Source organism: bacterium, assembly GCA_022763185.1.
GTDB lineage: Bacteria > Bdellovibrionota_G > JALEGL01 > JALEGL01 > JALEGL01 > JALEGL01.
This window is the reverse complement of sequence record JALEGL010000009.1, coordinates 1-115,343: the sequence shown is the minus strand read 5'-3', so window position 1 is coordinate 115,343 and position 115,343 is coordinate 1. Positions and strand designations below refer to the sequence as shown.

Annotated in this window: 111 protein-coding genes, 3 tRNA genes, 1 other RNA gene and 2 pseudogenes (1 of these 117 running past the window's edge); 78 read left to right on the top strand and 39 right to left on the bottom strand. The window is 39.4% G+C overall.

What is annotated here, in order from left to right; translation table 11 throughout:
- The 4 genes in view from MRY82_06590 to MRY82_06575 are tightly spaced (at most 35 nt apart) and all read right to left on the bottom strand, a layout consistent with a single transcriptional unit that may run on beyond the window.
- A protein-coding gene (locus MRY82_06590) for an SDR family oxidoreductase (GenBank protein ID MCI5072589.1) crosses the window boundary here: on the bottom strand, positions 1 to 635 show its 5' portion. 124 nt of this gene lie to the left of the window's left edge; 635 of the gene's 759 nt are visible here — the first part of the coding sequence; its start codon is at positions 633 to 635; its stop codon lies beyond the left edge, outside the window.
- A gap of 35 nt (positions 636 to 670) precedes the next feature.
- The gene (locus MRY82_06585) at positions 671 to 1,420 is read right to left on the bottom strand and encodes a protein kinase (GenBank protein ID MCI5072588.1); all 750 of its coding nucleotides are present in this window, start codon (positions 1,418 to 1,420) and stop codon (positions 671 to 673) included.
- Positions 1,417 to 2,439, bottom strand: a complete 1,023-nt coding sequence (locus tag MRY82_06580) for a succinylglutamate desuccinylase/aspartoacylase family protein (GenBank protein ID MCI5072587.1) — start codon at positions 2,437 to 2,439, stop codon at positions 1,417 to 1,419. The genes MRY82_06585 and MRY82_06580 overlap by 4 nt, the downstream gene beginning before the upstream one ends.
- The gene (locus tag MRY82_06575; GenBank protein ID MCI5072586.1) at positions 2,440 to 3,873 is read right to left on the bottom strand and encodes a hypothetical protein; all 1,434 of its coding nucleotides are present in this window, start codon (positions 3,871 to 3,873) and stop codon (positions 2,440 to 2,442) included.
- 152 nt (positions 3,874 to 4,025) lie between these two features.
- On the opposite strand from MRY82_06575, the gene MRY82_06570 reads away from it, so the two are divergent.
- The 6 genes from MRY82_06570 to MRY82_06545 all read left to right on the top strand — a co-directional run bounded on the left by MRY82_06570 (position 4,026) and on the right by MRY82_06545 (position 10,480).
- Positions 4,026 to 5,024 carry a questin oxidase family protein gene (locus MRY82_06570; GenBank protein MCI5072585.1) on the top strand — a complete coding sequence of 333 codons (999 nt, stop codon included), beginning with the start codon at positions 4,026 to 4,028 and terminating at the stop codon, positions 5,022 to 5,024.
- 281 nt (positions 5,025 to 5,305) lie between these two features.
- The gene (locus MRY82_06565) at positions 5,306 to 6,520 is read left to right on the top strand and encodes a hypothetical protein (protein MCI5072584.1); all 1,215 of its coding nucleotides are present in this window, start codon (positions 5,306 to 5,308) and stop codon (positions 6,518 to 6,520) included.
- 231 nt (positions 6,521 to 6,751) lie between these two features.
- Positions 6,752 to 7,132 carry a nuclear transport factor 2 family protein gene (locus tag MRY82_06560; GenBank protein ID MCI5072583.1) on the top strand — a complete coding sequence of 127 codons (381 nt, stop codon included), beginning with the start codon at positions 6,752 to 6,754 and terminating at the stop codon, positions 7,130 to 7,132.
- A 123-nt stretch (positions 7,133 to 7,255) separates the two neighbouring features.
- Complete coding sequence (locus tag MRY82_06555; protein ID MCI5072582.1) at positions 7,256 to 8,737, top strand: hypothetical protein; 1,482 nt, start codon at positions 7,256 to 7,258, stop codon at positions 8,735 to 8,737.
- A gap of 143 nt (positions 8,738 to 8,880) precedes the next feature.
- On the top strand, positions 8,881 to 9,201 hold the full coding sequence (locus tag MRY82_06550; GenBank protein MCI5072581.1) for a hypothetical protein: 321 nt from the start codon (positions 8,881 to 8,883) through the stop codon (positions 9,199 to 9,201).
- A gap of 181 nt (positions 9,202 to 9,382) precedes the next feature.
- Positions 9,383 to 10,480 carry a hypothetical protein gene (locus MRY82_06545; protein ID MCI5072580.1) on the top strand — a complete coding sequence of 366 codons (1,098 nt, stop codon included), beginning with the start codon at positions 9,383 to 9,385 and terminating at the stop codon, positions 10,478 to 10,480.
- 61 nt (positions 10,481 to 10,541) lie between these two features.
- Here MRY82_06545 and MRY82_06540 read toward each other — a convergent pair whose 3' ends face one another.
- Positions 10,542 to 11,801: a type II toxin-antitoxin system HipA family toxin gene (locus tag MRY82_06540; GenBank protein ID MCI5072579.1), complete on the bottom strand. Its 1,260-nt coding sequence runs from the start codon at positions 11,799 to 11,801 to the stop codon at positions 10,542 to 10,544.
- Positions 11,798 to 11,983: a helix-turn-helix domain-containing protein gene (locus MRY82_06535; protein MCI5072578.1), complete on the bottom strand. Its 186-nt coding sequence runs from the start codon at positions 11,981 to 11,983 to the stop codon at positions 11,798 to 11,800. The genes MRY82_06540 and MRY82_06535 overlap by 4 nt, the downstream gene beginning before the upstream one ends.
- A gap of 349 nt (positions 11,984 to 12,332) precedes the next feature.
- Between MRY82_06535 and MRY82_06530 the strand changes: the two genes are divergently transcribed.
- The 6 genes from MRY82_06530 to MRY82_06505 all read left to right on the top strand — a co-directional run bounded on the left by MRY82_06530 (position 12,333) and on the right by MRY82_06505 (position 16,209).
- Positions 12,333 to 13,550, top strand: a complete 1,218-nt coding sequence (locus tag MRY82_06530) for a DUF2130 domain-containing protein (GenBank protein MCI5072577.1) — start codon at positions 12,333 to 12,335, stop codon at positions 13,548 to 13,550.
- 168 nt (positions 13,551 to 13,718) lie between these two features.
- Positions 13,719 to 14,345, top strand: coding sequence for a hypothetical protein (locus tag MRY82_06525; protein MCI5072576.1), 627 nt, complete (start codon positions 13,719 to 13,721; stop codon positions 14,343 to 14,345).
- A gap of 19 nt (positions 14,346 to 14,364) precedes the next feature.
- Positions 14,365 to 14,820 carry a heavy-metal-associated domain-containing protein gene (locus MRY82_06520; protein MCI5072575.1) on the top strand — a complete coding sequence of 152 codons (456 nt, stop codon included), beginning with the start codon at positions 14,365 to 14,367 and terminating at the stop codon, positions 14,818 to 14,820.
- A 9-nt stretch (positions 14,821 to 14,829) separates the two neighbouring features.
- Positions 14,830 to 15,189, top strand: a complete 360-nt coding sequence (locus MRY82_06515; protein MCI5072574.1) for a hypothetical protein — start codon at positions 14,830 to 14,832, stop codon at positions 15,187 to 15,189.
- Between the two features lie 6 nt (positions 15,190 to 15,195).
- Positions 15,196 to 15,474 (top strand): metal-sensitive transcriptional regulator, encoded by a 279-nt coding sequence (locus tag MRY82_06510; protein ID MCI5072573.1) that lies wholly within the window; start codon positions 15,196 to 15,198, stop codon positions 15,472 to 15,474.
- A gap of 9 nt (positions 15,475 to 15,483) precedes the next feature.
- A complete protein-coding gene (locus MRY82_06505; GenBank protein ID MCI5072572.1) occupies positions 15,484 to 16,209 on the top strand; it encodes a glutaredoxin in 726 nt (241 codons plus the stop codon).
- Between the two features lie 70 nt (positions 16,210 to 16,279).
- Here the strand turns inward: MRY82_06505 and MRY82_06500 are convergent.
- Positions 16,280 to 16,355, bottom strand: a tRNA-Trp gene (locus tag MRY82_06500).
- Positions 16,356 to 16,503: 148 nt separating this feature from the next.
- Between MRY82_06500 and MRY82_06495 the strand changes: the two genes are divergently transcribed.
- The gene (locus MRY82_06495; GenBank protein MCI5072571.1) at positions 16,504 to 17,853 is read left to right on the top strand and encodes an MATE family efflux transporter; all 1,350 of its coding nucleotides are present in this window, start codon (positions 16,504 to 16,506) and stop codon (positions 17,851 to 17,853) included.
- Between the two features lie 24 nt (positions 17,854 to 17,877).
- Here the strand turns inward: MRY82_06495 and MRY82_06490 are convergent, their stop codons facing one another.
- The 3 genes from MRY82_06490 to MRY82_06480 form a co-directional block, all read right to left on the bottom strand.
- Positions 17,878 to 18,879 (bottom strand): SGNH/GDSL hydrolase family protein, encoded by a 1,002-nt coding sequence (locus tag MRY82_06490; GenBank protein MCI5072570.1) that lies wholly within the window; start codon positions 18,877 to 18,879, stop codon positions 17,878 to 17,880.
- A complete protein-coding gene (locus MRY82_06485) occupies positions 18,857 to 19,774 on the bottom strand; it encodes an RNA polymerase factor sigma-32 (protein ID MCI5072569.1) in 918 nt (305 codons plus the stop codon). Before MRY82_06485 ends, MRY82_06490 begins: the two co-directional genes overlap by 23 nt.
- A 112-nt stretch (positions 19,775 to 19,886) precedes the next feature.
- On the bottom strand, positions 19,887 to 21,476 hold the full coding sequence (locus MRY82_06480; protein MCI5072568.1) for a DegQ family serine endoprotease: 1,590 nt from the start codon (positions 21,474 to 21,476) through the stop codon (positions 19,887 to 19,889).
- Between the two features lie 92 nt (positions 21,477 to 21,568).
- On the opposite strand from MRY82_06480, the gene ftsH reads away from it, so the two are divergent.
- From ftsH to queG, 4 genes are all read left to right on the top strand, one after another.
- Entirely contained in the window at positions 21,569 to 23,413 is a 1,845-nt protein-coding gene (gene ftsH, locus MRY82_06475; protein MCI5072567.1) for an ATP-dependent zinc metalloprotease FtsH, read from the top strand.
- 112 nt (positions 23,414 to 23,525) lie between these two features.
- Positions 23,526 to 24,944: a sodium:solute symporter family protein gene (locus tag MRY82_06470; GenBank protein ID MCI5072566.1), complete on the top strand. Its 1,419-nt coding sequence runs from the start codon at positions 23,526 to 23,528 to the stop codon at positions 24,942 to 24,944.
- A gap of 106 nt (positions 24,945 to 25,050) precedes the next feature.
- Positions 25,051 to 25,374: a cupin domain-containing protein gene (locus tag MRY82_06465; protein MCI5072565.1), complete on the top strand. Its 324-nt coding sequence runs from the start codon at positions 25,051 to 25,053 to the stop codon at positions 25,372 to 25,374.
- A gap of 41 nt (positions 25,375 to 25,415) precedes the next feature.
- Positions 25,416 to 26,345, top strand: coding sequence for a tRNA epoxyqueuosine(34) reductase QueG (gene queG / locus MRY82_06460; protein ID MCI5072564.1), 930 nt, complete (start codon positions 25,416 to 25,418; stop codon positions 26,343 to 26,345).
- Between the two features lie 7 nt (positions 26,346 to 26,352).
- Here the strand turns inward: queG and MRY82_06455 are convergent, their stop codons facing one another.
- A complete protein-coding gene (locus MRY82_06455; GenBank protein ID MCI5072563.1) occupies positions 26,353 to 27,372 on the bottom strand; it encodes a serine/threonine protein kinase in 1,020 nt (339 codons plus the stop codon).
- 217 nt (positions 27,373 to 27,589) lie between these two features.
- Here MRY82_06455 and MRY82_06450 point away from each other — a divergent pair, with 217 nt between their 5' ends.
- The 10 genes and pseudogenes from MRY82_06450 (at position 27,590) to MRY82_06405 (ending at position 39,914) form a co-directional block, all read left to right on the top strand.
- Entirely contained in the window at positions 27,590 to 29,446 is a 1,857-nt protein-coding gene (locus tag MRY82_06450) for a 2-oxoacid:acceptor oxidoreductase subunit alpha (GenBank protein ID MCI5072562.1), read from the top strand.
- Between the two features lie 50 nt (positions 29,447 to 29,496).
- Positions 29,497 to 30,510 (top strand): 2-oxoacid:ferredoxin oxidoreductase subunit beta, encoded by a 1,014-nt coding sequence (locus tag MRY82_06445; protein ID MCI5072561.1) that lies wholly within the window; start codon positions 29,497 to 29,499, stop codon positions 30,508 to 30,510.
- A gap of 113 nt (positions 30,511 to 30,623) precedes the next feature.
- On the top strand, positions 30,624 to 31,070 hold the full coding sequence (locus tag MRY82_06440; protein ID MCI5072560.1) for a DUF2214 family protein: 447 nt from the start codon (positions 30,624 to 30,626) through the stop codon (positions 31,068 to 31,070).
- A 148-nt stretch (positions 31,071 to 31,218) separates the two neighbouring features.
- Positions 31,219 to 34,656 (top strand): CHASE domain-containing protein, encoded by a 3,438-nt coding sequence (locus MRY82_06435; protein MCI5072559.1) that lies wholly within the window; start codon positions 31,219 to 31,221, stop codon positions 34,654 to 34,656.
- Positions 34,657 to 34,662: 6 nt separating this feature from the next.
- Positions 34,663 to 35,043 carry a response regulator gene (locus MRY82_06430; GenBank protein ID MCI5072558.1) on the top strand — a complete coding sequence of 127 codons (381 nt, stop codon included), beginning with the start codon at positions 34,663 to 34,665 and terminating at the stop codon, positions 35,041 to 35,043.
- 4 nt (positions 35,044 to 35,047) lie between these two features.
- Positions 35,048 to 35,773, top strand: a pseudogene (locus MRY82_06425) (response regulator).
- Positions 35,774 to 35,839: 66 nt separating this feature from the next.
- The gene (locus tag MRY82_06420; protein ID MCI5072557.1) at positions 35,840 to 36,244 is read left to right on the top strand and encodes a response regulator transcription factor; all 405 of its coding nucleotides are present in this window, start codon (positions 35,840 to 35,842) and stop codon (positions 36,242 to 36,244) included.
- Positions 36,241 to 37,380 (top strand): YaiO family outer membrane beta-barrel protein, encoded by a 1,140-nt coding sequence (locus tag MRY82_06415; protein MCI5072556.1) that lies wholly within the window; start codon positions 36,241 to 36,243, stop codon positions 37,378 to 37,380. Before MRY82_06420 ends, MRY82_06415 begins: the two co-directional genes overlap by 4 nt.
- The gene (locus MRY82_06410) at positions 37,380 to 38,474 is read left to right on the top strand and encodes a hypothetical protein (GenBank protein ID MCI5072555.1); all 1,095 of its coding nucleotides are present in this window, start codon (positions 37,380 to 37,382) and stop codon (positions 38,472 to 38,474) included. The genes MRY82_06415 and MRY82_06410 overlap by 1 nt, the downstream gene beginning before the upstream one ends.
- Positions 38,475 to 39,914: a glycosyltransferase gene (locus tag MRY82_06405; protein MCI5072554.1), complete on the top strand. Its 1,440-nt coding sequence runs from the start codon at positions 38,475 to 38,477 to the stop codon at positions 39,912 to 39,914.
- A gap of 21 nt (positions 39,915 to 39,935) precedes the next feature.
- Here the strand turns inward: MRY82_06405 and MRY82_06400 are convergent, their stop codons facing one another.
- Positions 39,936 to 40,778 (bottom strand): isopenicillin N synthase family oxygenase, encoded by an 843-nt coding sequence (locus MRY82_06400; GenBank protein ID MCI5072553.1) that lies wholly within the window; start codon positions 40,776 to 40,778, stop codon positions 39,936 to 39,938.
- 116 nt (positions 40,779 to 40,894) lie between these two features.
- Here MRY82_06400 and MRY82_06395 point away from each other — a divergent pair, with 116 nt between their 5' ends.
- Both MRY82_06395 and MRY82_06390 read left to right on the top strand, forming a co-directional pair.
- Positions 40,895 to 41,233: a hypothetical protein gene (locus MRY82_06395; protein MCI5072552.1), complete on the top strand. Its 339-nt coding sequence runs from the start codon at positions 40,895 to 40,897 to the stop codon at positions 41,231 to 41,233.
- Positions 41,234 to 41,241: 8 nt separating this feature from the next.
- Positions 41,242 to 41,355, top strand: a pseudogene (locus MRY82_06390) (prepilin-type N-terminal cleavage/methylation domain-containing protein).
- A gap of 726 nt (positions 41,356 to 42,081) precedes the next feature.
- Here MRY82_06390 and MRY82_06385 read toward each other — a convergent pair.
- The 3 genes from MRY82_06385 to MRY82_06375 are packed head-to-tail and all read right to left on the bottom strand — an operon-like array spanning position 42,082 to position 46,324.
- Positions 42,082 to 44,229, bottom strand: coding sequence for a DUF3488 and transglutaminase-like domain-containing protein (locus tag MRY82_06385; protein MCI5072551.1), 2,148 nt, complete (start codon positions 44,227 to 44,229; stop codon positions 42,082 to 42,084).
- Positions 44,226 to 45,350 (bottom strand): DUF58 domain-containing protein, encoded by a 1,125-nt coding sequence (locus MRY82_06380; GenBank protein MCI5072550.1) that lies wholly within the window; start codon positions 45,348 to 45,350, stop codon positions 44,226 to 44,228. Before MRY82_06380 ends, MRY82_06385 begins: the two co-directional genes overlap by 4 nt.
- A gap of 23 nt (positions 45,351 to 45,373) precedes the next feature.
- Positions 45,374 to 46,324 (bottom strand): MoxR family ATPase, encoded by a 951-nt coding sequence (locus tag MRY82_06375; GenBank protein ID MCI5072549.1) that lies wholly within the window; start codon positions 46,322 to 46,324, stop codon positions 45,374 to 45,376.
- A gap of 197 nt (positions 46,325 to 46,521) precedes the next feature.
- Here MRY82_06375 and MRY82_06370 point away from each other — a divergent pair, with 197 nt between their 5' ends.
- The 6 genes from MRY82_06370 (at position 46,522) to MRY82_06345 (ending at position 54,024) form a co-directional block, all read left to right on the top strand.
- On the top strand, positions 46,522 to 47,313 hold the full coding sequence (locus MRY82_06370) for a hypothetical protein (protein MCI5072548.1): 792 nt from the start codon (positions 46,522 to 46,524) through the stop codon (positions 47,311 to 47,313).
- Positions 47,314 to 47,323: 10 nt separating this feature from the next.
- The gene (locus tag MRY82_06365) at positions 47,324 to 48,511 is read left to right on the top strand and encodes a hypothetical protein (protein MCI5072547.1); all 1,188 of its coding nucleotides are present in this window, start codon (positions 47,324 to 47,326) and stop codon (positions 48,509 to 48,511) included.
- Between the two features lie 127 nt (positions 48,512 to 48,638).
- A complete protein-coding gene (locus MRY82_06360; GenBank protein MCI5072546.1) occupies positions 48,639 to 49,181 on the top strand; it encodes an autotransporter domain-containing protein in 543 nt (180 codons plus the stop codon).
- A gap of 301 nt (positions 49,182 to 49,482) precedes the next feature.
- On the top strand, positions 49,483 to 50,919 hold the full coding sequence (purB, locus tag MRY82_06355) for an adenylosuccinate lyase (protein MCI5072545.1): 1,437 nt from the start codon (positions 49,483 to 49,485) through the stop codon (positions 50,917 to 50,919).
- A gap of 50 nt (positions 50,920 to 50,969) precedes the next feature.
- On the top strand, positions 50,970 to 51,956 hold the full coding sequence (locus MRY82_06350) for a TAXI family TRAP transporter solute-binding subunit (protein ID MCI5072544.1): 987 nt from the start codon (positions 50,970 to 50,972) through the stop codon (positions 51,954 to 51,956).
- A 94-nt stretch (positions 51,957 to 52,050) separates the two neighbouring features.
- A complete protein-coding gene (locus MRY82_06345; protein ID MCI5072543.1) occupies positions 52,051 to 54,024 on the top strand; it encodes a TRAP transporter permease in 1,974 nt (657 codons plus the stop codon).
- On the opposite strand, the gene MRY82_06340 is transcribed toward MRY82_06345, so the two are convergent.
- Positions 54,021 to 54,848, bottom strand: coding sequence for an alpha/beta hydrolase (locus MRY82_06340; protein ID MCI5072542.1), 828 nt, complete (start codon positions 54,846 to 54,848; stop codon positions 54,021 to 54,023). The two genes, MRY82_06345 and MRY82_06340, sit on opposite strands and share 4 nt — an antisense overlap.
- Positions 54,849 to 55,046: 198 nt before the next feature.
- On the opposite strand from MRY82_06340, the gene MRY82_06335 reads away from it, so the two are divergent.
- The gene (locus tag MRY82_06335) at positions 55,047 to 55,310 is read left to right on the top strand and encodes a hypothetical protein (GenBank protein ID MCI5072541.1); all 264 of its coding nucleotides are present in this window, start codon (positions 55,047 to 55,049) and stop codon (positions 55,308 to 55,310) included.
- A 303-nt stretch (positions 55,311 to 55,613) separates the two neighbouring features.
- Here the strand turns inward: MRY82_06335 and MRY82_06330 are convergent, their stop codons facing one another.
- From MRY82_06330 to pal, 8 genes are all read right to left on the bottom strand, one after another.
- Positions 55,614 to 56,798, bottom strand: a complete 1,185-nt coding sequence (locus tag MRY82_06330; protein MCI5072540.1) for a hypothetical protein — start codon at positions 56,796 to 56,798, stop codon at positions 55,614 to 55,616.
- A 286-nt stretch (positions 56,799 to 57,084) separates the two neighbouring features.
- The gene (gene eno / locus MRY82_06325; protein MCI5072539.1) at positions 57,085 to 58,353 is read right to left on the bottom strand and encodes a phosphopyruvate hydratase; all 1,269 of its coding nucleotides are present in this window, start codon (positions 58,351 to 58,353) and stop codon (positions 57,085 to 57,087) included.
- Between the two features lie 186 nt (positions 58,354 to 58,539).
- The gene (locus MRY82_06320; protein MCI5072538.1) at positions 58,540 to 58,929 is read right to left on the bottom strand and encodes a hypothetical protein; all 390 of its coding nucleotides are present in this window, start codon (positions 58,927 to 58,929) and stop codon (positions 58,540 to 58,542) included.
- A gap of 5 nt (positions 58,930 to 58,934) precedes the next feature.
- Entirely contained in the window at positions 58,935 to 59,558 is a 624-nt protein-coding gene (locus MRY82_06315) for a deoxynucleoside kinase (GenBank protein MCI5072537.1), read from the bottom strand.
- 205 nt (positions 59,559 to 59,763) lie between these two features.
- The gene (gene rsmA, locus MRY82_06310) at positions 59,764 to 60,582 is read right to left on the bottom strand and encodes a 16S rRNA (adenine(1518)-N(6)/adenine(1519)-N(6))-dimethyltransferase RsmA (GenBank protein MCI5072536.1); all 819 of its coding nucleotides are present in this window, start codon (positions 60,580 to 60,582) and stop codon (positions 59,764 to 59,766) included.
- A 6-nt stretch (positions 60,583 to 60,588) separates the two neighbouring features.
- Positions 60,589 to 61,593 carry a tRNA (adenosine(37)-N6)-threonylcarbamoyltransferase complex transferase subunit TsaD gene (tsaD, locus tag MRY82_06305; GenBank protein ID MCI5072535.1) on the bottom strand — a complete coding sequence of 335 codons (1,005 nt, stop codon included), beginning with the start codon at positions 61,591 to 61,593 and terminating at the stop codon, positions 60,589 to 60,591.
- Positions 61,594 to 61,695: 102 nt separating this feature from the next.
- Positions 61,696 to 62,469 carry a tol-pal system protein YbgF gene (ybgF, locus tag MRY82_06300; protein ID MCI5072534.1) on the bottom strand — a complete coding sequence of 258 codons (774 nt, stop codon included), beginning with the start codon at positions 62,467 to 62,469 and terminating at the stop codon, positions 61,696 to 61,698.
- A 296-nt stretch (positions 62,470 to 62,765) separates the two neighbouring features.
- Positions 62,766 to 63,281 (bottom strand): peptidoglycan-associated lipoprotein Pal, encoded by a 516-nt coding sequence (gene pal, locus MRY82_06295; GenBank protein ID MCI5072533.1) that lies wholly within the window; start codon positions 63,279 to 63,281, stop codon positions 62,766 to 62,768.
- Positions 63,282 to 63,741: 460 nt separating this feature from the next.
- Here pal and nusA point away from each other — a divergent pair, with 460 nt between their 5' ends.
- From nusA to truB, 4 genes are all read left to right on the top strand, one after another.
- Positions 63,742 to 65,094: a transcription termination factor NusA gene (nusA, locus tag MRY82_06290; protein MCI5072532.1), complete on the top strand. Its 1,353-nt coding sequence runs from the start codon at positions 63,742 to 63,744 to the stop codon at positions 65,092 to 65,094.
- A 40-nt stretch (positions 65,095 to 65,134) separates the two neighbouring features.
- Entirely contained in the window at positions 65,135 to 67,537 is a 2,403-nt protein-coding gene (gene infB, locus MRY82_06285; GenBank protein ID MCI5072531.1) for a translation initiation factor IF-2, read from the top strand.
- A 243-nt stretch (positions 67,538 to 67,780) separates the two neighbouring features.
- Complete coding sequence (rbfA, locus tag MRY82_06280) at positions 67,781 to 68,134, top strand: 30S ribosome-binding factor RbfA (protein MCI5072530.1); 354 nt, start codon at positions 67,781 to 67,783, stop codon at positions 68,132 to 68,134.
- A gap of 17 nt (positions 68,135 to 68,151) precedes the next feature.
- A complete protein-coding gene (truB, locus tag MRY82_06275) occupies positions 68,152 to 69,039 on the top strand; it encodes a tRNA pseudouridine(55) synthase TruB (protein ID MCI5072529.1) in 888 nt (295 codons plus the stop codon).
- Positions 69,040 to 69,062: 23 nt separating this feature from the next.
- On the opposite strand, the gene MRY82_06270 is transcribed toward truB, so the two are convergent.
- Complete coding sequence (locus tag MRY82_06270) at positions 69,063 to 70,352, bottom strand: VWA domain-containing protein (protein ID MCI5072528.1); 1,290 nt, start codon at positions 70,350 to 70,352, stop codon at positions 69,063 to 69,065.
- Positions 70,353 to 70,527: 175 nt separating this feature from the next.
- Between MRY82_06270 and MRY82_06265 the strand changes: the two genes are divergently transcribed.
- The 5 genes from MRY82_06265 to clpX all read left to right on the top strand — a co-directional run bounded on the left by MRY82_06265 (position 70,528) and on the right by clpX (position 76,009).
- Entirely contained in the window at positions 70,528 to 71,358 is an 831-nt protein-coding gene (locus MRY82_06265) for a serine protease (protein ID MCI5072527.1), read from the top strand.
- 346 nt (positions 71,359 to 71,704) lie between these two features.
- The gene (gene tig / locus MRY82_06260) at positions 71,705 to 72,958 is read left to right on the top strand and encodes a trigger factor (GenBank protein MCI5072526.1); all 1,254 of its coding nucleotides are present in this window, start codon (positions 71,705 to 71,707) and stop codon (positions 72,956 to 72,958) included.
- Between the two features lie 4 nt (positions 72,959 to 72,962).
- Positions 72,963 to 73,613 (top strand): hypothetical protein, encoded by a 651-nt coding sequence (locus tag MRY82_06255; GenBank protein MCI5072525.1) that lies wholly within the window; start codon positions 72,963 to 72,965, stop codon positions 73,611 to 73,613.
- Positions 73,614 to 73,778: 165 nt separating this feature from the next.
- On the top strand, positions 73,779 to 74,375 hold the full coding sequence (gene clpP / locus MRY82_06250; protein ID MCI5072524.1) for an ATP-dependent Clp endopeptidase proteolytic subunit ClpP: 597 nt from the start codon (positions 73,779 to 73,781) through the stop codon (positions 74,373 to 74,375).
- A gap of 338 nt (positions 74,376 to 74,713) precedes the next feature.
- Positions 74,714 to 76,009, top strand: coding sequence for an ATP-dependent Clp protease ATP-binding subunit ClpX (gene clpX, locus MRY82_06245; protein ID MCI5072523.1), 1,296 nt, complete (start codon positions 74,714 to 74,716; stop codon positions 76,007 to 76,009).
- Between the two features lie 21 nt (positions 76,010 to 76,030).
- On the opposite strand, the gene MRY82_06240 is transcribed toward clpX, so the two are convergent.
- Entirely contained in the window at positions 76,031 to 76,249 is a 219-nt protein-coding gene (locus MRY82_06240) for a DUF2059 domain-containing protein (protein ID MCI5072522.1), read from the bottom strand.
- 416 nt (positions 76,250 to 76,665) lie between these two features.
- On the opposite strand from MRY82_06240, the gene MRY82_06235 reads away from it, so the two are divergent.
- The 10 genes from MRY82_06235 (at position 76,666) to MRY82_06190 (ending at position 85,493) form a co-directional block, all read left to right on the top strand.
- On the top strand, positions 76,666 to 77,775 hold the full coding sequence (locus MRY82_06235) for a hypothetical protein (GenBank protein MCI5072521.1): 1,110 nt from the start codon (positions 76,666 to 76,668) through the stop codon (positions 77,773 to 77,775).
- An 85-nt stretch (positions 77,776 to 77,860) separates the two neighbouring features.
- Entirely contained in the window at positions 77,861 to 80,305 is a 2,445-nt protein-coding gene (gene lon, locus MRY82_06230; protein MCI5072520.1) for an endopeptidase La, read from the top strand.
- Positions 80,306 to 80,397: 92 nt separating this feature from the next.
- On the top strand, positions 80,398 to 81,312 hold the full coding sequence (locus tag MRY82_06225) for a hypothetical protein (protein MCI5072519.1): 915 nt from the start codon (positions 80,398 to 80,400) through the stop codon (positions 81,310 to 81,312).
- Complete coding sequence (locus MRY82_06220; protein MCI5072518.1) at positions 81,266 to 81,517, top strand: hypothetical protein; 252 nt, start codon at positions 81,266 to 81,268, stop codon at positions 81,515 to 81,517. Before MRY82_06225 ends, MRY82_06220 begins: the two co-directional genes overlap by 47 nt.
- Positions 81,514 to 81,681 carry a hypothetical protein gene (locus tag MRY82_06215; GenBank protein ID MCI5072517.1) on the top strand — a complete coding sequence of 56 codons (168 nt, stop codon included), beginning with the start codon at positions 81,514 to 81,516 and terminating at the stop codon, positions 81,679 to 81,681. Before MRY82_06220 ends, MRY82_06215 begins: the two co-directional genes overlap by 4 nt.
- 48 nt (positions 81,682 to 81,729) lie before the next feature.
- Positions 81,730 to 81,805, top strand: a tRNA-Val gene (locus MRY82_06210).
- Positions 81,806 to 81,952: 147 nt separating this feature from the next.
- Positions 81,953 to 82,717, top strand: a complete 765-nt coding sequence (locus MRY82_06205; protein MCI5072516.1) for a sulfite exporter TauE/SafE family protein — start codon at positions 81,953 to 81,955, stop codon at positions 82,715 to 82,717.
- 118 nt (positions 82,718 to 82,835) lie between these two features.
- A tRNA-Asp gene (locus tag MRY82_06200) sits at positions 82,836 to 82,912 on the top strand.
- 575 nt (positions 82,913 to 83,487) lie between these two features.
- Positions 83,488 to 84,384 (top strand): Ig-like domain-containing protein, encoded by an 897-nt coding sequence (locus tag MRY82_06195; GenBank protein MCI5072515.1) that lies wholly within the window; start codon positions 83,488 to 83,490, stop codon positions 84,382 to 84,384.
- Between the two features lie 242 nt (positions 84,385 to 84,626).
- A complete protein-coding gene (locus MRY82_06190; protein MCI5072514.1) occupies positions 84,627 to 85,493 on the top strand; it encodes an Ig-like domain-containing protein in 867 nt (288 codons plus the stop codon).
- A 63-nt stretch (positions 85,494 to 85,556) separates the two neighbouring features.
- Here MRY82_06190 and MRY82_06185 read toward each other — a convergent pair whose 3' ends face one another.
- Both MRY82_06185 and mutS read right to left on the bottom strand, forming a co-directional pair.
- Positions 85,557 to 86,966: an N-acetylmuramoyl-L-alanine amidase gene (locus MRY82_06185; GenBank protein MCI5072513.1), complete on the bottom strand. Its 1,410-nt coding sequence runs from the start codon at positions 86,964 to 86,966 to the stop codon at positions 85,557 to 85,559.
- A 124-nt stretch (positions 86,967 to 87,090) separates the two neighbouring features.
- Positions 87,091 to 89,703: a DNA mismatch repair protein MutS gene (gene mutS / locus MRY82_06180; GenBank protein ID MCI5072512.1), complete on the bottom strand. Its 2,613-nt coding sequence runs from the start codon at positions 89,701 to 89,703 to the stop codon at positions 87,091 to 87,093.
- A 98-nt stretch (positions 89,704 to 89,801) separates the two neighbouring features.
- On the opposite strand from mutS, the gene MRY82_06175 reads away from it, so the two are divergent.
- Complete coding sequence (locus tag MRY82_06175; protein ID MCI5072511.1) at positions 89,802 to 90,161, top strand: hypothetical protein; 360 nt, start codon at positions 89,802 to 89,804, stop codon at positions 90,159 to 90,161.
- A 65-nt stretch (positions 90,162 to 90,226) separates the two neighbouring features.
- Here the strand turns inward: MRY82_06175 and MRY82_06170 are convergent, their stop codons facing one another.
- From MRY82_06170 to MRY82_06150, 5 genes are all read right to left on the bottom strand, one after another.
- Complete coding sequence (locus MRY82_06170; protein MCI5072510.1) at positions 90,227 to 90,763, bottom strand: hypothetical protein; 537 nt, start codon at positions 90,761 to 90,763, stop codon at positions 90,227 to 90,229.
- Positions 90,764 to 90,801: 38 nt separating this feature from the next.
- Positions 90,802 to 91,350 (bottom strand): hypothetical protein, encoded by a 549-nt coding sequence (locus MRY82_06165; protein ID MCI5072509.1) that lies wholly within the window; start codon positions 91,348 to 91,350, stop codon positions 90,802 to 90,804.
- 69 nt (positions 91,351 to 91,419) lie between these two features.
- On the bottom strand, positions 91,420 to 92,169 hold the full coding sequence (locus MRY82_06160; protein ID MCI5072508.1) for a rhomboid family intramembrane serine protease: 750 nt from the start codon (positions 92,167 to 92,169) through the stop codon (positions 91,420 to 91,422).
- 18 nt (positions 92,170 to 92,187) lie between these two features.
- Positions 92,188 to 92,346 (bottom strand): hypothetical protein, encoded by a 159-nt coding sequence (locus MRY82_06155; protein ID MCI5072507.1) that lies wholly within the window; start codon positions 92,344 to 92,346, stop codon positions 92,188 to 92,190.
- 98 nt (positions 92,347 to 92,444) lie between these two features.
- On the bottom strand, positions 92,445 to 93,026 hold the full coding sequence (locus tag MRY82_06150; protein MCI5072506.1) for a hypothetical protein: 582 nt from the start codon (positions 93,024 to 93,026) through the stop codon (positions 92,445 to 92,447).
- A 94-nt stretch (positions 93,027 to 93,120) separates the two neighbouring features.
- Here MRY82_06150 and MRY82_06145 point away from each other — a divergent pair, with 94 nt between their 5' ends.
- The 11 genes from MRY82_06145 (at position 93,121) to MRY82_06095 (ending at position 102,507) form a co-directional block, all read left to right on the top strand.
- Positions 93,121 to 94,518 (top strand): hypothetical protein, encoded by a 1,398-nt coding sequence (locus MRY82_06145; GenBank protein ID MCI5072505.1) that lies wholly within the window; start codon positions 93,121 to 93,123, stop codon positions 94,516 to 94,518.
- 86 nt (positions 94,519 to 94,604) lie between these two features.
- Positions 94,605 to 95,540, top strand: a complete 936-nt coding sequence (locus MRY82_06140) for a hypothetical protein (protein MCI5072504.1) — start codon at positions 94,605 to 94,607, stop codon at positions 95,538 to 95,540.
- Positions 95,541 to 95,545: 5 nt separating this feature from the next.
- Positions 95,546 to 96,319 (top strand): 3-methyl-2-oxobutanoate hydroxymethyltransferase, encoded by a 774-nt coding sequence (gene panB / locus MRY82_06135; protein ID MCI5072503.1) that lies wholly within the window; start codon positions 95,546 to 95,548, stop codon positions 96,317 to 96,319.
- A gap of 12 nt (positions 96,320 to 96,331) precedes the next feature.
- Positions 96,332 to 97,096 carry a type III pantothenate kinase gene (locus MRY82_06130; GenBank protein MCI5072502.1) on the top strand — a complete coding sequence of 255 codons (765 nt, stop codon included), beginning with the start codon at positions 96,332 to 96,334 and terminating at the stop codon, positions 97,094 to 97,096.
- Between the two features lie 25 nt (positions 97,097 to 97,121).
- The gene (gene coaBC, locus MRY82_06125; protein MCI5072501.1) at positions 97,122 to 98,324 is read left to right on the top strand and encodes a bifunctional phosphopantothenoylcysteine decarboxylase/phosphopantothenate--cysteine ligase CoaBC; all 1,203 of its coding nucleotides are present in this window, start codon (positions 97,122 to 97,124) and stop codon (positions 98,322 to 98,324) included.
- Positions 98,321 to 99,166 (top strand): pantoate--beta-alanine ligase, encoded by an 846-nt coding sequence (panC, locus tag MRY82_06120; protein MCI5072500.1) that lies wholly within the window; start codon positions 98,321 to 98,323, stop codon positions 99,164 to 99,166. The genes coaBC and panC overlap by 4 nt, the downstream gene beginning before the upstream one ends.
- Before the next feature lie 25 nt (positions 99,167 to 99,191).
- Positions 99,192 to 100,016, top strand: coding sequence for a hypothetical protein (locus MRY82_06115; protein ID MCI5072499.1), 825 nt, complete (start codon positions 99,192 to 99,194; stop codon positions 100,014 to 100,016).
- 67 nt (positions 100,017 to 100,083) lie between these two features.
- A non-coding RNA gene (ssrS, locus tag MRY82_06110) (6S RNA) lies at positions 100,084 to 100,272 on the top strand.
- Between the two features lie 304 nt (positions 100,273 to 100,576).
- Positions 100,577 to 101,251, top strand: a complete 675-nt coding sequence (locus tag MRY82_06105) for a Bax inhibitor-1 family protein (protein ID MCI5072498.1) — start codon at positions 100,577 to 100,579, stop codon at positions 101,249 to 101,251.
- Positions 101,252 to 101,394: 143 nt separating this feature from the next.
- Entirely contained in the window at positions 101,395 to 101,703 is a 309-nt protein-coding gene (locus tag MRY82_06100; GenBank protein ID MCI5072497.1) for a hypothetical protein, read from the top strand.
- A gap of 108 nt (positions 101,704 to 101,811) precedes the next feature.
- Entirely contained in the window at positions 101,812 to 102,507 is a 696-nt protein-coding gene (locus tag MRY82_06095; GenBank protein ID MCI5072496.1) for a hypothetical protein, read from the top strand.
- Positions 102,508 to 102,780: 273 nt separating this feature from the next.
- Here the strand turns inward: MRY82_06095 and MRY82_06090 are convergent, their stop codons facing one another.
- Positions 102,781 to 103,800 carry an alpha/beta hydrolase-fold protein gene (locus MRY82_06090; GenBank protein MCI5072495.1) on the bottom strand — a complete coding sequence of 340 codons (1,020 nt, stop codon included), beginning with the start codon at positions 103,798 to 103,800 and terminating at the stop codon, positions 102,781 to 102,783.
- A 3-nt stretch (positions 103,801 to 103,803) separates the two neighbouring features.
- Positions 103,804 to 104,082, bottom strand: a complete 279-nt coding sequence (locus MRY82_06085) for a BolA/IbaG family iron-sulfur metabolism protein (protein ID MCI5072494.1) — start codon at positions 104,080 to 104,082, stop codon at positions 103,804 to 103,806.
- A 108-nt stretch (positions 104,083 to 104,190) separates the two neighbouring features.
- Between MRY82_06085 and MRY82_06080 the strand changes: the two genes are divergently transcribed.
- Complete coding sequence (locus MRY82_06080) at positions 104,191 to 104,826, top strand: thiopurine S-methyltransferase (GenBank protein MCI5072493.1); 636 nt, start codon at positions 104,191 to 104,193, stop codon at positions 104,824 to 104,826.
- On the opposite strand, the gene MRY82_06075 is transcribed toward MRY82_06080, so the two are convergent.
- Positions 104,823 to 106,394 (bottom strand): carbon-nitrogen hydrolase, encoded by a 1,572-nt coding sequence (locus MRY82_06075; GenBank protein MCI5072492.1) that lies wholly within the window; start codon positions 106,392 to 106,394, stop codon positions 104,823 to 104,825. The two genes, MRY82_06080 and MRY82_06075, sit on opposite strands and share 4 nt — an antisense overlap.
- Before the next feature lie 101 nt (positions 106,395 to 106,495).
- On the bottom strand, positions 106,496 to 106,927 hold the full coding sequence (locus MRY82_06070; protein ID MCI5072491.1) for a PA2169 family four-helix-bundle protein: 432 nt from the start codon (positions 106,925 to 106,927) through the stop codon (positions 106,496 to 106,498).
- Positions 106,928 to 107,096: 169 nt separating this feature from the next.
- On the opposite strand from MRY82_06070, the gene MRY82_06065 reads away from it, so the two are divergent.
- From MRY82_06065 to MRY82_06050, 4 genes are all read left to right on the top strand, one after another.
- Positions 107,097 to 107,258, top strand: a complete 162-nt coding sequence (locus MRY82_06065; protein ID MCI5072490.1) for a DUF1328 domain-containing protein — start codon at positions 107,097 to 107,099, stop codon at positions 107,256 to 107,258.
- Between the two features lie 17 nt (positions 107,259 to 107,275).
- Positions 107,276 to 107,488, top strand: coding sequence for a hypothetical protein (locus MRY82_06060; protein ID MCI5072489.1), 213 nt, complete (start codon positions 107,276 to 107,278; stop codon positions 107,486 to 107,488).
- Positions 107,489 to 107,562: 74 nt separating this feature from the next.
- Positions 107,563 to 108,486 carry a mechanosensitive ion channel family protein gene (locus tag MRY82_06055; protein ID MCI5072488.1) on the top strand — a complete coding sequence of 308 codons (924 nt, stop codon included), beginning with the start codon at positions 107,563 to 107,565 and terminating at the stop codon, positions 108,484 to 108,486.
- Between the two features lie 88 nt (positions 108,487 to 108,574).
- On the top strand, positions 108,575 to 108,829 hold the full coding sequence (locus tag MRY82_06050; GenBank protein ID MCI5072487.1) for a hypothetical protein: 255 nt from the start codon (positions 108,575 to 108,577) through the stop codon (positions 108,827 to 108,829).
- Between the two features lie 12 nt (positions 108,830 to 108,841).
- Here the strand turns inward: MRY82_06050 and MRY82_06045 are convergent, their stop codons facing one another.
- On the bottom strand, positions 108,842 to 110,698 hold the full coding sequence (locus MRY82_06045; protein ID MCI5072486.1) for a PAS domain S-box protein: 1,857 nt from the start codon (positions 110,696 to 110,698) through the stop codon (positions 108,842 to 108,844).
- A 33-nt stretch (positions 110,699 to 110,731) separates the two neighbouring features.
- Between MRY82_06045 and MRY82_06040 the strand changes: the two genes are divergently transcribed.
- The 3 genes from MRY82_06040 (at position 110,732) to MRY82_06030 (ending at position 112,248) form a co-directional block, all read left to right on the top strand.
- Positions 110,732 to 111,346, top strand: coding sequence for a response regulator (locus MRY82_06040; GenBank protein MCI5072485.1), 615 nt, complete (start codon positions 110,732 to 110,734; stop codon positions 111,344 to 111,346).
- 73 nt (positions 111,347 to 111,419) lie between these two features.
- Positions 111,420 to 111,899, top strand: a complete 480-nt coding sequence (locus MRY82_06035; protein ID MCI5072484.1) for a hypothetical protein — start codon at positions 111,420 to 111,422, stop codon at positions 111,897 to 111,899.
- A 13-nt stretch (positions 111,900 to 111,912) separates the two neighbouring features.
- The gene (locus MRY82_06030) at positions 111,913 to 112,248 is read left to right on the top strand and encodes a hypothetical protein (protein MCI5072483.1); all 336 of its coding nucleotides are present in this window, start codon (positions 111,913 to 111,915) and stop codon (positions 112,246 to 112,248) included.
- 88 nt (positions 112,249 to 112,336) lie between these two features.
- Here the strand turns inward: MRY82_06030 and MRY82_06025 are convergent, their stop codons facing one another.
- The gene (locus MRY82_06025; protein ID MCI5072482.1) at positions 112,337 to 113,485 is read right to left on the bottom strand and encodes a P-loop NTPase; all 1,149 of its coding nucleotides are present in this window, start codon (positions 113,483 to 113,485) and stop codon (positions 112,337 to 112,339) included.
- A 141-nt stretch (positions 113,486 to 113,626) separates the two neighbouring features.
- Here MRY82_06025 and erpA point away from each other — a divergent pair, with 141 nt between their 5' ends.
- The 3 genes from erpA (at position 113,627) to MRY82_06010 (ending at position 115,307) form a co-directional block, all read left to right on the top strand.
- The gene (gene erpA, locus MRY82_06020; GenBank protein MCI5072481.1) at positions 113,627 to 113,950 is read left to right on the top strand and encodes an iron-sulfur cluster insertion protein ErpA; all 324 of its coding nucleotides are present in this window, start codon (positions 113,627 to 113,629) and stop codon (positions 113,948 to 113,950) included.
- A gap of 192 nt (positions 113,951 to 114,142) precedes the next feature.
- Positions 114,143 to 114,448 (top strand): Grx4 family monothiol glutaredoxin, encoded by a 306-nt coding sequence (gene grxD / locus MRY82_06015; protein ID MCI5072480.1) that lies wholly within the window; start codon positions 114,143 to 114,145, stop codon positions 114,446 to 114,448.
- A gap of 127 nt (positions 114,449 to 114,575) precedes the next feature.
- A complete protein-coding gene (locus tag MRY82_06010; protein ID MCI5072479.1) occupies positions 114,576 to 115,307 on the top strand; it encodes a TerC family protein in 732 nt (243 codons plus the stop codon).
- Positions 115,308 to 115,343 lie beyond the last annotated feature (36 nt).

Sequence of the window (115,343 nt, the reverse complement as noted above, 5' to 3'; positions counted from 1 at the left end):
GGTGGAATATGGGTGCTCCAGTCCAGTTGACTGACGGGGTTAAGGCCTGAGTCTTTGATGGTTTTTTGCATATCGGTGGCCACGGTACCGGGACTTAAACCTATAACTCTTAGACCTTGCTTAGCATATTCTTTATGCGCGCATTGGGTTAAAGAAAAAACAGCGGCTTTGCTGGAGCAATAATGGCTCCAGCCTTCTAAAGCGCTTCTGGCAGCGCCAGAGCTTATGTTGATAACCGTTCCTTTGTGTTTTAATAAATGCGGAATGGCGTATTTAAGGCCGTAATACACCCCTTTCACATTCACATCAATGACCTTACTCCAGGCATCCGGCTCGGAGTCAGCGAGTGTAGCTACTGGATCAATGATGCCGGCATTGTTGATTAGAACATCTAAACGCCCGGTTTTTTTTACTGCAAGGTCGATGGCAGCTTTGACATCTTTGCTTTTTGAGACATCCCCAACAAAAAAGTGGCTGTTAGGAATTTCGGCCGCAATTGTTTCTAAAGCTTTTTCGCTGCGAGCAAATAAAATAACTTCTGCACCCCGTTCGGCCAAATGGTAAGCAGCCGCTTGACCAATGCCTTTACTGGCACCAGTAATTAAAATTGTTTTATGGTTTAAAGACTGGGGCATGGTACCTCTAAAAACTTAAAAAATGTATAGTGCAATTAAAATACTTCCCAAGCTTGGCTTTCTAAAAAATCCTTGAGCGTGCGGGTGTTTTTAAATTTTTTTTTAATCAAAGTTTTTTTACGCCCACAACAAATATTTTTGATGATTTGCGGTTGTTTGGCGTAGCGCTTTGCGCCGCCAATCAATTCGTATAAGATATTACAAATGTCATATAAGTCTTCTAAAGGACTGCCTTTGTCATTGGGACTGTGCGCAGTGTGAAAGATATCAATCAATTTTATATCATACCGCAGTCCAGACTGTTGCAGCATGATGTTTTCCAGGTGCAAATCACCATGCCACTCTTTGTGTTTATGAATTTCCTCACATGCACAAACAATGGCGTAAAAAAGATGCAAAGCTTGATAGTAAGGCATGCCTCTTGGATGAAACTTTTTTAAATAGGCCTGGACTGAGCCTCCGTCAATAAAATCTGATAGTAAATATTGAATGCTGTGTTTTTTAAATCTAAAACTTTCTTTGTTAATGTATTGAATCAGAGCACTGCAGTTTCTTAACTTATGCAATTTTTTAGCATAGCTTTTTACGGTTTTATTGTTGAGGTTTCTGTGCGGATAAAAAAACTTGGCCGCGCGCTCTATATTGGTGTCCAATTCTTTGACCAAATAAACTTCACCTTCCCAACCTTCTCCCAGTTTTTTAACCAGTTGATACTTGGATGAAATTATTTTTCCATCTTCAAAATCAAAGGCATTGAGGATTGCAGGTGTTTTGCTTGTTTTCATGCTTTGGTACTGTATGCGGTATTGCCAGGGATATTGTTGGCTTTGGGTTTGATGTAGTCCACACCCAAATGCAATAAACGTGATCCGGCATCGCAGTTGGGGATCACATTTTTACCAATCACAATGCCAGCTTTTTCGCTGACCACTTTTTCTTTTATTTCGCCAAACACATTGTATACATGGGCAATGACTTGGCCGGCCTTGACTTCATCGGTGAGTTGCGGCAAAACATCAACAATGCCGCCGCGGGTAGAGTAAATCCAAAAAGAGTGATCGCAAATGGTGCTTTCATGAATCATGTCTTTGACTTTCCCTTTAATCATATGAAAATGGCGCAAAGTATTTAAAATACCTTCTAAGGTTTCATCAATCAGATTGTGTTGAAAAGCGTTGGGGTTGCCAATTTCAATGGTGATGGCTGGGATATTATTGTCATTGGCCCAGGCCCGCAGGGTACCCTCCACGTCATATTTTTGCACAATGATATGTGGGTTTTGTAGATAGGCCAAAGTCCGACAAGCATCGTTTTCTAAATCTGCTCTAATGTACAAACTGTTGACGCGTCCATGGCTGGCTGTGTGCAAATCCAGTAAATAATCAAACTTGCTCACCAGTTTTTTTATAAAGTAGTGGGCATAAAGCTGACTGGTTTTACCCACAGCTTTGCCTGGCATAATGCGATTAAGGTCTTGGTTGTCAGAAAAATAACGTTGGTTCATGAGATAACCCGGTGTATTGCTGATGGGGACCAAAACCAGAGTTCCAGACAGCTGTTTGGGATCAATTTTCTCAGTGAGTTTAAAAATGGTGGAAATACCATTGAGTTCATCGCCATGCAAAGCTGCGGTGATACCTACGGTAGGACCTTTATGGGCGCCGCGTAAAATAATCACCGGTATGCGCCAGGGCACACCCAAAGCGTTATCGGACAATTGAATATGCAAACGATGAATTTCTCCACGCTTGAGTGAAGAAATGTTTAAATCTTCTTTGGTTTTTATGATTTTTATGGCTGTCATTTAAATACAAATCTCCTTGAGCAAGGAAGCATCGTTGTCCAGAGACTTGAACAATTTCATCCTAAACTGACCTTTTTTGTTCACTAAATTTTTTGCCATTTTATCAATGGCTATGATGGTTAACAGGGTTTGAATATAGCCTTCAATCAAGTCATCCATGCCTATACCCAACATGTTAAAATCTTTTCTATCCAATAGCATCAAACGTGATGTATCGGAAGACCATTGATTGTTTTCCAGTTTAATAGAAAGATTGGTGCCCAAGACATCCCAACTGTTGCCACTAAACGAGGCTTCCAGAGGTTTTTTAGCCCGTCTTGCGTAGAGCGCACAAGGAGAAAAGCCTGTGTCTGAAGCGCAAACCATCATGCGTAGGTCAGCAATATAGATATTGCCTTTTTTATTGGGCAAGGTGCCCACGTGAAAATACTTGCCTTGCGCGCTATTGGAGCTCCAGGCATAATGACCAATGAGGCTTTGCACAATGAACTGATCGTAGGCATGCTCTTGCTGCATAAAGTTGGCAAGCTCGTCATCATTGGTGATGGTAAATACGCCTTGTCCGGCATTGCTGTAGGGAATTTTAATCACGGCCTTGCCGCCAAAACGTTTGACCCATAAAGGAACTTCAGTTTTATAAACATCTTTAATGGTTTCAGGCGTATTGATTTTTAACCCCGTGCCTGCCAGTTCAGAATTAAACAGTTCATAGGCTTTGTTGGCCAAGAGTTTATTTCTTCCGCCGGCAAGACAAATTAAGGTGGAATTGTAAATCAAAGTTTTGCAAATGGGTGGAATTCGGTTCCAGGGTTTTTGCGTGACATACCTAAATGCCGCCCGAATAGGGATATTTTTTCCTTGATGGCTATTGATTGTTAAAACACCGTCATCCATCCAGACATTGTTTTGATCATCATCTGAGTAAAAAGGAACCAGATAAACCTTTTCTTGGGTCAAGTCAGCTAAGGCAGCAGCATAACCAGAAACTTCCATGTAGTTTTTATCGTAAATCACCGCCAAAGCCCCATCAATCAAACGCTTTTTTTTAAGCAAGGGTAAAAAAGACTGTTGGATCAGAAAACGATAGCCGCGATACTCGTCGGATTCATCACCCCGCTGCGGCATGGATTTTTGTCCAGAAGGGCATGAGTTGGTTTCCAAAACCACCATTTTTTTATTGCCGGATTCGGTGGTCACGTAAAACAAATCCGAGCCACCCCAAAAATAATATTTACATTTGTAGCTTAACATCTGACTTAAAACCTCTGAGTCAACTTTTGGATTTAAGTGCTTGTAACGTTTGATGATCCGTTCATGGCTCATGTTAAAAAAATAACTTACCATGGGATGCAGTTGAGCATTGAGGGCTTTGGGATAAAAGTGATGTTCTTGTTCAAAGCTGTTGGGCGCAATGCATTCAATAGAGCGATTCACAGTGCAAAAGGTATAGGAAATAAGACTTTAAGCAAAGAAAAATATTCAAATTCAACGGACATACTGTGGTGTTGATTGTTGATAGTATCTTTCTATGGTGTCATAGAAATAAAAAGTTAAAACATTTTCTCTTAATCGCTTAAGATCAGAACATGTTAGCGCAGAGATTGATTCAAAAACATAATGCTCAATACAGCACCTATTATAAAACCCAACTCTATACCCATACCCCCATGGCTTTACTTGCTCTTAAAGAAATGGGGGCCAGCGATAAACGCTTAGAAAGTTTTTATCAAAAAAGTGCGGCAAAACTTAGAGCAAAATCAGCATCTTCATTAAAGATTGCAAGTGATAATTGGAGAGAGCACTTGGGTAACCATGAATATGAAACAGCCTATGTTCAATTTTTTAAAACCGAAATGCAACACTTGGGTCAAGACAAAATGATTGCACACTATTTTGATCAACTGATGCCAGGTGTAGCAGCGGCAGCTTTTCATCCACTCATCAGATTATTTTATGCTGTTCGGTTCAATATAAAGGAGGAGATCGTGATCAGTTTGGCCAGTTGGGCCACAAGTTATTTGGACTTGGGTTTAGATTCAAAGCTAACAAACACAGTCAGCATGCTTGATCTTTTAAAGCGCTTTAGGGAGCAAGACTTTAACCAAGGTAAAAAAATTGTGGCCCCTAATATTGCGCAACGGATGGCCATTGTAGCGCATAATCCTATGTTTAAAGACTTGTCTGCACAGCTGTTCTATGATGATTTAGAGGCCTCAAAACTTGAATCGGCCTTGTTATGGCTATTTTCACAAAATAATAATTTTACCTTATTGCATGCCATTACGTCTCATCATGCTTTTGAAGCTCTACAAAAGTTTTCCGCAAAACCAAAAATCGCAAGAATTTTAATGTGGAAAGCTTTGTTGGCTGCCTACCTGTCTACAACAGGCAGCATTGAGGTTGATTTTGATTGGCAATACCCTGACATGAAGTTTCCAGATTGGCCTAAACTGACGGCTAAAGCCATACAAAGCAATGAGGAGCATGTTATTAAACTGGTTCATATTTTGAGTATAAAGAACCGCAAAGATATAGATCAGCGGTTAAGGTATGGGGCAGCGTTGAAAATGGGTTTAATTGAATGATCAACAATAAAGGAAGTCAAAAAATCTTTTCTTAAAAAATAGAAGATTAAAGGTTTATTGTCTGATAAGACTTGCAACAAGTGGGGCAATTCGTATAAAATAGACTTCAGGCTGTGACATTAAAAGTGAGCAAAACTTAAGCACTGCTGAAAAATAGGCAGAGCAGATTTAAGGCAATTTGAAGAAAAATTATTTTTTAGCAAATAAAAACAAATACTTAGATTTTGGCCTAAATCTTGAATATATTAGGCACGAATCAAAAAAAGAAAGGCTATGAGCGTATGTATAAAAAATTGAGTTTAATGGTTTTAGCAACGGCGGTGACATTCATGTCGTCGTGTTTAAGTGAAAACTCAACCGGTTTTATGATTGGTGGAAGAAACGGCGTCAACACGCCGGATACAACCATTGATGCCGGTGGTGGTTTACTAGCATCCACATGGACACAGGTAGCGGTGCCAGATCCAAAGCTGGACCTTTTGTTTATTGTGGACGGTTCAGGATCCATGGCGGATGAAATTGAAGCCGTTCAGTCTGCCCTTAGTGATTTTGTGGGAGAAATTGTGGATAATGAAGATGTAGACCTATGTGTGGGTATTTCTTACGCTTACCCAGAAGACAGTCCTACCAATCACTTGCTCAATAACTCAATGCAGTCACCAGTTGTTTGTTCATCCGATTTTGCCAGCACAGTTGGTATGGTTTCAGCCGTCAGTGATAACTTTCAAGTGGCCATTGATAACCTAACCGGTACAGATGGTGAAGGCGGTTTGATGGCTCTGTTGAGAGCTGTTGGATCGCAAAGAGGTACTTACGTCAGCAATGGCTTTTTTAGAGACAATGCGGCCTTTGCTACCATTTTTGTTGCTGATGAGAATGATTATTCTGAATCCAATGGAACTGCATCATGCAACGGAGTCGACTTTGATTTAACGCCCATGGGTTTAGCCGAATCAAGCTGTTCAGAAGCCAGATTCCGCTATGATTTTTACAGTGACCTTTCTACAGGTGTTCGCATCTGGGATAGTACAACCATCACCAATGCTGTAACAAGTTTCCAAGGGACGTTGCAAACCTATTACGCCTTGATTGGTATTCGACAATCCGGTGATGGTACAGGTCAAATTACCCATGGGTACAATCAAGCCATTGATATACTCAACGGTGAGTATGTTCCTTTAAGTTTGGCGCAGGCAGCTGATTCAAGTCCAGCAGCGCAAGATACCTTTAACCAAGCATTGGAACCGGTTGCACAAGGTGCATCGCAAGCGGCGCAAATTTTAACCGTGTTTGACCTTTCGCAAAAAGCTTGTGAAGATGACAACCTAGAAGTCAAAGTGGCAGGCAGCGTGTTGAGTGATACTGAGTATAACGTTAGCATTAAGGTTGCCAATACAGGTGATGAGCTTACACGGATTACCATCAATGCTCAAAGCGCTGGTGAAGCAGGAGATCAAATTAAAATTACTTTCAAGCCAGATGAAGGTAACTGTTAACTTTCAACACAACGCTAAATGAAGTCTTATAAAAAGCTGGGTTTTAACCCAGCTTTTTTTTTGGAATGCAGAAACAAAAATAAAGACTTTAAATGGCATCTGTGTTTTTCAATGTTTGTTTTAAAGTGTCTGTTTTAGGGCAGGCTAAATTTTTAATGCTGGTCAAAATTATTTTTGGCCGTATACTATGAATGCACTATTTTTGGTTCTAATAATTAATAAGGAGAATGTATGTCAGACGTATACAATGTAGGTAAGAAGTTGGTGGAATTGTGTCAGGCCGGTAAAGGCATGGAAGCTTTGGACAGCTTGTATGATGAAAATATCGTCAGTGTTGAAGCCATGGACATGCCCAATATTGGCAGAGAACAAAAGGGTTTAGATGCCATCAAGCAAAAAAATGAGTGGTGGTACAATGCGCACGAGGTGCATACGGCCACGGTGGATGGACCGTATCCAAATGGCAATCAGTTTGCCGTCAACTTTAAATTTGATGTGACCAACAAAGAAAGCGGCCAACGCTTTGAAATGTCGGAAGTGGCCATGTACACGGTTGAAAACAATAAAATTGTTCGTGAAGAGTTTTTCTATACCACCGACAACGATCAATAAAAATTTGTCGGCTATGGAATGTGATGTTGATCAACAAAGCCTTCAATAGCCGGCAGTACCGGTATGCTGGAATAAAAACATTTAAAAATTGTGTTTCTTTAAAAAGAAAGTATTATTTTAGCTATGAACAGATTAACATTATTTTCACGTAAAAAACTTTTTGTCTTATCCACTCTAATGCTGTCGGTATTTTTGTCCAACTGCGGATTTCAGGTTGCCCCTTTTGAGGAGGAGGAGTCAGGAATGTGGACCCATCCCAGTTCAGCCACGGATTATATCAGTATTGAAGGCCCCAGTTACTTTGTGAGTGATCACCAAGTGGTGATGAACAGCTCCGGTGAAACGCTCATTGTTTGGCGCCAGTACGATGGTTTACGACGTAACATATACATGAGTCAGTACCGCAATGGACTGTGGACCCACCCGCAAAACATTACAGACTACCTTGATTTATTAAGTACATATAACGTTGATGATGTTCATGTTGCATTGGATGATGCTGGTGATGCTATCATCATCTGGAGCCATTACAATGGTACAGAAGACAACTACTATAAAGCTGAGTATCGCAATGGGGTATGGAGCTTCCCAGCGGATCTAAATGATTATTTTAATCCAAGCGGTACCGGTGTGTCAGATGCAGATCTTGCCATGGACAATAACGGCAATGCCATCATTGCCTGGACTCAAGATGATGGTCTTGTAGATCGTGTTTATAAAAGTGAATACCGCAATGGTTCTTGGATGCACCCAGCAAATCTTATGGATGCCATCTCCCCTGTAGATACAGATGTTGATGAAGGGCCCATGTTGGATATGAATGATAGTGGTGAAATAGTCATTGCCTGGTTACAAGAGGATTTGAGTTCTGATCTTGCCGTGTATTTTAGCGAGTATCGCAACGGTTCATGGGACCATCCTGCTATCAATGAAGCCATCAGCCCAGATCTAGAAGATGTTTTAGAAGAGGACTACTTGAGAGTTGCTTTATCTGATAATGGAGAGGCCATCATAGCATGGATTCAAGATAACGATGTGGATGATCATTTGTTTTTCAGTGAGTACCGCAATGGTTCTTGGAATCATCCTTCAGCTGGAGACTATATAAGCTTGGATGATTACAACGCAGAGCGGATTGAGTTGGATATGGATGCACAAGGCAATACAATCATTGTTTGGGAACAATCCAGTCCTGATGGAGACAGTGTGTTTTTAAGTCACTATCAAAATGGAGCCTGGACCCACCCTGTAGATGAAAATGATGCAATCAATCCAGGCTGGATTGACCCGTTCTATTCGGGAATTGATACCCCTAACGTTGCCATGGACAGTGAAGGCAATGCGGTTGTTGCTTGGGAGCAAAATTCAGATATCAATGACCCACAAGAGGAGCCCACCAATCAAATTTTCTTCAGCGAATACATCAATGGTGTATGGTATCATCCAAGCTCAGCTACAGATACGGAATATGTGATCAGTAAAGCGGTAGGGCATTCAAGAGATGCCAAGGTTGCCAGATCTGATAATGGAGAAGCCATGATTGTTTGGGAACAAAGTGATGGCATGGGCAATGACTTCCTTTTCTTTAGTGAATACAGAAAATAAAAATTAAACAGCTATGGAGCTAGAGTAGCTTGCTGCCTTCTCCATAGCTATTTTTTGGGCAACCTTTGTTGACAGAAAAAAGCTTACCCATGTAAAAAACATTCCATCTATTTTTATAAGTTTTTCTTTTGTATACTTTAAAGATGCTTAAAAAAACTTTTTTCAATACCTTACTTGTTCTCTTTTTAAGTACCTCTTTCTTAAAAATTTCAACAGCTAAAGCAGAACAACCCATGATGGATTGTGACAAGCGAGTTGTGAGTACGATTTTTGATATGCAGGATCTTGCATCCAGCAGCAAGACTTGCCCAATGGATCATGGTGGCATGAAAGTGGCCTTGATAATAAATGCAGACTTGAAACAAAGAGGCTGTTGTTCACATCATAAGGGTGTATGTGGGTGTGCAGCAGATGGAAGAAAGCTTTGCTGTGATGGTACACCCAGTCCAAGTTGTAGGTGTTAGCTGAGTGAATAGTGATCATTAAGCATGGTGTGTACACGTATAGCCCTTTTTAGAAGCAGCTTGTAATTCAAAGCTTAAACAAGGTATACTCTTAAGAGTGAGAGATAAAATTTATAGCAAGTGCATGATTCTGTGCATGTTTTTGCTTTATCAAGTGAGCATGGCCCAAGAAGGGCTAGTGATGTCAACAGCAGATATGAGAAAAGATTATGGTGTGTCTCAAAGCATGCTGTATAAACGTCTAGAGGTTTTATCAAGTGCCACACACGGGAATGTGTTGCTTGTCACGCAGGATGAAAATGAATTAGAAGAGCTTCAAAGCTATACGCAAAACAACAATATAGCTGTTCATATAAGTTATTTTCAGCCAAAAACAGATGTTTTTATGCATCCTTGGTTAAGGGATGAAATTGTAGGCTTAGATCAAAAAACGTTAAATTTAAAATATGCAAATACAAGTCAGTTGGCAGATGTACTGAGTTTGGCAGAAGCGGCCATAAGCATAGAGAATATGCCAACAATGCAAGGCGGCAACTTTATTTCCAATCATCAAGGCCTGTGTATAGTTGCCAGCAGAGATGTAAAAAAGTTAAGTCGCCAAGATCAATGGAAGGCTGTGTTCAACTGCCAAAGTTTCCTTGACATTGATTTTAGCTACTTTGGTTTTAAACATAACAACAATCACATAGATACCTTCATGAATTTTATCGATGCAAACAACCTTGCTGTTATGGATATTGATACCCAAAGCTGTATTGATGCCGGTTTAATTGCACCAAATGACACAGAAACGCTTGAAATCAACATGTTTAACAAAGCAAGGCTTGATAATATTGCCAACAGCCTTAGAGAAAACTTAAAACAAACGCAGGTTAAAGTTCACCGTATTCAAACAAAGTTTTCATGTATTCTTCCATTCAACCATTATGCCTTAACAACTAAACCAGACAGTTTAAGCAGCATGTTCAAAGCCTCAGAAAACCTAGAAACTCAGGAAAAAAATTATATTGTTTTATCCCCCACCAATTGGATTTTGTTGAGTGAAAGTTTAATTGTACCGCAGTACACACACAAAGAATTTTTTGATGATAGCCAAAAAGCAGAACCAACAGCCCGGCAAATCCATGATTTAAATCAAGACTACCAAAAGCAAATAAACAGGTTACTTGATGCTGCAGGCATAAAAAAACAGGTATTCTCATTCCCAGTATCCATGCATGAAGCTTTCTTAGGCGGAGCCGCCAGATGTTTAACGGTTAATTATTATGGAGAGTTATAAGTTTGTTGCTGTAACTTTTGATGCAGTAAATACAAAAAGAACGATTGACTAAAACATTATTTTAAAGAGCTTTTTGCATATGAAGACTCTTCATTCTTTTTTGGATCAGGTTTGATATTTTATTAAACACTTTGACTTGTGGCCAGGTGTTTTGTGATTCTTCAAGTAATATAGGAAGTTGATTTTGAATTGAGTCAGCCGTTTTTTGCAGGGTTTCAAGTAAAACACCTTGGCTTAAACCTAAAGTTTTTTCTTGTGCCAGCAATTGGTTTTTTCCTATTTTTGAAAATTGATCACGACCCCCAATTTTAAAAGAAAAGTGAGAAACCAACTTAGGGTAAACAGCGGTCGATAAAAGGTCATAAAAAGGGGCCAAGGTATAGCCTTTGTCTGCATGTAAAAGAAGTGAGATGTTTTTTGAATGCGAGTCATTGTTGCCAATGATGAGATTGAACATGACCCATTTCAAGTAGTGTTCAAGAGCAAAAAATCTATCGTAAGGATTGATGTGTTTTTTTAAGATTTGATAGTTGTCTACTAGGCTGGGGCCCCCCTTATTCTCATATTTATTTTCAGCCAAAATTCCTTGAGCTTGACAGAGATCTTCTTGATGCAGTCTAAAATATGTTTGATCTTTGTTTTGTTGTCGGTCATAGCGCTCAGCAATAAAAAGGGGGTATGGGCCTTCTAAGATAGAGCAGTTGGCTACAGTTAAACCAATTCTTTTTGCAAGCTGCATGCAAAAGTATTCATTAAATACAGACTCAGTAACGCCAAAACGCCAAATGGGAGCTTTAACAATGTGCGTTGTGGGTGAATGATCTTGCGGTAAAAAAACTTTTCCATCTTGATAAATGCATGGAAACTTGTCTTGAGCGCCGGCAATGGAAAGATAACCAGGGTTTTGATTGGCAATTTCACTGGCTATAGACTGATGGTTTTTTAAAGCGCTATAGATTTTATTGAGATCAATTTCTTTTAGTGGCTTTGCTGGTATAGTTTTAATGCTATCATGACTATGGATTGTCATGGCTCCAGCACAGTCTTGGCCGTAGTACTGCATAAACTCAAACACTTCTACTGTGTTTTGCTGCATTTTTAAGTCATGCAAGACATCTCCCTCAGGCATCAAGTTTTCAAAAAACGCTTTGGTCAGGTAATTTTTAAAAGGCTCTTTTTGCAGAGGCAGGGATAAACTGATGGGAAAAGCTTGGGAATGATCCAGCCAATTTGAGCTGTACTGAAACGACAAAACCCCTTCGGCATCTTTTCTAAGTTGCCCCACAACTTGGTTTTCAAAGAACACAAATAAAGTGTTCATACGCGTTCCATTTCTAGATTTACGGTAAAGCCAAGAATTTCAGATAATCGTATCAGTGTATTCAGTCGAATACTCTGATTGCCCAGTTCAATTTGACTGAGGCCATTGAAAGAAAGCTGGCAAAACTTGGCCACCTGTTTTTGGGTTAAGCCCAGCTCTTTTCTTCTCTGTTTTATGGCCAAACCCAGCGTTCGTTCATTGTTTATGGTGATGTTTACAGTTCTCACTATAATGAGAATAACAAGATAAAGCTGTGAATTCAAGAAAAATCTCAGTATAGAGAGAATGTATAGAGTGTAGCCTAGCAAGGCTCTCAATTCTCACTATAGAGAGAATTAAGAGTTGTTTCAACAGCCTATCGTCATCTTTTTCGCATGTCGAGTTTGTCTTTAAATCAAAATATGCAATAACTAAGATGATAAATAGGTAAGGCAGGAATGTATACGCATAAAAAAACTTAGTTTAGGAAGTGCTATGAACTTAGAAAAAACTGATGTTAAAAACTATAAATATAAAAAACTTGGATGAGCGATGAATGAAATTAAATGTCCGCACTGTAAAAAAGCCTTTAAAATTGATGAAGCCGGTTATGCAGAAATTGTAAAGCAGGTTCACAACAGCGAGTTTGAAAAAGAGCTGCATGATCGCTTGGAATTGGCTGAAAAAGAAAAAGCCAGCGCCGTGCAACTGGCAGAAGAAAAAACCAAGAGTGAATTGCGCACCGAGTTTGTAAAACTGCAAAAGCAGTTCTCTGATTTAGAATCTGAAAAAAACACAAAAATCATGAAGCTTCAAGCACAAGTGGATGCGGCTGAGACCCATAAAAAACTGGCGCTGAGTGAAGCTGTCAACACCTTGGAAAAAGAGCGAGATGCTCTGGCCAACAAGCTACAAAGCAAAGAAACCGAACAAAAATTACGAGAAACAAGCCTAAAGGATAAATACGAATCAGAGCTCAAGAGCAAAGAAGAGATGATTGCCTACTACAAAGATCTAAAAGCCAAGATGAGCACCAAAATGCTGGGTGAAAGTTTGGAGCAGCATTGTGAGATTGAATTCAATAAACTCAGAGCCACAGCCTTTCAAAACGCCTACTTTGAAAAAGACAACGATGCCTCTCTTGGAAGCAAAGGCGACTATATTTATCGTGAGCTAGGAGACAAGCAGGCAGAACTGATCAGCATCATGTTTGAAATGAAAAACGAAGCCGATCAAACAGCCAGCAAAAAAAAGAACGAAGACTTTTTGGCCAAGTTGGATGCAGACAGACATAAGAAGGGCTGTGAATATGCTGTGCTGGTTTCCCTGCTTGAAGGAGACAATGATCTGTACAATACCGGTATTGTCGATATGTCACACAAATATCCCAAAATGTATGTGATTCGCCCACAATTTTTTATTCCCATGATTACTTTGTTAAGAAATGCAGCCATGAACTCCATGCAGTACAAAGCTGAGCTTGAAGTGGTGAAAGCTCAAAACATTGATGTCACCCATTTTGAAAAAGAATTGGAAGACTTTAGGGATTCCTTTGGTCGTAATTTCAGGTTGGCTTCAGAAAAATTTCAAGCAGCCATAGAAAGCATCGATAAATCCATTGCCCAGTTAGAAAAGACCAAAAAAAGCCTGCTCAGCTCAGAGAACAATTTAAGAATTGCCAATGACAAAGCGGATGATTTGAGTGTAAAAAAATTAACCAAAAACAATCCAACCATGAAAGCAAAGTTTGATGAACTCAAAAATGAATAGCCATTTACGGATAGTTCCTAAGAAAAAATGGCAGGCGAGACAGGACTCGAACCTGCAACCCACGGCTTTGGAGTTCCATTTAATGATAAATATAAAAGAAATTTAGGTGCTACTGGCACCTTTGTTTTAACATTTGTAATATACTGTATAGTAGTATATAGTATATATGTGTTGAAAATTCTTTTAACAGCATGCTTAATATTCTCATTAAAACTTTTTGCACATCCAGTGTCATTTAAAGGTTCAGTACCCATTACATGGATGAATGAAGAAAGAAAAACAGAAGCCATCACTACATATTCAATAAAGTACTGGTGGGGAGTAGGGTCTCATTATTTCAGAATTGAAGACAATAAAAAAGATTTGGATGCACTTTTTGCTAAGACAAACTTTTTACTTAAACGTTGGAACAAAAAAGATTCTCAAGCAAATATTTATGCTTGGTTGGGTGCAGGTGCCCTTTGGAATGATAATTCACATTTTACTTATTTAACTGGAATTCAAGCCGATTATGAGACGCGCCGTATTTATACTGAAGCAACTTTTAGAAGTTTAAGAACCTTTGATAACAGCGAAGTCGTAAATATAGCACAAGCCTCTTTTGGTCTTTCTCCTTATTTAGCTGGATACGAAGATCTTCAATCATGGATGATTGTAAGGGGAAACTACACACCTGAACTGGAAGATCAATGGATGATCAGTACACTTTTGAGGTTTTTCTATAGAAATGTTTTTTGGGAAATGGGTGCCAACCATAAAGGGCATCCAATCATAAACTTAATGGTTCATTTTTAATGAACAGAGGAGTAAAAAAGTGAAAAAAATCAATTTAAACTTATTTAAACAGAGTTTATATACAGCCACCCTGATTTTATTCGGGCTTTTGCCTGCCTACTCAGCTGAACAAATAAAAGTTAAGGTCAATGGCTTTGTTTGCTCTTTGTGTGGGCAAGGAGTTGAGAAACAATTTAAGAAAAAAGGCAATGATGCTGTTTCAAAATTTGAAGTTGATATGGACAGTAAAATTGTGACCTTAACCTTAAAGGAAGGCAAGCAGTTAGACGATGCATTTATTCAAAAAGCCATTGCTGATGCTGGTTATTCAGTAGAAGAGATAATGAGAGACAGCAAAACCAAAGGATCAGATCTAAGCAGTGCAAAGAAAGAACAAAAACATAAAAATCAGAAAAAGAAGAAAGAAGCAGTAAAAAAAATTGAGAAAATGAAGCATGACCAAACTCATGAACACAGGCATGATCATGAGCACTAGGAGAAATAAATGAAAAAAATACTTTCAGTTTTTTCATTATTTACATCAACAGCAACGCTTTTATGTTGTGCTTTGCCTTTCTTATTGGTTTCTATAGGAGCAGGTGCAGTTTTGGCTGGTTTGGTATCTAACGTGCCTCAAATTGTCTGGGTATCAGAAAATAAAAATCTAGTGTTTATTATAGGTGGTATTTTACTGTTATTAAGCTGGGCAATGAATATTTACCGTGAAAACATATCATGTCCAGTGGATAAAAAACAAGCCTGCTCAGATAGCAAAATTTTTTCCCATAGGGTCTTTAAAATTTCAGTTTTTATTTACTGCATAGGCGTATTTTTTGGATATATTTTACCTTTGATGAAAGGTTAATTTAAAATGAACAACCAAAATCCTGACCATAAAAAAACATTGCACCGTATCAATAGACTTAAAGGTCAACTCGATGGTGTGGCACGTATGATAAAAGAAAGAAAGTATTGTCCTGATATCTTGCAGCAGACCAAAGCTATTAAGTCAGCAATTAAGTCTCTTGAAGCTGCTTTACTTGAAGGGCATTTAAAACACTGTGTTAAAAATGCATATATTTCTAACGATGATCAGGAACAAGAAAGCAAAATAAAAGAACTTTTGCAACTGTATTTAAAAAATACCTAGAAAAATATTATGAAAACAGCAACTTTATATAGAATGGTTACAGATAAACATATTTGTCCTTTTGGAATAAGATCAAAACACCTTTTAAAAAAACAAGGATATAAAGTAAAAGATATACATTTAAAAAGCCGAGAAGAAACGGATGAATTTAAAGAAAAGCACGGTGTGGAAACAACACCGCAAGCATTCATCGATAACAAGCGTATAGGCGGTTACGAGAGTCTTTTGAAATATTTTAACCAGTACAAAGAAAAGCCAGAAACCACATACACCCCAGTTACAGTTGTTTTTATCATAGCACTATTCATTGCGTGGGCTATGCAACAATTTTCTTTACTTGAAGTTAATTTAGTTCAATTGTTTGAGAACTTTGTAGCTTTGAGCATGTGTCTTTTAGCCATGTTGAAATTGCGAGACCTTTATGCTTTTACAAACCAGTTTATCACCTATGATTTATTGGGAATGAGATATCTCCCCTATGCTTATGTTTACCCATTCATGGAAGCTGCAGCCGGTGTACTGATGTTGGCAAATCTTTGGCCGCTATTATCAAGCGCAATGGCATTGACTATAGGTCTTATTGGCTCAATTTCTGTGATAAAGGCCGTTTATATTGATCAAAGAGAATTAAAGTGCGCATGTGTTGGGGGTAAAAGCAATGTTCCCTTAGGCTTTATATCTCTATCTGAAAATTTAATCATGGTCAGTATGTCAATTTGGCTACTCATAAAATAAAGCTTAATCAGTTTGGCAGACAATGATTTATAATGTCTTGGGACAGTCAACGAAACCTTAGGTGTAAAAATGGCAGGCGAGACAGGACTCGAACCTGCAACCCTCGGCTTTGGAGACCGATGCTCTACCAATTGAGCCACTCGCCTACAGTTTTAAAATTGATAAAATATAAAAAATTTATTCAATCTTAAAAAACCTTTATTACAATCGAATGCAATAAAGATCAATGATAAAAACATCTTTATTTACATGCTTATCGTGTGTATGCTGGGCGTTTGCTTGAGGAGTTTAGTGATGTTGGTTCATTTATTAAAAGATGTTTTAAAAATTTTAAAATTTTCTGCGCCCTTGATTTTTGCCAGTTTATTGCAAATGGCCATGGGGATTATTGATAATATGGTGGTGGGACATTACTCTACCCAAGCTTTGGCCAGCATGGCCGTGGCCCATGGTATTTTTATTGTGTTCTTTTTGTTAGGATTGGGAGTGCTTTTGGCTTTGCGCTCTTTGATTGCCCAGGCCTATGCGGCAGAGCAAAAAGAAATTATAGGTCAGTATGTCTGTCAGGGTATTTTGCTGTGTATCCCTTTTACACTCATTACTTGGTTAGCGTTTTATGCCTATGAACCCATTTTAACCTGGGCCAAACAAGATCCCAGTTTGTTCCATTATGCTGGCGACTATTTAAAAGTCTTGGCTTTGAGTATACCGGCTGTTTTTGCTTTTATTACCTTACGCCAACTTACCGAAGGTTTGGGAGATTTGAAAATATCCATGTGGATTGCCTTGGGTGGGGCGCTATTAAATATTCCCTTGGATATGCTGTTTGTCTTTGGCTATGGGCCTATCCCCAGCATGGGAGCAGCGGGTGCAGCCATGACCACTACAGTTTTGCATTTTTTGATGTTATGGGCCTTGTTGAGTTACATCAACAAGGGCAAAAAATACCAAGAGCTGTATGTGTTTCGTAAGGATGCCTGGTTGTGTCTATCCAGAACAAAAGATATTTTGCGTATTGGTTTGCCCCTGGCAGGCGTGCGTTTGGGTGAAGTGGGCTTTTTTATTTATTCCATGCTGCTTATGGGGTGGTTGGGGGTGAATACTTTGGCCAGTCATCAAGTGGCCATCAATGCGGCTTCAGTGAGCTTTATGATTCCCATGGGCATATCCATGGCCATGACGGTTTGGATTGGTCGTGAAGAAGGCAAAAAAAATCTAGAAGGCGTGCGTTATTTTGGTTGGTTGGGTTTTCTGACCGGATTTTTGGTGATGTTGCCTGGAGCCTTTGTGTTTTGGTTTTTTCCTGAACCCATTGCAGCTTTATTCACCAGTGATGCCAAGGTTATTCAAGACGCAGCGCTACTCTTGCATTATGCAGCCATCTTTCAAATTTTTGATGGGACTCAGGTCATGGGCGTAGGCATTTTACAAGGGGTGAATGATACCAAGGTTCCTTTTTTTGTGATCATGCTTACCTTTTGGTTGATTGGGGCACCTTTAAGTTACCACGCAGCCTTTACTTTAGGTTATGGCGGGGAAGGCGTTTGGGGCGTTTTGATTTTGGCTTTGGCTCTAACGTCACTGGCGCATATGCTGCGCTTTGCTTTGGTCCTAAGGCAAAAAAACAAGAATGTGATATTGTGAACAAGGGGACTTGAGCAAGTTTAGTTAAGGATAGCAACCCATATCTTGCGCTATACCTAAGGCGACTTGTTCCCCTAAGCGATCCAAGCCAGCGGCATTTAAATGAATGTAATCACCTGGATGGTGAAATTGTTCAGGCTTCAGATCTGCTCTTGAGTTTGGATAAACCAAAGTAAATTGTTTGGGCATTTCTTGTGCTAATTCTTGTTGTACTTCTTCCAATAAATCAACACCTGAAATAAAAGTATCTTCATTGGCAAGGTCATGCATGATGCTGGCATAAACTTTTTGGGCACCGGTTTGCGCAATTAAGTCTAAAATATGACTGCGCAATTGCTGTTTAAAATTGGCTTTGCTCAAGTTTCCGCTGTTTAAAGCAAAAGCATCATATTCACCGGCATACATATAAACGTAAACCGGGGCATTGGGCAGAGCTGCTCGTGCTTGACTGATTTTTGCATAGCCAGCTTCAAGGCCAGGCCAAGTGGGATTGTTGATCCAGTATTTATCGGGTTCATTGCTATTGGCGGCTTGGGCAGTTAATGATGTTGCGCCTCGATATAAAGGAACGGCAATCACTTGTTTGTTGGTCAAAGCATGGTAAGTTTTAGCAAACATGTAGTACCAACTGTGATATTTTGATTCAGCCAATACATAACTGGGGTAGCCTGCGATGTTCCATTCACCAATGCCGGTGCCGTTGCTTTCATCATAGGCAACAAGGCCTTGAGATGTTTTAAATTCCATCGCGATTGATTCGGCTAAGTTTTTTCCTTGTGTATTGCCGGATGGGGATTGTTCACCCTGAATATTGCTTTGACCGTGAGCAATCCATATTTGAGCTTGTTGGTCTAGGCAATTTTGTTCTAATAAAGGTTCTTCTGATGCGCCGGTGCAATTTAATCCAATGAACAAACAATACATCAAAAATAAAAAAACAAGACTTTTTAAAGACTTGCGATGTATGTTTTTAAAGCTGTTTGAGGTCTGAGAAGTAGGAAGTTCAATCTTGTTTGAGGTAAGCATTGCCAACAGCGGGTAAAAGGTGTTTTTTTAATTTATCCATAAGCCTGGACTCAATTTGTCTAACCCGTTCACGAGTAACACCAAAATCTTGACCAATGGCTTCTAGAGTCATGGGGTCATCGCTCAATAAACGTTTTTCTAAAAGCAAACGCTCTCTTGGCTTAAGTTCATCATAGATACTGTCTAGCTTATCTTTCACAATTTCAGATAAGTCATAAGAGACCAGCTGGCTTTCAATATCTGAGGACTCGTCTTCCAAGGTGTCGCCAAAGGTGCGTTTTTCATCACCGTCGTTGCCAAGGGGTTGGTCTAGACTCATGTCTTTACTTTGAATGCGGGCCATGGTGGCCACAAAATCTTCTTCTTCCATGTCCAAAGCAGCAGCCAACTGTTTGTTGGTGGGGGCGGCACTCGGATTCATGGCCGAAACTTCCTTGCGGGCTTTTTGTAATGAGCTGAACAGTTTGCGCTGGGCGCGGGTGGTACCTGTTCTGACAATACTCCATGAACGCAAAACAAAGGCTTGAATATAAGCTCTAATCCACCATACGGCATAGGAGATGAGTCTAAAACCTTTTTCCGGATCATATTTTTGCACGGCATGCATCAGCCCCAAGTTGCCTTCTTGAATCAACTCGGACATGTTGACGCCATATTTGGCATATTCACGTGCTATTTTAACCACAAAACGCAGGTTTGAAATCACCAATTTTTCAGCGGCATCTCTGTCTTTGTGTTTGTACCAACGCATGGCCAAATCGTACTCTTCTTCACGGGAAAGAACAGGCAACTGCCCAATTTCTTGCATGTAATGATCCATGCCAGATTGTAAGCTGGGTAAAGTACTGGATTTTTTCTTAACTACCGGTGCGTCGGTCATGATGGGACGTAACATAGCCTGTATGCGGTTTTTGTCAAGCGCAGAAATTATAAGGCTTAGGTCAAAAATGTTAGCCTTGAGAGTAGCGCACTTAAGCATGCGCTACCCCTAAGAAATTTTCGTGGGCTTATAAAGTAAAAGCAATAAACTGACGGCCAAATTTGGGGCGCTCAGTGTACAATAAAACCGATTGGCCTTTTTTAAGTTTATCAAGCACAGCTCGGTAGTCACTGTTGGATTTTATGGCTTGTTCATTGATTTTTAAAATAACATCACCTTCTCGCAAGCCTTTATCAAAGGCTTTGCTGCTACGATCTATGCTGGTAACAATCACGCCCTGCGTGCCTTCATCCAACTTTAGCTGTCCACGCATGGGAGCTGTTAAGGTTTGGGTGATTAAACCCAAGCGGTCAGGTTTGTTGGAAGGTTTTTCTTCTTTTTCAGGGTTTGGATTTTTTTGCGCCAATTCACCATCATCAGGAAGTTTGCCAATGGTTAGGGGTACATCCAGCTCTTTTTTGTTGCGCCATAGGGTTAAGGTCACTTTTTTGCCCACTTTTAAATTGGCAATTTTCTTAGGCAAGTCATTGAAGTTAACAATGTCTTGACCATCCACTTTTAAAATAACATCTCCAGCTTTTACGCCAGCTTTGGCAGCTGGACTGTCTTTTTGAACAGAAGACACCAAAGCGCCTCTGTTGTTGGGTAAGCCTAAAAACTTGGCATGTTCATCATCAACTTTTTGAATGTAAACGCCCAACCAACCGCGGGTTACGCTACCTGTTTCTTGAAGCTGGGTAATAATATTTTTGGCCAAGTTAATGGGAATGGCAAAGCCAATACCTTGTCCTGATGCCACAATGGCGGTGTTAATTCCCACGACCTTGCCTTCAAGGTTAAACAAGGGCCCCCCAGAGTTGCCGGGGTTAATAGAGGCATCGGTTTGAATGAAGTTGTCATAAGGGCCAAAACCAATGGTGCGTTCTTTAGCGCTGACAATACCTTGAGTCACCGTGTGCGATAACCCAAAAGGGTTACCAATGGCCACCACAATTTCACCGACTTGCAATTGATCAGAATCTCCCAAAACCAAGGGTTGCAATTCTTCTTTGGGTTCTATTTTAATCAAAGCCACATCGGTTTTGGGGTCGGCACCCACCAACTTGGCTTTGTATTCGCGGTCTTGACCAATGGTGACCGTGATTTCACTGGCTTTTTCTACCACATGGTTGTTGGTGACAATCAAGCCGTTTTTGTTAATGATAAAACCGGAGCCAAGACTGGGGCGTTGGATTTCTTGCTGAGATTCCCCTCCTTGATCACCAAAAAAATGTTTAAAAATATCCGAACCAAAAAAGTCTTCAAAAGCGTCGTTGTTCTGGCCATTGGGGTTGCCAAAAAAGCGCGGACGATTTTGTTTGATCACTTGTGTGGTGCCTATATTGACCACGCCGGCATCAGAGTTTTTGGCCACTTTGATAAAAGTGTCAGCGGCAATAGCGCCACCTTTCCAGGGAACAGTTAAAGGGGTGTTTTCTTCATCCTCAACCCAAACTTTGTCTTTAGATGAAGTTGAGGTTTTTGCTGAAGATGTTTTTTTGTTGTGTTGAGGTTTCCACTTATCAAAAAAACTTTGTCCGTTTTCTCCACAAGCGCTCAAGCCCAACATTAAAAAAAGTGTGAAAAATAAAGGTTTTAGTGCATGTATGTGTTTCATTGTTTTTTCCTTAAAAATAAATCCCCATTAAATGTCAACAAAGCATAGACAAATGTATATTTCAGCTTATATTAAGCCCCCAGGATATTTTTATGCAAAGAAAAAAACAAAAAAATAAAAAATCACCCAACCCAAAACGTTCACCCATGCAGTTTTTACTGATTGGCCTTGGCTTGTTATTGGTCATTAACTTGTTCATGTCGCCCAGTCGCCCGGACAAAATTCCCTACAGTGAGTTTAAGGCAAAAATTAAGCAAGATGTTTTTAAGCGGGTTTACTTTTCTGATCCTTATGTCATTGGAGAGCTCAAAGACGGTGTTGAGCATGAAAGCAAGTTTACTGCGCCATCTTGGATGAAAATAGAGCCGTCTTTATCGGCAGTCAAAGTTCCAGAAGATAAAAGTCTGGTTGAGCTTTTGGATGAAAAGCAAGTGCCTTATGAGCATAAAATTCAAAATCGTGCGTTTAGAGACTTTTTACTGACCTGGATCTTACCTTTGGGCTTGATGTTTTTCTTATGGACCTTGTTTATGAAGCGTATGGGCGGAGGACCGGGTTCAGAAATTATGCGCTTTGGTAAAAGTAAAAATAAAATGCAGGCGCAAGAAAATATTAAAACCCGCTTTAAAGATGTGGCCGGGCAAGATGAAGCCAAAGATGAATTGGTAGAAATTGTAGACTTTCTTAAAAACCCCAAGCAGTTTACGCATTTGGGCGGCAAGTTGCCCAAAGGGGTATTGTTGGTGGGCCCTCCAGGAACCGGTAAAACCTTATTGGCCAAAGCCGTTGCCGGTGAAGCCAAAGTTCCATTTTTTTATGCCTCAGGTTCAGATTTTGTTGAGATGTTTGTGGGCGTTGGCGCTTCACGTGTGCGTGATTTGTTTGAGCAAGCCAAAAAACAAGCACCTTGCATTATTTTTATTGATGAATTGGATGCTGTGGGTAAGTCAAGATCCGCCTCTAACTTAGGTGGTCACGATGAACGTGAGCAAACCTTAAACCAACTTTTGGTAGAGATGGATGGTTTTGATTCTAAAGCCGGTGTTATTGTTTTGGCGGCCACCAACCGGGCAGAAATTTTGGATAAGGCTTTGTTGCGAGCCGGTCGTTTTGACCGCCAGATTGGTGTGGGTCAACCGGATGTTAAAGAAAGACAAGCTATTTTAGAGCTGCATTCCAAAAACATCAAAATGGATGATGCCGTGGATTTAGAAGTTGTTGCCAAAGGCACCACCGGCATGGTGGGAGCTGACTTGGCCAACGTCATCAACCAAGCGGCTTTATTGGCAGCCCGTTTTAAACGTAAAACGGTTATGGCAGAAGATTTTGAAGAGGCCATTGAGAGAACCTATGTTGGCCTTGAAAAGAAAAAAATGACCATTCGACCGCATGAGAAAAAAGTGGTGGCTTACCATGAGGCTGGCCACGCCATTGTTGCTGCGTTGAATAAAAGTGCGCATAAAGTGCATAAAATCTCAATCATTCCCAGAGGTTTAAGCGCTTTAGGCTATACCCGTAACATTCCTGTGGAAGACAGGTACTTGTCCAGCAAGTCAGAGCTGATTGCAGAAGTAGATGTGCTTTTGGGTGGCCAGGCCGCAGAAGACACCATTTTTAAAGAGATTTCTACCGGGGCATCAGATGACCTTAAGCGCGCCAGTGCCATTGTGAGAGGCATGATCACCAAATATGGTATGGGAGAATCTTTAGGTTCGGCTACGGTGTATGATGACTTCAGTGAAGAAACCATGAAGAATGTAGATCAAGAGATCAAAGGTTTCTTAAAAGATAGAATGGATGCAGTGAAATCTTTGTTGAAAAAACAAATCAAACTGCTTGAAGAAGTTGCTCAGACCTTACTGGAAAAAGAAGTGCTTGAAGCCAAAGAGTTTGAAGAGCTGGTCAGCAAACACACCGGCGGTAAAGTCGCGTTTTAACATCAATTCAAGTTAAAAATTAGAGAGCACAAAGCACGGAAAAACGCTCAAGAAGCCTAGCGCTAACTATTTTTTCCTTGCTGCATGTCCATCCTTGCGTTAGTTGTTTTGTATGGATTTTCAAGTTAGCAGTGTCTATTTTTACGGGGTAATATCTTATTTGATGGTTTTGGTGGGTGTTGCCGTATATTTAAGTAAGCGGGTGCATTCTCAGGCCGATTTTGCTGTGGCAGGTCGGAGCTTGCCTAGTTTTGTGGTGTTTGGAACTTTGGTGGCCACTTGGATGGGCAGTGGGTCGCTGTTTGGTCATTCAGAAAAAGCTTACAGTGCTGGCTTGGTCATTACTTTAATGCTGCTGGCAGATGTTTTAGGTTTTGGTTTATTGTACATGTTGGCTGGTAAAGTGAGGCGCATGCAGCAACTGACTTTGCAAGATTTACTGGAAACCCGCTACAACAAATGGGTGCGTCTGTTTGGCTCCATTGCTTTGATTATTGCCTATACCACCATTGTATCTTATCAATTTAGAGCAGCAGGCTCCGTGCTTAATTTAATCAAGCCTTCCATATCTGTGGGCAATGCCACCATCATGGCAGCAGGCTTTATCATACTGTTTACGGTTACCGCCGGGTTGTTGTCTGTAGCCTATACGGATGTCATCCAGGGTGTGACCATGATTGTAGGGGTCTTTATTGCTTTACCCATTCTTATTTCTAAAGCGGGTGGCATGGGTGAAATTGTCAATCAATTGCCATCAAGTTACTTTAACCCCTTTCATGATTTTAGTTTTACCGCCTTTTTAGGCTTGTTTTTACCGGCCTTTTTATTGTTGCTGGGCGATGCCAACATGTATCAGCGTTTTTTTGCTGCGCGCAGTGAAGGTTCGGCCAAAAAAGCAGTCTCGTTTGTGATTGTGGGTATTTTGGCTGTTGAGCTAGCCATCATTTTTATGGCGATGATTGGCCAAGTCTTAGAACCTGATTTGGCCAACCCAGGCAAGGTGATTGCCGTATTGGCCATCAAACATGTGCCTATGATTCTAGGAGTGGTTATGATTACGGTTATTGCGGCTGTTGTAGTTTCTACTGGCGACTCCTATTTGCTGTCCCCAGCAACGTCTTTTGCTCGGGATATTTATCAAAGTTTTTTACGACCTAAAGCTTCAGAAAAAGAAATGCTTTTGGTGTCCAGAGCCAGTGTTATTGTTTTAGGTTTGATTGCTCTTGGTTTAACGCAGCTCTCAGATCAATTTTTAGCCGTTGCCTTGTATGCATACACCATTTATGGTGCATCTATTACCCCAGCATTGATGGCTGCCTTATTTTGGAAAAGAGCAACAACGGCAGGTGCATTGGGCAGCATCATTGGCGGAACAGCAACCACCTTGTTGTGGGAGCTGGTTGATCATTCATTTCAAGTTGATGCCGTTATCCCGGCTATTACCGTATCTTTAACTTTATTGATTGTTTTAAGTTTGGCTACACCCAAACAAGGTGTTGAGAAGTTAAAACCATTTGGCTTAGAGTCATAAAAATAATCGTACCACTGGATTAGTTTTAAAAAAGCATGCTTAAAGCCCATAAAGCAAGTGCTCTTTTGCTATTCACTAATTGATAATAATTTGGTATAAGGTTTGAGTGAAAACAGTTCAACTCAAAGATGTCATTCAATTTTCGCCGGAAAAAATGCAAACCTTGACCATGTTTAAGTCCAAGCGCTTGCATACCGAGTTGGCGTGTTTTGAGCCTGGGCAAGCACAAAAATCTCAAGTTTTGCCGGACCAAGATAGAACCTATGTTATTTTAGAAGGCCGTTGCCGCTTTACCGTGGGCAGAACTACCCGTGAATATGAAGCGGGCACAGCCATTCATGTTAATGCTGGCCAAGAACATGGTGTCATTAACATCAGCGAACAAAAAATGGTGATTTTAATTGCCACATCCATTCCCCAGAAAAAATAAAAGTACCCAAAGGTACCGGCTACCTTTGGGTACCGTTTCATATGGTGTCATCAGTTCAAAAAAACAGTAAAACCCTTAAAGAGCATGTTTTAAAACAAGGCTTTAATAAAGTGGGTTTGTGTAAAGCGCAAGATGTGCAAAGCTATGAACCTTATCTTCAATGGGTTAATAAAGGGTTTGCCGGCAACATGCATTATATGGCAGAAGAAGAACGCAAACAAAAACGACACAATGTTCAAAAACTCATGCCCAAGTGTCAAACGGTTTTAATGGCCAGCATATCTTACAAACCTAAAGAAGAAAGCGTGCAAAACCCGCAGGCAAAAATTGCGCGTTATGCTTGGGGCAAAGATTATCATAAGCTTTTGAAAAAAAAATTAAAGCAAGCCATGCAAACTTTTATGCAGGAACAAAAGCTAGAGTTTGATTACAAAATTTACGTGGACACGGGGCCTATATTGGAAAGAGATCATGCCGTGCAGGCGGGATTAGGCTGGATTGGTAAAAACACCATGCTGATTGATACCATGCTGGGATCGTATACCTTGTTGGCCTGTGTGCTTTTGGAGCTTGAATTAAACGCAGACCCTCCCATGTTAAGACAACATTGTGGCACCTGCACCCGTTGTTTGGATGCCTGTCCAACTCAAGCTTTTGAAGCGCCGTATGTGCTTAATGCCAACAAGTGCATTTCTTATCATACCATAGAAAATAGAGACGAAGCTTTGCCAAAGCATGTTGCTGAAAATAAAGAGGGGTGGCTGATTGGCTGTGATATTTGCCAAGAAGTTTGTCCTTGGAATAGAAAAGCCCCCGCACACAATGAGCCTAACTTTCTACCTAAAAGTCATGTGGGTATAAGCATTAAGGATATTCAAACCATGACTGAAGAAAGTTTTAAAGAGCACTTTGCCGGAACAAGTCTATACAGAACGGGGTTGAAAAAAATGAAAAAAACTTTAAAAGATTAAAGAACATTTAGTCAAAATGATGAACAATGTTCTGTAGTTCATTGAGCTGTTCCTGCCAGTATTTTTCACTGTTGAACTCTGGGAAAGCTTGTGGGAAGGCGGGGTCTTGCCAACGGTGAGCAATCCAGGCTGAGAAATGAATCATTCTTAATGCACGCAAAGGTGCGGCCAATTGAGCTTGTGCAGGATTGAATGGCCGTATTTGTTCATAGCCTTCAATCAAAGTATTAAATTCTTCATTGGCAAAAGGTTTGGGATCGGTGAGTTTGGCCAAAAGCCATAGGTCCTGAATTTCAGGAGCAGAAATGCAATCATCAAAATCTACAAAAGATAATTGTTTCTGATTTTTTAAAATGTTGCCAAAGTGGCAATCGCCGTGAACGCGGATGGGAGTGAACTGTGCAAACAAGGGTTTGGCGTAATCTACAATGGAATGAACCACGCGTTCAAAATGCTGGGCGTGGTGCATGGGAAAGCTTTGCCATTCTTGGGTTAGAAATTTCAAATGATCCAAAGCAAAGCTTTGTTGGTTAAGTTTTAAGCGGTGTTGAAAAGTCTTGCTCTGCCCCACTTGATGAATACGTGCCACAAGGCGCCCCAACTGTAGGTAATCTTCGGTATTGGGTTCTTCCAATAAGCGACCGCCTACTTTTGGAAAAACACAAAAGTGAATGCCGGTGTCGGTTGTTTTTAAGGTGCTGCCATCTGGAAAAAGTTCAGGTGCCACCACAGGGATGTCATGGCTATGCAAATCCAGCAAGAACGTGTGCTCTTCTAAAATTTGTGCTTTACTCCAACGACCGGGCCGGTAAAATTTGATCACTTTTTTATGGGCTAGAGCATCCTGTGCTGTATTTGCTTCAATCTCTACTTCATAAACCCTGTTTTCAAAACTATTCAGCGCAAAGCATCTTCCTGTACAGACATAGCCTTGTTGTTCGATAGCGTTTAAAATCTGGTCCGGGCCCAGGTCAAAAAAATACTGCGTTTCTTCACCCCAAACACTTGATTGATCGGTATCCATCATAGCAATGCTATACCGCTAAATCTTGCCAATCACCATATTTTAAAGTTTATTGACTCCAATCATTAAATCTCCACAGTGATTTGATAAGGTTTTTATAAGTTGATGTAAGTCTAACGCAACAAACTGGCAGCTAGGTTAGGGGTGACGGAGAAGATATGGTAAACTGATCCGAATAAATGGCTCAATCCTTTAAATGGTGTTAAAGAGAACACAGCTTGTGACAGAAAAAAAGAACATAAATAAACAAACTTTAGATCAAGTGACCATTCGTTTTGCTGGAGATTCCGGTGATGGTATGCAGTTGACAGGCTCGCAGTTCACCAATACCTCAGCGGTTTTGGGCAACGACGTGGCCACGTTTCCTGATTTTCCTGCTGAAATTAGAGCCCCCGCCGGTTCATTGCCAGGGGTCAGTGGTTTTCAAATTTGTTTTTCCAGCCATGATATTAAAACGCCGGGAGATACACCGGATGTTTTGGTAGCCATGAATCCTGCGGCTTTAAAAGTGCATCTTAAAGATTTGGCCAAAGGTGGGTTGATCATTGCCAACGAAGATGCCTTCACCGAGCCCAATTTAAAAAAAGCCGGCTACGCCAACAACCCACTTGAAGATGATAGCTTAAGCTATTTTCGTGTAATTCAAGTTCCCATTAGTAAACTCAATGCGCAAGCGCTTGAAGATGTTGAGTTGAGCAATAAAGAAGTTAATCGCAGTAAAAACTTTTTTGCCTTGGGTTTGATGTACTGGTTGTACAACCGGCCAATGGACACGACGCTGGATTGGATTGAAAGCAAGTTTTCCAAGTTACCGCAAATCGTTCTTGCCAACAGCAAGGCGCTTAAAGCTGGATATCACTATGGAGAAACAGCAGAGCTGTTTACCACAAGCTATGAAGTCCCCAAAGCTCAATTGCCAGTAGGAACCTACAGGCAGTTAACCGGTAACCAAGCTTTGGCGCAAGGTTTGGTTGCAGCCATTGCCCTGCTTAACCAAAATCGGCAGGATAAGAAAAAAGCGTTTTATGCCAGTTATCCCATTACGCCAGCCTCAGATATTTTGCATGAGTTGTCCAAGCATAAAAATTTTAATGTCATGACCTTTCAAGCAGAAGATGAAATTGCCGCTGTTGGCGCGGCCATTGGCGCAGCTTTTGGCGGACATGTTGCAATTACTGGAACCAGTGGTCCAGGACTTGCGTTAAAAAGTGAAGCCATTGGCTTGGCGGTGATGACCGAGTTGCCTTTGGTGGTGGTCAATGTTCAACGCGCTGGTCCAAGTACAGGTATGCCCACCAAAACAGAACAAGCGGATTTACTGCAAGCCATGTATGGGCGGAACGGTGAGAGCCCGTGTATTATTGTGGCACCAGGCAGTCCTGGAGAGTGTTTTGACTATGCCATTGAGGCTGTGCGCCTGGCCATTAAGTACATGTGCCCAGTGATTCTATTAAGTGATGGTTATTTGGCCAATGGTGCTGAACCTTGGGCTATTCCAGCTGTAGAAAACCTTAAGCCTATTGAAATTGATGAAGCAGTGAATAAAGCTGATTATCAGCCCTACATGCGCAATGAGGATACTTTGGCCAGACCTTGGGTAAGCCCTGGAGTAGAAGGCTTGGAGCATCGTATTGGGGGCTTGGAAAAAGAACACATCTCAGGAAATGTCAGCTATGACCCACAAAATCATGAGTTTATGACGCATATCCGTCAAGAAAAAGTTGACCGCGTAGCAGACAGCTTACCCAAGACAGATATTTTTGGTGAAGCAACTGGAGACGTTTTGGTTGTGGGTTGGGGCTGTACGCAAGGTGCCATTATTAGTGCTGTAGAAGAGTTGCAAAAGATAGGTAAAAAAGTCAGCAGTCTGCATGTCCGTTATATTAATCCTTTACCCAAAGACTTGCTTCCCATCATGCAAGGCTATAAAACGGTTTTGGTGGTTGAGCTCAATACCGGACAGCTGAAAAAACTTTTGCGCAGCCAATATGCCATGGATATTAAAGGTTATCATAAGGTGCAGGGCCAGCCTTTGAAAATAAGTGAAGTTAAACAAGCCATTTTGGAGTATGTGTAATTTTCCTTCAGGTGGCTGGCACCTAAAGGGAATTGGAGTTCATAAGAATCATGCAAAATAAACCGTTAACAAAAGCAGACTTTAGCTCAGATCAGGAAGTCAGATGGTGTCCGGGCTGTGGCGATTATGCTATTTTAGCAGCCGTCCAGCGCATGCTGCCAAAACTTGGTATTGCCAAAGAAAAAGTTGTGTTTATTTCAGGCATTGGCTGTTCCAGCCGCTTTCCATACTATATGAACACCTATGGTTTTCATACCATTCATGGCCGTGCCTTGACCATTGCTACAGGTCTAGCCTGTACCCGGCCAGACCTAACTATTTTTGTGATTACCGGTGACGGCGATGCCTTGTCCATTGGCGGCAATCACTTTTTGCATGCCTTAAGGCGCAATGTTAATTTGAACGTTTTATGTTTCAACAATAAAATTTATGGCTTAACCAAAGGTCAATATTCGCCAACTTCAGAAGTGGGTAAAAAAACCAAATCCACACCTTATGGTTCTCTTGATACGCCTTTGTCTGCGCTGTCTTTGGCCTTAGCAGCAGAAGGAAGTTTTGTGGCACGGTCCGTGGATATTTTTGCGGCGCATTTGACCCAAACCATGGAAGCGGCCGTAGCCCACAAGGGTTTGTCTTTTGTTGAGATTTATCAAAACTGCAATATTTTTAATGATGGAGCGCATGCTGATATTACGGATAAAGATAAACGCGACGACAATATTTTGTACCTTGAAGCGGGTAAACCCATGGTTTTTGGCAAAAATATGGATAAAGGTATTATGATCAATTCCGCCAATGAGTTAACCGTTGAGCAGTTGGGTAAAGACAAAACAGAAAAAGATTGTTTGGTTCACAACTCAGATATAAATAATTTAGGGATTCATCATCAGTTGGCTCAAATGAACCTTCCCAATTTTCCAGTCCCCATGGGTATCGTAAGACAACATTCTCGACCCATTTATGACCAGCTCATCAATGAACAGTTGGATGCCGTCATCAAACAAAAAGGAGAAGGCAATTTACAGGAGTTAATTAAAGGGCCTCAGACGTGGCAGGTGGATTAAAATAAACTGAGAAGCAAAGAGAAAAATGCGCAGGGGGAGAGCAAATGAAAACGACGATTTTCATTTGCGAGGGGGAAGCGATTCCCCTTAAAAAACATAAGAAAGGGTTGAGTATGAGTTTTATTATTGCATCATTACATTATTACGGGTTTGCCATTGCGCTTGCCGCATATATTATGCGAGCACAATGGTTTAAGCGAGCAGGAGAAATATCTTTGGATTTAGCCCTAAAGCGCCTCAAAGGTATTCATATTCTTTTGCATGTTGGACTGTTCTTGTCTTTGCTGACTGGTTTTTACCGTTTGTTTGCTGGCACAGATAAAGCAGTGGCCTTTTACATGAAGCAAGGCATTTTTCATGGTAAATTGGGCCTGGTGTTCTTACTTATTTTTGTTGAACTTGTTTGTGTGTTTAAAGCTGTGGCTTGGACAAAAAAAGGGTATGTTGAAGGCGCAAAAATGCAAGCTAAAAGCTTTAAAATGATTCACATGATCAGCATGCATCTCTATGCAGTTATCCCTTTTATTGCAGCTGCAGTAGCTAGAGGAATGGGCTTGTAAGTAATTTAAAAATTGATTTTGGTGTATGCTTTATTGATACAAAAATTTCAAAAAATTTAGGTGATGGTTGTAAAGTTAGTGTAAACTATACGAATAAACTATAAGATTGAAAAGCCTTTTGAGACAGGTGTTTAATCGACGTTCGTATATGAAGCCATTATCCATAAAAAATAAATCAATAATAAGTATTGTCGTCTGGTGCACAGTTTTACCTGTTTTGGGCAGTGTTGTTTCTGCTTTGTATTTTAAAGATGTTTTTATTCCGCATGAAGAGGTGCATTTTATTTTTGAAATGGTAGGTGCGCTTATTGCCCTGTTTGCGGTATCTTTATTGTTGAGTCATCGGTATCGTTTTAACTTTTTAACGAATTACCGTGTGCCATGGATTGTATGTGGTTTAATGTCCATGGGAATTTTAGATGCCTTTCATGCGCTTGCCCATGTTGGAAATAATTTTGTCTGGCTGCACAGTTTGGCCACCTTTGTGGGTGGAGTGTTTTTTGCGGGGGTTTTGTTTGAGCAGAAGTTAAATTTTAATAACAAGACATATCTTGCCCTAGGCCTTGGAACAGTCATGGTTGGTATTCTGTCTTTTGCTTTTCCCGAGCAGGTTCCTAGCATGCTTGAAGAAAAAGAATTTACATTCCTGGCCAGACTTCTAAACATTGTGGGTGGTTTGGCCTTTATTACAGCGGCAATTAGACTTGCGATCAAGATCAACAAAGATAACAAAAAGCAGTTAATGGCCATCGTTTCACATTGTGCTTTGTTTGGCATGGCCGGTATTTTATTTGAGTTGTCTTCTGTTTGGGATGTGGCTTGGTGGTGGTGGCATGTTTTAAGACTGGGTGCCTATTTTGCGCTTATTTTTCTATACTTAGAAGAGGTGTCTCAAAGTCGTTACCTTCATGAAGAAAAAATAGAAAAAATATCAATAAACAAAACACTTGCACTTGTAGCACCTTTATTCATTGTGGAGCTTCTCGCCTTTTCATCAATCATAGGATGGTTGCTCAAAATAGATACAATGATTACTATTCTTCCAAGCTCATCACCTATGCAATACAACACAGCTTTGTCTTTTGTTTTTTGTGTGATCAGCTTTCTTCTTTTATTGCTGCACAAGCAAACAGTAAGTTTGCTTGTTTCTGGTAGCGTTTTTGTTTTTGCTTGTCTGACCTTTTTGCAATACATTTTTCTAACAGACTTTAGTATTGACAATCTTTTTTTTAATGCCCCCAAGCATATGGCTTTGGTTTCTGATCCAGGAAGAATGTCGCCTGTTACTGCTATAAGTTTTATGTTAACAACCTTGGCATTAATCTTAAACAGGCAAAAAAAAATATTTTTAGCCTGTGTTTTTTCGTTAATGATTATCGCAATTACAGCTTTGATGATTCACTTTTTAGGTCAAAAAAGCATGTATGGTTTGGCGAGTTTTTCACGCATGGCCATTCATACAGGTATGTGTTTCTTAATATTGGCATTTGCTTTCTACAGCTATTTTTTAAAACGTGAACATCATCTTTTTGATTTTTGGAAAAGCTCTCCATTTATTATTGGCGTGGTGTGTCTTATCGTTACGGTATTGGCGTGGCAAAACACTAGAGAAGTTGTTATTGATCAAAATCAAAAATATTTTGATACTTTGGTAGAAGATAAAACAGCACAAATCCTTAAACGTTTTGCCCTCTATGAACAAGCTTTGCTAGGGGGGATTGGTTTTATTCAGGGTTCTTCAGAGGTTAGCCGTCAGGAATGGCGTCAATATACGCAAGCTTTACGTGTTGATAAATATTTACCAGGCTCTAACGGAATTGGTTTTATTGATTCAGTTCCCAAAGACAAGCTTGCTATTTATCAAAGTGATGTCAGTAAGAATGATTTTAAAAATTTTAAGGTTTACCCCAGAACAGAGTTTGAGGAGAAGTTTGTTATTCGTTTTATTGAGCCAATTGAAATTAATTTGCCAGCAGTAGGCTTAGATATCGGTTTTGAAAAAAATCGTAGGACTGCAGCAGAGCTGGCCAGAGACAAAGGTGAAATTCATCTGACAGGAAAAATTTTGCTGGTTCAAGATGAAAAAAAAATGGCAGGCTTTTTGTTGCTAGCACCCTTATATAGAAAAAATATAAAGAAGTACAACAACATAGAAGAGCGTAGAAAGGGGTTTTTAGGTTGGGTGTATTCACCGTTTATGGCCAGAAACTTTGTTTCAGATATTGTAGATGTAAGTGGTGATAAAGTTAGTCTTTCTATTTATGATCAGTCAGATAGGAGTGATGAAACCTTATTGTATTCTAATACAGAAGAGTTGGGTGTGCATGGACAGTTTAAGTATCTAAACAAAACACAAACCATCAAGTTGGCGCATAGAAATTGGGTTTTGCGTTGGCAGCCATCAAAAAACTTTGTGGCCAAAGTTGATTCAGGATTGTCAGTGATTGTTTTGGTGATTGGCTTGATTGCCAGTATACTTTTGACGGGTATGTTTTATTTGTTGGCACAATTGTACGGGCAGTCTGCAAAGCTGGCCAACGAAACAAAAAACCAGCTTAAAAATTTATTTGATCATGCCATTGACACAATTTTAACCTTCAATACAGAAGGAAAAATATTGAGCATTAATCATGCAGGAAAAAAAATGTTTGATTTGAACAACCAACATGAAAATTCTCCGCTTTCAATCCATCAAATAATTCCAAAACTATCAGAATTAATAGAGGGGGTGCAAAACAGTGATCAACTGATGAAGAGTAATTTTGAGCTTACAGCCCATCGATCGAATGGCAGCACTTTTCCCATTGAGGCAACTTTAAGCCCACTGTATACAAGCAGCAAAGATAAAGTGTTTAGTTTAATTTTTAGAGATATCACGTATAAGAAAAAAATGGATACGCTTAAAAATGAGTTTATTTCAACGGTCAACCATGAATTAAGAACACCTCTAACAGCTATTTCAGGATCATTAAGTCTCATGAAAATGAAGCTTAAAAACAAAGTAGAAGACAAAATATTTAGTCTTATTGAATTGTCATCCAGAAATACAAAAAAACTCATTAGAATAGTAAATGATCTTTTGGATATGGAAAAAATTGCTGCCGGAAAAATGGAATATGCCCTTGAAACCTTGAATATCAATGAGCCAACCCAAAAAGCCATAGAAGATAATATGGGCTTTGCTTTAGAGCATAATATTGAGTTGGTGTTTAATAAAAGTGTGCCTGATTTATGGGTTAAGGTTGACCCCATGCGCTATCAACAGGCAGTAACCAATTTGATATCCAATGCAATCAAATTCTCACCCCAACAAGAAGTAGTTCGTGTTACAGTTTATAGAGAAAATGATCACGCAATGGTTTGTGTAGCAGATAAAGGTCCTGGTATATCAGAAAGCTATGCCAATAAAATATTTGATAAGTTTTCACAAGTGGATGCTTCATCCAAAAGAAAAGCAGGTGGAACAGGTCTTGGCTTAAATATAACTCAATCCATTATAATGGCTTTTGGGGGAAGAGTTTTTTATGATACAATTTTAGGAAAAGGCAGTAAGTTTTATATTCGATTGCCTCTCATTCATGGATAGCAGACAATGAACAAATTAAAAAAAATTCTTTATGTTGAAGATGACCAAGACATTGCTCAAATTACAAGCATTGTTCTTGATGAAATGGGTCAATACGAGGTTTTACATGTATCCAATGGACAAGAAGCTATTGATCAGGTGCCAGTATTTAAGCCACAACTCATTTTGATGGATGTCATGATGCCAGGGATGGATGGGCAGGAAGCTTTTATAAAACTTAAAGAAAAGGGATATTTAAATAATGTCCCGGTTGTGTTTATGACCGCTAAAGCTCAGGTGCACGAACAGAAAAAATATATGGAACTTGGTGCATTAGGGGTTATTGTCAAACCTTTTGACTTAGAAATTTTATGCGCAACCATTGAAGATTATTGGAAGGGTCAATGAAGCCATGAAAAATGATAAAGTACAGTTTGCCCTCAAGCAGGTAAGACAAAGATTTTGTCACAAGTTGGGAGATTGGTTGCCGATATTGGTAGAGTTTTATGAGAGCGTTGCTGAAAAAGACATAGAGCCAAAAAGCTTAACACCTATTATAAGAGCGGAAGTGCACAAGATATCTGGTTCAGCAAAAACATTCGGGTTTTCCGGTTTAAGTGAAAAAGCTTTTACTGTAGAGCAGTTGCTCGATAGAGTTATTGATGGAGAAAAAATAGATCTTATCTATGAACAGTTGGTAGAGCAATTGGATCAGTTTGTGATCATGATTACTAAAATCATTGAGGATTATTCAGAAGAAGAGTTTGATGAGCTTGATCAAAAAAAAGTGAAAACAAATATTAAAACCATTATAACCGATCAATACAATGTTTTGCTTGTTGATGATGATGAGCTGATCAATGATTTTTTTACTTACGGTCTTAAAGAGGATAACTTTAATGTTATTCAGTGCAGAAACGGTCAAGAAGCTTTGGAGTTTTTAAGCAAAGTTAACAATCAGTTCATCAAAAACCCAGAGATATGTTTGCCAGACTTAATTTTATTGGATGTAAATATGCCCGGGCAGTCTGGCTTTGATATTTTATCCAGCATCAAGTAGAATAAAAATTTTGAAGATATCCCTATTATGATGTTGACCAGAGAAAGTAATGATGAGGCGGTCATTAAAGGTTTTGCCAATGGTGCCAATGATTATATCACCAAACCTTTTGATGTTGATACGCTTGTTGATAAAGTTAAGCACATGGTCCGTCAACAAAAAACGCAATTACTTTTAGCAGATGATGATGAGCTGATTTTACAGTATGCAGCAGATTATTTTAAAAAAAAGGGGTATCGGGTTTTCACCGAAAACAATGGTTATGATGCCTTGATGACCATGCAAATAAAAAGCCCAGATTTAGCCATTATTGATGTAATGATGCCCGGTATGGATGGTATATCAACCCTACAAAAAGCCAAGCAAGACCCACGTATAGCAGATATTCCTATAATTATTATATCTGCTAAAAATCAACAGGAAAATATTGTATCTGGATTGAACCATGGTGCACATGACTATATAGTTAAACCTTTTGATATTGATGAACTTTCTGCACGTGTTGCTGGTATTTTGAAGCGAGAAAAAAAAGAAGCCCTTCAACAATGAAGAAACTTATTCTAGCTCTATTTGTGCTTGTGTTTTGTGCTTATGCACAAAATGATGATTATGATAGCGGAATAAAACTGTATAAAAATAAAGAGTATGCAAAAGCACAAAAGGTGTTTGAACATTTAGTTGCTCAAGATACCAGCAATACAGAGCTTTGGTATTTATTAGGCTTGTGTTTTAGAGCTCAAAGTCAATTTGAACAAGCTTTGCAAGCTCAAAACAAAGCTTCAGCATTAAATCCAAGTGATGTATATGTTAAAATAGAGCTCGTACGCTTAAATTTAGCTTTGGGTAATAAAAAAAAGGCGCTAAAATATCTACAACAAGCTTTGAGTCTAGAGCCTGGTAACGCCACTTCTTTAGCTTTAGAAAAAAAAATAAAATCTATTGAAAAAGTAGAGCTTGAGGCTAAAAATACAAAAAAGCCCTTGAGTTATATAGGTTTAGGATATCAATACAGTATAATTTCTCGTTCCGGTCAACCCGATTGGAAAATGCAAGAACTCTTTGCCGGTACCTGGATAAGAGACAATATCAACCTGCACGGTCATGTTCAAAACTACACACGGTTTGATAATAGTCAGCAACACTATGGCTTGGGCTTGCTTTATGTGAGTCCACAAGATCATGCCCTTGACTTAACTCTTAGCAAAGGCTTTTCAACAGTATTTTTACCCAGAACCAGACTAAGAAGCAATTTCGATTTTAAAATTTTTTATAAAAAAAATAAGCCAATATCAGGTTTGAGACTAACTTTAAATGGTCAGTACGATCAGTATGAAAATTTAAAAATAGGAGTGATTAAGCCGGGCACAAAAATTTTATTGCAACGGGGCTTTGATGTTCAAGCGCAGTCTATTTTAATTGTGGATGAAAACAGAGATCACCTTCTTTATGGCATAGGATCTAGAGTCAACTGGTTTAGCCCCAACAATACATGGCATCTTTTTGCTGGAGTTTCTTTTGCACCTGAGACGGATAATGCTGTTGTGATTGATACCTCTGCATTTTTCTGTGGTGGACGTTATAAGCTGAAATCCAATTATGATTTAATTGCCAGCTACAGCCATGAAAACAGAAAGAACTCGTTTTTGCGTGATGTCATTAGCATGTATGTGAGAAAAAACTTTTGATGTACGAAACCCTAAAAAATAAATTTGATATTATCTCATTTTATTCCAACACCGAGCTTTTTTACAGTTATACCGTTAAAATTAGTCTTATTCTTGCCTGCGTTTCAACCGTAGCATTTTTTTGTTTGGTGGCAGTTCGATTTTTTCATGACCGAGCCAAGCAAAAAGCTTTAGCACGCTGTAAGACCATAGAAAAAGTTTTACAAATATATTTAATGAAAGGGCTTAAAAACCCAAAGTCACAACTGCTTCAATCTAAAAAAGATTATTTCTATTTAGCCCAAGTTGGGGAGCACTTTTTACAAAACTTCAAAGGCGAGCAACGGCAAAAAATTTTACAGCTTTTTGAAGCAATTGGTCTTTATCAGTGGTGTTGTAAGCAACATAAAAATAGTAATATAGAGCAATCGCAAGTGGCGCTTGAATTGTTATCCAACTGGAAAAATGAAAAGGTGTTTGCAATTTTATGTCAGAGCATGCAGCATGCTAAACCACAAATTTATTTTATTGCCATGAAAGCTCTGGCCAAGTTTAATAGTTTTAAAGCCTTTGAACAGGTACTTGCGACATTGATTAAAAAAAAGGTCCCCTATTTGATGGCCAGTCATGTCTTGAAAGATTTTGCCAAAGATTTTTCAGATCAAATTGTACAGTTCATCCAAAATCAGGAAAGTAAGCGTAACATGAAAATAGCGGCAATGATTGCGGTGGAAGATGTTATTGATAGCGATAGGCTTTTAGAGCTTGGTTTGGCTTATTATAATAACAGTGACAAATATATTAGGGCTAAGGCGTTTCATATGCTCGCCTTATCTAAAAAAAAATTGAGAAAGGATGTTTTGTATTTTGGTGCGCAAGATAACTATGTACATGTTCGGCAACTTGTAGCCGATTGTGCTTATGTGTCTATGCCAGAAGCCACAGATGTTTTTTATATTTTACTGCAAGATGACAATTGGTTGGTCAGCAATAAAGCGATACAAAATATCATACAAATGGGTAGCGCAGGTAAAATTTTACTTGAAAAAGTATCGCAATCTTCTTCACTCAGTGGACAAAGAGCCAAAGCATTTTTAATGGTAAGCGAAGTCTAAATGATGCACGAAAGTATCTATCAATTTTTCAGCCAAGCCTGGATTAAAGATGTGGCCATTATCGTATCAGTTTTTATTTTGATGGTAGGCTTGTTTCAAAACTTAACCTATGCGTTACAGATTCCCTTAGCAGCTCTTGAATTGTTGAAAGTCAGACGCCGCTTTAGAGAAAAAACTACACCTTGGTTATTGCAAACGGATCTGGTTTTACCAATGAGTATCGTCATTCCCGCTTACAATGAGGGGATAACCATTGAAGAAACTGCGAAAGCAGCATTGCTTATGCAATACCCCTCTTTTAAAGTAATTGTTGTTAACGATGGCTCAAAAGATGATACACTGCAAATTTTACAAGAAAAATTTAACCTACAAAAAACACCGTATTATTTTGAACAAAGTTTAAAACATAAGCCGGTACGTGGCATTTATACTTCTGATAGTTACCCCAATCTAGTTGTGGTAGATAAAGAAAATGGAGGGCGTTCTGATGCGCTTAATGCTGGCATTGATGTATGCAAAACCCCACTGTTTTGCACCTTGGATGCAGATTCAATTTTGGAGCCTTCGGCTCTGATCAATGCAGTCCAACCTTTTATTGAACAGCCGGAGATTACAATGGCTACCGGTGGATCAGTGCGAGTACTCAACGGATGTGAGGTTGATAAAGGTCAAATCACTCAAGTTAAATTATCTAAAAACCTTCTTGCTTTGTTTCAAGTGGTTGAGTACATGCGAGCTTTCTTGATGGGACGCTTGGCTTGGAGCAGAATAGGCATATTGACTTTGGTTTCAGGTGCCTTTTCTGTATTTAGGCGTGACATTGTGATTGACGTGGGAGGTTTTGATGCAAAAACCATTGGGGAAGATTATGAGTTGGTGATGAAAATCCACACGCACTGTAGAAAAAATAAAATAGATTATCAAATCAAGTTTGTCCCCGAGCCTATTTGTTGGACGGAAGTGCCTGAGCATTATAGTGTACTTAAAAGTCAGCGGATTCGTTGGCAGCAAGGCGGCATTGAAGTATTTTTTAAATACAAGCATTTGTTGTTTAACCCAAAATATGGTCGAGTTGGTATGGTGGCGTTGCCCATTAACTTTATCATTGACGTGATGGGTCCCATTTTTGAGCTGATTGGAATGCTTTTGTTCCCCTACTTTTTTTTCATGGGTCTGATTGACTACTCAATGCTCAAAGCTTTTGTGGCCGTGTTTTTTTTGTTTGGTGTTTATATCAGTGTCATGTCTCTCATTTTAGAGGAATTGTCCTTAAAACGCTTTTCACATGTCAGAGGCTTGATGACTTTGGGTTTTATTGCCGTCATTGAAAATTTTGGTTATCGGCAGTTCAACAATATATGGCGCATCCGAGGATGGTGGCGCTTCATCACCAAGAAGCAAGTTTGGGGTAATATGACCCGTGTGGGCACCAAGAATTAGTTCAGCGTAGTAAGAGTGAGTTTACTTTAAACCAATTTCTCTAAGCCGCTCATCCAAGTAGCTTTTTGCGGTGTAGCGTTTAGACAAAACCACTTCAGGTTTGGCATGAACAAATAAAGGGATAGAGTAACGTGAAGACTGCATGGCTTCTTGCTCTGGATTGATCACTTGATGCGTGGTTGAAGGCAAATAGCCACCAGTAGACTCTTGCAGCATGTCACCCACATTAACAGCAATCATGCCTGGGTCACAACTGACATCATGCCATTGACCCTTGGTATCCTTTACCTGCAATCCAGGCGCTGAGGCTGCTGGCAGTAAAGTGATAAGATTAATATCTTCATGAGCAGCAGCTCTAATGGCGCCTTTTTTAGATAAATCATTCTTTTGAATAGGTGGGTAATGGATTGGGCGCATGAGGGTTTGCTGGCTATCGCGTGCCATGCTGGATAAACTTTGGCTGAAGTTTTGCGTAATGTCTTGTGGTAAAACCTCATCCAACCAACCAAGCAGAGTGTGGGCCAGTTCAATCAGTTGTTGGTGCAAGGCTTGGGTTGGCGCCTTACAGCTTTGGGGCAGGCGTAGATGAGGGTAGTAATGAAAAAATTCTTTAAGATCAGGAAGATCTTGGCCTTTGGCACTCTCTGAATTTAAGGGAAAGTAACCATCTTGAAGTTCAGGGTTAAATAAGTAATCTTGTTTAGCAGGGCTATCAAAAAACTCTTTCCAGACAGCATAGGTCTGTTCAATCAGTTTTGCATCAATAGGATGATCCACCAAAACAGCAAAACCGGTGTCTTTAAAAGACTCTAAGAGTTGATGTTGAGCATTTGAGTTTTTTAAAGATACTTTTTTAACGTACATGGTTTTTGTTCATAGCACGCCAATTTGCAGCAGCTCAAGCAATTTATTGTACTATTTATTTTATTAATATTTTTTTCAAATTTGCATGTTTGTTGTGATCCACGTAGTTTGAACTTGTGAAGTTTAGCGATAAAATATTGAGTATCAAGATAGGGTTTTTACTGTTCTGCTTGATTTTTATAGCCAGTGCCCAAGCCAATGATACCATCATCAATGAAGAAGAAGGCATGTTCAACTGTTCCGGGGGTGCGCAAGCGTTTATTTTATCAAAGAATTGCAGGAAGTTAACTTTGAAACGCGTAAGTTTAGGGTCTTCCATTGCATATGAAGGCCAATGTTTGGACAACAACAATAAAGACCATGTCTTTTCTTGTCAAAGCTACACCTTTACCTATAAAAACAGAGTGATCAAAAAAGAAGACTTTTGGACCAAGTCCAATAAGAAAAAAAATTAGAGGATAAGATGAAAAAACTAAGAGGCTTTACTTTACTTGAGATTATGATTGTGGTTGCCATTGGCAGTATACTTGCGGCAGTGGCCATTAACGCTTACCGAAAATACATAATGAAATCTAAAATAGCTGAAGGTCAAATTATGCTGCGTAAAATTGTTGATGCAGAAATAGCATTTGCATCAAATCCAGCTTATGTTATGCAAAGCGGCCAGGTCTGCGAATTTTACACTCGTTTTAGTGAAGTAAGCATGTATCATTTTGACGGACAAGATGGCACATCTCAGTACTCAGGGAGCCCGCCAAAAGGCATAAAATCAATGACACGCAGCTTTTTTGGCACAAACCCGGATAGGTTTCACGCAGTGCCGAATGCAAATGGCTATTGTGCCTCGCATCCTTTGGCAAGGACTCCAATTACTTATCTTTATAATCCATGGCTCTTGGGTTTAGATCAGCCTGTTGCAACAATTCTTGGTGGCAATCACAGCTATGGCCTTTACCAAGAGCCCGGATATTTCTTATATTTTGCTGGTAGAAGCCCTGAAGTTGCTCAGGAAACCGGAGCAGAAGCTCAAAATGCCTTCATGGTTTATGGCGTTGCTGATCTGGACGGTGTCTCCCTTGATGGTAATTATATTAATGGAACCTATCAGATGTTTCAGCGCTTTCCGTATTATACTATTATGGGAAGAGGAATTTATGTCGATGCAGAAGGTGACCCTAGAGTTATGCCGGGGCTTGTTATGCAAAACGAAGAGCCTTACGATCAAAACAGCTATTATTCCGGTTCTTCTTACTGATAAGACTTAATCTGTTTTTTAGATTTTGAATGAGGTTGCATTACGCTATTAACGCTTGCCTTTTTTAATGTTCTTAATCAGAAAATGCCAGTTCGCCAATGAGAAATCTTTCTTACCAAAGCGATGGTTGATGTAATAGTCGTTAACTTGAGTTAAAGGCTGTTGCAGCTCTGGGTGTTTTTCTAAAACCCGCAACTTAAACTCATCCACCGTTTCACTGGGGTACTTTTTAAAACCCATTTTTTTAAGCTTTTTTAACAGCAAGGTATAGGGAGAAGACTGTTGACGCAGTCTTGATATGATTAAAGCAAGCAAGAGCAGGGCTAATAAGGCTATAAAGATGAATAAAAATATTATTGGATTAAAGACTTGTCCTGAATTGTCTTTGGTATTGTTTTGTATTGTTTGATCTTGTTTTTGCTTTTGTTTGAAGATAGCAAAGGCCTGGCTAAATTTTTCTGATAAAGATTTGAGTCCAGAGAGTTGCTGTTTAAGGTTATAATCAACAATATATCGATGCCAACGTAATTTTAAGTAGTCAGAAAATTGCAGTAAAGGTTTGATAAAGTTGTCTGGCAACTTAAACGATGTGTTTGCAGGCGTGGGGTCAAAACGTAACCAACCAAAATCAGGCAAATAAACCTCTACCCAGGAATGTGCGTCGGATTGACGGACAGAAACATAGTTACCATAGGGGTTGTATTCTCCACCTCTAAAGCCCATCACTTGTCGGGCAGGAATGCCAATGTATCTAAGCATAACAATCATGGCAGTAGAAAAGTATTCACAGTGACCGGCTTTGGTATTTAAAAAGAAATTATCCAGAGGATTTTTTGTACCAGCATCTTGAATATTAAGGGTATAGCGATACTCCTTTTTTAAGTACTCTTGAGCCATGAAAGCTTTGATAAAAGGAGAAACGTTGGGGTAAGCAATGCTGTCTAAATAATTGGTCAACTCTTCTGATAATTCAGGCAGCTGCAAGTAAAGTTTTTTAATGTCTTCTGGATAGTCTTGGTTAAAATTATCTTGTAAACGCGTGATGCTGGGCATGTTGACCGAAGACACAGCCGTATACTGAAGATCTGATTGATATCGAGCACTGGTATGCATTTCATAACTATCCGATTCAGGGTAATAACGGATCATAAAGGTTCTGCGTAAAAAACGTTCAAGAAAAGATCGGTCCCAAGAGGCTTCAACAAAGTGATCGGCTAAAAACAATAAAGGGGTGTCTAGAGATTCCAGACTCACAGTGTATTTCATGTAGTCCGGATTTTTACTGGGGGGCCGGCGATTGGAAAAAACTTCAGTATTGTCCAAATTCATGCGCACCACTTTGAACTTGTTGCGTGAAGAACGCCAAGTTTTGCCATCAAATTGATCGGCACTGTTGGCTCGCCAGTAGGTCAAGGCCAGTTCTTTTTTAGTGAGTTTCTTGTTGTGTATTTCTACCCTAAAGGCTATTTCTGAACTGCCTTGAATATTGCCTAAGGTTCCTAAATCAACTTCCTTAGAAAAGCCGGCAATATCTTTCGGCTTGGCCGCGCGACGCAAAAAGTTTTTAAAAGAAACCCGTGGAATAGAAAAGAAGACAATAAAGGTAAAGATTAAAATACCTGAGCACAAAGCGGCAGTAGAAACAAAAAAACGTTTGCGCACGACATCTTTAGAATTTAACAAATGTCGCAAAGTTTTACTGTCTTCTTTATCTTCTTCTTGATTCAGGTTTTCAATTTGTGTTTTAAGGTTAAACAAAGTCAAAGTCCAAGTAGCAAAAAACAAATAAATGAAAAAAGGAATGGCAAAGGTGATGCTTTCTGAAAGAACAGTGGAAGAAAGCAGTTGTAAAAAACTTAAAGCATAAATTTGTAGCCAGTCTCTGCTGGTCTTACTGGAAAGAAGCTTAATGATTTGTAAAACAATGACAAAGCGAATGGCGTTCCCCACAATATCAAATGACATAAAGAAAATATCGTACAAGCTGAATAACAGTAAAGAAATAATGCTGATGTTGACCAACAGAGTGGGGATTTTGAGCCGAGTGTCAATGAAGCGATGAGACTTGATATAAATCAAAGTCACCAATAAACCTATGCCGGCGTAGATAACATAAGCACCGCTTAAAGCAATAGAAGAAAAACCAATCGCCACCAAGGCGCAAGAAAACAGGTGTAAGTAACTTGAAAACCTCATGATAAAGCTCCAAGGGTATCGGCGGCAATGATGTGTAAGTTTTCAAAACTAGAAAAAACCAGTTTGTTAAGGTTACTCACAACAATTGAGGTTTGTTTGGCTTTGAGTTGACTGAAGTTAAAATTTTCTACGGAGTCTTGTTCATGATCATAGAGCGCTAGAGATTTTAAAATGGCATCAATACCATGGCTTGAGCGCATTTTATTTTGGTTGTTGATTTTTACAAAGCAAGAAATATTATTTTTCTTAAGCTCTAAAAGTAAACTGCATACATAAGACAGTGCATGCTCAACCAGTTGATGGTTTTTGTCACTGGAGTGGGCCTGATTTTTTTGCAAAATCAGATGGATGCCCACATCTTTGCTTTCTTCAGTTTCAAACTCTTTAACCCGCAAAGATAAGGTTTTGGCTGAAGACTTCCAATGAATATTTTTATAATGATCGCCTTGAACATACTCTCTTAAACCTGATGGATTTCCAGAAACATTTTTTCTTTGGCTAACCAAGGTGCCAATAAGGTTTTGATTAAAGTGAATCAGTTGTTGGCTTTCAAGTTTTTTAGGAAAAACCAAAACCGAGGCATCGGTTTCTATTTGGATGTATTTTTTTAGCAGGCCAAAAGGAAAATACGTTTCTAGATTAAAATCAGGAAATTGACAAAAGCCTCTCTTGCTAAAAGCAAAATTAGCGTAACTTTGTACTTGAGCTTTGGGTAGAATTTTCAAAACAAAAGATTTTTGTGCATCATGGAGATCTACATTTTCAAAGTCTAAATTATGGGCACTGGCAATAGGCGCCAAGTTTACGGCATAAGAAGAAAAACGTGATTTTTGGTTGATTAAAGCCACTGGGGCATTGGAAGTTTCTTGGGCAAAAAATCTAGGCTGATTTAAAAAAACCAATTTTACATTGTAAAGTGTGGTGTTGGATAAAACACCAGAAAGAACAATAAAGCTGAGCATCATAGAAAAGGTTAAATACAGTAAATTATTGCCTGTATTCATGCTGGCAATGCCTACTCCCACACAGGTTGCAATAAAAGTATAGCCTAAGAAAGTCAGTTTTATTTTAAACTTAGGATACTTCGGTTGAGACTTGGCTTTTATCTTTCGTTTAAACATTCAACATGCATTTTTAAAACAATTTATAAGGGCACCATCACTTGATCTAAAATATCAATGATCGCATCTTTTTGCATTTTATTGTAATCACCATGCTCAATGTTTTTGGTTTGATGCGCAGATAGAGTGATCCTATGGGCCAAAACATGGGGCGCTAAAATTTTGATATCATCAGGACTGACAAAGTCTTTGCCTTGAATGAAGGCCAGAGCTTGTGATGCTCTGTACAAAGCAACTGTTCCCCTTGGGCTTACGCCAAGACTTACTAGGGTTGATTCTCTGGTTTTACGGACAATGTCTACAATGTATTGTTGTAAAGATGGATCAATATGAACTCGACTGACAGCCTTTTGTAAATCAACAATATGGTCTGTCGCACAGACTGGGGCTATTTTCTTTCTTTCAAAACTCTTTCCTAAAGATTGAACAATACCAAGCTCTTCTTTGGCCTCAGGGTAACCAATATTTAATTTAAACAAGAAACGATCCAGTTGTGATTCTGGTAGAGGGTAGGTTCCAAACTGTTCCATGGGATTTTGGGTGGCAATCACCATAAAGGGTTTATTGAGCGTATGCGTTTCTCTATCCACGGTGACTTGACCTTCTTGCATGGCTTCGAGTAATGCTGATTGAGTCTTGGGCGTGGTACGGTTGATTTCATCAGCCAGAACAATATTGGAAAAAATAGGTCCTGGGTGAAACTCAAAGTGATGCAAGTCAGAGTTGAAAATAGGAACCCCAATGATATCGGCAGGCAGTAGGTCACTGGTAAATTGAATGCGTTGAAAACTGCCTTCAATGGATTGCGCTAAAGCAGAGGCAATGGTGGTTTTGCCCACGCCAGGAACATCTTCAATCAGAACATGTCCTCTGGCCAATAAAGCACACAGCAGTAAATCAATGACGCTGTCTTTGCCTACAATGTGTTGATGAATGGATTTTCTTAAAGATTGGATAATATTTTGTTCAGACACTTTAAAAAGTATACGGCATTTTTCATGCAATTAAAAGATAAGGCGTGTGTTTATTTTCTTTTTTAAATCATAACCAATTATTAACGAGTTTTATTTGTATTTAATCGAGAATATTTAACTTATGCCTTTGCCATTTTTCTTTTGTTTGCGTACAATAGATCGGTAAGCCCAATTTTTTTAGAGAAGGAACACAAGCTATGAAACACAAACAGTTTTTATGTTTCAGTCTGCTTTTATTTTTGCTCAATTGTGCCAGCGAAAAAGCAGAACTGAAAGAGGAAGTTAGGTTTTTACTGGATGCCCGCCAGTATACGCAAGCCATAGAAAAAGCCCGGGAAGTTGTTGCTAAAGACAGTGAAGATGAAGAAGCCAGCTTTTTATTGGCATCTGCATTGTTGGGAGATGCTGCATTGTCAGGAGCCAACAATTGCCCAGAGGGTGATCAAGGTATTCTAGGTTTGTTGGCATGCTTGGCAGATCCTTTAGAACCCGGTGAAAATGATTTAAGCAGTTTTTTAAGAATTGCCCCTGATTTGGAAAGGCTAAATAATTTAGAAGAAGCCACAGATATTTTTAAAGTTTTAGATGCCAATGCTCTCAATGATGCTGATAGAGATAATGTCTTTATTCGTCTGTATGCTTCAAGGCTTTTTGAGTTGGGAGGTGCGTTGACACGTGTAGGTTTAAAAACAGCCAACAATGAGTGCAATCATTGTCTGAATTCAACACCAGGTTGTGTGCCTAACATGAAGGACGAAGTCCCTGATGGCTTTGATGCTATGGCCTTAAGCCCAGAGCAAGAAACCCGCTTTAGAGAAAATCTAACTGAAGTCAATGATGTGGGTGGAGATTTGGGTTTGAGTCAGGATTTTTCTTTGATTTTGCGTGCAGATCAAATTGCTATGGATCTAGGAATTGATCCTATTCCAACATTTTTTGATACAACATTTAATAGTGCAACACTGGCCACCTGTGATGAAGCCCTTTAGGAGTAGAGCAATGATGAGTAGTAAAAAAAATAACAGTTTATCCTTGGGTTTTGTTGGCATAGCGCTGTTTATGTTTTGTTTTGGTTTTACTAGAGCGCAGGCCAGTCCAAGCTTTGATACTCCCTCTCCCAGTGTCTATCGTCAGGCAAGAAATTTAGGGATGGGTAACGTGGGGGTAGCCTTAAAGGGTACACATGCGTCGTCTCCGTTTTACAATCCTGCTGGACTCAATGACCTTAAAAAGGGCAAGTTGCGTATTTTAAATCTAACTGGAGAGATTTCTCAGGATGCCTTTAGCCTTATCAATGACGTGAGAGATTTGGTAGAGGACTTGGAAGATGCATCTGATGAAAACGGTGATCGATTCCGAGTTTTGGATGATTTTATTGCTAAAAACAACGGTAAGTTCAGACACTTGCGTTTAACCACAGAAATTGTCAGTTATGCCCGCAAAAATTTTGCCATTGGTTTGTTGGCTGAGGAAAATTTTGATTTTACTGTGCGTGAGCCTGCCGTTCCAGAGTTTCATGTTCGATCAACCACGGACTTGGTGGCCTATGTTTCAGGGGCTAAGTCTTTCTTTGATGATGCCTTGCAGGTTGGGGTAACTTTGAAACCAACGGTGCGTTTGGCCATGGATGAAGCGGATGAAATTATAGACTATGCTGACACACAGGATGATGCCAACGGTAAATTAAAGCTGGAAAGCCAATTAGAGAATATTTGGGAAAAGCAGCGCTTTGGTTTAGGAGCAGATGTCGGCTTAAAAAGTAATTTGGCTTTTGGGTCCTTGAAAGAAGCCTCGTGGCGTAAAAGGTTGCAACCTATGGTGGGTGTAACTTGGCAAGATATTGGGAGCCCTAGTTTTGAAGAGGCCCCAGGCAATGAAGAGTCCATTAGTGTAGGTATGGCCATTCACCCCAGTTTTGCAAAGTTTGAGAACGCATTTGCCTTGGACATAAGAAACATCAATCGCGATATGCCGTTCATTTCTAAATTGCATGTGGGTTGGGAAACCAAGTTTCCAGCTATCTTAGCGCTTAGAGCCGGTTTGTCTCAAGGCTATGCCAGTGCCGGGGCCACAGTAGATTTATGGGTGGCCAAACTCAGTGCAGCCATTTATTCTGAAGAGATAGGGGTTCACACCCGTCAAGAAGGCAACACCCGTTATGTTGTGCAACTTGGCTTTGGCATGTAGTTTTTTTTAAATATGAATAAAATGCAAAAGGAGTGAGTTTCTCTCCTCCTGGGTTTTGTTTTTTTGCTGAACGAATTACGCTGATATAAGATTGTTTTTTGTGAGCCTTGGTGCTATAGACCGCTCCATGATGAAAAGAATACTATTAAGTTTAAGTTTTTTTGTTGGTTTGGCCTTTGGTTCAGTCCATGCTCAAGAGTACACGGATCGTAAAGGCTTTTTTATTGGTTTTTCTCTTGGCGGTGGCGGGCTGAATGTTGATGGCGGTGACTACCGTAAAGGTGCTTACTTGGGAGGTTTAAGGATTGGGGGCGGTATCAGCGAAGACATCCTGTTGATGGCTGAAACCAATAATGCTATTGGCGAAGAAGATGGCTTGACGGTAACCCACGGTTCATTGAGTTTTGCAGCTCAATTTTTCTTTAGAGATAATTTCTATGTGCGTCCAGCCATTGGTATAGCAACCTTACAGGTTGATGGTAGTGAAGGATCATTTTCATTCTCTTCTACATCTGATGCTGGCTTTAATGCTTCTGTAAGTGCCGGGTATGAGTTTCGTTTGAGCAAACGTTTTGCACTTTCACCTGAAATAACTTACGCATACTCAAGTGTAGAAAGTATTACTGTAAGCCACTACGGTGCCAAAGCCGCTCTGCAGTGGTATTTCTAATTAAACTCTTTAACTTCAACAGGGGAACTTTCTCCCCCTGTTGACTAAAAAATATTTCATTGCATCGATGCAAAGTTTGACCTTGATGGGCTTCGTCGTATCAAGGATTGTTCTAGCTTTGTATGATTAAAATTAGAAAAAACAACTGAAAACTGTTTTTGAAATCGTAAATTTTTTGTTGCTCTGGTGATGTTAAAACTGTATTTGCGCGCTTTAAAGGCACGAAATTTCATTGAAAACTATTTTTTTGATCAAAACCTTAGATTTCAAATTCTGTGCAAAATAGTGTATGTGCCTTGCCATGACTACACAAAGCAATCAAATTGATGTCATTATACAGCGTTATGCCAGTGAAGAGATGGCCACTATTTTTTCGCGGCAAAGAAGGGTGGAGCTATGGCGCGAGCTATGGATTGCATTGGCCCAGGGTGAAAAGAAACTGGGATTACCCATCACCAAAGTACAGATTGATGAGTTAAAAAAATTCAAAAGTAAAATCAACTGGAAAGTGGCAGAAAAATTTGAAGGCGAGTTGCGCCATGATGTGATGGCCCATGTTAAGGCTTATGGTAAACAGTGTCCCAAAGCTGCAGGGATTATTCATTTGGGATCAACCAGTGCATACGTTACTGACAATGCTGACTTGATCATGATGAAAGAGGGCATGGAACTCTTAGAAAAAAAATTGGTGGCGGTAATTGATAAGATGGCCACCTTTGCAGAAAAAGAAAAAGAAACGCCAACGGTAGCCTTTACCCATTTTCAACCGGCGCAGCCAACTACGGTGGGTAAAAGAGCCTGTTTGTGGGCCCAAAATTTTGTTCTGGACTTTGAACGGCTTGTTTTTGAACTGGAACACATGCGCTTTCATGGCGTTAAAGGAGCAACCGGCACGCAAGACAGTTTTTTAAAACTGTTTGACGGAGATGCTGACAAGGCATTGGCTTTGGATGATTATGTGATGGAAAAAATGGGCTTTAAACAAGCGTATTGGGTTACCGGACAAACCTACCCAAGAAAAGCCGATACGCAAATCGTAACTTTGTTAGCCAATATTTGTGAGTCTGCGGCCAAATTTGCCAATGATATGCGCTTACTACAAGCTATGCATGAGATTGAAGAACCCAGAAAAAGTTCGCAAATTGGCTCATCTGCCATGCCATACAAACAAAACCCTATGCGCAGTGAAAGAATTTGTTCGTTGGCCAGGTATGTGATCAACTTAGTGGGCAACTGTTATGATACAGCGGCCACACAATGGTTTGAAAGAACTTTGGACGACAGCGCCAATCGTAGAGTGGTCTTGCCACAGGCCTTTTTAATTTGTGATGCTGTACTGGATTTGGTTCTCAATATTACAGGTGGCATGAAAGTGAATAAAGGTGTGATTGAAAACAACCTCAATCAAGAGTTACCATTTTTACAAACCGAAGAAATTTTAATGGCGGCCGTTAAAGAAGGCGGCGACAGGCAGGAACTGCATGAAGTGATTCGTGTCCACTCAAAAGACGCAGTGAAGAACGTGCGTGAAAAAGGCGAGAGCAATGATTTGCTTGCACGTTTAAGAGATGACCCAGCTTTTGAAAAAGTGGCGCCCAAGCTTTTGGTCAAAACAGACCCTATTCGTTTGGTAGGACTATCTGTGCAACAAGTGGACATGTTCATTAAAAAGCAAGTGGCACCCTTGCGTAAAAAGTACAAAAGCAGCTTGAATATGAAAGCAAAAATTAGGGTTTAAAAGCAAGAGCAGATAAAAGTTTATATGCACGCAATTTGGAGGGAGAATATATGAAACATACATGGACAGTGCTTATTATGGTTTTGAGCTTGGTTGCTTGTGACCAAGCAAGCAATAAAACAGAGCAAATGCCTGAAAAAACAAACGGTAAAAAAACAGCCCAACAAACGTTTATCAATATTGGGACTGGCGGTGTAACCGGTGTGTATTATCCAACCGGCGGTGCCATTTGTAAAATGGTAAACAAGAAAAGTCCTAACATCAAGTGTACGGTAGAAGCCACGGCTGCATCGGTTTACAATGTTAATGCCTTATTGGCAGACAAGATGGATCTGGGTATTGCCCAGTCAGATGTGGGTTACAAAGCCATGAAGGGGCAAGAGCCGTTTAAAGAAAAAGCAACAAACTTAAAATCCATCATGTCTATTTATCCAGAGTCTTTAACTTTGGTGGCCAGAAAAGACTCTGGCATTAAAAGCTTTGCAGACTTAAAAGGTAAAAAAGTGAATATTGGCAATCCAGGTTCAGGGACCCGCAGAACTGTAGAAACTTTATTCAATGCCTGTGATTTAAAATTAGATGCCTTGAGTTTTCAAGGTCAGCTTAAAGCCGCCGAAATGCCAGATGCTTTGCGTGACGGCAAGTTGGATGCCTATTTTTATGTGGTGGGGCATCCTACCGCCAATATTAAAGATGTGGCCACCAGTACGGATGTTGCAGTTATTCCATTGGACATGCCGTGCATTGATGACTTGATTAAAAAAGAAAGTTATTTCGTTAAAACAATTGTTCCTGGTGGTTTGTATAAGGGTAATGATGAAGATATAAAGTCCTTTGGATTTAAAGCAACCTTGTTGGCCTCAGATCAATTAAGCAATGATGTGGCTTATTCTATTATTGAGGCTATTCTGGAAGACTTTGAAAACTTCAAAACCTTACACCCTGCTTATGCTAAGCTAACCAAAGACAGTGTGTTTGAAGGTTTATCTTTGCCTTTGCATCCAGGGGTGCAAATGTACTTGGATAAACAAAAATAATAATTTTTAATTACACACGGGAATTCAAAATAAAATGGGCTGAGTTTTAGGTCTTTGCCAGAGAACACTCCTGTGTTTATAGCAAAGGAGATTCATGAAAAATAGAGTCATTCAGTATCTGTTGTGTTTGTGGTCTGTTTTTCAATTGTTAAGCACACAGTTTGCTATCAATGATACGCTATTGCGCAGTATTCACTTAAGCTTTGCTCTTGGCTTGACCTTCCTCATTTTTATTCCCAAAAAAAAAGACAATACAAAGATTCAGACATGGATAATCTGGAGCAATGGTGTTGTAGCTGGAATTGCAGCTTTGGCAGCATTGTATTTGGCTCTGGACTATGATGGTATAGCCCAGCGACCAGGCTTACCCATTACCCGAGATCTTGTTGCTGGCTGCATCTTAATTGTTTGTTTGCTTGAAGCCAGCCGACGCGTTTTAGGCGTGGCGTTAAGCGCAGTGGCCATTGTCTTTATGCTCTTTGCTTTTTTTGGTCCGTATTTTCCGCAGGTGGTAGCGCACAGGGGTGCAGATATTGGTAAGATGATCAGTCATTTGTATCTGGGAACAGAAGGGATTTTTGGTGTACCCATTAGAGTGTCAGCAAGTTTTGTGTTTTTGTTTGTATTGCTGGGCTCACTGTTGGATAAAGCCGGTGCTGGACAGTATTTTATTGAGTTGGCCTATTCAGCTTTAGGCAAATTTAGAGGGGGTCCAGCCAAAGCATCCGTGGCGGCCTCTGGTTTGTTGGGTATGCTGTCTGGCTCCTCCATTGCCAATACCGTAACCACCGGCACCTTTACCATACCTTTGATGAAAAAAATTGGTTTCACACCAGAAAAAGCCGCTGCCATTGAAGTGGCAGCCAGTACCAATGCCCAATTGATGCCGCCAGTCATGGGGGCTGCAGCCTTTATCATGGCCGAGTTTTTAGGCATTGGTTATATGGAGGTGGTCAAAGCTGCTATTGTCCCAGCGCTTGCTTCTTATGTGGCTTTGTTTGCCGTGGTTCATTTTGAAGCCTGTAAGTTGAACATTCAGGCAAGTCCTGCGCAAGACATTCCACCCTTTTTTAAAACTTTATGGCGAGGCTTGCATTATTGCATACCTATTGTTTTTCTAATTTATACTTTAATGATCAAGAGGCAATCTCCGACGGCTTCCGCCTTTAACGCCATTATCATGACCATGTTGATCATTGTTGTTGAGCCACTGATCAAAGCTTATTTTAAGCAAAGCTTAAACAAAGCTGATTTTTTTGAAGGCTTTAAAAAACTTGCTGATGCTTTTGCCCAAGGTGCCCAAAACATGATTCCTATTGCCATTGCTACAGCTTGTGCGGGTATCATCATAGGTGTGGTGACCATGACCGGTTTAGGACAAAGTTTATTGCAAGTCATTGAGTTGGCTTCTGGAGGCAACTTTTACCTTGTTTTAATTTTAACTGCGATCAGCTGTATTGTTTTGGGCATGGGTTTGCCCACCACAGCCAACTATATTGTCATGGCTTCGTTAACCGCGCCTATTTTAGCCAGTTTAGCGCAAGGCAGTGGTTTGATGATTCCGGTGATTGCCATTCATTTGTTTGTGTTTTATTTTGGTATTTTGGCTGACGATACTCCACCTGTGGGTTTAGCCGCCTATGCCGCGGCAGCCATTGCCAAGTCTGATCCCATCAAGACCGGTATTCAAGGATTTATTTTTGATATGCGCACCGCAGCCTTGCCGTTTATTTTTATTTTAAATACGCAGTTCATTCTCATTAAAGATGTTGTGCCTGGCGGTAATCCTATGCGTCCAGCCGATTGGATTTGGAATGATAGTTTATTATCAGCCCTGACCTTGCTTGTGGCAGCCTGCATTGGCATGATCTTTTTTGTCTCCGCCATCACCGGTTGGTTTAAAAGTAGGCTTAGCTGGTGGCAACGTGCATGGGCAATAGCTTTGTTTTTAGGTGTGTTTTTGTATCCGCAAATATTAAAACTGACTCAACTTAATACAGGTGTGTACGTGGTTTTGTATGGTTTCGCAGTTTGTACTTTTATAATGATGCAAAAAAACATAGATTAAAGATGCAAATCAACAAACTGCTTTAAAGGCGTTTTAAAAGCAGCAATGTTTGTCATGTGAAAATAATGATCGCCTGATATTTTAACAATCTTAACATTTTTTAAAGATTGCGCGGCTCGCAGGCGCTCTTGATAGCGGTAGTCCCAGTCCCCATGAATATACAAAACCGGTTGTTGAATCTGCTTTACAATGTCTTTTACATCAGGTGTGGTAAAATAACTCAAAGAGTTTTGGGTTAAGCGTATGTCGTGATGCCAATAATATTGCCCGTGTTCATTTTGTGAAACTGAACGTTGCGCTAAAAGTTTTGCAATATCTGGTGTCACTCCGTATTTGCAACGCGCTTGAACAGCAGCATCTACAGTAGTGTAAGTGCGTTGTGTTCTGTGTTTTGTTTGGGTCAATTGTTTTAAGGAAATCATGGCCAAGTCATCATTGGGAATGGGGATGACATTGTCTAAGAGCAGCAAAGCTTTAATTTTTTCTGGGAAGAGTACCGCAACAAGGCTGGCCAAACCAGCACCCAATGAGTGACCCATCAGTACAATGGGTTTTGTTAAAGTCTTAAAATATTCATTTAAAATAAATGCCGCTTGTGTCATGGAGTATGCGGGAATTATTTGTGGAAGATGGACACTCTTACCGTGACCCGGAAGATCCAAAGCATGTATGGAGTATTGCGGTAAAGCCTGCATCAAAGGCACAAAACTCATGGCATTGTCCAACCAACCATGAAGGGCAATGATCTCAGGTTCTTGTGCGCTATTTTTTATGCCAGATAGAGCATAACTGTTATTGTAGAGAGAGACTTTAAATTGATGCATCTTTATCAATGTTGCACAATCCAGTAACGCACGCTAGAAAATAGACTTTTTTTGGAGATGAATGCACTTCTTGTGTGTTTTACTCTTATCTGTCATAAGATTGAAATTATTTTGCCGGTTAAAAATTTCTATAATCTACAATAAAGAAATAAACCCGTTACGTCACTGCAACATTTGGAGCAAAGGGAAAACACAATAATGTTAAAAAATACTTTAATGCTCATCAGTATTGTTTTTGTACAGTTAGGTTTTGCTCAGCAGGTTATCCAAGGACTTGATCTTGAAACCAATCAACCTATGTGGCCAAGTCAAGAAGATTACCTCATGGCAAAGGATATATCGAGCATTAACGTTAAAGAGAAACCTCGTCTGCGTGATGTTTTTTTTTCAAGCATGTATCAAGAAAAAAAATATCCATCAATTTATCGGGCTTTTCAAAAGAGCAACAAGATCAAATTTTAGAATACTTTGACCACATTGAACTTACACAACACTATTTGCCCAATGTTTCTGGTGAGCCCTTGTATTTTTATTTTTCATATCCAGAAACAGAGGGCCAATTCAGTTTAGATAATCGTAGCTTTAACATAGATTGTATAAGTACTTATGAAGGTTCTTATTTTTTGAGGATAAAGGGTCGCAATGAATGTTTTTTTAATGTCTACTACAATACTTATTTTAGCAGAACTCCGCACTATCTGTCCTGGGTAACTCGTCTGGTATGTCCTGCATAAAGCTTAACAGAAACCACAAACAGCAAATGCATTAAGGGCATTTAAAAGAGTGGTTTGCTGCATTAAGTAAAAGTGTGTAGTGAACAATAGTTTTTCGAATATGCTCTTTGGCTAAAATTCTTTTTACAATCTGTGGCCGAGATTTAAGATGATACAGCGAACTGGGATTGTTATTGACTTGATCATCCAAAGGTAGACGCATAGATGAAAACAGTAAAGCCCCAGTACCTCCTCCACTTACAACCATAAGTGCTCCTCCAAAGCTTAAAGCCATGGCTTTTGCTTGAGAGCGTTGTTGTTTGAGTTTTAGCCAGTCAGTGTAACGACCCTGCATTCCCTGTTCAATGGCAGCATCTACCAATTGAACAAGGTTTTTTATTGATGCAATACCCCGATAAGCACGAATGTTTTTAGCCAATGGATAAAGAATATCAACACCATGATCAGATATGGCAAAAATTGGGGCCCCGTCAATATCTTCTTGGTCAATAAGAATCAATATGCCGTTGCTTTGGGCTTGTTCAATTTCCTGATTTAAACGTTCAGCCAGCTCAAGATCAGACATGGCAGATAAAGCCTCATAATTTAGGCGATTGTTCTCATCCAATACAGGATTGGCTTTTTTACTAATAACAGGCATTGCCAATTGCTCTTGTTTTACGTCCTCAAATTCATGGGTTTGAGAACAAGTTAAATGGGTCAGATGGATAGAAAATTGCGATCGATATTGATCCAAATGGTCAAAGTTTGGAAAGTCTCGAACACGTTGACTTTGATCTGGAGAAAAATAAACAGGCGAAAAAGGATGGTGAATAACAAAAAACTCCTTGATCAATTGCGATAAGGTGTTTGGGTCGGTTCTGTATTTCTGACTGTTCATCCAAAATGCAGCAATACCAAGTGCTTGACAAGCTTGAATAGCAGAAACTACACATTCTTTAGGAAGCATCATGGCGTGTTCACCCGTAAAGGTTTCAACTCGGTTATGTTGTAACCATTTTTCAAGGATGGCATCATCGTTGTTGGCACTGATGAAAGAAGATATTTTATAATAAGTAAAATAAGGAATATGCAATTGTTCAAACTGATAAATGTTATGAGGATGACACACAGCAGTTGCTTTCCCAAAACCGTGTGCATGAAGAGTTGTTGAGTGAATGAAAAATCCAAAGCTCAGGAAAAATAAAATGGGGGTATTTTTTTTTAAACATCTCATTTCAAACTCTGTTTAGCATAGGCTTAACTAAAAATTCAAATCTATTTTTCAATATGCGTCATAGATCCAAGGGTAACAAGATAAAATCCAAACCGATTTCTAGTTCATGATCAAGGTCGTTGGAATGGAATAACTGCCTGAAAGAGCTTAGATCAAATTTACAGTGACGAAAAATTTCAAGTCTGCAGTTGATAAAAAATATCTGCAGAACGTATCCATGCTTGGTGATAAATCAACTCGACCCAGAATGGTTAAAAATACTTTTCTAAACAGTAAGCTTGTTTTTTTACTTTTTTATTTGAGCGTAGTTGGCTTTATCACCTAGCTGTTGCTCAATACGTAGAAGCTGGTTATATTTTGCTGTTCTATCGGCACGGCTTAAGGAACCGGTTTTGATTTGGCCAGCGCTTGTGGCTACAGCAAGATCTGCAATAAAGGTGTCTTCTGTTTCACCAGAACGGTGAGAAATCACCGTACCCCATTCGTTTTCTTGGGCCAAATCAATGCACTCTAAAGTTTCACTGAGAGTACCAATTTGATTCAGTTTGATCAGAATGGCATTGGCACTTTTTTCATCAATGCCTTTTTGTAAAAGCTTGGGGTTGGTGACAAAAATATCGTCTCCCACCAGTTGTACTTTTTCTCCCAATTGGCTTTGTAGGGTTTGCCAACCTGACCAATCGTTTTCATCCAATGGGTCTTCAATAGAAATGATAGGGTAGTTGCTGGTTAATTCTTGATACCAGGCAATCATTTGTTCTGTGCTTTTTTGCTCTTGATTGGACTTGAACATGACATAGTTGCCATCTTTATACATTTCTGATGCAGCCACATCCAAGGCCAAAGAAATATGTTTGCCAGCGGTATAGCCGGCTGTATCAATGGCTTGCAATAAGAATTCTAAAGCTTGTTGAGTATCAATGTTAGGGGCAAAGCCACCTTCATCCCCCACGTTGGTGGAAAGTTTGTTGTCATGCAGGATTTTTTTCAAATGCTGAAAGGTTTCTGCACCCGCCTGTAAGGCTTTTGAAAAGCTATCAAAACCGTGTGGTGCCAGCATAAACTCTTGGATGTCCAAAGCATTGTCTGCATGTTGACCACCGTTAAGAACATTCATCAAAGGTAAAGGCAAAGTATTGGCTTGTTTTCCACCTAAGTAAGTAAATAAGGGTACATGTTTAAAATGAGCAGCGGCTTTGGCCACAGCCAAGGATACACCTAAGATGGCATTGGCGCCGATATTCGATTTATTTTCTGTGCCATCCAAGTCTAACATGCATTGATCGACTTTACTTTGCTCAAGCGCATTCATGTCAATCAGTTTTGGTGTGATGTGTTCAACAATATTATTGATGGCTTTGCCCACAGCTTTTCCCATGTAGGCATCTCCCCCATCACGCAACTCCAGGGCTTCTTTGCTGCCTGTTGAGGCACCTGAAGGCACGGCAGCTCTGCCCATATGACCGGAGTCTAAAATAACATCCACTTCAATGGTAGGGTTGCCACGAGAATCTAAAATTTGTCTGGGAGTAATTTGTCTAATATTGCTGCTCATCCCCGGCTTTTAGCATGCAAAAAAAAAAGCATAAAGTTATTTCATACAAAAGCTAAGACCTTATTTTTTGTCACCAATCATAAGGCTATTGTTGTGTGCAAGTCTTGGTTTTGTATACGCCATGCAAAATGAATAACTGCAAAAAAATTCAAACCGTTTTCTAAGCTTGTTGATATTTTTATATGTTTAAGAGTAGAGAGTTTTAAGCTTTAATCGAACAGCAAAAAGGACAGACATAGCGACGATGGGGAAAAATGGACCAAACGCAGTGCTTCTGCCTTGAGCAATAAGAACAAAAGTGTACAGAACAGTGAATGATGCAGCAAGGATCAGTAGAAGGTTAACAAGCTTGATTATGGACTTGATGCCTGAAGCAACCTTAGGTTTAGGGGTTAATGTAAAGGCTAGGTAGGCAAGCAAAAGAGCTGCTGTAATAACAGCATAAATATTACCAAGAAGGTCAAGCCATGATACATAACTTTGAAATACATCAATAAATGAAGGGACATAAGAAAAAGCGGTCGTAAGGATAAAAGGTAAAAATAACCGGTCACTTTTTACTTTTTTTAGATCCATCTTATTTAATCCAAGTTAAGATAGTTCAAGCCCGATTTTACTTCAGCTATTTTTCTAAGCAACAAGTCAAGGTTGTCGGGATTGTTTTCAAAATCATTTTTATCGGTGTTGCAGACAATGACCGGACACAGGGAAAAATGAAAAAAGAAGGTTTGAAAAGCATGCACCACTTTTTCTAAATAAGCCTTGGGTAAAAGCAGCGCTAAGTCTTCATCTTTTTGAGCAATGCGTTTGAGCAGGCTATCGGTGCTGGCTTGCAAGTAAATTACCAAGTCTGGTTTGGCGGCTGTGCCTTTGAGCAGCCCATAAACTTTTTCATACAAAGCAAACTCTTGCGGTTCCAAAGTTAAAGAAGCAAACAGACGATCTTTGTGAAATAAATAATCACACAGGGTGTACTGAGAGAATAAATCCGGCTGTGTGCAATCCACCTGTTGTTGAAAACGGGACATCAGGAAAAAAAGCTGAACCTGAAAGGCGTATTTTTCCATGTTATTGTAAAAAGACGGTAAAAAGGGGTTGTCCGTGTCTTTGATGGTTTGAGCAGAAAGTCTCTCTGCCAAGGCAGAAACCAGCTGACTTTTACCCACTCCTATGGGCCCTTCAATTGCAATGTACTTTCCTTTCACTAAGTTTATGGTTATCACTACAAACCTATGGCGTCACGGAAATAGTGAGTTTTTGTCAGGAGCACAAAGACGCAAAGCGCTGTGCGCTGCTTGACGGAAAAGGGTGTTCACTTCACACAAAAGAACAACTGAATGGATAAAAATTTTTCTAGGCTACCATTAAAGGGTCAGGAGATACTCAAGTAAAAACCACATGCCAGTATTCCTAGAGTAGAGCTTGATAAAGCTTAAAAAAATCGGTCAGGCTGAGTGTTTCGGGTCTTTGTTGTAGTAGCTTTGGATCAATTTTATCAAGGTTAAACTGTCCCTGTTTTAAAGTGCTGCGCAGCATTTTACGGCGTTGAGAAAAGACGGTTTTGATCAAGGCAAAAAAGGCCTCATCGTCTTTGATTTTGTGTTTTTGTAAAAGGTTTGTTTTTTTAGGGGTCAGTTTAACCAGACGGGAATCGACTTTGGGTCTTGGATGAAACGATGTGGGCGGGATAATTGGACCGGCTTCAACATCATAATAGCATTGCAACCAAACGCTCAAGCGGCCATAGTTTTTGGTGTTTTCTTGGGCGCAGATGCGTTCAACAAATTCTCGTTGCAATAAAAAACATAAACTTCCCAGATGCTCACGCTGATCAAATAGGGTCTCAATGATGGGGGTGGTAATGGAATATGGTAAGTTGGCAATAACCCAAGGTTTTTCTTTGTCCTTGGAATAAGGAGAAAAATCAAAATCCCACGTTAAAATATCATGCTCAAGGCAATGAAAATTTTTAAAGGATGAAAAATGCTGATTTAAAAAAGGAACAAGGTCTTTGTCTTTTTCAATGCATAAAAAAGGATGGTTTTGATTTAAAATGACTTCGGTCATGGCGCCCAAGCCAGGACCAATTTCTATAACAGGACAGTTTGGTGTTGGGTCTGCAAAGCGATAAATTTTTTCAGCGGAGGCAAGGTTAACCAAAAAATTTTGTCCTAGCTTTTTTTTTGGCCATGTGCCCAGACGTTCCAATATTTTTTTAGGGTTTTCCACGGTTGTTTAAAACAGCATGCTGGCTTTGGGCGCTTGATCAAAACCATCGCTTTGCCCTTGCTTAAGCTTTGGGTCTCCCGCAGCAGCAATCATGACAGCATTATCCGTGCACAATTGAAAATCTGGAACAAAAAAATCAAGTTGATGTTGTTTAGAAAAGTTAGCAAGCGACTCTCTTAATAAAGTGTTGCGTGCTACGCCGCCACACAATAAGAGGGATTTTGGGGCTAGATCTTTAATGGCAAAGTCTAAAGGATAGAGAATCATATCGATCAAAGCTTGTTGAAAACTGGCGGCCAAGTCATGTGTGTGCTGCTGTAAATGATCCTGATGGTCTCTAACATGGTAGGCCAAAGAAGTTTTGATGCCACTAAAGCTGTATTCATAGGCTTTGGAGTTTTGTTCAAGTTTGGTGCGGGGAAATTTTACAAATTTATTGTTACCTTCACGGGCAGCTTTTTCAATGGCCGGTCCACCGGGAAAACCAAGGTTTAAAATTTGAGCAGCTTTATCAAAAGCTTCACCCACCGCATCATCTCGGGTATAGCCCACTAGCTCATAGTGTCCGGGTTCTTGAATATAGTAGATATGCGAGTGCCCACCAGAAACGACTAGGCCAAGGGCAGGGTAATGTTGATCTTGCGTTAACATCATGGCTGAAGCCAAGTGACCTTCAATATGGTGTACCCCCACAAAAGGAATATCGTTGGCAAAAGCCAAGCTTTTGGCAAAAGTATAGCCCACCAAAAGGGAGCCAATGAGACCAGGCCCTTGCGTAACAGCAATGCCGTCTATATCTTTAAGAGATAAGTTTGCATCAGATAAGGCTTTTTCAATAACAGGGTAGATGGCTTTGACATGACTACGAGAAGCTAGCTCAGGAACCACACCGCCAAAAATTTCATGGTCATCGAATTGACTCACAATGACAGAAGATAAAATCTCCTGCCCATCTTTTAAAACAGCTGCCGCCGTTTCATCACAAGAGCTTTCTATACCAAGAACGTTCATGCTGTGCGAATATGTTGAATTGATCCAGATGTCAATACACCAGTCTTAAAACCCAAAGCCCATTTTTTAAACTTTTTAGTGTAGGAGCTATCGTCATCAACCTTAGTTGAGATTGCTTGAGGCTTTTTTAGATAGGTCGGTGTTAGGGCATTGACTCACCACTTCACTGTAAAACAGCTTGGCTTCATTGCTTTTATTTAAGGCTTCAAAACCTTTGCCTTGCATGAATAAGGCCGCACATTTTTTGCTACTGCTGGCGTATTTTTTGGTGACAACATCAAAGGTTTTGATGGCCCTGGCAAACTTGCCCAGGGCAAAATAGCTTTCTCCCATCCAGTAATAAGCATTGGCTGTGAGTTTATGCTTTGGATAAAGCTGAATAAAATTTTCAAAGGCCGTTATGGCTTGCGGATAATTTTTATCTTTTTGATAATAGCTTAAAGCTTGATCGTAAGCCTGTTGAGTAGACTGTTTGGGTGCGGGTTTGTTGGCAGGTGAAGTGGGGCTGTTGGTTTTTGGTGAGCTTTCCATTTCATTCAAACGAAACTGAGCATCTTTAAAAAAGTTTTTTTGATTGTCTTCAAAGATTTCCATTTGTCGCTTGAAAAAAGCAATTTCACCCTTGAGAATTTGAATCTCATTGCGTAAATTTTCAATTAATACTGAGGTGTCGGCCTGATGCTGCTTAAACTTTTCATTGAGGGCTTTGACCTCATTAAGGTTTTGCGCATTGGATTGGTTAAAGGCATTGATTTGATCAATTTGACTTTGCATGCTTTTAATTTTTTCATCAGTTTTTTTGCTGTTGCTAAATAGCTGTGCTTGGGCCATTAGCGTGATTAAGATAAAAAAACTAAAAGAATATTTTATGGTCATAGCAATGTTTCTCCTACATTAGATTATTACAGTTTAAAGAAGATAGGACAAAATGTGAAGTCTATTGTTTTTAGAATTAAAAAATATATTTAATCATAACAGCAAACAATACGTGTATTTTAAAGCAGGTCTTAAAGTTAAATTCTACAAAGGTGAAGTTGTGGAGTGGCTCAATTGAATGATAAAGATTACAAGGTGGCGTGAGAAATTTTTTAAAGATTTTAGAGAAAAATGTTTGGTATATTCAAAGAACAATACAAGGGTTTGCAAGAAAGCAAACCCTTGTACAGTTGAGGCTATTGTGAAACAGTAAATTCTACTCTACGGTTTTTTGACCAAGCGGCTTCACCGGTGCTTGGATCACTAGGGCGTTCTTCACCATAACTGACAGGGGTTAAGCGGTCAGCTGAGATGCCTAAGCGTTGAATGTACTCTTGTACACTGCGTGCACGACGTTCACCTAAAGCCAGGTTATACTCATTGCTGCCACGCTCATCGGTATGGCCTTCAATGGTTAAAGAGATGTTGTCTTGTGCATTCATTGCAGCCGCAATTTCTTGCAACAGCGTTCTGCTTTCGGCACTGAGTGTTGATTGATCAAACTCAAAATAGATGACAGGCATGTTGGCCAAAATACCTTCTGCTGCTGCATCAACAGCTTCTTCTGTCATGCCATCTTCTTCTACATTTGCTTGTTCTTCAGCGGTAGGAGGTGTCTCAACCTCGGATGCTTTCTTTTTTCCACACGAACTTAAACCTGCAACTGCAAAGCACAGACATAATACCATAGCCAAATACTGACGTTGAAACATGAATCCTCCCTTGTTATTCAAGCTTCTACTTGAATAATGTAGTCTCACGCAGCATACTTAATGAGTGTATGCTGAATGAGGATGTTAAAAAAACCCATAACACTAGAAATGGGCTAAGATGTTTAAACCAAAGAGTAAGGAAACAATGAAAAAAAGTCAATGATTTCCCTTGCATTTTAACCCAACAAACGTTTATAAGGGTAAACGAATGGGCCGTGAGGCCTATTTTTTTTATCCCAAGTACGTGGGGTAAGGGTTTAGTGTTTTTAGTTGAAGACAACCAATCTGTGTTCTTTGACTATGCAACTGTTGCCAAGCGTGTAACTTAGACTGCATTAAACCATTATCGCAAGGCTAGGCCTTGTTCTTCACACGTATACGTTTATAGCTTGTCCATGAACGCGTCTTGGGCAAGAGGGAAAGGGATTTTCCCAATAAAAACAGAAATGAGGAAACAACAATGTTTAAAGGACTGAATCGCGAAATTGAGCAACTGGCCAAAGACAAAGGTATTGATAAAAATTTAATTATTGAGGCTGTGCAGAGTGCATTTTTAACAGCAGCCAAAAAAAAGTTTGGTGCGGAAAAAGATATTGAAGCGCATTTTAATGAGCAAGAAGAAGAAATTGAGTTGTTTGAATTTAAAAATGTGGTGGAGCATGTTGAAGATGAAAACAATGAAATTACCTTTGATGAAGCCAAGCTGCATGACCCTGAATGTGAATTAGGCGATAGCATTGGTTTAAAAATGAATTCAGAAGAGCTGGGAAGAATTGCAGCGCAAACGGCCAAGCAGGTGATTATTCAAAAAATTCGCGATGCTGAAACTGATATTATCTATGAAGAGTATAAAGATAGAGTGGGTTCTTTAATTACGGGCATTGTTCGTCGTTTTGAGCGGGGCAATATCATTATTGACTTAGGTAGAGCTGAAGCCTTGTTGCCGCAATCACAACAAGTGCCCAAAGAAATTTTTAGACCCGGCGATAGAATTCAAGGCTATGTTATGGATATTCGCAAAACACCTCGAGGTACTGAAATTATTATTTCAAGAGCGCACGAAGGTTTGTTGATAAAGCTGTTTGAAAACGAAGTGCCTGAAATTTATGAGGGTATTGTAAGTATCAAGTCAGCAGCGCGTGAGCCTGGCATAAGAGGTAAAATAGCAGTTTATTCAAAGGATTCAGATGTTGATCCTGTAGGCGCCTGCGTAGGGATGAAAGGGTCAAGAGTACAAGCTGTGGTTCAAGAGTTGCGGGGAGAAAAGATTGACATTGTCGCCTACAATCTGGATATGGCTCAGTTTATTTGTAATGCTATTGCACCTGCTGAAGTCAGTAGAGTAGTTTTGGATGAAGCCAACCAACGTTTGGACTTGGTGGTTGCCGATGACCAATTGTCCTTAGCCATTGGTAAAAAAGGACAAAATGTTCGTTTGGCAACCAAGTTGACTGGCTGGCATGTGGATATCCACAGTGAAACCAAAATGAAAGAGATGGCTGATCAGGATAAAAATCGTTTGTCTTCGATTGAAGGCATCAGTGAAACCATGTCAGAGTTGTTGTATGGCCAGGGTGTTACCACCCCAGAAGCTTTGGTGGAAAACGAATCAGAGAAAATTGCTACGGCAACGGGCTTGGATTTGGAAAAGGTAGAAGCCTTGCAAGGCTTTGCCAAACAATGGCTGGCATCTGAAGAAAATCAAAGTGTATCACAAGCACAAAGTGATGAAAACTTGCAAGATCAGCCAGAGATAGTAGAACAAGAAACAGAGCTTGAAGATAATCAAGGACAGGTGGTAGATCAGGCCTAACGATGAAGGTTTTGTTGTATCAAACTTAAAGAGAGTTAACGTGGATAAAGAAAATACAGAAGAGAAAAAAGCACTGACAGAAAAGCGGGTAACACGAAGAGTGATTCGACGCAGAAAATCGTCTGCGCCAAGTCCAGAGGCTGAAGAAAGTCAGGAAAAAGCAGAAGCATCTGCCCAAGAAGAACAGGCTGCTGGTCAAGAGGTATCTTCTGAGTCATCTGAGGAACAAGTAGAACAAAGTGTTGAGCAAGATGGCAACAATGGCGTTGAGATCAGTGAGTCAATTAAGCGTAAAGCTGCTTCAAAAGCTAAAGCTATGCCGCGTGGCCTGAAGAAAGTAGCAAAACCTAAAGTTGAACCTAAAGTTGAGAGCAATGACGCGGCTACTCCTGCGCAAGAAAAAGCCAAGGCTGAAGAAAAGCAAGAATCTAATGATAAAAGCGGTTATTCCAGAATTCGTATTGCGCAAGATATCAACAAGCCAGAAGGTGGTTTAAGAATAGTCAAGCCTGCGCCAAAAGACTACAAGCCAAGTCCATCAACGGGTACAGGGCGTAGAAAAGATATTATTGAAATCAGAGATATTTACAATCCTAAAAACATGCGCAATAAAAAGCGCCGCAAACCCGCACCTGGAGAGGGTAAGAAAACAGAGATTACGGTGCCCAAAGCGGCTAAGCGAATTATTCGTATGGAGGATGTTATTTCCGTAGCTGAATTGGCCAAAAAAATGAGTGTCAAGGCAGGAGATGTGATTGGTAAGTTGATGGGCATGGGGATGATGGTCACCATCAACCAAAACATTGATTCTGATACAGCAACCCTCGTGGCCGGTGAGTTTGGTTATGAAGTTGAGAACATCAAAGTTGATGCTGAAGATTTATTGGAGCAGCATGAAAAAGCTTTAGAGTCTAAGCCAGAAGACATGCAGCTTAGACCTCCGGTTGTCACGGTGATGGGGCACGTTGACCATGGTAAGACTTCTTTATTGGATAAAATTCGTAAAGCTGATGTTGCTGCAGGTGAAGCCGGCGGAATTACTCAGCATATTGGAGCTTACTCAGTTAAATTAGATAGTGGTAAGCAGGTTACCTTTATTGATACACCCGGTCACGAAGCCTTTACCTCTATGCGTGCTCGTGGAGCAAGGGTAACAGATATTGTTATTTTGGTTGTTGCTGGTGATGATGGTGTGATGCCTCAAACCAAAGAAGCCATCAACCATGCGCAAAGCGCAGAGGTTCCTATTATTGTTGCAGTTAACAAGGTAGATAAACCAGGCGTAGATATTGATAAAATTAAAAACGAGCTGACAGAGTTTAGCATGGTTCCTGAAGAGTGGGGCGGAGATACAATCTATGTCCCTGTTTCAGCAAAGACGGGCAAAGGCATTAATGAGCTTTTAGAGTTTGTGGCCTTGCAATCGGATATTTTAGAATTAAAAGCCAACCCAGATCGTCCTGCCAGAGGCGTGGTGGTTGAGGCCAGCTTGGATAAGCAAAAAGGTGTGGTTTCTACACTGTTGGTTCAAGATGGAACTTTAAGAGAAGGGGATACCATTGTAGCAGGCACGCATTATGGTCGTGTGCGAGCCATGCGCGATGATAAAGGCATGCGCGTTAAGGAAATTCCTCCTTCAGGTGCAGTTGAGCTTATGGGTCTTTCAGGTGTAGCTTCTGCTGGAGATGCTTTCTCTATTGTTCCGGATGAAAAGAAAGCCAAGCAAATTACCCAATTAAAACATAACCAAGAACGACAAAAAGAACTGGCAAAAACCAGTAAAGTATCTTTGGATGACTTGTATCAAAAAATTGCTTTGGGTGATGTTAAAGAGCTTAAAGTTGTGGTGAAGGCCGATACCGCAGGTTCTGTAGAGGTTCTTACTAAAAAACTAGAAGATTTATCCACTCAAAAAGTCAGCGTCAAGGTAATCCACGGTGCTGTGGGTGGTGTGTCAGATAATGATATCATGTTAGCCAGTGCTTCTGGTGCTGTGGTTATAGCTTTTCATACACGTCCCACAGGCAGCGTTAGAAAGTTAGCAGAGCAAGAAAACGTTGATTTACGTGTCTATGATATTATTTATGAATTGCTTGAGGATATTACAGGAGCCATGGCTGGATTGTTGGCGCCCAAAGAAGTGGAAAAAGTTTTGGGTCATGCCCAAGTCAGACAAATTTTTACCATTCCAAAACAAGGCACCATTGCTGGGTGTATGGTCACCGATGGTAAAGTGATGCGCTCATCTAAAGTAAGGTTAATCCGTGAAAATGTCCCAATTTATACCGGTGAATTGAGTTCATTGAAACGCTTTAAAGACGACGCCAAAGAAGTGCGTGAAGGCATGGAATGCGGTATGTCCATTGTGAACTACAATGACATTAAAGTGGATGATGTGATTGAAGCCTTTGAAGTTGAAGAAGTTGCTGCAGAGTTGGAGTAGAGGCGACCATTGTTTTTTATGAATATTCAGCTGATCGGGCTTTGCTCTCAAGGCCTTCATATTCAATAAAAAACAATTGATGAGAAAGTTGTTTTAGCTATTTAAAAATTATGCTGGGATAATAAAACATTGAGTTGAAAAATTGGCAAAAACCTGAGGATCTTATCCAGTTTGGATCTTACGTCAAAAAGATGCCAAACAAAAAGGTAGGCCGTACCTTTTGAAACAGAGGAGTGAAGCGGAATGAAGAATACGCCTTATAAACGCGTTGATCGGATGAATGATCAAATCAGGCAAATTGTATCTGCGGCTTTGTTAGACTTTATGCACGAAGATAGCTTAAGTGGGGTTAACATTACAGCGGCTGATATTTCTCCTGATTTTAAGCACGCAAAACTATTTTATCGGGTCTTGCCGGGTTTTGATGAAGATAAAGCACGCTTGGCTTTAATTAAAGTGCTTCCTAAAGTACAAAAAACCTTGGCCAAAGAAATGCAAACCCGTTATTCCCCTAATATACGCTTTATATTTGATAATTCCTTGGATGAAGGTTCAAAAATAGAAGCCTTGCTTGAGAAAATAAAAGAAGACGAATAATTATTGGGCTATTTGATATGAATGGCGTTTTTTTTATCAATAAACCTCAGGGCATTTCCTCCTTCGGTGTTCTTAAAAAAATGCGCAGGCATCTGTCTGAGCTATATGCACTTAACTACAAAGCCATAAAAATTGGGCATGCGGGCACGCTTGATCCAGCGGCCACGGGGCTTTTAATCGTATGTGTGGGGCAAGCTACCAAAATCAGCTCTTACTTGATGAGAGATGAAAAAGTTTATAATTTAGATGTGTTTCTGGGTCAGCAAACCAGCACCGATGATGATGAAGGTGAGCTTGTATTTTCTTCAAAACAGAGTGTTGAGTTAAAGGCTGTTAAAAAAGTGTGTGAACTGTTTAAAGGAGAGTTTGCGCAAACCCCTCCAGATTTTAGCGCCATCAAGCACAAGGGAAAAAAGCTCTATGAATATGCAAGAAAGGGTATAGAGATTGAACGTAAATCAAGGCCAGTTCATATCTATGATTTAAAAATCATTAATTTTAAGCATCCTATTTTAAAAATTCAAGTTCACTGCAGCAAGGGCACATACATGCGGGCTTTGGCTCGGGATATTGGCAGTGCTCTTAAGGTTGGAGCGCATGCAAAAAACATTCATCGTCTACAAAGTGGCGAATTTACCCTCAATCAAGCCATTGGTTTAGAAGACTTTTTAAATTTTTCTCAAGAGCAAGTCAATAAAGCCATGTTGCCTATGGAGCAAGTGATGCAGGCCATGCCCAGTTTGGAAAAGTTCACTGAGGCAGAGAAAAGTAGTCTTTTGCAAGGTCAGTTTTTATCTAGTACAACGCAAGAAGGTGAATATGCTCTGTACGATGATCTAGGCAAGCTGTTTGCCTTGGGTGAAAGTAACGGACAACGTCTAAAAATAAAACGCGCTCTTGTATGACGAAATAAGCGATTAAAATTTTTCTAAGGTTTGATGATAATGCAATTCAACTGGGTGTTAAGGTCCTGTTCAAAAGCGCGTGCATGCGTAGATTTTTTAAAATCATACATCAATTTTCTTTGTCGTAAATCGGTTCTGTAGCTGGCAAAGGCTTTAAGATATCCTCTTGGATCAAGTCTGGTAAATTTATACGCATTGTCAGGGTCATCAATCATAGCTTTGGCTAAGTTTTTGCGTAAGGAGTTGTTTTTTTGTGCAAGAGCCATAAATTTTGTTTTCAGTTGTTGTTCGAGTTCTTCATGGCCATATGCTTTGCGGCCATAATCATGGAAAAATAGGTTGATGATATGAAAGTAGCCTTTGTCTTGAAACTCTCTCGATACTTCTTGAAGGAAATCAAAAATAGTGTTGTCGTTGTTACGGTGCTTGTGCAACTCCCACAAAGGGCTCAGTTCAATGACGGACTCTCTAATGGCTTCGAATTCTTCTAGCATGTTATACTTGACAAGGTTTTGATGCCATTTAAGCGTAGGTAGTATGGGTGGCGTATAAGCTTGAGGATTTTTGCTGGTAGGAATGTTTCTGGTGCTAACATATTCAATAACCGTATCAAAGCTGACCTCTGATAAATCAAGCTTTGGATTTTCTTTTTTGTAGTCATTGAGGTATTCCCAGAAAAACAGTTCGCCGGTTTCATTTTGTCTTCTGGCAATTGTAGAGCGAGTTTTTTCTGATGAACTTTCTGGGTTGATCAATATAGAGTAGACGCGGTAATCTGATTCTTCGAACAGTTTAGCGTAGTTTAACCAAGACCAATGAGGTCCGGGGTTTTCATCGTATTCAGGGTTGTCGTCTTCTATGTGGCCATCGCTGACAATAACCAGGTGTTGGGTAACTCCAGATGTAGTTGTGGTGTTAAAAATATCCAAAGCCAGGTCAATCTTACCTTTTAAACCTGTGCGACTGCTGCCTCTGCGAACATTGCAAATATTTTTTGCTTTAGACCATAGCTGGTTAATTTGATGTTGAGCGTTGTTTGCGTGGATATAAAATAACTTGTCTTCATCTTCTTCTGTTCCCATTAACAAAATACCAACTTTTAAATCTCCTGTCATAGAGGCGATGAAGGTTTGGAGTTGATTGACGACAGAGTTCCACTCAAGGTGAGCATTGCTGTAGCTACAGATGCTATGTGAAACATCGATAACAAAAATAACTTCGTGGGCGCATTCGTTGCTTGAAGTTTGCGCAACAATAGAGGTGCTAAAAAAAACCATTGAACTAAGGATTAATAAGTGAATAAAATTTTTCATAAGCTTCCCCTTAAAACAGCAATACATATGCCAAAAAAAAATGCATAAAACAAGGCATTTCAGAGGCGCGCTTCTATCAAACTGTAAACTGAAGTTGCTATGAGCTGTAAAAAAGTAATGTTTGTAAAGGCTATAATTATTGTAAAAAACAACAATAGGTGCAATAATTGTAAATATGCGTTTAAATTTAACAAATATGAACACTTATAAAGCAATATTTGTTATTTTATGTTTGTTTTTTCGTCAGTCTTACGCTAAAAACTATGTCTACAGTTTACAAGACTATTTCATGCAGGGTCAAACGCTGGTTGAGGAATATTTGCAAGCATCAGAGCAAGGAGAGCAAATCAAAGACCTTTTAAAGCGCTATTCCAGCAGTTGCGTGCAGATAGAAGTTCCCAAAAATGAAAATGGAAAAAGCCTGGTGGCGATGGGCGGAGCAGTAATCGTGGCCAATGGCATGCTTTTACTCTCTTCCGGACATAATTTTTTGGGGATGGACAAGAAGAAAGCCATCAAGGTTTTAGGGCCCAAGGGCAGTGAGCGTAAAGCCTACTTATTAAAAATGGACTACAACCGGCAGAAAAACACAGATTGGGCCATTTTGCAGGTTGAAGGTGGTGGTTTTCACCCGCAGTATGCAGTTGAATTGAGTAAGTCTATTAAAGCCAAGTCTATGGCGGTAGTGTTGGGATATCCGCAAAGTTATGGCAAAGACAAAAGTGGACAGGTGGTGCATACCCGAGCCTATCCCGGCCAAAGATTAGACCCCTTGGTTTTATTGGCAAAAGTATCTCATAAAGAAGGGGGTAGAAAAGTGGTGCTAGACTTGGAAGGCGGAGCCTTTTTCTTGCCTGGTGCCAGCGGTGGGCCGGTGTTTGACATCAACGGTGGGTTGATGGGCCAGTATACCTCTTTTATTACGGTGGTGGGACGCGGAAAAACCATTGGCAAAGCCAGCATGCGTCCGTTTCCAAAAGATTTGGTTAAAATTTTAAACCCATAAAACACAATTTCCCCATGGTTAGGGTGTATCCACGCACATGCAAGTCAGTGAAAAAATAAATGCGTAAGATAATGTTCAGGCTTAGGTATAGTGTTGGCGTATTCAAATTTAAATTTGTTCAGTTCTAGCTTTAAAAACATTTTGTCCACTAAGAAAGTCATTTTTGAGTATGTGTAAAGTCAGGAATAAGGTGCATGCATGGGTTGTTTCAACATACAATAAGCCGTTAGAACATCGCCCTTCAATCAGTGAAAGTATCTTTTTGAACTTGCGTCCAAGCCAGGACTAAGGTAAACCGCCAGATATTTAGCAAAATAAATATATTTAAATCACTGTGGAGCATAACATGAATGTTAAAGTAGAAAATCAATCAAGTTTTGAAAAAAAAGTTATCGTAGAAATACCTGAAGCGCAGGTCGTTGAAGAAATTGATAAAGCTTACAAAGGCTTAAAAAATCAGGCAAACATTCCCGGCTTTCGTAAAGGCAAAGCCCCTAGAGCCATTTTAGAGAAAAAATACGGTCCATCGGTAGAAGCGCAGGTATATCAAGATTTGGTGCGCAGTTCCGTGGCTGAAGTGATTGAAAAAGAAAACTTAAACGCCATCAATGTCAAAAATATTTCTGAGCCCAACAGAGACGAAAAAAAAGGCTTCTCGTACCATGCCATCATTGAGGTTAAGCCAGAGCTTAAACCTAAAAAATATACCGGAATCAAAGTTAAAGAAGAAAAAGTAGAAGTGGGAGACAAAGAAATAGAGCAAGCTCTAGATCATATCCGTCAATCTCAGGCTGTCCTACAGAAAAAAGAAAAAGCTCTTACGCCTAAAAAAGGTGACTTTGCGGCGATTCGTATTGAATCTTTGCTAGCAACACCAGGAGAAGAAAACAAAGCTCAGGAGCGTATTTATGAAGTGGGCGCCAAAGGCGGTCAAGAGGTTTTGGATAACGCGCTATTAAAAATGACGGTTGGGCAGTCTGAAGCAGTGACTTTTCATGACAAAAAGAACAACAAAGACCTCAACATGCGTGTGCATTTGGATGAAATCAAAGAAAAAGTCTTGCCAGAAGTCAATGATGATTTAGCCAAGTCTTTGGGTCAGTTTAAAACTTTGGCAGAGCTAAAAGACAAGCTTAAAGAAGATTTAATTGAAGAGGCGCAAAAACGCAGCAAGCATAAAAAAGTAGATGGTTTGCTAGAAACCTTACGCAAAAACAATCCTGTAGAGGTGCCGCCTACTTTGGTCTCCAATGAAATTCAATTTATGCTGGAAAACATTCAAAATCAAATGCGTTACAGTGGCGTACCGGCATTTCCAGAAGATTATACGCAAGAACAAATCATCAATGAACTTAAGCCCGATGCAGAAAAGCGTGTGCATGATCAATTGTTGATTGAAGCCATTGCTAAAGCTGAAGATATTACGGTAGATGATAAGGCTTTTAATGATAAAATAGCAGACCTGGCCAAGCAGTCTAAAGTCCCTACAGCAGAACTCAAGGCCTATTATGAAAAAACCCATCGTTTGGACTCGGTAAGGTTTGATATGGTTTGGGAAAAAACCATTGATTTTTTGTTAGAAAAAGCCAGTAGTAAATAAAGACATGCAAGGTGGTAGATCGGAAAAAATAAAGCAAGGTCTTAAAACTCCTTACTTTGTTATTTTGATATTGGGCTTGTGTTTTAATCTATATGCTCAGAACGCTGTTGAGGGTATGTTGTCGCGTCATCAAGTTTATGAATACGATGCGAAAAAATTTATGTTCATCCCTTATAAATTTACAGAAAAAACAGTTAAGCCAAGTTATCCCCAAGCTCACATAAACCAAAAAAGTTATATTTTGGAACTTAAAGATGGTAGAAAATTGTACCTTCCCATGCAGTTTTGTTCATACTATCAAGAAATACAGCTCTGCCCGTGTGATGTTTTTTCTGAATTAAGCCAAGAAGAACTTGAAGCCCAAGCAAGAAAAAGAAGCCGGCAGTTTATGCTTCTTGATCAGTATTTGGATGAAAATGATAATAAACTTTATATGGCTTTTGAGGATGCGAGCCCGTTGTTTTATGATGCAATGAATAATTCGCAAAGTTTCAAAGACTTCTTTGCCTACCCAAAAAACTATTTTTACATTAAAGTTGGGTCAGATATCATCAGGTTGGATGGTTGCTTGTGGATTGGTAATTCCAGTTGTCAAGTGCTCTCTAATTTTGTTGATGAGCTGTATGAGTATGACAAGGGGATAATAAGGCCATAAAGTTTTTATCTGCAAATAAACCTACTTAAAGAATGCTTGTTAGAAGGGTTGGGGCTTTATGTTTAAATTAAAAATGGTTAGGCCGCAGGCTTTCTTAGGGCTTTTTTTTTGCGCATGCTATAATTGTGATAAGACTAATTTTTATTTTATGAGAGGATTTGATGTATGCCCTTAATTCCAATGGTTGTTGAGCAAACCCATAGAGGTGAGCGTTCGTATGATATTTACAGTCGTTTGCTTAAAGACAGAATTATCTTTTTAAACTCTGAAATCAATGATGATGTCGCCAACTTGGTGGTGGCCCAGCTTTTGTTTTTAGAGTCAGAAGATCCAGACAAAGAAATTTTCTTGTACATCAACTCGCCAGGCGGCGTAATTTATTCTGGCATGGCCATTTACGATACCATGCAGCACATTCGTTGTCCGGTCTCCACGTTTTGCATGGGGATGGCAGCGTCTATGGCCAGTGTATTGTTGGCCGCTGGACAAAAAGGCAAACGTTATGCTTTGCCGCATGCCAGAGTAATGATTCACCAGCCTTTAGGCGGCTTTCGTGGCCAAGCCAGCGATATTGATATTCAAGCCAAAGAAATCTTACGCTTGCGTGAAGAACTCAATGGCATATTGGCCTTTCATACGGGTCAAGAAAAAGACCAGGTTGAAAAAGATTCAGACCGTGACAACTACATGACCGCACAAATGGCCAAAGATTATGGTTTGATTGATGAAATTGTAGAAAGCCAAAAGCTTAAAAAAGCTTAAAATAAATAGTGCATGGGTACCCAAAGGTAGCCGGTGCCTTTGGGTACCAGAGCAGGTAAATTTAAAAAATACCTTTGTGCGATCGGCCAATGCCGTTATAATAAAGGTTAGAAAGTATAGTAAGATTAATAGCTTAGCTTAAGCTAGGTTATCTGGGAGAAGAGGTTTTATACTGGTTCGTATCAGGGTGTGAAGGCCGCATAAGTGCGGCATTCTTTATGCTGGCTGATTGCAAGACTAAACCTTGATCTTCACGAGTAAAGCCTTAAATTGGTCCAAAGCTGCGTTTATGGGTCAAGAAGGGGAAGGGCCCCCTTAAATAAGTAATAAAAGGATTGATGATGGAAAAAAATGATGGTCATAATTTAAGTTGTTCTTTTTGCGGTAAAAGTCAAAAAGAAGTGAAAAAACTCATTGCAGGACCCACAGTTTATATCTGTGATGAATGCATTGAGCTGTGCAATGATATCATTTTAGAAGAAAATGAACGTGATCAAGAGCAAGTCTTGGCGGAAGCCAAAGTCCCCAAGCCCAAAGAAATTAAAGCCATTTTGGATGAGTACGTGATTGGCCAAGATGACGCCAAAAAAATGTTGTCCGTGGCGGTGTACAATCACTACAAACGCATTGAATCAAAAACCATGGGCAAAAGCGATGTTGAGTTACAAAAATCCAACATTTTGCTGGTGGGACCCACCGGGACCGGTAAAACCTTGCTGGCGCAAACTTTGGCTAAAATTCTCAATGTACCGTTTACCATTGTGGATGCCACAACCTTAACCGAAGCCGGTTATGTGGGTGAAGATGTAGAAAACATTATTCTCAATCTTTTACAAAATGCAGATTATGATGTGGAGCGTGCCCAACGGGGCATTGCTTATATTGATGAAATTGATAAAATTTCTCGTAAGTCGGACAACCCTTCTATCACCAGAGATGTGTCGGGTGAAGGCGTACAGCAAGCTTTGTTAAAAATTATTGAAGGAACCATGGCCAATGTCCCCCCCAAAGGTGGGCGTAAACATCCTCAGCAGGAGTTTTTGCAAGTGGATACCTCTAATATTTTATTTATCTGTGGCGGTGCATTTGTAGGCTTGGAAAAAATTGTTGAGTCCAGGTTGCATGAACGCAGTATTGGTTTTGGTGCAAAGATTGATTCCAAGAAAAAGCATAAAACCGGTGATTTGTTGACCAAATCTGAGCCAGAAGATTTGCTGAAATTTGGTTTGATTCCAGAGTTTATTGGTCGTTTGCCAGTGTTGGCTACGTTAGGCGAGTTGGATGAAGATGCTTTATTGCAGATTTTAACCGAGCCCAAAAATGCTTTGATCAAGCAGTACCAAAAACTATTTGATTTTGAAAAAGTGAAACTAGAGTTTAGCAAAGAGGCAATTATTGCCATTGCCCGTGAAACCATCAAACGCAAAACTGGCGCCAGAGGCTTACGCTCTATCATGGAAAACATCATGTTGGATATCATGTATGATATTCCATCAGACGATAGCATCAAAGAGTGTCATATCACTGAAGACGTGGTTCTGAAAAAAGAAAAACCCATCTTGGTGTATAAAACTGAAGAAGATGAAAAAGCTGAAGCAGCAGAAAACAAAGAACCAGAAGCAGAAAGCGCTTAAGGCCTTATAATAAAGTACATTTTATTTACACTTTATCAATTCTTTTTCCAATAAGGTGTTTATTTCTTGTCCCCATTGCTGGCCTACAATTAAGGAATCTTGCATGATGAGAGGTTGTTTTTCTAGAAGTTTTTTTCCTAAAGGGGTTTTGTAAAACTTAATCAGGCCGTCAATGTCTTTATCGGTAAAATGTTTGGCGTATACAGGGACTAACATTTCGGTAAATTTATTATTGCTCATTTGTAATTCAACAGCCAGGTAGCATTTTTAAAGCATTGTTGTTTATCTTCAGGCAATTGCGTTTTTAGCAAAGCAAATATTTGTTGAGCAAACTGCTTGCCCATGCCAATGGCGTTGGTTTGTTTTAAAAGTTCATGAATATTTTTTTATTTGTTTTCGCTTACTGGTGAGTTTGCTAAAGCTAGGCTTGTAAAAAGACTCAGAAAAATTAAAGTAAACTTGTAATTTAAGCTCATTGACATGCTCTACGTTAGAGATCTTAAAAATACAAGGCATATTTTAATATTGTGGCTGGTTTTTTACTCCTTTGCCATAAGGTATTTAGTGTTTGACACGCTGCATTTTTTATTGATACCTTGCTTGCTATTGAGCAAACTGTGCAAATCGTTTTAGTTTGTTCTTTGAAAGGGGAAATCATGAAAAAACTATCTATATTATTTATTTTGATGCCTATCCTTATTAGTTATGCTCAGAGCAACTGTTCTGTGGAACATTACAGCAGTGATATTTATCGAGTATTGGAAAAAAGAATGCATGATGTAAAAAGCATGTTGGTGGCAGAGGGTGCATACCCATACCTTGAACAAGCATTTTATAATCAAGCCGATCATTTAAGCATTATGTTAAATCAAACCAGTTCTGATGATGGTCAAGATGTTCACATTTTAGAAATGAAGTACGACATTTCTTTTGAACATGAAGGTCAGCATCACACATTGAATTTGGGTCTGGTGAATCACAATAAAGAGTTAGAGCTGGCATATACAACGCCCATTTATTTTAGGGTTGAAGGACAAGCTTCAGGAGAGACAGAAGCGCAAGTCTGTCGTTTTGATTTATCCGTGGTGGAAAAAGTTTGGGATGATAAAAAAAAGATTGAGCAGATAAAAAAAATTGAAAACCCAAGCTTAAGCTTGTTTGCAAGTCAAAACAGTAATGATTCTATCAATGAAGCTTTATTCAACTTGGGCCATGTGGTTTTTGCACAAGAAGAACAAGTTTCAGAAAATATTTTACCTCTTTTAAAACAATCGCAAGAAGATACAGTCATTGCAATTTATCTGGAACAAAAAGAAAGTGCCAGCTTAACACTTCTCAGTGAAGTCATTAAAAAAAATGAGAAGAACAAGAATCAATGTTCTGAAAATGCCATGGGAGAACCCTGTATGATGAATTACATGCAAGCAAAGAAATACTGTGAGCAAGAATATGCAGGCTTACCCACCATTTTGGAGTTGGCTGAATTTTACAATGCTGGTGGAGTTACGGTGTTTGATAATCCTTACCGACAGTTTAAAATGGCTGTGATGAGCAAAACCACCGAATCTTCAGCGAGTAAAGTTGAGTTCTATTACACGCTAGAAACCTATAAAGGACAATCATTGTATGATCTATCCTTGTGGTCATCATTAGATGTGCCGTACAAAAATGGTTATAAAGCTTATGTCTTTAACCTTGCAGATGGTGATATCAACGGTAAGTTAAAATCTAAGAAATTGGGCGTTGTTTGCCGTATGAAAGATTAATAAAAAGATAGGTTTTGGCATCACCTTTGCCTATTGCCAAGTTCTCCATAGTGATTATAATAAAAAGTCAACGAAGGAGAATTGAATGTTATTTGATCAAGATGAAAAAGCGAAAACGGCAAAAAACAAGCGTAAACTACCGCTTTTACCGTTAAGAGATATTATTGTATTCCCACACATGGTGGTGCCTTTGTATGTGGGTCGTAAAAAATCGGTTGCGGCCTTAGAGCATGCGATGGCCTCTGAAAAAGATTTATTGTTGTGCGCGCAAAAAAGCTCTAAAAACAATGACCCAAAGCCCGAAGATATCTACAACATGGGAACATTGGGAAACATTATTCAAATGCTCAAATTGCCCGATGGCACAGTTAAAGTTTTAGTTGAAGGTAAAAAGCGTGCCAAAATTCATGCCTATGAGCAAAGTGAAAAATTTTACATGTGCAGCATTGATGAAGTTGGTGAAGATAAGGGCAGCTCTGTAGAAGTTGAAGCCTTGATGCGTACAGTGCACACAACCTTTGAAGCCTATATCAAACTCAATAAAAAAATTCCGCCTGAAATGTTGATGAGTGTGGCTGCCATTGATGAACCCTCACGGTTGGCCGATACCATCGCCGCGCACTTGACGTTGAAACAAGAAGACAAACAAGAGGTTTTAGAGATTACCGATGCCAAAGCCCGCTTGGAAAAACTGTATACCTTGATGCAATCTGAAATTGAAATTTTGCAAGTTGAGAAAAAAATACAATCTCGGGTTAAAAAACAAATGGAAAAAACCCAGAAAGATTATTATCTCAATGAACGCATGAATGCGATTCAAAAAGAGCTGGGTGAAAAAGATGAGTTTAAAGCTGAGATGGATGAGCTGGAAAAGCGCATCAAAAATAAAAAGCTCAGCAAAGAAGCAGAAGATAAAGTTAAAAAAGAGTTTAAAAAGCTTAAAATGATGTCACCGATGGCGGCAGAAGCAACCGTGGTGCGCAATTACATTGACTGGATCTTGGATCTGCCTTGGTACAACTACTCTGAAGACAAGTTGGATCTGCAAGCTGCGCAGCATATTTTAGACAAAGACCACTTTGGTTTAGAAAAAGTAAAAAAAAGAATTTTAGAGTACTTGGCCGTACAAAAGCTGGTCAAAAAAATCAAAGGGCCTATTCTTTGTTTTGTAGGTCCTCCGGGTGTGGGTAAAACCTCTTTGGCACGCTCCATTGCTTCAGCCATGGGCCGGAAGTTTGTTAGAATTTCTGTGGGTGGTTTACGCGATGAAGCTGAAATCAGAGGGCACCGGCGTACTTATATTGGAGCCATGCCGGGTAAATTGATCCAATCCTTAAAAAAAGCCGGTACCAGCAATCCTGTGTTTTTGATAGATGAAATTGATAAAATGTCTTCGGATTTCAGAGGTGATCCATCCAGCGCCATGTTAGAAGTTTTGGACCCGGAACAAAATGCAACGTTTAGTGATCACTATATGGACTTGGATTATGATTTATCCAAGGTAACATTTTTGGCCACAGCCAACTCTTTGCATACCATTCCCAGACCTTTGCTGGACAGAATGGAAATCATTTCATTGGCCGGTTACACTGAAGATGAAAAGCTAAATATTGCCAAGCAGTATTTGGTGGACAAACAAAAAGAAGCCAACGGCTTAAGTGATCAAAACATTAGTTTTAATGACAACGCCATTCGTAAGGTGATTCGTCGCTATACCAAAGAAGCCGGGGTGCGTAATTTAGAAAGAGAACTGGCGTCTTTGTGTAGAAAAATTGCTAAAGAAGTGGTTGAAAAAGGCAAAGAGCATCACAGAACTTTAACCGCCAGCAATGTTGGTAAATATTTAGGTGTAGAAAAGTTTAAGTACGGCAAAGCCCATCAGATAAAAACCGTTGGCAGAACCATTGGTTTGGCTTGGACTGAACTGGGTGGAGATTTATTGGATATAGAAGCCACGATTATGCCAGGTAATGGTAAGTTGACCATGACCGGTAAATTGGGGGATGTTATGAAAGAATCTGCGCATGCGGCTTTGTCTTATGTGCGCTCTCGGGCCAAGGCCTTTGGTTTGCGAGATGATTTCTATTCCAAGATTGATATTCATGTCCACGTCCCTGAAGGTGCTATACCTAAAGATGGACCGTCAGCAGGAATTACCATGGCAACCTCATTGGCATCTGCCTTGCTTCATGTACCGGTAAGAAATGATGTGGCCATGACTGGTGAAATAACCATTGCCGGTAGAGTCTTGCCCATAGGAGGATTAAAAGAAAAAATACTGGCAGCGCACAGAGGTGGGATAAAAACCATTATTATTCCTAAAGAGAATGAAAAAGATCTTAAAGATATTCCTAAGAATGTTTTAAAAGAGCTGACCGTGTATCCTATGGAGCATGCCGATGATGTGCTTAAAGAGGCTTTGGCTTTGGATGAAAGCAATAAAAGCGACTTTTTAAGCAACATCGAAAGCTTTTTGCCGCCCATATTTGAAAAAGATGTGCAAGATGCAGAGAACAAACCTGTGCATTAACCGCGGTGATCGAGGCTATATCTTGACTTGATTAATGATGCAAAGTGTTGTATTTTGCGTTGGTGATGCGACAGGCTTTCTATAATTTATGCATGTTCGTTGTATGTCTATCTACAACACTTTTTGCACAATCTAATAGTGAAGATGAAAAAAGATTGGAGTCTTACCGATATCAAAGTCCTTCAGAGCAATGGCAGGCGCTTTTATCGTTCAGAAAACCCTACCTTGAGCAATTAATTGAGTATTTAAATGAGCATCATGATCAGCCAGAAATTAGGCAAAAGCTCAATAAAGACCAACTCTTAGAAACTTCATGGCTTTTTATTGCAACTGTAAATGAAAAACCAACCAGTGGTGGCTTTAGAGTATCTTTGGCTCAGAATTTTCCACCGGTAAGCTATCTTGGTTTTTTTAGAGAAGTAGAAAGTCCAACTACATTTAGAATGCAGTTGCGAGCTAGTGATGATTTATCGCATTATCTAGAGATTAGAAGAGCCACAATTCAAGAGTCACAGTGGGCCATGTTTGAACATCAAAGAACTTGGTGGGAAAATATAGATAGTGTTGGTAATACGAAATTTTTTGATAACAATATGTTTACCTATTCAAGTATATACGGCATGCCGCGCTTGGTTACTCCAAGAAAAGAACTAAAAGATCATTATGATTTAGATCTTGGGTCAGCAAAGAGAATAAAAATGACGTATGATCAGATTTTTCAGTTTGCCAGCAATCTAGGAGATGCGTGCAAGCAAAATCCAAATGAAATTACACATCGTATAGAGCCTGAATTGGGGGACTGTTTTATGGTAGCGTTAGAGGAAGACAGTACTTTCATCATCTGTAATTCTGATAAAAGTCTATATACTTACAATCGATGCAACCCTAGCGCTTTGGCAGAATACGTAGAAGATTGCCAGCATGTTGTGTTTGAATATCATGTGTATTTAAAGGCTCCAGATGGTCATATCAAAACTCAAAAAGAATTTATTGCCGCAAGCAGATGAGGAAAAATTAAAAAAAGCCCAAAAAAATATTGTATCTATCATGGATGGAACCAAATTTTTCGTGGACGAAATAGCCATGAATGATCGTCGTTATCAAAATTTACTTTATGCCGAATATATCATTGCTGAACATGCAATAGGACTGATTCATGAACAAACTGACTTAAGTTATCTTGAAGCATGTAACTATAGATATGTTTTATGACAGAAAAAAAGGAGAATACAAGTATTGCCAAAGAAGATCTGAGCTCAGAGCTTTTAGGCTATATCAACAAAATATCCCATATGGTAAATCTGACGGAAAGTGCGTATCAACAAGCATCAGGGGCCGTTCTTAGTTTTAGTGCTGAAGCACTAAAAAAAATGTAGACCTTTTGGCAATGATTTGCTAGCTATAGCATTCCATTTGGTCAAAATGGGCGGTTAGCTCAGCTGGGAGAGCATCTGCTTTACACGCAGAGGGTCGGGGGTTCGAGCCCCTCACCGCCCACCATAAAAAACATCACCCGAAGGGTGATTTTTTTTTATGTACAGGTTTTGAAGGTTTGAACATAGTTCTTGGCTTAGAATGAGAAATTTTCTAATAAAATAAATAGCTAGAAAATGTACTTTCAGACTTAAGACAGATAATAAAGGCTTCATGATAAATTGGGATTTATTGATGGGGCCAATGCCCGTTTTAGCATTGTTAACCGGTTTATGTATGGGCTTGATGGGCAGTGGGGGCTCTTTATTGACGGTCCCCATTTTTATGCATATTTTTCATCTTAATAGTAAGTTAGCAGTCATGGCGAGTCTTGCAGTGGTTGGGATTAATGCTGTTTTTGGCAGTATTTTAAATATTAAAGATAAGCATATCGACTGGACAGCCGCCTTGAGTTTTATTCCGGGCTCCATGTTGGGGACCTATCTTGGTGCCCGTATGGGTCTTGTGATGTCGCAAACAATGCAGGTTAATATTTTTGTGGCCATTGTCTTTTTTGCCGCTTACAAAATGTTTAGAGCTAAATCAGCTGGAAATGTTCAATTGCAAGGACAGCATAAAGTTGCCACCAGCTTTTTCTACTCCATGATCATTGGTGTATTGACCGGTGTTTTGGGGGTTGGTGGTGGTTTTTTGATTGTGCCGGCTTTGGTTTTATTGGTTGGGCTAGAGCATAAGCATGCCGTAGGAACATCTTTATTTATCATTTGTTTCAATGCTTTTTTGGGCTTTTGGGTGTATCAAAAAAGCTTAAATTTACAGAGTTATCAAGAATTGATTATCTACTTTAGCATCATTGCCATGCTTGGTGTTTTTATTGGTCATGCCACCATGAAAAAACTCCCTTTAAAAACCTTTCGGTTTATTTTTGCTTTTGCCTTGGTCTTTTTAGGCACATGGATGTTGATTAAAAATTTGTAGCATTTAATTAAAATTGATTTTTGCATGCTTGATGCGTAAAAATCAGTGAAAATGATTGACCTGCTTACAAAAGCTTGTTAGAAGCTAAAAACTTGTTTCAAACAAGTTTATTCTAAACGCGGTGTTAGTTCAGTTGGTTAGAATGCCAGCCTGTCACGCTGGAGGTCGCGAGTTCGAGTCTCGTACACCGCGCCACTTCTCAAAATTTTTCAACATTTTATAATCATGAGTTTTAAAAAGCATTGGTTGCTATTTAGACTCGAACTCGCTTGGCGAGCTCGTTTGATATTTTATGTTGCCTTTGGCAACATGGCGTACCCCGCTTGATTGAGGTAGTTTTTCGCAAAGGGTGAGCCAACAAAAACGACGTTTTTTGTTGGTGAGGGGGCTTTGCATAAAGTATTCTAGTTCGTTCCTCACAAGAATACCTAAAAAGCGATTTTCCCTTTTAATAAAGAGCGAAGCGGGAGACTCGAACTCGCTTCGCGAGCTCGTTTGATATTTTATGGTTGCCTTGGGAAATTGTTTACCATGCCACTTTTCAAAATAGTCTTACTCACAAGATAAAGGCCGTTAAGAAATACTTACAAGTTATTCGGATTGCAAATCGTGTTTTGCAAACGTTTCTTAATATGAACGCATTTGTTAGATATAATGCCCTAAGCCTTTGAAAATAAAGTCTGTTTTAGAGTTTACCCTTAGCTTAAATTGCTGAGCAAATAAAAATAGCGCTTGCACTGGCCAGGGAACTGTGCTAAACAAATAACATCATGCGTTATAAATACATTATATCTACAAGTTTATGGACTATTTTAGCTTTGTTTATACATGGGTGTGGACCCGTGGATAACTTTCAAAACCAAAGACAAGTCAATTTGCAAAGTTTGGCTTTACAAAGTACCTTTGTTATTGAGAATTTCTACCCAAACTACATGGGCCAAAATCCGCCTACAGATGTTTCGGATTTAGGCGTCAACTATATAACGGCAACATTCAGCGAGAACTGTGACCAGTTTAGTTTACAAAATGGTTTTAGGCTAACAGAGACGATCAACGGAGGCGGCGTCACGGATTTAACTAGCACCACCACCGTTCAATGTTCAGGTAAAAATGCCACGTTCATCATCAACACACCCAATGGGGGTGGAGCCCTTTTGGCGGCCAACGCCAAATATGAGCTAACTCTTTTTCAAACCGTTACCTCCGCTTTAGGTCAAAACTTAAAATTTTTAAACATCTATAGAATGTACACCGACTTCAATTTTGACGCTGCAGGTGGCTTTGGCTTTACTGATCCAGCCAATCCGCCACACGTGATTGACGTCAACTATTATGAAATTTGTGGTCAACCTTACATGTTTATTTTCTTTAATGAAGATCTTGCGCGTGCGCCTTTGGTGCGTGTAAAAACAGGTGTGATTGGCTCTTCTATCTTTCCCAACGACCCAACTTACCCAACATGGCCTGCTTACTCAGGACGCATGGATATCTTTGGTGTTCACATTAACAGCGGTGGCGCTTTATCGGGACATAAGCTGAAGATTTTTAGAAACGATGTGGTGGATCTTCAAGGCGATACCTTGCATGTTAGGCAAGGCAATGGTGATTTGGTTCCTGGCGACTACGAGAGTGGAAACTTATTCCAACTGATCTCGCCCTGCTTCTAAAACGACTGTACATCAAATTAATAGGCCTGGTTTATGGATGCCCATCACCAGGCCTATTTTTATGCCATGGTGTCACAACTAAAACAAAGTGCCTAAAAAATACCCAACGTTGTTTTTGAAAATATACAATAAAAACAATATGTTAAATTGATGATTCTTGGCATCATCTTTGCTTTTATTAATCCTTGTAAGAATACAATTCAATAGCAGCATAGACTATTGGCTTATAAGGAGATGTAGGTATGAAAATGAATAAGTTTATATTAACCAGTTTTGCAGCACTGTCAGGTATGCTTTTTACCGGCTGTGCGGTAGATGATACCCGCACGGGTGAGGGGCCCATTGTGGATACCTCCAAATTTTATGTGGTAGACTTTACACCGGGTTATGACACAACCACAAGCGATGAAACAGCGCAAATTGTAGCGGTATTCAGTATGCCTGTGGATGTAGGCAGTCTTATAGGAAACTTTAGTTTAACTCAAGACATCAACGGGATTCCCACCAACTTAACACAATGTTTAACCTTGTCAGTGGACAGTACCGGGAGCATTGTCACATTTCACATTAACCCTGATGATAATCCAAGCACGCCCTGTCCATCAACGCAGCCTTTGGCAGATAGAGCAGATTATACGTTTAGCGTCAATCAAACAGTTAGGCCTTTGGGTTTAAATATGGCCTTAACCACACCCATCAGCCATAAGTTCAATACCGGCGGTGGCTTTGAAAACTCTGATGGTGGTGTAACCGTTCCAGGGAAACCTTACATAATTTCAAGAAATTATATTCGTCAGTGTTTTATTGATGCTTCTGGTCAAGAGATTCATACCGCACATATTGAAGTAAGATTCAATGAAGACTTGGCTTTTGCACCTACTGTGGACGTACAAGTTGTTAATGACTTTGCAAACAACTATCAGAACCTCCCCATGACTCAGCTGCAAGGTGGTGATATGAGTATCATGAAAATTGTGGTGCCCAGTGTTGGTGGTATTCAGGGTTACAAAATTAGATTTGGTTCAAACTATGTCAGAGATTTAGAAGGTTTATTTATGGATTCTTATGAAAGCAGCGGCATGTACCAAGCTGTGGTCCAGTGTCACTGATAAAAGTTAACTCAGCCAAAAAAACATACACTCCAAAAAAGCCTGCCTAAAAAGCAGGCTTTTTTAGTACATACTGGCATGACTCATGTTGTTGTCTTGCTGTTTAAAATAGTTTTGAATGCCGCGGTAAATGGCTAAAGCAATTTGATATTGGTAGGATGAGCTGCGCAGGCGCTTTTCTTCAAGTTTGTTGGTGATAAAAGAGGTTTCTACTAAAATAGCTGGCATGTTGGCACCGGTTAAAACATAAAAGCGAGCACTTTTAACGCCCCTATTATAAACTTTACTGTAGTTTTGACTCAGGTGCTTGAATAAACTGTTTTGGACAATACGCGCTAAATCCGTAGATTGAACGGTATGAAAATTCTTCAGCATGGAGGCTTTCATCACCTCTAAAAAGTAGGCATCGTTTTGGGTTTTTTTTTTGCTTTTGGGTACTGCCAACTCACCGTTTTCTCGCATGGCCACGCGCAAACTTTCTTCATCATCAGCATTGTGCAAAAAGTAAGTGCTTACGCCATTGGCAGTGTGTTTTTTGTTGGCATTGGCATGAATGGACACAAACAAGTCACCCTGGTGTTTGTTGGCAAAGTTAGTTCTATCCCATAGATGCAAATAAGTATCTTTTTCCCGCGTCATCAACACACTGTATTTGTCATCATTGTCTAAAATTTTTTTCAAACGTTTGGCAATGCTCAAGGTCACATCTTTTTCATGGGTTTTATAAAAGGGTCCCAGCGCACCAGAATCTTCACCCCCATGACCGGCATCAATAATAATGGTGTGACGAGAGCTTTTATTTTTTGGGGGGTTGATGATAATTTCTTCTACTTTTACGGTGGGTTCAATTTTTTTGGATTGGGTTTTTGAAGGAGAAATTTCCAATTCTTGGCTGCTGGGAATTTCTATGTCTATGGGAGGATTGGCTGGATTATTGGGTTTTATCTCCGGCTTATTTAATGTGTTCTGGCTAGCCTCTGGCGACGGGCTATTCTTAATTTCATGTTTTAGGGGGCCAGATTCTTCCAATTGCAAAATGGCCAAATCGGTTGCTTTTTTAGCCAAAGATATGGTGGTGGAAGTCTGGTTGTGTTCCAAGACAATGTTGTTTTGATTCAGTGTTTTAGGTAAGTCTAAAACAACGCGTACGGTTTGTTTGTCTTTTTGGGCAATGCGCACATTTTGGATCAAGGAAAAGTCCTGTCCCAAATTGGGTGAGGGAAAGTTTTGCTTGAGCTTGGCTATAGAAAAATCAACATAGTAGCGTGCATGCGGAGAGTTTTCATGAGCTTTTAAAAAATGACCTTTGCTGTCAATCGCTTGGGTAAAGGTTAAAACCACCTGTTCAATACCAAGCTTTTTTTTGACACGTAAGTTTTCTAAATCTGCTGAGCTATCTTGGGCAAAAAGCAAAAGACTATTGGTTAAAATCAACAGTACAAGGCAGAAAAGTTTCATCCCATTTTTACCCATTGCCAACATGCGCCAATTATAGCGCAAATTAAACAGGCTTCCAAGTTTATCAAAACAAAACAGGATAAAGCCATACCCAGCATGTTTAATATATCCAAAGTTTTTCCCTATGGTTTGGGTATAGCTATAGGGAATTTAATTTTTTTTGCCATTGATACAGTAGATCCAGGGCTTGTTTGGCAGATAAAGTGTTGAGGTCGGTGTTTTTTAGTTCCTGCTCAAATCTTGATACAGAGGGGGTTGACTTGGCAGTTTGAGTTGAAAAATCAAAACTGCTTTGTGGCGAGCTCATATGCTGTTGCTCTAAAGTGTTTAGGACATTGCGCGCACGATCTACGACAGGGTTTAAAACACCCGCCATTTTTGCTACCTCTAAACCATAACTTTGGCTGGCAGGTCCGGGCTTAAGAGTGTGTAAAAAAACAATTTTTTCCTGCCAGAGTTTGGCAGCAACGTGAAAGTTTTGCATCTTATCCTTTTGTTCTGCCAGCTCTGTTAGCTCGTGGTAGTGTGTAGCAAATAAGGTTTTGGCTTCAATGTGATCATGAATATGTTCTGACACCGCCCAGGCTAAAGCTAGACCATCATAGGTGCTGGTCCCACGGCCAACTTCGTCTAAAATGATCAGTGAGTTTTTGCTGGCATTGCGTAAAATTTTGGCGGTTTCATTCATTTCAACCATAAAGGTTGAGCGACCTTGGGCCAAGTCATCACCTGTGCCCACCCGCGTAAAAATTTGATCTACGTAGGGAATATTAGCCTCTTGTGCCGGTACAAAGCAACCAATATGTGCCATGTAAACAATCAGAGCTGTTTGCCGCATCAATGTTGATTTCCCCGACATATTGGGGCCGGTTAAAATAATCATTTGTTGTTGATCATGATTCAAGACAATATCGTTGGCAATAAAGCTTTTGCCCGGCTCTACATGCTGCTCCAACATGGGATGCCTTCCTTGCTTGATAATTAGAGGCGCATCTTTGGCGCATAAGTTTGGGCAAACATAACTGTTGTTTAAAGATGTTTGTGCAAAGGCAGCAAAAACGTCCAGTTGCGCAATCAAATAGGCTTGTTGTTTAAGTTGGTGGGCAAGTGGAGAAAGATCCTTGAGCAGTTGCTGGTAGAGCACTTTTTCTAGACGCAAGCGTTCATCTTGAGCATTGAGCAATTTTACTTCATAGTTTTTAAGCGCTTCAGTGACAAAACGTTCAGCATTGACCAGGGTTTGCTTGCGCACATAATGAGAGGGAACTTTGCTGATATGACTTTTACTGACCTCAATGTAATAACCAAAAACTTTATTGAACCTAACTTTTAAGGTGCTGATGCCGGTTTGCTTTTTCTCTTGTTGTTCTAACTGATTGAGCCAGTCTTGGCCGTTGCTGCACAATTGTCTGAGTTCATCCAGTTCTGGATTAAAGCCTTGTTTGATGACCCAGGCATCATCTATGCTTTTTCCCGGTTCCTCTTGTAAACGTTGCTCAAGAAGATCAATAATGGCCTGACAAGGCGATAGTGTCTCTTTAATCACGCTTAAAGCACTGTTGCTTTGCAGGTTTAGTTTGTTTAAATGTTCAGATAAAAGTGGAATACTCTGTAAGCTTTGCAAAATTGCCGTAAGCTCTAGAGGTTTAATCGTGTGTTGAATGATTTTACTGGATAAGCGCTCTAAATCACAAATGCCTTTAAGCAGGCTTTGCAGCTCTTGCAAAATTTGAGTGTTATCATAAAGACTTGCTACAGCTTTAAGGCGCATATGGATTTGCTCATGATCCAATAAAGGTTTACTCATCCAAGCGTAGAGCAGACGTGTGCCCATTTTATTTTTGCATTGATTGAGCAAGGTAAACAGATCATGTTGAGATGAGTGGGGACTGGGGAAAAGGTCTAAGTGATTTTGGCTGACTCTATCCAAATACAAAGATTGTTGGCTGTGTTGGTGTTTTGGGATATCCAGATGGGCACAATTGTTTTTGCGCAAGTCTTTGGCATAATACAAGACAGCATGGCAGCTGCCAGCTTGCGCTTGAATATTGCTAAAACCTAAGCCATGCAAGTTATTTAGCTTGAAGAAGTGCGCTAGAGGTTTTTCAGCATCACAAAACACCCAGTTTTCCATTGAATGAAAAACAAGGTTTTTTTGAACACTTGCAAAAGCAGTTTGCCAGGCGCACAGTTCTGCAGGTAAATTTTTATTAGGAATTAAAATCTCTTTGGCTTTGAGTTGCCACAGTTGGTGTTCCATGCTGGTTAATGAATCTAAAACAGTGGTGGCAAAATCACCGTTGGCAATGTTCATCCAGGCTAGAGCATAAAGTGTTTGATTGTGTTCTGTGAAAGGACAAATGGCAGCAATATAACTGTCTTGAGTGGGGCTTAAACCTTCGTTTTCTGTGCGCATGCTGGGGGTTACCACCTTAACTACATCGCGTTTGACCAAGCCCTTGCTTGCTGCAGCATCTTCTACTTGTTCACAGATGGCCACATTTAAACCATGGTCTAAAAGCTTGGCAATGTAGCTGTTGGCACTATGGTGGGGAACGCCGCATAAGGGCACAGGATCTTGGGCGTTCTTGTCTCTGCAGGTGAGGGCAATATCCAAAATAGGCGCAGCTTTTTGCGCATCATCAAAAAACATTTCATAAAAATCACCCAGTCTAAAGAACAGTATGCAGTCTTGATAGTTGGATTTAATGTGCAAATATTGCTTCATCAAGGGTGTTTGTGCGCCAGCCATAAGTGTTCTTGTATATAAAGCCGCTTTATTTTTCTAGTGTTTTCTTGTTTAAAGTACGCGTAAAAATAAACCATACCATGGTTTGAAGTCATGGGCTTTTGTGTTTAAAAAATATCAGCATACAACAGTGTGTTCAATCTGGTCCAGCGCAAATAAAACCAGATTTTTCTGAAAGATCTGAAAAAGAAGAAATTATAGAAAAGACAAGTGGAAACGATGGCTTATATTTAAGTCTGTCAGAGAGTGATTTGACTGTGGATTTATGGCGCTTTGCTCAAGGCTCTTTTATGATGGACATTGCAGACGCTAAGTATGAATTGGGTTTGCTTGGGTATGCGTTACTTGCAATATCAAAAGATGATGAAGTCATGAATGAGGTGGTTGATATTTTTCTCAAGCTATCAGTGCAACCACCACATCACGTTATCTTCTATACAATTCGCAAGAAAAAGACCTAGGCTCTACAGTGGTTGCCATAGCTGTAAAAAATAAAACAATGGCTTTTAAAGGTTTAAAAATAGGATCATTCTTCTGCTTCAATGAGATTTGCTACAATTGCAGAGCTTATAAGCAGCCATTTTGTTTCTTCTTCACCGGGGACATACTCATCACTGATTCTAAAAAACCAGGTATGTCCATCATCTAAGCTGTACAGAGTCACCAAAGAGTTGGATTGGTTGGGTGTAAGGCTGGATACTTTTATCTTATGGGTATAGATAACTTTATCACTTTCATCAGGGTTGCTTTTGTCATGGGTGTAACTGCTTAATATATAAGACGGGTTGGTTTGAGAGTTTCGATTTGAACTGATGGAGTAATCGATGCCTAAATAAGATGCCAGCACGTCGTTCTCTGGGTTAAAAGAAATACGCTCTTTATTGATCAGATCAAGCAAGCGTTGGTTCATCTCTGGCGTTAAAGCTACAAATACAGAATCATATTTTTGCAGTTCTGTGGTGCTTAAAGCGTTTATATTTACCTGGGCATTTGCGGTGTGAGCAAATGAAATAAGCAGTAAAGATAAAGCTAAAAAAATATTCTTTGTGTTCCAGTTCAACATAGAATTTTCTCCTTATTAAAATTTGTGCAATGAGAGTCTTATTTTTTTTGGGCTTTTAGGTGAGTGGTTAAAGCGGCGTGAACACGCAGCAGTTTATTTTCTTTTTCTATAAGGTAAGGGATAGCTTCATTATCAAGTTCAAAAAACCATGAAAAACCACCATCAAGACTGTACAGGATAAAACTAGAGTGTGTATTTAAATCAAATCGACCGCTGATGCTTAACCAATGTGTGTAGATGACTTTATGTTCATTTTTTGGGTTTTCTATGTTTGTTTCATGTTCAGTTAATAAATACGCATCGGTTGTGTTTTTATGCAGCTCTAAATGAGATAATAAGCCCATAAAGTTTGCCGATACGGTATTGTTTTCAACGTTAAAATCATAAGGTTTAATGTATTCATCGAAAACAAAAGAAAACAAAGCAGCGTTCATAGCATCCGGTAAGGCAACAAAATTTCTGCTGTGCTGGGCTAATTTTTTAGTATTATAATTGTCGCCTGTAATTTGAGCATAAGAGTTGGGGACCAAAGCCGTTAAAGTAAGAAAGCCGAGTAAAAAGTAAGTTTGTAAGTGTTTATAAGTCATACGCCTATCCTTTCTGTTTACGGATCAATTAGCGCATAGCATCATTTTTGTCAAACTAAAAGAATTGCCTTAATGAATGGTGGGTTTGCTGTCTTCGTCATCATTGACCGCTTTATCAAAACGAATGACTTTAAGATTGGGTTTTTTGCGCTTTTTTGGTTGTTTAAAGCGTAACCAAAGCGCATAGACATGATGCTGGTAGCGCATGTACAAAAACCACAGTCCACCAAAGGCCAAGCCGCTTAAGTGAGCTGCGTGATTAACTCGGCTGTTGGGTCCAGCATTGAGCAAAGCAATGAACTCTAAAGCGCCAAAAGCCATAACCGCATATTTGGCTTTGATGGGAATAACAAAATAAATGTAGAGCACTCGGTTGGGGAACATGATGCCGTAGGCTAAAAGCAGCGCAAAAATTGCACCAGAGGCGCCAATGGTGGGAATTTTAAGAATAGCAGAGACCAAGCCAGCGCCAACTCCGGCAAAAAAATAATACTGTAAAAACTTTTTACTGCCCCAAGTCCACTCAAGCTCTGAGCCAAACCAATACAAGGCCAGCATGTTAAATAAAAGATGGAAGAACTCCAAATGCATGAACTGATAAGAAAAAAACTGCCAAAACGCGAAGTCTTGAAAAACTCTGTTTGGAGAAAGGCCCAAGAGTTCAACCAAAACCATTTGATAGCTCATGCTGCCAACAAAACCTTTGTTGCGCACCAATAAACTGCATACGTAAAACAAGACATTGATGATGATCATGGTCTTGACCATAGGGCTCAATGGGCCGCCAAAGGATAACTTGCTTTTTGCTGGGGATCGCATTCGTCTACTAACTATACCTTAAATTTTGGGTTTTGGGGGACGTTTATTTTCGTCTTCAAACAATTCTGTGTTGCCTCTTAATTTGTAGCCTAAAATCATGCCCAAAATAATACTAAACGGGATGGCATAAATGTGAGGAAACAAAGGCATACCAAAAATATCATTTAAAATATCCATGCGAGCGTATACTACCTGGGCAGTTGGTTTTGTAAAGTCTCAAGGCGGATGGTTTTACTTTTAAGAGGATCAGAAAAGTAGAGTTATCGCTTTTGCGGCTATTTTTTTATACAAACGCAGCCTTTTTTTGTTTCTGCTTTAAGACGTGCTTCTAATTTTGAATAATCCATCTGATTTTTTTTACGATCTTCATTCTTCATTTTACCACGCAGCATTTTTTTAAGTTTATAGCGCTCAACTGTGTCTATGCTGTGTTCAATAGCAGAGCGGGTCTCTTCTAATTTGCGTTCTAGATTAAATTGACATTCGTTAAAATCGGGAAAACTTTTGTTGGATAACATTTGATTGCTCCATGCCCTACACTGATCAACGTCGGAAGGTTCAATCAACATAAAACTGGTTTTGCCTTCGCCTGTTTGATTGCTGCTTGAAGATGAACTGCCGCCAAAGCTTGGTGGTATAAAAGAGTTGTCATCTTCATCTTGGTCAAAAGGACTGTTTGCTGGTGAGTTGTTATTTGAGCCTGAAGGCGGTTTTGCAGGTTCTCCCCAAGGTGAGTCATAAGGATTTAAAGGTGGGGGGGACTCATTATCTTGTGCAAAAAGACAAAAACTTGCAACAAAGGCCAATACAATACAGTGTTGAATTATTCTCAAGGTCATTTCAATTATATTATACATGTTTTTACACCCTAGGCTAGGACTGAGTTTCTGTACTTGAACCAGTGCTTTTGCTGTGTTATGATGCGTTGAATAATTTAAAACCGGGGGAAAAATGATTAAAATTAAATATTTATGTTTAGGGATGTTTTGTGTTGGCATGTTGATTGAGTCTTCATTGTTTGCGCAAACAGGTGTGCAAGAGCTTAGACCTTCACAAGAGGGGTGGACATTTTATTCATCATCATTGACGGGTGAAGCCAACACCATAACTTGGGCTACACGATACAACAATAATCAATTTGAAATGTATGAGGCCTATGCGCCCAAGCTTAAAAACTTAAGCAACTGTCTGGATTTTGTGATCAAGCAAAATAAGCCATCTGACAAAGAAGAGTTGTATTTAAAGTGTCGTGAAATCAATGGATACGATTATATCTTGAGTTTGCGTAATCAAAGATACCATTATGCCACCAGAGATGTAGATGTGGTGGACGCGGTCGATGCCAGTGAAACCAAGACCATGTCTTGGCAAGATAAATTACATTATAATAGTTTTGAGCAAGTTGCAGAACAAAAAAATAGCAAAGATAGCCTGCGTAAAGTTTTTAAACGCGCTTTTGTGAGTCCGCACTATGAAAAGCAATATTTGAATTTGTATTTTATAGTGGATGTTGATCAAAACCAAGAAACAGAAAGCTTGCAAAGCATTATGGTTTCTTTTGCGCAGTACACCAAAAATGAAGCTGGTCAGTTGCTTGATAAACCACTGATGTTAAGCTTTATCAAGGCTATCCCTGGAAGTTTTGAGTACTCACCCAGCCTTTTGTTTTCAAGTGAAAATTATGTGTTTCAGTTCTTAATTGACAGCGCTGTTGTGAGGCCAGCAGGCTTTACACAAAAAGGTTTTGAACGTAAGCAAGATCAATTAAAAAGTTTTGTAAAATCGGAAATCCAGCAACGCAATTTAGACCTATCTTTTATCGATGATGACGAAAAATACAAACTGGCCAGTGCTTATAGAGCGGCACTTTCACAGCTTTATTTTGATCTAAACTATGCTTTTTTTGTAAAACATTGGCATGAGCATAGATCAAACACATTATACTCCAGTGTTGTGGACAGTGAGCTTGAGAGCGTCTGGATAGAGTTTAACAGGGAGTCTTTTTTAGTCAGTAAATCCACACAAAGACATATGGAAACCATGCACAGAAATAATGATCAATTTCGTGCTTCGGCAACAAATTATGGCATTAGACCTAGGGCGGACCTGAAAAAACTTACAGGCTTTACCCATGCAGAAATGTATGCTGGTTTATTTTGGGGTGATCAGTACGATCAAACATCAAGAGCAACCCAAGCGCATAATTTTCTTGAGGGCAGCGGTGGCAATGAATTTTATTGGCGCAAACGAGACTTTGATCAAACAAACTACATACGCATGGTTGGTTTGAATAACCAAGATGGCAGCGAACAGCTCAGACGGTTTTTTAAAACAATTCTTGATGAATAAATTGTCTACATTGATAGTAAACTATGCCTTTACTGGTGCTGTGTTTTTGTCTTGAAAGGCAAGTTTTGCTCTGATAGGCATAAAGTATGGATAAGCGTATCGCTATTGTTGGTTACGGCAATCAAGCCAAGGTTTGGGCTCAGAACTTGAGAGACTCAGGTTGGCAGGTCAGCATTGTTTTACGGCAAAGCAGTGACAATCAGGATATAGCCAGGGAACATGGCTTTACTGTTGAAGACATTGGCCAAATTAACCGGTTTTCTGTTGTGGCTTTGCTCATCAGTGACCATGCCATGCTGGATTTTTTTAAAAACCATACCCTCTCTGATGGCAGCAAGATTATTTACGCGCATGGTTCAACTCTGTTGTATCACTTTGATGAATTGCCCAAAACAGTTTCTCATCTTTTGTTATCCCCCAAAATGATCGCAGATGAAGTGAGAGCCTGTTATAAAAACAAACAAGCCTTGCCCTGTGTATTAGATGTATTTCATAGTGCCAAGCCTGAAGAGGATTTAGAGTATATTCAGCACTTGGCGCAAGCCTTAGGAAGCACAAAACAGCAGCATTTGCTTTATGATGTAAAAACCGAAGTGCATGCAGATTTTTTTTCTGAGCAAGCGGTGCTGTGTGGCGGTGTGCCCAAGCTTTTGATGCAGGCCGTGGATACCATGGTGGAAAAAGGTATTCCCAAAGACTTGGCCTATTTGGAATGTGTTAAAGAGCTGGAAATTTTTATGCGCTTGTTCAATCAAAAAGGCTTTTATCAAACCATGCAAAACATTAGTCCATCGGCTCTGTATGGTAGTGCCGTTTATGCCCAAAAAATGATGCCAACTCAAGCACTGCAAGATAGTTTTGAAGCATGCATGACGGCCATTCAAAACGGTGATTTTTATAAAAGCTTACAAAAAGACAGTCAGCAAGGGTTAAGCTTGAGCCAAAGCTGGAAAAAAGCCATGAAAAACTCCACATTCAATGATTTAAGTGAAGTTTATACAAAAAAACATGATAAGGATTAAGCAGCATGAACAAACCCATACGCATCAGTGATATACAGAACAAAAAAAATGAGGGCGAAAAAATCTGCATGTTGACCGCCTATGATTATCCAACCGCAAAGATTTTAGATGCAGCAGGGGTTGATATGCTGTTGGTGGGAGACTCTTTGGGCAATGTGGTTTTGGGCTATTCAGATACGCTCAGTGTGAGCATGCAGGAAATGATTCATCACTGCAGTGCTGTAGCCAGAGCTACGGAAAAAGCTTTGTTGGTCTGCGATATGCCTTTTGGCTCGTATCAAGTAAGTCCTGAAAAAGCAGTGGCCAATGCCATCAAGCTTATGGCCAAAGGTAGAGCGCAAGCAGTTAAGCTTGAAGGTGGAGAAGAATTGGCCAACACCATAAAAAAGATTGTAGCAGCGGGTATCCCTGTGATGGGTCATATTGGTTTACGCCCACAGTCTGTTCATCAACAAAGTGGTTATAAAAAACAAGGTAAAACCGATACAGCCAAACAAAAGCTTATGCAAGATGCTAAAGCCTTGCAAGAGGCGGGCGTTTTTTCAATTGTTTTAGAATGTGTTGAAGAAACTGTTGCCCAAGCCATCAGCCAAGAATTAAGCATTCCCACCATTGGCATTGGCTCTGGCAAAGTATGTGACGGTCAGGTCTTGGTAACGCACGATATGATGGGATTAAACACGGGCTATGTTCCCAGTTTTGTCAAAGTGACCGCGAATCTTCAAGAAGTGATGCAGAGTGCTGTTGCACAATACAAAACGTGGATTAATGAGAATTAGAAAGGAGCTGTCGTGCTCTTGATTGATGTAGGAAACACCAAAACAGCCCTGGCATGGGCCGAGCGTGGAAAAATTGTCCACAGTTGGAAAATAGCAACACAAGCGCACAGACTTAAGGATGAGTATGTGGTGTTTATTAATCAGGTGTTCAAAGAAAAAGCATTGCCAGCCTTGACAGAGACAACGCCGGTGGTTTTATGTTCTGTTGTTCCTAAGGTGACGGCGGAATTAAAAAAAATAAGTGAAGCTGTATTTGTTTTGCACTCTGGCATTGAGACCTCTTTTAAAGTCAATGTTGAATCGCCACATACCATAGGCGCAGATCGCTTGGCAGATTTAGAAGCAGCCTTGCAGCATTATCACGCACCCCTGATTGTGGTTGATTTTGGAACGGCCACCACCTTGAGTGTGGTCAATGAAAACAAAGAGTTTATTGGGGGATTGATTTGCCCTGGCTTTGGTATTTCAGCTGAAGCCTTGTTTGAAAAAGCGGCTGCCCTAAGTTCAATTCATTACAGTAAGAGTGAAAGCGTGATTGGGTTTAACACGCAAACGGCATTATCCAATGGTGTGTGTATGGGGCATGCAAGTATGGTAGAAGCTTTGGTACAAAAAATTTGTACAGAAAGAAAATGGAACAATGCCCAAGTTGTTGCAACCGGCGGCGCTCTAGATAGCATCAATCAATACTTACCCAAACATTTCATCCCCCACGAACACCTGGCACTGCATGGCCTTTTAAGTTTAGGGCAAAAACAATTTGCTAAGCAAAGGTAAAAAAGATCTAAAGATATGAAATAAAATGATTATAGAAAATAAAAATATTTTACTGGCGGTTACTGGCGGCATTGCGGCTTACAAGGCCTGCGAAATTTTAAGAGGCTTGCAAAAAAAAGGCGCACAGGTCACGGTTTTAATGACGCCTGCAGCTAAGGCCTTTGTTGGCGAGTTGACTTTTGAAGCCTTATCACAAAGAACCGTTTACAGTGATATGCTAGAAGGTGCAGATAAAGGTATTGCTCATATAGAATTGGTTAAGCAGCATGACTATATGCTGGTGGCTCCAGCAACAGCCGACTCAATTGCTAAGTTTAGATGGGGAAGAGCAGATGACTTGTTGTCAGCGGTTTTTTTGGCCTTTGACAAACCTAAATTTATTGCTCCGGCAATGAATACAAGAATGTGGCATAACCCGCAAACACTAGAAAATATTACTCACTTAAAGCAGCAGGGCATTGTATTCATTGATCCACAGTCAGGTGAATTGGCTTGTAAAGATGAAGGGCTTGGAAAGTTGGCTAATGAGGAAAGTATTATTCAATGCTTAGAAAGCTATGCTCAGAAGCAAAGCAGTTTAAAGGGTAAAAAGGTTGTTGTTACGGCTGGTCCCACGCGCGAGTATCTTGATCCCGTCCGGTTTATCAGCTCACCATCAACAGGAACCATGGGGTATGCTATTGCTAAAGAGGCAAGTTTGCGTGGAGCAGAAGTCAGTCTTATTTCTGGACCTGTAGCGATTGAAGCTGATTTTGTAGCCAACATCATTAACGTTACCACTGCGCAAGATATGTTTGTGGCAAGTCAGCAGCATATGGATTATGATTATTTTTTTGCCACAGCGGCTGTTTCAGACTATGTTCCAGTACATCAGGAAAAAGAAAAAATAAAAAAATATGATCAAGACCTAAGTCTTCACTTAAAGTCCACGCAGGATATTGCCCTTTATATGGGGGAGCATAAAAAACCAGGACAAAACTTGATTGCGTTTGCAGCCGAAACACAAAACATCATGGACAATGCCTTGAATAAAATGAACAAAAAAAACGCTGATGCCATTGTTGCCAATGAAGTTTATAAAGATGAAAAAGGTTTTGGTTCTGGATGCAGCACAGTTCACTTCATGGCAAAAAATGAAGCCAAGTCGTATCAAAATTACACCTCTATCTCCAAGTTAGAAATAGCTCAGCATCTTTGGCATTGGTTGTTGAATGAGAGTTCATCATGAATGTTATTAAAAGTTTTTCAGATCTTCAAAATGCGATTGAAGAGATAAAAAACAACAAGCAAAGTTTGGGTTTTGTGCCCACCATGGGAGCGCTGCATGCTGGGCATCTTTCTCTGGTTGAAGCCAGTAAAGAAAGATGTCAACAGACGGCAGTGAGTGTTTTTGTGAACCCTATGCAGTTTGGTCCCAATGAAGATTTAAAGCAATACCCACGGCCTTTAGAAAAAGATTTAGCCATGTGTGAGCAGGCGGGGGTGGACTTGGTTTTTGTCCCCAGTGTAGAAATGATGTACCCCAAAAATTTTTCATTTAAAATTATGGAAAGTTTTTTTTCATCGCATTTGTGTGGTGCGTATCGCAAAGGTTATTTTGACGGTATTTGTACAGTGGTAATGAAATTGTTGCATTTGATCCCCTGTGACCAACTGTTTATGGGCTTAAAGGATGTTGAGCAAGTCAAAGTTATTGAAGAAATGATCAAAGCTTTTCATTTGCCGGTAGAAATGGTGGCCTGTCCAACCATACGCGAGAAAAACGGTCTGGCCATGAGTTCACGCAATCAATACTTATCAGATCAGCAAAGAGAAATTGCCAGGCATTTGTACCAAGCTTTATGCCTGATTAAAGAAACAAGCCAGTCTGGTGAACGGGTAGTTCAAACCTTACTTGGGCAAGCGGAAAATTATTTACAAGCCTATCCAGAAATCAAGTTACAGTATTTAAAAATTTTGCATTGGGATGATTTTTTGCCCCCAGAAAAAATAGAGAAAAAATTTGTGGTAGCCTTGGCAGCTTTTGTCGGTTCTACACGCTTAATTGATAACCTAATCATTGATCTTTGAGTCAAGGCAATATAAATAGAGAAGCATGGAAAAAGTTCAAAAAATGAGCAATGATCAGACCTTGCAAAATTTATTACAAACATTTTTGAGTGTTTTTTTGTTTGGCTTGAGTTTTTTATTGATGGTCAATGGGATTGGTTTTAAGTTTGCTCTTTATTTAATGGCGATCTTTGCCTGCAAGGAATTAGGCTATTATATGGCCTTGAAAAAAAAGGGCCAAGTCTATTATCCAGCCTATGTTTTGCCTTTTCCTTATCCTTTTGGAAGTTTGGGTACATTTAGAACCATCAAATCAATTGTTGATAATCCAAAAATAGATATTCATGTTCACAGTCAGGGCATTTTTTATGCTTTTTTTGCAAGTCTATTTTTGATGGTTTTGGGTCTAAAGTCATCTAATGTATCGGCCATGGTTGAGCATGGCTATCAGTTTAGCTGGGGACAAAACTTGATCAGTACTTTTTTGCACTACCTATTTCAACTAGAGCCACAAAGTGATGTTATACTTAATTATGATCCTATGTACTTGGCCGGCTTAGCGGGCTCTTTTACCTGTGCCTTGAGTCTTTTGCCTATTGGTCAACTCAATGGTGGTTTTATGGCCAGGCAGATTTTAAAAGAACGTTATGTTTGGTTGTCAGGTGTTTGTTGTTTTGCTCTGTTTGTTTTGGGTTTTACGCATCACTATGTTTGGCATATGATCATGTCTATGTTTTTATTGTTTAGTTATCATCACAACAATGAAAAAAGTGTGCCTAAAGTTACCGAGATAGAAATCACCAAAGTGTTTTTGTGTGTATTGATTTTTATTTTATGTTTTATGCCCACGCCGTACACCTTTTCAATTTAAACGCCTTGCAGCAAAAGCATAAAATCCTATTGACTAATAGTATAAATGGACTAATATATAAGATGTAGTGCGGCTGAAACATGGGTGATGAATCACTAACGTATTTTTGTCTCATTAACTTTTTTTTATCGGGATTTGTTCCTATTTGTGGAGCGTAAGACTTGACGTGATCAAGTAACCAGAAGCAAGTATACGAAACCCACCTGTTAGCAGGAAGATAAAAATACCGCATTCACACCGTGAGTTTGGCGGCTACACTTAAAAACCCCATGTGCTTCAAGATATTGAGAACCATGGGGTTTTACTTTTTTTAGTAGCATTGCATAAGTGACTGTAGCACAAGTTTTAACAGTCACTAAAAACGCTTCCCCCAAGAAAACAAAAACATGGTTTTTTAAATATCCTTCTGAGTTACGAACCAGAGTATTTTATGCAGAGCTGTTTTCTTTTCTCCTGCGGCCGACTGCATTATAAAACCTGGCCTCCATTAAAACTACAACGCATTTTAATTTAATAATTAAAGGTAGACAGAACTAGATTCTGTTTATATTGTTAGGATCATGAATATTACACAGACCGTTGCCATAACTGGCAGAGAAGCTTTTCTAAGAAAAACCTACAGTCATTTATTTTTTGCTATTTTAGGCCTGGTTGGCTTGGAATACTTATTTTTTAGTTCAGGCTTTGATCGCACAGCCTTGGCCTTGGTACAAAGAGTGAATTGGCTGTGGATATTGGGGGCATTTATGTTGGTGGCATGGTTGGCAACACGAGCAGCCCATACTGCAGAAAATAAGTTGGTCCAGTACTTGGCATTATCGGCCTACGTGTTTGCAGAAGCCTTGATTTTATTGCCCATGTTGGCCATTGCCTATTACTCTGGTCACGCACAAAGCATAGAGAGTGCAGCTTATGTAACCATTATTGCTTTTTTAGCCTTAACCGCCATTGTGTTTATCACCAAAAAAGACTTTAGCTTTTTAAGAACAGCCTTGATGTGGGCCGGTGTGGTTGCTTTGTTGGCCATTGTCGCTGGTGGTATTTTTGGTTTTAGTTTAGGGCATTGGTTTTCTGTGGCTATGATTTTATTGGCGGGCGGAGCCATACTGTATGATACATCCAATGTTTTACACCACTATCCCCAGGATAAGTATGTATCGGCATCTTTGCAGCTGTTTGCTTCTGTCGCCTTAATGTTTTGGTATGTATTACGACTATTCATGTCACGCGATTAATCAAAAAATGGAGGTTTTTGCACAGCTCGTCGTTGCTCAATCGCTCAAAATGCTCAGGTATGATGCACACGCTGGGCTTTTTCGCTCAATCGCGCCTAGATCTGCACAAAACTTTCTATTTTTATAAGTTTGGGGTTTTTTGAATGTATGAAGAGAAACAGCAGAGATTAAGAAAACGCAACCGTTGGTTGCAAGCTGCTTTGTTGCTGCTGGCCGTCATGTTGCCAGTCGGCTTTATGACCTACAATGTAGTGACCACGCAAACGATTAAATGCAAGGTTTGTGTGACCTATAAAGGTAGACAGCAGTGCAAGGAAGCCACGGGTCCTGCCATTAAAGAGTGTTCGGTCACAGCCATTGACAACGCCTGTGCATTTATAGCTTCGGGCATGACAGAAGTCATGGCCTGCACCACTGAAGCACAGTATGACGTCAAGCAAATAGTAGATTAGTTCATTGAAATAAATAAACTCATTAAAATTATTAATTGTAAATTCCTTGAAGATATTTTTTTAGTATGATTTGACACATCGTATATAAATTTAAATCTAGGGGGATTTGTGAAATTAAAAGTTATCTGTTTTGTTTTATTAAGTGCAAGCACTTTGTTTTCCAAACCATTGGGAGGAATTTCTATTCATCTTGATCCATGTGTTGACGATCTAGATGGGTATGCGCTTCATGATAGTTTAATGCCTAAAATGGGAAATATATTTCATGTCCACCCGAATTCAAAAAACTTAGTGATACTTGTAGATGTCCATGCGCACAGAGATCTTAAAAAAGGTGATAGCAAACATATTGTTTTTGAGACAGAGTCGAATGATAATGTCTCAATACCATACAAAATTTCGGGAGATCATACTACCGTTGTTGATGAGTACCAGAATATGACAAGCATGTGTAAGCTTGAAATTATCCTAAAAAAAGGTGGTGAAAGCGATAAAGTTCAATTTAATCTTGAGGGCTCTAGTTTTGCCTTGTTTGAAGAAATGGGAGAGATTTCGGGTGTGCAACAAAGATTGTATGAAAGACTGTACCAAGATTCACTTGAAATTTGTACTGTTGGATTTTATAGCAATGTTCTTGGACAAGATTTTAAAAGCTATGTTGAACTTATTGAGTTTTTAAAAAACTTGGTAAGGCAAGAATTAAAAACAGAACATCCAGATTGGACTCCTCAACAAATAGAAGATAAATTATATGAAATGTTTGAAGGTTTTACAGTTGACGATGTTGATGAATTTTTAAGTTAAACTGCAGAGCATTTTTACAATAAAGTTTAAAGCAGAGATCATTTTTAAAAATGTTTGCGAAATTTGTTATGTCGGTTATTGGAACTTAAGAGAGCAACAGTCATTTAATTGATACAAACAGGTTGTTCATTACCTTATGAATCAAATCAGAAGGCAAATTTTATCAGAAAATCCTGAGCTTGAGGTTGATAGCGAAGCCTTGCACAAGTAAATGCTTATTCGCTTTGAGTAGTTTAATGGTTTTCCAGTTGATGAACAGGATATTCCACTAAGCTAAACATTCAAAACACGCTGCAAAGCTTTAATCCGCTCAATATACCTGTAAGTATGCCCACTGTGGCGACCTGGATATTCCTGATGAGTCATGGATATGTTTAAGGCTTTGAGTTTATTGGCCATTTGTCTGTGTCCCAAGTGCAAAGCGTATTCATCTTGTTTGCCAGCGTCTAAAACTACATGCTGCCATTGCTTGATATTATCTTGATACTGATCAATCATTCTTATGGGGTCCCAAGCCAAAAGTTTTTGCCACGCTTCTTCTATGATTGCGCCGCTATGAACATCAAAAAATAAATCACCGTACAGTGGGGGATTGTTTTTATTGGGGATGAAACAGGCACATATATTGAGAAGCAAAAGTGTTTCTCCTTCGTTTCTAGAAAGCAAGCTCATGGGATTAGGATTACTGAGGTAATACTTGATGAAGGCATCAATGCTGCCATGTTTTTCCAAAACGGCCTGTGCTTTTGGAATCATACTTAAGTACAAATGTTCATAAAAACTGTCTGCAGCTGAGCTGGCAATATTTAAAAAAACATCCGGTCTTAACATGCCGGTAACCAGTGCACCAAAACCACCGCTTGAAAAGCCCATAATGCTACGCTGCTGGGGATTTTTAAGAGTAGGGTAATGTTGATCTATGTAGGGAACAATTTCCTCACATAAATAGTCCATGTAGGGACCACAGGCAGGGGAATTGATGTATTGACTGTGACCCAACTTACTTTCACAGTTAGGAAACACAACAATGCAAGGTTTAATACTTTTGTCTAATATGGCTTGATCAAGCAACTGGGGTAAAGAAGGCGTAAAAACATTTTTAGGATGAAGTAATAAAGAGCCGGTACTGCTCCATGGAGCCAAGATATAAAAACAGGGGTAGGCTTTTTTTGCGGCTTCATTGTAGTTTGGCGGTAAGTAGACACTGATTGGTCTTTGGGTTGGATCTTTGAATAAACTTTGTTTTAAGACTTTGCTATCAAAAATAGCTTGTTCAATGTGGGGAGTTGACATGCCTTAACCTGCTGTGTTTTTTTTCTGCCATTCGTCAATGGTCAAGGTGTTTAAACTTAAGGCATGAATGTCCTCATTGTTGGGCATGCCCAAGGCTTGATAGACTTTTTGATGACGTTTTATGGTATTGAGCTCAGTAAAGTCATCCGATACCAGTGTGATAGCATAATGCCCACCTTTTCGATCTGGATGATGACCGCGGTGAAAATAGCCTTGGTCTTCCAAGGTTATATGATGAATATTAAAGTGTTCTTGTAAAATTTTATCGAGCTCTTCAAGCATGGCTTACAATATACGTGAATCACAAAAGATGGCCAATGGTATTTTACAAAATATGGGCTGGGGAAAATGAAACTTGCTTGCCAATTAAAAAGTAAGTAGCGTATTAATATGGTTAAACAAAACTTAAAGCCATGGCATCAGCGCTGGGCTGAAAACAATATTGGATTTCACCAGCAAAACATCAATCAACATTTGCAGGACTATGTTAAGCAACACCAGCAACAACTGGGGGAGCATGTTTTAGTTCCTTTGTGTGGCAAGAGTATGGATATGCTTTGGTTAAAAAAACAAGGGTTTAAGGTAACCGGTATTGAAATTTCTCAACAAGCCATTCAATCTTTTTTTACAGAAAACAATTTAGAGTACGAGATAGACTTGGTTAAGCAAGGTCAATGTTATCGTGCTGAGGATATACAGATTCTAGAAAAAAGTTTTTTTGATGTGAATCAAGAAGACTTATTAACCAAAGTCAACTGGGTTTATGATCGAGCCGCTTTGATTGCCTTGGATGAAAGCTTAAGAAAAGCTTATGCAAGCCATCTTAAAAAATTAATTCCACAAGCAAAACACATGCTGTGCATTTGTATAGAAAAGTCAATCGGTGATGAGTCTGGTCCACCTTTTTCTGTTATGGAAAAAGAAGTGAGACATCTTTATCAGAGCTTTTGGAGTGAAATGCAAATCAAACGCATTGAAAAACAAGATGCACCGGATACCTGTGTTTATTCTTTTTACAAAAGTTAAAGATTTTTAACGGGTTTTTTTTTCCATACAACAGAGTATAAGTCATGCCTGCGATCTTTTAAGTTCTGTACAGCACCGTTTTCACGTGCTTCAAGTAAAGTGTCAACGCGTAAGTCAGCAATGGAAACGGTTTCAACGTTGGGTGTTGCATCGGCTGCAATCCCATCTCGGGCAAAAGGAAAATCACAGGGTGTTAAAATACAACTTTGCGCATACTGGATATCAACATTTTGCACTCTTGGAAGATTTCCCACATTGCCCGCCATAGCCACATAAATTTGATTTTCTATGGCCCGAGCTTGGCAGCAGTACTTTACTCTACAATAGGCTTGCCTATTATCTGTCAAAAATGGAACAAATAAAAACCGAATCCCTTGATTGGCCAAATGTCTGGCCAGTTCAGGAAACTCACTGTCATAACAAATCAAAACCCCAATAGGACCACAGTCAGTGTCAATGGCTCTGACGGTATCCCCACCTTCTATTTTCCACCAGTATTTTTCATCGGGCGTGGGATGGATCTTGGCTTGCTCATGCAGTTGACCGTCTCTTAAACAAATGTACGAAACGTTTCTGATATTGTTGCCAACTTGGGTTGGGTGCGATCCAGCAATGATATTGACATTGTATTTGATGGCTAAATCACAAAACATGTTTTTTATGTCTTGCGTGTATTTGGTCATGGTTCTGATGGCCACATCTGGGCTAACTTCTTCATTATCTATTGACAGAAGTTGCATGGTAAACAATTCTGGAAACAATAAAAAGTCCGCACGATAATCACCGGCAACATCAACATAATACTCTACAATTTGTGAAAACTCTTTAAAACTTTTAACAGGTCTTTGTTGGTATTGAACACTTACAATACGAACAGAATTTTGCTTAAGCGTTTCTTGTGGTGCAGACGGATGTATAGCGCTATATTCTGGGTTTTCCCACTTTAAATGTACGGCATACCCTAAACTTTCTTTGTCATCGGGCAGGTAATTTTTTAAAATACCAACAACTTCAAAGCCTCTTCTTAAATGAAAGCCCAAGGTTGGATCTTTGATGTGCTTATCTTTTACTTTTTGAATATAGTCTTTAACGGAAGGTGTTTTTTTAAAATGTTTGTAGTAGTTAGGAACTCTACCACCAAAAATAATGCCTTTGAGTTTTAAATAGCTGACCAGTTTTTTTCGAGCATTGTATATTCTTTGGCCTATACGTTTGCCGCGAATACTAGGGTGCACACAGGTTTCATAGCCATACAAATACTCGCCCGATGAACTGTGTCTAGAAGCATAGCCGTTAGTGGTTATTTCATCCCAAGTGTGTTTGGACAATGCTGTGCGTTGATCAATTCTTAGGCTTGCAGAGTAAGCAACAATACTTTTGTTAAGATAGACAACAAAGCAACCTTCTGGAAATGCTTTAATTTGGCTGCGCAAGGCATCTTTAGAATAGGGCTCTTCTTCATCAGGATAAACTTCATTTAAAAGTTTGTAAATTCCAGGTATATCAGACAGCGTTGGGTTTTTGATTTCAATCAAGTCTCGGGTTTTGGCCATGGGTTTTTTTAACATTATTTATGCATTTACTCTAAGAAATTAAAAATAAAAAGGGAGGTTAAGCCAGGTTAACCTCCCTTAATGCAATAACTTGCATGATTCAGCAGACTGTGAATCTATAAATCTTCTAAGCAGCTATCAATTCTATCAATATGTGCTTTTTGACGGGGTATAAACTTATTAGCTATAGATTCAGTAACCTGATGCTCAGGGTGGTCTTTTTTAAGCTCTTGATAAAGTTTTAGACCATGTTCTTCACCTTCTTTTAAAGCTTTGAGGGCAGTTTTATCACCAAAAATATGGGCTGTACCAGTAATGGTTTTGGCCCAATCCCCCCAAGCTCCACTGTCTTCGGAAGGCTGGCCACCTAAAGAACTGATCTCTTGCTTGAGATTTTGTACTGCTTCGATGTGTTCAGCTTTTGACTGTAATAGATGGTTGGTTTTAGGTGAGGTTTCTGTATTCGATAAAACTTGTACGTAAGTTTCAAGTGCAGAGCGTTCACCCCGTAAAATTTCATTTAAATTATCAATTATTTTGTCATTCATTTTAAGGTGCTTCCTTTCATTTTCATTTCAATTACTTCAATGGTGAACATACTTTTTTTTATATAAAATGAAACTAACTTTAGACAGAGTTTTTTAACCAAAGTTAGGTTTACGTTTTTTATAAAAGTGTAGATTGTATTCAAGTAAACAAAACGAAAAGGAGATAACCATGTTGAATTGGGTTGTAACATTTTTAATTATTGCACTGATAGCTGCAGTGTTCGGTTTTGGCGGTATTGCTGGAGCATCTGCTGGAATAGCAAAGATCATTTTCTTTGTGTTTTTGGTGGCTTTTGCAGTATCAACCATAATGAACTTGGTTAAAAAATAAAAAATAGGAGGGTTAGTATGTATAGTAAAAAATTATTGTCATTGATGTGTTTGGTTATGGTTATGTTTTTAACGGCGTGCCCGTCAAAAAATGAAAGTATGGGAGATAAAGTTGGAGACGCTGTAGAAAATACAAAAGATAACTTGGAAGAAGCTGGTGAAGAAGTTAGTGATGAGATGAGTGATGCAGCCAATGAAGTCAAAGATGAAATAGATGATGCAACAAACTAAAAATTAATATATAAATTTAAGCGCAAGAGATGCATATCTCTTGCGCACTTTATAAGCCTTACAAAATATATGAAATGAATGATGGTTATATGGAAAAACAATACAGCCTGGAAAACTTATTGCAAATTCAAAATGTTCTAAAAATTTTGAAAGACAAGCTCAGTCTTTGGCTAAAGAGCTTTATTGAATTGATTCCAAATATATTGCTTGCGGGTTTAGTTTTTTGTTTTTTTTACCTGCTTGCACTGGGACTGAGAAAAATATCTCCAAAGATATTCAGTAAAATTTCCAGTAACTTGGCCATCAACAACTTGCTGCAAACGACATTGCATATGTTGATACTGATCCTTGGTTTGTTTGTTGCTCTAAGTATACTTAATTTGGATAAAGCTGTGACCTCGCTTTTGGCCGGTGCTGGTGTCATTGGTATTGCTTTAGGTTTTGCTTTTCAAGAAACGAGTGCAAATTTTATATCGGGTGTTCTGATTGCATTTAGAAAGCCTTATACCTATAACGATATAGTAAAGGTTGAAGATATTTTAGGTAAAGTTGAAGCCATTAATTTGCGTTCAACCATACTGACCACTTTTGATGGCCAACATGTTGTAATTCCCAATAGAATTATGTTCACCAACCCACTGTGGAACTATACCAAAACGTCTAACAGAAGAGTGGATTTGCTCTGTGGCGTTGCTTATGATTCAGATCTGGACTTGGTAGAAGATACAGTACGCCATGCTTTACAAAGTATAAAAGATAGAGATGAATCTAAAGACATAGAATTTTATTATGATGCCTTTGCTGATAGCTCTATTAACTTTAGTGCCAGGGTATGGATTAAATATCCATACAAAGCCAATTATTTATTGGCCAAGCATCAAATGGTAAAAAATATTAAAAAAGCCTTTGATGACAAAGGGATAGTGATACCTTTTCCCATCAGAACTTTGGACTTTCCTCAAGGTATTCAAACTAAGGTATCTGAATTGAAAAAATAGTACATGTTAAGAGCATGCTCAATAAGGATGTTTTTTAATTTGCTATAGCCAAGAAAACATAATACATGAAACTTAGATGAGTAAGTCAATGTATCAACTGATTTTTAGCAAAGGTTCACCCACATCAGATAAGTTTTGTAGTGAGCTAGAGAATATTATCAATAAAAAGGACTATGATATGGAATGTTCTTTTATTGATTTGCTGGATAGCGATAAAGATAATCTTAGTTATTACCCAAATGTTACTCCAAGACTAACAAAAATATTTCCTCTACCAGAAGAAGTCTTTGTTGGTGAATTAAAGGATATTCAATCTTGGTTAGATAAAACAGCTAGCAAATGAAACGGCTTGTAATCACGATTGATTTTTATGAGGGAAACACAAAAAAACCCGAGTCCCAACCTTAAGTTCTGTTTCTAGCCATATTTTACCCCGATGTTTTTTCATCATGTCTTGACAAAATTGTAAGCCAATACCGTGTCCCTTTTTCTTTGAATCACCTCTTTCAAACATGACAAAGGCTTGGTTTGCTTGTTCTTGGGTCATGCCCATGCCGTCATCCGATAGACACAGAATAAAAAAATGTTTTTGGGGATGAGCGCTGACACTTAAATTGGCTTGTTTATTCTTTGCATATTTAAGGGAATTGTTGATTAAATTGTTAAGAATTTCTTTAAAAATAAATGGATCCGCATCAATAGAATGGTCACTTGGATTAAAATTAATCTCAAAAGAGGCTTGGGTTTTGGATTTTTGGATGTTTTCTTCTAAGGCTTCTTTGATGATGGGGTAAATGTTGAAACGCTGTTTATGAATAGAAATATTGTTGTGAGTGTTTGTTAAGGTTTCTAAGAATGTATGATTTAAAGTTTTAAGTTTTTTTACTCTGTTTTTAACCTTACGTGTAAGATTAAAAATTTCTTTACTGTTTTTAATAGCATCATAGTCGGATAAAAGTTCAAGGCCAGCATCTATACTGTTTAAGCCCCCTTTGAGCTGATGTGTGATAAAGCTAAAAGTCTTTTTTTGTTGTTGGGCTAAGTTTTTTTCTAAAGACGATAGCTTGTTTTTTTGCATGTTTTTTTCTGTTACATTTTCACCGATTAAAGTAATGCCGTTGACTGCGTTAGATTCGTCAACGGTAGAAGAAGCTTTCCATTGTATGGTATGACTTATATTTTTAGATGTGAGTAGTTTGGTCTTAAAAGAGCCGGCTTTAGATTTTTTAGAAATAAGAGTTAAAATTTTTCTTTGTATTTTATTTTTTTCTTCTGGATCGATAAAGGTATGAATAAAGTTTTTACCTTTTAGATAGTTTTGTTCATATTCAACCAAGCTTGAAAAAAAATTATTGGTAAAAATAATGTTTCCAGCCAAGTCTAATGAGATGAAAATAATAGGGCTTTGCATGAAAGCCTCTCGAAAGCGGAGAAGAAAGTCTTGGCCTTCTTCAAATCTAAATTGTTTTTTGCTAACATCTCGCTGCATGCATAAAAATTTGCTTATGTTTCCCTTTTTGTCATAAACAGGAGATATGATGGTTTCGAGCCATACAACTTTATCCTTAAATTTGTTTTTTATTAAGCCAGACCAAACTTTACCCTCAATGATTGTTTTCCAAAGTTTTTCAAAAAATTTAGAATCATGATGCTGAGAATTGAACTCTCGGTAGTTTTTATTAAGAATATCTTCAATAGTATAGCCAGAAAGCTTTAAAAAGCTTTCACTGGCATAAATAATGTTACCAAATAAATCAGACTCGCTGACAAGATTATAATGTTGTAAGGCTTTTGATTGCAATTCTAAGCGCTTTTTTGCAAGTTCTAGCTCTTCTAAGGCACGTTTTTTTTTGGTGAGATCCCTTATAATCAGTGTTATTTGTATTGAGGAATCGCAAGGGATAGGCGTGTAAGAAACTTCAATGTATTCAATTTTTTTGTGGGTATAATTGTATTGGTAGCTTTGAGCTTTATTTTTTTTGATGGCTGCTTTTAAATCAGCGGATACCAAAGATCCAAAGATGCCACAATCGCTTATATTGGAGCCTATAAGTTCAGAGGGCTTTTTGTTGACGAAGGAAGAGCTTTTTGGATTAGCGTATAAAATGTTAAGTTTTGTATCGCATACGATAAAAGCATCTTTGGAATAAGATAAAAAGGATTTTAACCATAAAGTATTGTTTTGTTCAGAAGAACTGGGTGTTTTTTTCATGTTTTTTTTGTTTTAATACTATATAACATAGCTATGTCTAGATCAAAATCATATCAAAAACCTTATTTGGGTCGAGTTATTGTGGTGGAAGATGATGAGCTGTTGGCGCTTAAGTTGGGTAAAGATTTAAGTAAAAAAAACATCAATCATATTTTATGCAGCTCTTATGAAGAAGCGATGGAGCATATTGATGAAGGTGATAGCCATGCTGTTGTGTCTGACATGTATCTTAATTCAGAAGAGCCCAACGGATTAAAGGTTGTTGAATATGCCAGTAATAAGGGCCTGCCTGTAGTCATCATTACCTCAGCCCTGGACTTAAATATTGCCAAACAGGGTTTGAATTTGGGGGCAGATCATATCCTTGAAAAGCCCTTTGAAGTTGAGGTGCTCAAAAAAGTTTTAGAGGATTTATGGGAAAACCCTAAAGGTTTGATTGGGCGTAGAGAACGTTGTTTTGATCGTTCTGGACTCACTCAAAAAGAAAGAGAGTTTGCAAGGCTGATTTTAAAAGGCTTGTCCAATAAGGAAATAGCAGAAGTTATGGAGACAACGGTATCTACGGTTAAGTTTTATACCAATCAGATTTTTGAAAAAAGTAATGTTGGTAGCCGCGGAGAGTTGTTTAACTATATTTTCCCAACATAGTACATCAAATACGCAGTTTGCTATCTTTGGTTAGTAGTTGATTGCATTCAAAGGTCTTATAATTTAGGTGTTTATGAGTAGCACCTCAGATAAAAACAATAATGTATATGAAATTGTGTTTTGGCGCAATCGTCAAGATGTGAGGTCGTGGATAGATGTATTCAGTGCCTATCAGTTGACCATTGCTAAAAAAAAATTGGATGACCTAAGTTCCACACTGAAGTCACGTGAACAAACAAAAGCTCGCCAATATGCAGTGGAGGTCTTCTTTATAGATCAAACTATTGAATCCTATGAAACGATTAAACAGTATATTACTCAACTTAAGCGACTAGGGGTCTACACGCTATTGGTGGTTGACGAAGGTATAAAGCTGGACGATGTTGATGCGCCCAGCAATTGGACGCTGTCAATCCATGCTGATTTAAACGAAATTGACAATCTGTGTGCCTACATCTGTCATCTATTGAGTATTGATCAACTCAATAAAACCCTAACCAAGGTTAGTGGTGACTATGAAGAAAAAGCTATAAGTTATGAATTAAACAATTGAAAAGGAGAATACAATGGCAAATAAAGTTACATCAATTCGAAAAGCATTGGATATTTTAAATGATGCCAAAGAAGATAAAAAAGATGAGATTCAAAAAATGATTTCTCAAGAGTACAAAGAAATAAAAAGTGTTGTTGATGAAATTAAACCCAAAGTGCAACACAAAGCTGCGCAATTGCAGGATGATATGGTACAAACGGTGAATCATATCAATAAAAAAGTTACAGACTTAAAGAATGAGGTTGATCAAAAAACCAAAGAAAACCCATGGAAGGCCGTTGGCGTTGCTTCTGCAACAGCATTTATTATGGGGATGTTGATTAATAAACGCGGTAAACAAAGACTTTAATTTAACAGCAACATTCAATCAATCATCAAAAAAGGGCTACAAAGTTTATTTGTAGCCCTTTTTATTAAAAACATAATTGTTAAGTTGATTAGTCTTTACTAAAGTGGCGCAACTTATCATACGTGTATATGCCAGTGTTATGGCCGTCACTCCATGAGATTTGTACGCCATATTTGCCTATGGGTCTGAACCCCATGGGATATATATCATCTTTAATGTCTTCCATTTTAATTATGCGTTTACCGGTGTTTTCATCAACGCAGGCAGCACAGGAACACATGTAACGTAGCTCTTTGGAATCCAAAAGCGATTCTACACCATCACTCCAAGTAATATGGACTCGTTTGTCTTTGCTATCAATTTGTGTGGCACTGATGCTGTTTTCTGCTTCAGCTTTGGCCAGTTTTTCTACGGTTGCATCAACATTTTGGGCAATGGTTTTAAAAGCGTGCGCCACTTTACTGGAGCCGGCATCATCTTCAGTTAAAGGAGATCCAACATCAGCGGATAGAGCCAGTTTAGGATCTAATGGAACACCTCCTAAAAAAGGGTATCCCAAGCGCTTTGCAGTGGCTTGACCGCCACCCTTTTTAAAAATAGCCGTTTCTTCACCACAGTGATTGCAGACAAAACCACTCATGTTTTCAACAATACCAATGATGGGGACCTGGACTTCATCAAACATTTTAATTCCCCGCATGGTTACATTGATGGCCACATCTTGAGGAGTGGTCACAACAACAGCACCGGTTAAGGGAGCCATCTGTGTCAGTGTCAGTTGAACATCACCGGTTCCTGGCGGAAGATCAATCAGTAAATAGTCCAGTTCACCCCAATCTACCTGTGTTAAAAAGGTTTGAATCAGTTTAGAGGCCATAGGGCCGCGCCATATTACGGGGCTATCTTCATGAGTTAATACAGCCATGGACATAAATTTTAAGCCGTAGCGCTCCAAAGGCTTTATTTTTGAACCTTCTTGTGTAGGTTCCATGTAGCCATTGAGCATTTTAGCAATAGAGGGGCCATAAACATCGGCATCCATTAAGCCTACCGAATGCCCCATGCGACTGAGCGCCATGGCAAGATTAACGGTAACCGTAGATTTACCTACGCCACCTTTCCCGCTGGATACAGCAACAATGTGTTTAACATCAGATAAATTACTTTGTGAGGTGTGCCCTTGTGGCGTGGCTTGTTTACGGCCACCACCGGCACTGACGCTTGGTAGTTCTTCCATAGCTAAGCCATATACAAAATTTCATGGCCTGTATAGTAATCAAGTTTTTTATGCTACAATAGTACCATATAGGTGCTATTACTTGCTTGCCAATTCATATAAAACTGATATGAATGCATAAGTTTAAGAGGATAATGAAACATGGAAATTCAATTAACAGATACAGCAATAGCAAAAGGTAAAAGTTACCTTGCGCAGGAGCAACAAAAAAAGGGTTTACGCATTTATGTTGAAGGCGGTGGATGTTCTGGCTTTCAGTACGGTTTCAGTGTGGATGAAGCCGCTGAGGATGATTTGATCTTAGAGTTTTCCGGTTTAACCGTTCTCATTGATCCCATCAGCGCGCCCTATATAGCAACCTCGGTCATTGATTACAATGAAGGCTTAATGAATGCAGGTTTTGTTGTGCGTAATCCCAATGCTAAAACAACCTGTGGCTGTGGATCATCATTCAGCATGGGGTAGAAATGGAGATTTTTGCACAGCTCTTTGTTGCTTAGTCGCTCAAAATGCTCACGTATTATAATACGCTGCGCTTTTTCGCTCCTGCGCGCCGCGATCTGTACAAAACTTTCCATTTCTAAAAGCGTTTTTTGGAGAAATAATATTTTTCTCAAAGTTATTGAGAATCGTTAAGTATAAACGAAGGAGAAGGACATGAATGAAGTACATCAAAAAATAGAAGAGTTTGTGAAAAAGCATCCTGTGGTGTTGTTTATGAAAGGCACACCAGATATGCCCCAATGTGGGTTTTCTGCCGCCACGGTTGAATGTTTGAACGCTACCGGCGTGGAATATCAAAGCATTGATGTTTTGTCTGATCCACAAGTGAGACAGGGGATTAAAGAGTATTCCAACTGGCCAACCATTCCTCAACTTTATATCAAAGGTGAATTTGTTGGCGGTTGCGATATCGTGCGCGATATGTTCAGCAAAGGTGAGTTGCAAGAGAAGTTGGCTTAAAAACCTATTCTCAAACACCAAAAGGTACGGCCTACCTTTTGGTTGCTATGAGATATGCACAGGACTCTCTTGCGAAAAAAAGCAGAGTGTGTTGCTTAAGTTTTAAAAATCCATTACATTTGCATGCATGCTCGAAACATTGATCAGCTTGGGTGCTTTGTTGTTTATGGAAATTGTTCTTGGGATAGACAATGTTATTTTTATTGCTATCCTTGTTGGCCACCTGCCTAAAGAACAGCAGGCTAAAGCCAGAACCATTGGTTTAGCCTTGGCTATGTTTGCGCGTATTGCTTTGTTGTTTGCCATTTCCTGGGTCATGGGCTTAACAGCGCCTTTGTTTGAAGTATTAGGTCATGCGGTATCTGGACGTGATTTAATTCTGCTCTTGGGCGGTTTGTTTTTAATGGCCAAAGCCACGCATGAAATTGTTGAAAAAATGGAACCTACTGATGAATCGGTCACTCAAAAAGAAATCAAGCAGAGTTTTTCTTGGATTATTGGTCAGATTTTATTGCTGGATATTGTTTTTTCTCTGGATTCGGTGATTACCGCTGTGGGTATGGTCAAAGAAGTTTGGATTATGATTACAGCTGTGGTCATTGCTTTGGGGGTAATGATTGCTTTTTCTGGCTATATTTCCAGATTGATTGAACGTTATCCTAGTTTAAAAATCTTAAGTTTAAGTTTTTTGATCTTAATTGGTGTGATGCTGATGGTAGAGGGTATGGGACAACACTTTAACAAAGGCTACATTTATTTTGCCATGGCCTTCTCTCTCACTGTAGAAGTGATCAATTTAAGAATCAGAAGCAAACGATTAATAGTGCAAGGTGAGAGAGAAAACATAAGATTGAGTTAGAAGAAGACACGGGGATGAGCAAATTAAAAACGACGA

Bases quoted from the DNA above. Each gene is read 5' to 3' on its own strand.
- MRY82_06150 (MCI5072506.1), bottom strand. From the start codon at position 93,026: ATGTATAATATAATTGAAATGACCTTGAGAATAATTCAACACTGTATT.
- MRY82_06190 (MCI5072514.1), top strand. From the start codon at position 84,627: ATGAAAATGAATAAGTTTATATTAACCAGTTTTGCAGCACTGTCAGGT.
- MRY82_06340 (MCI5072542.1), bottom strand. From the start codon at position 54,848: ATGCATCAATTTAAAGTCTCTCTCTACAATAACAGTTATGCTCTATCT.
- erpA (MCI5072481.1), top strand. From the start codon at position 113,627: ATGGAAATTCAATTAACAGATACAGCAATAGCAAAAGGTAAAAGTTAC.
- clpX (MCI5072523.1), top strand. From the start codon at position 74,714: ATGATGGAAAAAAATGATGGTCATAATTTAAGTTGTTCTTTTTGCGGT.
- MRY82_06145 (MCI5072505.1), top strand. From the start codon at position 93,121: ATGATTAAAATTAAATATTTATGTTTAGGGATGTTTTGTGTTGGCATG.
- MRY82_06075 (MCI5072492.1), bottom strand. From the start codon at position 106,394: ATGTTAAAAAAACCCATGGCCAAAACCCGAGACTTGATTGAAATCAAA.
- MRY82_06090 (MCI5072495.1), bottom strand. From the start codon at position 103,800: ATGTCAACTCCCCACATTGAACAAGCTATTTTTGATAGCAAAGTCTTA.
- MRY82_06265 (MCI5072527.1), top strand. From the start codon at position 70,528: ATGCGTTTAAATTTAACAAATATGAACACTTATAAAGCAATATTTGTT.
- MRY82_06045 (MCI5072486.1), bottom strand. From the start codon at position 110,698: ATGAAAAAAACACCCAGTTCTTCTGAACAAAACAATACTTTATGGTTA.
- MRY82_06035 (MCI5072484.1), top strand. From the start codon at position 111,420: ATGAGTAGCACCTCAGATAAAAACAATAATGTATATGAAATTGTGTTT.
- tig (MCI5072526.1), top strand. From the start codon at position 71,705: ATGAATGTTAAAGTAGAAAATCAATCAAGTTTTGAAAAAAAAGTTATC.
- MRY82_06410 (MCI5072555.1), top strand. From the start codon at position 37,380: ATGTACGAAACCCTAAAAAATAAATTTGATATTATCTCATTTTATTCC.
- MRY82_06505 (MCI5072572.1), top strand. From the start codon at position 15,484: ATGAAAACAGCAACTTTATATAGAATGGTTACAGATAAACATATTTGT.
- MRY82_06270 (MCI5072528.1), bottom strand. From the start codon at position 70,352: ATGAAAAATTTTATTCACTTATTAATCCTTAGTTCAATGGTTTTTTTT.
- MRY82_06085 (MCI5072494.1), bottom strand. From the start codon at position 104,082: ATGCTTGAAGAGCTCGATAAAATTTTACAAGAACACTTTAATATTCAT.
- MRY82_06195 (MCI5072515.1), top strand. From the start codon at position 83,488: ATGCGTTATAAATACATTATATCTACAAGTTTATGGACTATTTTAGCT.
- MRY82_06335 (MCI5072541.1), top strand. From the start codon at position 55,047: ATGTTAAAAAATACTTTAATGCTCATCAGTATTGTTTTTGTACAGTTA.
- MRY82_06105 (MCI5072498.1), top strand. From the start codon at position 100,577: ATGAATATTACACAGACCGTTGCCATAACTGGCAGAGAAGCTTTTCTA.
- MRY82_06350 (MCI5072544.1), top strand. From the start codon at position 50,970: ATGAAACATACATGGACAGTGCTTATTATGGTTTTGAGCTTGGTTGCT.
- MRY82_06255 (MCI5072525.1), top strand. From the start codon at position 72,963: ATGCAAGGTGGTAGATCGGAAAAAATAAAGCAAGGTCTTAAAACTCCT.
- tsaD (MCI5072535.1), bottom strand. From the start codon at position 61,593: ATGAACGTTCTTGGTATAGAAAGCTCTTGTGATGAAACGGCGGCAGCT.
- MRY82_06320 (MCI5072538.1), bottom strand. From the start codon at position 58,929: ATGGATCTAAAAAAAGTAAAAAGTGACCGGTTATTTTTACCTTTTATC.
- MRY82_06220 (MCI5072518.1), top strand. From the start codon at position 81,266: ATGGTCATATCAAAACTCAAAAAGAATTTATTGCCGCAAGCAGATGAG.
- MRY82_06070 (MCI5072491.1), bottom strand. From the start codon at position 106,927: ATGAATGACAAAATAATTGATAATTTAAATGAAATTTTACGGGGTGAA.
- MRY82_06435 (MCI5072559.1), top strand. From the start codon at position 31,219: ATGAAGCCATTATCCATAAAAAATAAATCAATAATAAGTATTGTCGTC.
- pal (MCI5072533.1), bottom strand. From the start codon at position 63,281: ATGTTTCAACGTCAGTATTTGGCTATGGTATTATGTCTGTGCTTTGCA.
- MRY82_06470 (MCI5072566.1), top strand. From the start codon at position 23,526: ATGGATTTTCAAGTTAGCAGTGTCTATTTTTACGGGGTAATATCTTAT.
- MRY82_06010 (MCI5072479.1), top strand. From the start codon at position 114,576: ATGCTCGAAACATTGATCAGCTTGGGTGCTTTGTTGTTTATGGAAATT.
- MRY82_06225 (MCI5072519.1), top strand. From the start codon at position 80,398: ATGTTCGTTGTATGTCTATCTACAACACTTTTTGCACAATCTAATAGT.
- grxD (MCI5072480.1), top strand. From the start codon at position 114,143: ATGAATGAAGTACATCAAAAAATAGAAGAGTTTGTGAAAAAGCATCCT.
- MRY82_06515 (MCI5072574.1), top strand. From the start codon at position 14,830: ATGAAAAAAATACTTTCAGTTTTTTCATTATTTACATCAACAGCAACG.
- MRY82_06555 (MCI5072582.1), top strand. From the start codon at position 7,256: ATGAACAGATTAACATTATTTTCACGTAAAAAACTTTTTGTCTTATCC.
- MRY82_06565 (MCI5072584.1), top strand. From the start codon at position 5,306: ATGTATAAAAAATTGAGTTTAATGGTTTTAGCAACGGCGGTGACATTC.
- MRY82_06540 (MCI5072579.1), bottom strand. From the start codon at position 11,801: ATGAACACTTTATTTGTGTTCTTTGAAAACCAAGTTGTGGGGCAACTT.
- ybgF (MCI5072534.1), bottom strand. From the start codon at position 62,469: ATGACCATAAAATATTCTTTTAGTTTTTTTATCTTAATCACGCTAATG.
- MRY82_06100 (MCI5072497.1), top strand. From the start codon at position 101,395: ATGTATGAAGAGAAACAGCAGAGATTAAGAAAACGCAACCGTTGGTTG.
- lon (MCI5072520.1), top strand. From the start codon at position 77,861: ATGTTATTTGATCAAGATGAAAAAGCGAAAACGGCAAAAAACAAGCGT.
- MRY82_06140 (MCI5072504.1), top strand. From the start codon at position 94,605: ATGGATAAGCGTATCGCTATTGTTGGTTACGGCAATCAAGCCAAGGTT.
- MRY82_06215 (MCI5072517.1), top strand. From the start codon at position 81,514: ATGACAGAAAAAAAGGAGAATACAAGTATTGCCAAAGAAGATCTGAGC.
- MRY82_06440 (MCI5072560.1), top strand. From the start codon at position 30,624: ATGAGTTTTATTATTGCATCATTACATTATTACGGGTTTGCCATTGCG.
- MRY82_06205 (MCI5072516.1), top strand. From the start codon at position 81,953: ATGATAAATTGGGATTTATTGATGGGGCCAATGCCCGTTTTAGCATTG.
- purB (MCI5072545.1), top strand. From the start codon at position 49,483: ATGACTACACAAAGCAATCAAATTGATGTCATTATACAGCGTTATGCC.
- truB (MCI5072529.1), top strand. From the start codon at position 68,152: ATGAATGGCGTTTTTTTTATCAATAAACCTCAGGGCATTTCCTCCTTC.
- MRY82_06060 (MCI5072489.1), top strand. From the start codon at position 107,276: ATGTATAGTAAAAAATTATTGTCATTGATGTGTTTGGTTATGGTTATG.
- MRY82_06455 (MCI5072563.1), bottom strand. From the start codon at position 27,372: ATGATGGATACCGATCAATCAAGTGTTTGGGGTGAAGAAACGCAGTAT.
- MRY82_06240 (MCI5072522.1), bottom strand. From the start codon at position 76,249: ATGAGCAATAATAAATTTACCGAAATGTTAGTCCCTGTATACGCCAAA.
- MRY82_06160 (MCI5072508.1), bottom strand. From the start codon at position 92,169: ATGCGATCCCCAGCAAAAAGCAAGTTATCCTTTGGCGGCCCATTGAGC.
- MRY82_06495 (MCI5072571.1), top strand. From the start codon at position 16,504: ATGTTGGTTCATTTATTAAAAGATGTTTTAAAAATTTTAAAATTTTCT.
- MRY82_06050 (MCI5072487.1), top strand. From the start codon at position 108,575: ATGTATCAACTGATTTTTAGCAAAGGTTCACCCACATCAGATAAGTTT.
- MRY82_06155 (MCI5072507.1), bottom strand. From the start codon at position 92,346: ATGGATATTTTAAATGATATTTTTGGTATGCCTTTGTTTCCTCACATT.
- MRY82_06545 (MCI5072580.1), top strand. From the start codon at position 9,383: ATGTCAACAGCAGATATGAGAAAAGATTATGGTGTGTCTCAAAGCATG.
- MRY82_06380 (MCI5072550.1), bottom strand. From the start codon at position 45,350: ATGTTTAAACGAAAGATAAAAGCCAAGTCTCAACCGAAGTATCCTAAG.
- MRY82_06510 (MCI5072573.1), top strand. From the start codon at position 15,196: ATGAACAACCAAAATCCTGACCATAAAAAAACATTGCACCGTATCAAT.
- rbfA (MCI5072530.1), top strand. From the start codon at position 67,781: ATGAAGAATACGCCTTATAAACGCGTTGATCGGATGAATGATCAAATC.
- ftsH (MCI5072567.1), top strand. From the start codon at position 21,569: ATGCAAAGAAAAAAACAAAAAAATAAAAAATCACCCAACCCAAAACGT.
- nusA (MCI5072532.1), top strand. From the start codon at position 63,742: ATGTTTAAAGGACTGAATCGCGAAATTGAGCAACTGGCCAAAGACAAA.
- MRY82_06055 (MCI5072488.1), top strand. From the start codon at position 107,563: ATGAATGATGGTTATATGGAAAAACAATACAGCCTGGAAAACTTATTG.
- MRY82_06570 (MCI5072585.1), top strand. From the start codon at position 4,026: ATGTTAGCGCAGAGATTGATTCAAAAACATAATGCTCAATACAGCACC.
- MRY82_06560 (MCI5072583.1), top strand. From the start codon at position 6,752: ATGTCAGACGTATACAATGTAGGTAAGAAGTTGGTGGAATTGTGTCAG.
- MRY82_06040 (MCI5072485.1), top strand. From the start codon at position 110,732: ATGTCTAGATCAAAATCATATCAAAAACCTTATTTGGGTCGAGTTATT.
- MRY82_06330 (MCI5072540.1), bottom strand. From the start codon at position 56,798: ATGAGATGTTTAAAAAAAAATACCCCCATTTTATTTTTCCTGAGCTTT.
- MRY82_06480 (MCI5072568.1), bottom strand. From the start codon at position 21,476: ATGAAACACATACATGCACTAAAACCTTTATTTTTCACACTTTTTTTA.
- MRY82_06445 (MCI5072561.1), top strand. From the start codon at position 29,497: ATGCAAAATAAACCGTTAACAAAAGCAGACTTTAGCTCAGATCAGGAA.
- panB (MCI5072503.1), top strand. From the start codon at position 95,546: ATGAACAAACCCATACGCATCAGTGATATACAGAACAAAAAAAATGAG.
- MRY82_06185 (MCI5072513.1), bottom strand. From the start codon at position 86,966: ATGGGTAAAAATGGGATGAAACTTTTCTGCCTTGTACTGTTGATTTTA.
- MRY82_06490 (MCI5072570.1), bottom strand. From the start codon at position 18,879: ATGCTTACCTCAAACAAGATTGAACTTCCTACTTCTCAGACCTCAAAC.
- MRY82_06115 (MCI5072499.1), top strand. From the start codon at position 99,192: ATGGAAAAAGTTCAAAAAATGAGCAATGATCAGACCTTGCAAAATTTA.
- MRY82_06530 (MCI5072577.1), top strand. From the start codon at position 12,333: ATGAATGAAATTAAATGTCCGCACTGTAAAAAAGCCTTTAAAATTGAT.
- panC (MCI5072500.1), top strand. From the start codon at position 98,321: ATGAATGTTATTAAAAGTTTTTCAGATCTTCAAAATGCGATTGAAGAG.
- MRY82_06080 (MCI5072493.1), top strand. From the start codon at position 104,191: ATGGTTAAACAAAACTTAAAGCCATGGCATCAGCGCTGGGCTGAAAAC.
- MRY82_06165 (MCI5072509.1), bottom strand. From the start codon at position 91,350: ATGACTTATAAACACTTACAAACTTACTTTTTACTCGGCTTTCTTACT.
- MRY82_06405 (MCI5072554.1), top strand. From the start codon at position 38,475: ATGATGCACGAAAGTATCTATCAATTTTTCAGCCAAGCCTGGATTAAA.
- MRY82_06345 (MCI5072543.1), top strand. From the start codon at position 52,051: ATGAAAAATAGAGTCATTCAGTATCTGTTGTGTTTGTGGTCTGTTTTT.
- MRY82_06420 (MCI5072557.1), top strand. From the start codon at position 35,840: ATGGTCCGTCAACAAAAAACGCAATTACTTTTAGCAGATGATGATGAG.
- MRY82_06400 (MCI5072553.1), bottom strand. From the start codon at position 40,778: ATGTACGTTAAAAAAGTATCTTTAAAAAACTCAAATGCTCAACATCAA.
- MRY82_06065 (MCI5072490.1), top strand. From the start codon at position 107,097: ATGTTGAATTGGGTTGTAACATTTTTAATTATTGCACTGATAGCTGCA.
- MRY82_06025 (MCI5072482.1), bottom strand. From the start codon at position 113,485: ATGGAAGAACTACCAAGCGTCAGTGCCGGTGGTGGCCGTAAACAAGCC.
- MRY82_06580 (MCI5072587.1), bottom strand. From the start codon at position 2,439: ATGACAGCCATAAAAATCATAAAAACCAAAGAAGATTTAAACATTTCT.
- eno (MCI5072539.1), bottom strand. From the start codon at position 58,353: ATGAGCAGCAATATTAGACAAATTACTCCCAGACAAATTTTAGATTCT.
- MRY82_06365 (MCI5072547.1), top strand. From the start codon at position 47,324: ATGATGAGTAGTAAAAAAAATAACAGTTTATCCTTGGGTTTTGTTGGC.
- MRY82_06170 (MCI5072510.1), bottom strand. From the start codon at position 90,763: ATGTTGAACTGGAACACAAAGAATATTTTTTTAGCTTTATCTTTACTG.
- MRY82_06550 (MCI5072581.1), top strand. From the start codon at position 8,881: ATGCTTAAAAAAACTTTTTTCAATACCTTACTTGTTCTCTTTTTAAGT.
- clpP (MCI5072524.1), top strand. From the start codon at position 73,779: ATGCCCTTAATTCCAATGGTTGTTGAGCAAACCCATAGAGGTGAGCGT.
- MRY82_06585 (MCI5072588.1), bottom strand. From the start codon at position 1,420: ATGAAAACAAGCAAAACACCTGCAATCCTCAATGCCTTTGATTTTGAA.
- MRY82_06385 (MCI5072551.1), bottom strand. From the start codon at position 44,229: ATGAGGTTTTCAAGTTACTTACACCTGTTTTCTTGCGCCTTGGTGGCG.
- MRY82_06430 (MCI5072558.1), top strand. From the start codon at position 34,663: ATGAACAAATTAAAAAAAATTCTTTATGTTGAAGATGACCAAGACATT.
- MRY82_06415 (MCI5072556.1), top strand. From the start codon at position 36,241: ATGAAGAAACTTATTCTAGCTCTATTTGTGCTTGTGTTTTGTGCTTAT.
- MRY82_06030 (MCI5072483.1), top strand. From the start codon at position 111,913: ATGGCAAATAAAGTTACATCAATTCGAAAAGCATTGGATATTTTAAAT.
- queG (MCI5072564.1), top strand. From the start codon at position 25,416: ATGGTGTCATCAGTTCAAAAAAACAGTAAAACCCTTAAAGAGCATGTT.
- mutS (MCI5072512.1), bottom strand. From the start codon at position 89,703: ATGGCTGGCGCACAAACACCCTTGATGAAGCAATATTTGCACATTAAA.
- MRY82_06235 (MCI5072521.1), top strand. From the start codon at position 76,666: ATGAAAAAACTATCTATATTATTTATTTTGATGCCTATCCTTATTAGT.
- MRY82_06485 (MCI5072569.1), bottom strand. From the start codon at position 19,774: ATGTTACGTCCCATCATGACCGACGCACCGGTAGTTAAGAAAAAATCC.
- MRY82_06370 (MCI5072548.1), top strand. From the start codon at position 46,522: ATGAAACACAAACAGTTTTTATGTTTCAGTCTGCTTTTATTTTTGCTC.
- MRY82_06360 (MCI5072546.1), top strand. From the start codon at position 48,639: ATGATGAAAAGAATACTATTAAGTTTAAGTTTTTTTGTTGGTTTGGCC.
- coaBC (MCI5072501.1), top strand. From the start codon at position 97,122: ATGATTATAGAAAATAAAAATATTTTACTGGCGGTTACTGGCGGCATT.